At 72.0% G+C, this 109,956-nt stretch carries 114 protein-coding genes, 3 pseudogenes and 1 riboswitch (2 of these 118 cut by a window edge); of the genes and pseudogenes, 58 read left to right on the top strand and 59 right to left on the bottom strand.

Going from position 1 to position 109,956, the window contains the following annotated elements; translation table 11 throughout:
- Positions 1-628, bottom strand: the 5' portion of a protein-coding gene (locus tag HDG68_RS07325; RefSeq protein ID WP_172150705.1) for a helix-turn-helix transcriptional regulator. The gene continues 167 nt to the left of window position 1, outside the view; 628 of the gene's 795 nt are visible here — the first part of the coding sequence; its start codon is at positions 626-628; the stop codon falls past the left edge of the window.
- A gap of 163 nt (positions 629-791) precedes the next feature.
- Here HDG68_RS07325 and HDG68_RS07320 point away from each other — a divergent pair, with 163 nt between their 5' ends.
- On the top strand, positions 792-1,424 hold the full coding sequence (locus HDG68_RS07320) for a cupin domain-containing protein (protein ID WP_172150703.1): 633 nt from the start codon (positions 792-794) through the stop codon (positions 1,422-1,424).
- A gap of 6 nt (positions 1,425-1,430) precedes the next feature.
- Here the strand turns inward: HDG68_RS07320 and HDG68_RS07315 are convergent, their stop codons facing one another.
- The 5 genes from HDG68_RS07315 to HDG68_RS07295 form a co-directional block, all read right to left on the bottom strand.
- Positions 1,431-3,002 carry an L-lactate permease gene (locus tag HDG68_RS07315; RefSeq protein ID WP_216648141.1) on the bottom strand — a complete coding sequence of 524 codons (1,572 nt, stop codon included), beginning with the start codon at positions 3,000-3,002 and terminating at the stop codon, positions 1,431-1,433.
- Between the two features lie 58 nt (positions 3,003-3,060).
- The gene (locus tag HDG68_RS07310) at positions 3,061-3,561 is read right to left on the bottom strand and encodes an FBP domain-containing protein (protein ID WP_172150700.1); all 501 of its coding nucleotides are present in this window, start codon (positions 3,559-3,561) and stop codon (positions 3,061-3,063) included.
- Positions 3,562-3,914: 353 nt separating this feature from the next.
- Entirely contained in the window at positions 3,915-5,180 is a 1,266-nt protein-coding gene (locus HDG68_RS07305; RefSeq protein WP_172150698.1) for an MFS transporter, read from the bottom strand.
- Positions 5,177-5,776, bottom strand: coding sequence for a TetR/AcrR family transcriptional regulator (locus tag HDG68_RS07300; protein WP_172150696.1), 600 nt, complete (start codon positions 5,774-5,776; stop codon positions 5,177-5,179). Before HDG68_RS07300 ends, HDG68_RS07305 begins: the two co-directional genes overlap by 4 nt.
- Positions 5,773-6,360, bottom strand: coding sequence for a sugar O-acetyltransferase (locus HDG68_RS07295; protein ID WP_172150694.1), 588 nt, complete (start codon positions 6,358-6,360; stop codon positions 5,773-5,775). The genes HDG68_RS07300 and HDG68_RS07295 overlap by 4 nt, the downstream gene beginning before the upstream one ends.
- An 80-nt stretch (positions 6,361-6,440) precedes the next feature.
- Here HDG68_RS07295 and HDG68_RS07290 point away from each other — a divergent pair, with 80 nt between their 5' ends.
- On the top strand, positions 6,441-7,064 hold the full coding sequence (locus HDG68_RS07290) for a vitamin K epoxide reductase family protein (RefSeq protein ID WP_172150692.1): 624 nt from the start codon (positions 6,441-6,443) through the stop codon (positions 7,062-7,064).
- 39 nt (positions 7,065-7,103) lie between these two features.
- On the opposite strand, the gene HDG68_RS07285 is transcribed toward HDG68_RS07290, so the two are convergent.
- On the bottom strand, positions 7,104-7,412 hold the full coding sequence (locus HDG68_RS07285; protein ID WP_172150690.1) for a DUF5808 domain-containing protein: 309 nt from the start codon (positions 7,410-7,412) through the stop codon (positions 7,104-7,106).
- 178 nt (positions 7,413-7,590) lie between these two features.
- Between HDG68_RS07285 and HDG68_RS07280 the strand changes: the two genes are divergently transcribed.
- The 4 genes from HDG68_RS07280 to HDG68_RS07265 are packed head-to-tail and all read left to right on the top strand — an operon-like array spanning position 7,591 to position 10,267.
- Positions 7,591-8,154 carry a type 1 glutamine amidotransferase domain-containing protein gene (locus HDG68_RS07280; protein WP_172150688.1) on the top strand — a complete coding sequence of 188 codons (564 nt, stop codon included), beginning with the start codon at positions 7,591-7,593 and terminating at the stop codon, positions 8,152-8,154.
- Between the two features lie 12 nt (positions 8,155-8,166).
- A complete protein-coding gene (locus HDG68_RS07275; RefSeq protein ID WP_172150686.1) occupies positions 8,167-8,991 on the top strand; it encodes an aldo/keto reductase in 825 nt (274 codons plus the stop codon).
- Positions 8,991-9,458 (top strand): nitroreductase/quinone reductase family protein, encoded by a 468-nt coding sequence (locus tag HDG68_RS07270; protein WP_172150683.1) that lies wholly within the window; start codon positions 8,991-8,993, stop codon positions 9,456-9,458. Before HDG68_RS07275 ends, HDG68_RS07270 begins: the two co-directional genes overlap by 1 nt.
- Positions 9,455-10,267: an aldo/keto reductase gene (locus HDG68_RS07265; protein ID WP_172150682.1), complete on the top strand. Its 813-nt coding sequence runs from the start codon at positions 9,455-9,457 to the stop codon at positions 10,265-10,267. The genes HDG68_RS07270 and HDG68_RS07265 overlap by 4 nt, the downstream gene beginning before the upstream one ends.
- Here HDG68_RS07265 and HDG68_RS07260 read toward each other — a convergent pair.
- Complete coding sequence (locus tag HDG68_RS07260) at positions 10,237-10,869, bottom strand: GNAT family N-acetyltransferase (RefSeq protein ID WP_172150681.1); 633 nt, start codon at positions 10,867-10,869, stop codon at positions 10,237-10,239. The two genes, HDG68_RS07265 and HDG68_RS07260, sit on opposite strands and share 31 nt — an antisense overlap.
- Before the next feature lie 69 nt (positions 10,870-10,938).
- On the opposite strand from HDG68_RS07260, the gene HDG68_RS07255 reads away from it, so the two are divergent.
- Positions 10,939-11,250, top strand: a complete 312-nt coding sequence (locus tag HDG68_RS07255; protein WP_216648140.1) for a hypothetical protein — start codon at positions 10,939-10,941, stop codon at positions 11,248-11,250.
- 6 nt (positions 11,251-11,256) lie between these two features.
- Positions 11,257-11,622, top strand: coding sequence for a hypothetical protein (locus tag HDG68_RS07250; RefSeq protein ID WP_172150680.1), 366 nt, complete (start codon positions 11,257-11,259; stop codon positions 11,620-11,622).
- 48 nt (positions 11,623-11,670) lie between these two features.
- On the opposite strand, the gene HDG68_RS07245 is transcribed toward HDG68_RS07250, so the two are convergent.
- The 7 genes from HDG68_RS07245 to rpmB all read right to left on the bottom strand — a co-directional run bounded on the left by HDG68_RS07245 (position 11,671) and on the right by rpmB (position 14,695).
- A complete protein-coding gene (locus HDG68_RS07245; RefSeq protein WP_172150679.1) occupies positions 11,671-13,287 on the bottom strand; it encodes an Ig-like domain repeat protein in 1,617 nt (538 codons plus the stop codon).
- 109 nt (positions 13,288-13,396) lie between these two features.
- Positions 13,397-13,564 carry a 50S ribosomal protein L32 gene (rpmF, locus tag HDG68_RS07240; RefSeq protein WP_172150678.1) on the bottom strand — a complete coding sequence of 56 codons (168 nt, stop codon included), beginning with the start codon at positions 13,562-13,564 and terminating at the stop codon, positions 13,397-13,399.
- Positions 13,565-13,574: 10 nt separating this feature from the next.
- Positions 13,575-13,697 (bottom strand): type B 50S ribosomal protein L36, encoded by a 123-nt coding sequence (ykgO, locus tag HDG68_RS07235; RefSeq protein ID WP_172150677.1) that lies wholly within the window; start codon positions 13,695-13,697, stop codon positions 13,575-13,577.
- Positions 13,697-13,975: a type B 50S ribosomal protein L31 gene (locus HDG68_RS07230; RefSeq protein ID WP_172150676.1), complete on the bottom strand. Its 279-nt coding sequence runs from the start codon at positions 13,973-13,975 to the stop codon at positions 13,697-13,699. The genes ykgO and HDG68_RS07230 overlap by 1 nt, the downstream gene beginning before the upstream one ends.
- A gap of 11 nt (positions 13,976-13,986) precedes the next feature.
- A complete protein-coding gene (gene rpsN / locus HDG68_RS07225) occupies positions 13,987-14,292 on the bottom strand; it encodes a 30S ribosomal protein S14 (protein ID WP_172150675.1) in 306 nt (101 codons plus the stop codon).
- The gene (gene rpmG, locus HDG68_RS07220) at positions 14,292-14,459 is read right to left on the bottom strand and encodes a 50S ribosomal protein L33 (RefSeq protein ID WP_172150674.1); all 168 of its coding nucleotides are present in this window, start codon (positions 14,457-14,459) and stop codon (positions 14,292-14,294) included. The genes rpsN and rpmG overlap by 1 nt, the downstream gene beginning before the upstream one ends.
- Entirely contained in the window at positions 14,459-14,695 is a 237-nt protein-coding gene (gene rpmB / locus HDG68_RS07215; RefSeq protein WP_172150672.1) for a 50S ribosomal protein L28, read from the bottom strand. The genes rpmG and rpmB overlap by 1 nt, the downstream gene beginning before the upstream one ends.
- A gap of 100 nt (positions 14,696-14,795) precedes the next feature.
- Here rpmB and HDG68_RS07210 point away from each other — a divergent pair, with 100 nt between their 5' ends.
- Positions 14,796-15,932, top strand: coding sequence for a GTP-binding protein (locus HDG68_RS07210; RefSeq protein ID WP_172150670.1), 1,137 nt, complete (start codon positions 14,796-14,798; stop codon positions 15,930-15,932).
- Positions 15,933-15,935: 3 nt separating this feature from the next.
- On the opposite strand, the gene HDG68_RS07205 is transcribed toward HDG68_RS07210, so the two are convergent.
- Together HDG68_RS07205 and HDG68_RS07200 are read right to left on the bottom strand one after the other, a co-directional pair.
- Positions 15,936-16,388: an ATP-binding protein gene (locus HDG68_RS07205; RefSeq protein WP_172150668.1), complete on the bottom strand. Its 453-nt coding sequence runs from the start codon at positions 16,386-16,388 to the stop codon at positions 15,936-15,938.
- Positions 16,385-16,711: an STAS domain-containing protein gene (locus tag HDG68_RS07200; protein WP_172150666.1), complete on the bottom strand. Its 327-nt coding sequence runs from the start codon at positions 16,709-16,711 to the stop codon at positions 16,385-16,387. The genes HDG68_RS07205 and HDG68_RS07200 overlap by 4 nt, the downstream gene beginning before the upstream one ends.
- Before the next feature lie 250 nt (positions 16,712-16,961).
- On the opposite strand from HDG68_RS07200, the gene HDG68_RS07195 reads away from it, so the two are divergent.
- On the top strand, positions 16,962-18,125 hold the full coding sequence (locus HDG68_RS07195; RefSeq protein WP_172150664.1) for a ThuA domain-containing protein: 1,164 nt from the start codon (positions 16,962-16,964) through the stop codon (positions 18,123-18,125).
- 31 nt (positions 18,126-18,156) lie between these two features.
- On the opposite strand, the gene HDG68_RS07190 is transcribed toward HDG68_RS07195, so the two are convergent.
- Positions 18,157-18,693, bottom strand: coding sequence for a nitroreductase family deazaflavin-dependent oxidoreductase (locus tag HDG68_RS07190; protein ID WP_172150662.1), 537 nt, complete (start codon positions 18,691-18,693; stop codon positions 18,157-18,159).
- A gap of 110 nt (positions 18,694-18,803) precedes the next feature.
- On the opposite strand from HDG68_RS07190, the gene HDG68_RS07185 reads away from it, so the two are divergent.
- Complete coding sequence (locus HDG68_RS07185; protein WP_172150660.1) at positions 18,804-20,303, top strand: glycoside hydrolase family 43 protein; 1,500 nt, start codon at positions 18,804-18,806, stop codon at positions 20,301-20,303.
- Positions 20,304-20,306: 3 nt separating this feature from the next.
- Here the strand turns inward: HDG68_RS07185 and HDG68_RS07180 are convergent, their stop codons facing one another.
- The 3 genes from HDG68_RS07180 to hxlB all read right to left on the bottom strand — a co-directional run bounded on the left by HDG68_RS07180 (position 20,307) and on the right by hxlB (position 23,296).
- On the bottom strand, positions 20,307-21,743 hold the full coding sequence (locus tag HDG68_RS07180) for an MDR family MFS transporter (protein ID WP_343037473.1): 1,437 nt from the start codon (positions 21,741-21,743) through the stop codon (positions 20,307-20,309).
- A 260-nt stretch (positions 21,744-22,003) separates the two neighbouring features.
- Positions 22,004-22,627 (bottom strand): 3-hexulose-6-phosphate synthase, encoded by a 624-nt coding sequence (gene hxlA, locus HDG68_RS07175; RefSeq protein WP_172150657.1) that lies wholly within the window; start codon positions 22,625-22,627, stop codon positions 22,004-22,006.
- A gap of 72 nt (positions 22,628-22,699) precedes the next feature.
- A complete protein-coding gene (hxlB, locus tag HDG68_RS07170; RefSeq protein ID WP_172150655.1) occupies positions 22,700-23,296 on the bottom strand; it encodes a 6-phospho-3-hexuloisomerase in 597 nt (198 codons plus the stop codon).
- 94 nt (positions 23,297-23,390) lie between these two features.
- On the opposite strand from hxlB, the gene HDG68_RS07165 reads away from it, so the two are divergent.
- Complete coding sequence (locus HDG68_RS07165; RefSeq protein WP_172150653.1) at positions 23,391-24,224, top strand: LuxR C-terminal-related transcriptional regulator; 834 nt, start codon at positions 23,391-23,393, stop codon at positions 24,222-24,224.
- A 12-nt stretch (positions 24,225-24,236) separates the two neighbouring features.
- Here HDG68_RS07165 and HDG68_RS07160 read toward each other — a convergent pair whose 3' ends face one another.
- The 5 genes from HDG68_RS07160 to HDG68_RS07140 all read right to left on the bottom strand — a co-directional run bounded on the left by HDG68_RS07160 (position 24,237) and on the right by HDG68_RS07140 (position 31,215).
- Positions 24,237-25,268, bottom strand: coding sequence for a S66 family peptidase (locus HDG68_RS07160; RefSeq protein ID WP_172150651.1), 1,032 nt, complete (start codon positions 25,266-25,268; stop codon positions 24,237-24,239).
- A 242-nt stretch (positions 25,269-25,510) separates the two neighbouring features.
- Complete coding sequence (locus HDG68_RS07155; RefSeq protein ID WP_172150649.1) at positions 25,511-26,650, bottom strand: RDD family protein; 1,140 nt, start codon at positions 26,648-26,650, stop codon at positions 25,511-25,513.
- Positions 26,651-26,710: 60 nt separating this feature from the next.
- Positions 26,711-27,550 (bottom strand): alpha/beta hydrolase, encoded by an 840-nt coding sequence (locus tag HDG68_RS07150; RefSeq protein ID WP_172150647.1) that lies wholly within the window; start codon positions 27,548-27,550, stop codon positions 26,711-26,713.
- 24 nt (positions 27,551-27,574) lie between these two features.
- Positions 27,575-28,399, bottom strand: a complete 825-nt coding sequence (locus HDG68_RS07145; RefSeq protein ID WP_172150645.1) for an alpha/beta fold hydrolase — start codon at positions 28,397-28,399, stop codon at positions 27,575-27,577.
- 98 nt (positions 28,400-28,497) lie between these two features.
- A complete protein-coding gene (locus HDG68_RS07140; RefSeq protein ID WP_172150643.1) occupies positions 28,498-31,215 on the bottom strand; it encodes a helix-turn-helix transcriptional regulator in 2,718 nt (905 codons plus the stop codon).
- Between the two features lie 193 nt (positions 31,216-31,408).
- On the opposite strand from HDG68_RS07140, the gene HDG68_RS07135 reads away from it, so the two are divergent.
- On the top strand, positions 31,409-32,362 hold the full coding sequence (locus tag HDG68_RS07135) for a sugar phosphate isomerase/epimerase family protein (protein WP_172150641.1): 954 nt from the start codon (positions 31,409-31,411) through the stop codon (positions 32,360-32,362).
- A gap of 101 nt (positions 32,363-32,463) precedes the next feature.
- On the opposite strand, the gene HDG68_RS07130 is transcribed toward HDG68_RS07135, so the two are convergent.
- Complete coding sequence (locus HDG68_RS07130; protein ID WP_172150639.1) at positions 32,464-32,835, bottom strand: DUF2255 family protein; 372 nt, start codon at positions 32,833-32,835, stop codon at positions 32,464-32,466.
- A gap of 116 nt (positions 32,836-32,951) precedes the next feature.
- On the opposite strand from HDG68_RS07130, the gene HDG68_RS07125 reads away from it, so the two are divergent.
- From HDG68_RS07125 to HDG68_RS07110, 5 genes are all read left to right on the top strand, one after another.
- Positions 32,952-33,866: a helix-turn-helix transcriptional regulator gene (locus HDG68_RS07125; protein WP_172150637.1), complete on the top strand. Its 915-nt coding sequence runs from the start codon at positions 32,952-32,954 to the stop codon at positions 33,864-33,866.
- Positions 33,863-34,276 carry a (R)-mandelonitrile lyase gene (locus tag HDG68_RS07120; RefSeq protein ID WP_172150635.1) on the top strand — a complete coding sequence of 138 codons (414 nt, stop codon included), beginning with the start codon at positions 33,863-33,865 and terminating at the stop codon, positions 34,274-34,276. The genes HDG68_RS07125 and HDG68_RS07120 overlap by 4 nt, the downstream gene beginning before the upstream one ends.
- Before the next feature lie 86 nt (positions 34,277-34,362).
- Entirely contained in the window at positions 34,363-34,527 is a 165-nt protein-coding gene (locus tag HDG68_RS17665) for a hypothetical protein (protein WP_425483752.1), read from the top strand.
- Positions 34,528-34,845, top strand: a complete 318-nt coding sequence (gene fdxA, locus HDG68_RS07115; protein ID WP_343037472.1) for a ferredoxin — start codon at positions 34,528-34,530, stop codon at positions 34,843-34,845. It abuts the gene before it with no gap.
- A complete protein-coding gene (locus tag HDG68_RS07110) occupies positions 34,842-35,360 on the top strand; it encodes a ferredoxin--NADP reductase domain-containing protein (RefSeq protein ID WP_172150633.1) in 519 nt (172 codons plus the stop codon). The genes fdxA and HDG68_RS07110 overlap by 4 nt, the downstream gene beginning before the upstream one ends.
- A 481-nt stretch (positions 35,361-35,841) precedes the next feature.
- On the opposite strand, the pseudogene HDG68_RS17660 reads toward HDG68_RS07110, so the two are convergent.
- A pseudogene (locus HDG68_RS17660) lies at positions 35,842-36,197 on the bottom strand (cyclophilin-like fold protein).
- Positions 36,198-36,582: 385 nt separating this feature from the next.
- Between HDG68_RS17660 and HDG68_RS07100 the strand changes: the two are divergent.
- From HDG68_RS07100 to HDG68_RS07080, 5 genes are all read left to right on the top strand, one after another.
- Entirely contained in the window at positions 36,583-37,179 is a 597-nt protein-coding gene (locus HDG68_RS07100; protein WP_172150631.1) for a helix-turn-helix domain-containing protein, read from the top strand.
- Positions 37,180-37,325: 146 nt separating this feature from the next.
- On the top strand, positions 37,326-38,432 hold the full coding sequence (locus HDG68_RS07095; protein WP_172150629.1) for an ABC transporter substrate-binding protein: 1,107 nt from the start codon (positions 37,326-37,328) through the stop codon (positions 38,430-38,432).
- Positions 38,429-39,790: an amidohydrolase family protein gene (locus HDG68_RS07090; protein ID WP_172150627.1), complete on the top strand. Its 1,362-nt coding sequence runs from the start codon at positions 38,429-38,431 to the stop codon at positions 39,788-39,790. Before HDG68_RS07095 ends, HDG68_RS07090 begins: the two co-directional genes overlap by 4 nt.
- Complete coding sequence (locus HDG68_RS07085) at positions 39,787-40,554, top strand: ATP-binding cassette domain-containing protein (RefSeq protein ID WP_216648138.1); 768 nt, start codon at positions 39,787-39,789, stop codon at positions 40,552-40,554. Before HDG68_RS07090 ends, HDG68_RS07085 begins: the two co-directional genes overlap by 4 nt.
- Positions 40,551-41,381, top strand: coding sequence for an ABC transporter permease (locus tag HDG68_RS07080; protein WP_172150625.1), 831 nt, complete (start codon positions 40,551-40,553; stop codon positions 41,379-41,381). The genes HDG68_RS07085 and HDG68_RS07080 overlap by 4 nt, the downstream gene beginning before the upstream one ends.
- A 61-nt stretch (positions 41,382-41,442) precedes the next feature.
- On the opposite strand, the gene HDG68_RS07075 is transcribed toward HDG68_RS07080, so the two are convergent.
- Positions 41,443-42,414, bottom strand: coding sequence for a quinone oxidoreductase family protein (locus HDG68_RS07075; RefSeq protein ID WP_172150623.1), 972 nt, complete (start codon positions 42,412-42,414; stop codon positions 41,443-41,445).
- Positions 42,415-42,540: 126 nt separating this feature from the next.
- Between HDG68_RS07075 and HDG68_RS07070 the strand changes: the two genes are divergently transcribed.
- Complete coding sequence (locus tag HDG68_RS07070; RefSeq protein WP_172150621.1) at positions 42,541-43,221, top strand: phosphatase PAP2 family protein; 681 nt, start codon at positions 42,541-42,543, stop codon at positions 43,219-43,221.
- Complete coding sequence (locus HDG68_RS07065) at positions 43,218-43,919, top strand: phosphatase PAP2 family protein (RefSeq protein WP_172150619.1); 702 nt, start codon at positions 43,218-43,220, stop codon at positions 43,917-43,919. Before HDG68_RS07070 ends, HDG68_RS07065 begins: the two co-directional genes overlap by 4 nt.
- 4 nt (positions 43,920-43,923) lie before the next feature.
- Here HDG68_RS07065 and HDG68_RS07060 read toward each other — a convergent pair whose 3' ends face one another.
- Complete coding sequence (locus HDG68_RS07060; RefSeq protein WP_172150617.1) at positions 43,924-44,973, bottom strand: zinc-binding dehydrogenase; 1,050 nt, start codon at positions 44,971-44,973, stop codon at positions 43,924-43,926.
- A 69-nt stretch (positions 44,974-45,042) separates the two neighbouring features.
- Between HDG68_RS07060 and HDG68_RS07055 the strand changes: the two genes are divergently transcribed.
- Complete coding sequence (locus HDG68_RS07055) at positions 45,043-45,609, top strand: TetR/AcrR family transcriptional regulator (protein ID WP_343037471.1); 567 nt, start codon at positions 45,043-45,045, stop codon at positions 45,607-45,609.
- On the opposite strand, the gene HDG68_RS07050 is transcribed toward HDG68_RS07055, so the two are convergent.
- Complete coding sequence (locus HDG68_RS07050; protein ID WP_216648137.1) at positions 45,604-46,152, bottom strand: WHG domain-containing protein; 549 nt, start codon at positions 46,150-46,152, stop codon at positions 45,604-45,606. The genes HDG68_RS07055 and HDG68_RS07050 overlap by 6 nt on opposite strands.
- Positions 46,153-46,232: 80 nt before the next feature.
- On the opposite strand from HDG68_RS07050, the gene HDG68_RS07045 reads away from it, so the two are divergent.
- Positions 46,233-46,682, top strand: coding sequence for an SRPBCC domain-containing protein (locus HDG68_RS07045; protein ID WP_172150615.1), 450 nt, complete (start codon positions 46,233-46,235; stop codon positions 46,680-46,682).
- A 109-nt stretch (positions 46,683-46,791) separates the two neighbouring features.
- Here the strand turns inward: HDG68_RS07045 and HDG68_RS07040 are convergent, their stop codons facing one another.
- The gene (locus HDG68_RS07040; RefSeq protein ID WP_343037470.1) at positions 46,792-47,652 is read right to left on the bottom strand and encodes an alpha/beta fold hydrolase; all 861 of its coding nucleotides are present in this window, start codon (positions 47,650-47,652) and stop codon (positions 46,792-46,794) included.
- 94 nt (positions 47,653-47,746) lie between these two features.
- Here HDG68_RS07040 and HDG68_RS07035 point away from each other — a divergent pair, with 94 nt between their 5' ends.
- Positions 47,747-48,298 (top strand): CGNR zinc finger domain-containing protein, encoded by a 552-nt coding sequence (locus HDG68_RS07035; RefSeq protein WP_343037469.1) that lies wholly within the window; start codon positions 47,747-47,749, stop codon positions 48,296-48,298.
- 57 nt (positions 48,299-48,355) lie between these two features.
- Here the strand turns inward: HDG68_RS07035 and HDG68_RS07030 are convergent, their stop codons facing one another.
- On the bottom strand, positions 48,356-48,862 hold the full coding sequence (locus HDG68_RS07030) for a MarR family winged helix-turn-helix transcriptional regulator (protein WP_172150611.1): 507 nt from the start codon (positions 48,860-48,862) through the stop codon (positions 48,356-48,358).
- A gap of 92 nt (positions 48,863-48,954) precedes the next feature.
- Here HDG68_RS07030 and HDG68_RS07025 point away from each other — a divergent pair, with 92 nt between their 5' ends.
- Both HDG68_RS07025 and HDG68_RS07020 read left to right on the top strand, forming a co-directional pair.
- Positions 48,955-49,383, top strand: a complete 429-nt coding sequence (locus HDG68_RS07025; RefSeq protein ID WP_172150609.1) for a Rid family hydrolase — start codon at positions 48,955-48,957, stop codon at positions 49,381-49,383.
- 31 nt (positions 49,384-49,414) lie between these two features.
- Positions 49,415-50,254, top strand: coding sequence for a Rossmann-fold NAD(P)-binding domain-containing protein (locus HDG68_RS07020; protein WP_172150607.1), 840 nt, complete (start codon positions 49,415-49,417; stop codon positions 50,252-50,254).
- 23 nt (positions 50,255-50,277) lie between these two features.
- Here HDG68_RS07020 and HDG68_RS07015 read toward each other — a convergent pair whose 3' ends face one another.
- Positions 50,278-50,895 (bottom strand): TetR/AcrR family transcriptional regulator, encoded by a 618-nt coding sequence (locus HDG68_RS07015; protein WP_172150605.1) that lies wholly within the window; start codon positions 50,893-50,895, stop codon positions 50,278-50,280.
- Between the two features lie 94 nt (positions 50,896-50,989).
- On the opposite strand from HDG68_RS07015, the gene HDG68_RS07010 reads away from it, so the two are divergent.
- On the top strand, positions 50,990-51,832 hold the full coding sequence (locus HDG68_RS07010; protein WP_172150603.1) for an alpha/beta fold hydrolase: 843 nt from the start codon (positions 50,990-50,992) through the stop codon (positions 51,830-51,832).
- A 102-nt stretch (positions 51,833-51,934) separates the two neighbouring features.
- On the opposite strand, the gene HDG68_RS07005 is transcribed toward HDG68_RS07010, so the two are convergent.
- A complete protein-coding gene (locus tag HDG68_RS07005) occupies positions 51,935-52,630 on the bottom strand; it encodes a GPR1/FUN34/YaaH family transporter (protein WP_172150601.1) in 696 nt (231 codons plus the stop codon).
- Positions 52,631-52,724: 94 nt separating this feature from the next.
- Here HDG68_RS07005 and HDG68_RS07000 point away from each other — a divergent pair, with 94 nt between their 5' ends.
- Entirely contained in the window at positions 52,725-54,128 is a 1,404-nt protein-coding gene (locus HDG68_RS07000; protein WP_172150599.1) for a polysaccharide deacetylase family protein, read from the top strand.
- A gap of 66 nt (positions 54,129-54,194) precedes the next feature.
- Here HDG68_RS07000 and HDG68_RS06995 read toward each other — a convergent pair whose 3' ends face one another.
- The 6 genes from HDG68_RS06995 to HDG68_RS06970 all read right to left on the bottom strand — a co-directional run bounded on the left by HDG68_RS06995 (position 54,195) and on the right by HDG68_RS06970 (position 61,058).
- Entirely contained in the window at positions 54,195-55,787 is a 1,593-nt protein-coding gene (locus HDG68_RS06995; protein WP_172150597.1) for a catalase, read from the bottom strand.
- A 227-nt stretch (positions 55,788-56,014) separates the two neighbouring features.
- Entirely contained in the window at positions 56,015-56,635 is a 621-nt protein-coding gene (locus HDG68_RS06990) for a superoxide dismutase (protein ID WP_172150595.1), read from the bottom strand.
- A 79-nt stretch (positions 56,636-56,714) separates the two neighbouring features.
- Positions 56,715-58,391, bottom strand: a complete 1,677-nt coding sequence (locus HDG68_RS06985) for an MFS transporter (RefSeq protein ID WP_343037468.1) — start codon at positions 58,389-58,391, stop codon at positions 56,715-56,717.
- Positions 58,388-59,437: a glutaminase A gene (glsA, locus tag HDG68_RS06980; protein WP_343037467.1), complete on the bottom strand. Its 1,050-nt coding sequence runs from the start codon at positions 59,435-59,437 to the stop codon at positions 58,388-58,390. Before glsA ends, HDG68_RS06985 begins: the two co-directional genes overlap by 4 nt.
- 95 nt (positions 59,438-59,532) lie before the next feature.
- Positions 59,533-60,171, bottom strand: coding sequence for an NAD(P)-dependent oxidoreductase (locus tag HDG68_RS06975; protein ID WP_172150593.1), 639 nt, complete (start codon positions 60,169-60,171; stop codon positions 59,533-59,535).
- On the bottom strand, positions 60,171-61,058 hold the full coding sequence (locus HDG68_RS06970; protein ID WP_172150591.1) for an NmrA family NAD(P)-binding protein: 888 nt from the start codon (positions 61,056-61,058) through the stop codon (positions 60,171-60,173). Before HDG68_RS06970 ends, HDG68_RS06975 begins: the two co-directional genes overlap by 1 nt.
- Positions 61,059-61,060: 2 nt before the next feature.
- Here HDG68_RS06970 and HDG68_RS06965 point away from each other — a divergent pair, with 2 nt between their 5' ends.
- On the top strand, positions 61,061-61,528 hold the full coding sequence (locus HDG68_RS06965; protein WP_172150589.1) for a MarR family winged helix-turn-helix transcriptional regulator: 468 nt from the start codon (positions 61,061-61,063) through the stop codon (positions 61,526-61,528).
- Here HDG68_RS06965 and HDG68_RS06960 read toward each other — a convergent pair.
- Positions 61,507-62,355 carry a DUF3626 domain-containing protein gene (locus HDG68_RS06960; RefSeq protein WP_172150587.1) on the bottom strand — a complete coding sequence of 283 codons (849 nt, stop codon included), beginning with the start codon at positions 62,353-62,355 and terminating at the stop codon, positions 61,507-61,509. The two genes, HDG68_RS06965 and HDG68_RS06960, sit on opposite strands and share 22 nt — an antisense overlap.
- A 61-nt stretch (positions 62,356-62,416) precedes the next feature.
- On the opposite strand from HDG68_RS06960, the gene HDG68_RS06955 reads away from it, so the two are divergent.
- On the top strand, positions 62,417-62,623 hold the full coding sequence (locus HDG68_RS06955) for a hypothetical protein (RefSeq protein WP_172150585.1): 207 nt from the start codon (positions 62,417-62,419) through the stop codon (positions 62,621-62,623).
- A gap of 171 nt (positions 62,624-62,794) precedes the next feature.
- A riboswitch (cyclic di-AMP (ydaO/yuaA leader) is annotated at positions 62,795-62,896 on the top strand.
- A gap of 96 nt (positions 62,897-62,992) precedes the next feature.
- The gene (locus HDG68_RS16975; RefSeq protein ID WP_246253695.1) at positions 62,993-63,940 is read left to right on the top strand and encodes a D-alanyl-D-alanine carboxypeptidase family protein; all 948 of its coding nucleotides are present in this window, start codon (positions 62,993-62,995) and stop codon (positions 63,938-63,940) included.
- Here HDG68_RS16975 and HDG68_RS06945 read toward each other — a convergent pair.
- Positions 63,903-64,208: a hypothetical protein gene (locus HDG68_RS06945; protein ID WP_172150583.1), complete on the bottom strand. Its 306-nt coding sequence runs from the start codon at positions 64,206-64,208 to the stop codon at positions 63,903-63,905. The two genes, HDG68_RS16975 and HDG68_RS06945, sit on opposite strands and share 38 nt — an antisense overlap.
- Before the next feature lie 81 nt (positions 64,209-64,289).
- On the opposite strand from HDG68_RS06945, the gene HDG68_RS06940 reads away from it, so the two are divergent.
- A complete protein-coding gene (locus HDG68_RS06940) occupies positions 64,290-64,517 on the top strand; it encodes a FitA-like ribbon-helix-helix domain-containing protein (protein WP_172150581.1) in 228 nt (75 codons plus the stop codon).
- Positions 64,514-64,906 carry a type II toxin-antitoxin system VapC family toxin gene (locus HDG68_RS06935; RefSeq protein ID WP_172150579.1) on the top strand — a complete coding sequence of 131 codons (393 nt, stop codon included), beginning with the start codon at positions 64,514-64,516 and terminating at the stop codon, positions 64,904-64,906. Before HDG68_RS06940 ends, HDG68_RS06935 begins: the two co-directional genes overlap by 4 nt.
- Here the strand turns inward: HDG68_RS06935 and HDG68_RS06930 are convergent.
- From HDG68_RS06930 to HDG68_RS06915, 4 genes and pseudogenes are all read right to left on the bottom strand, one after another.
- On the bottom strand, positions 64,876-65,352 hold the full coding sequence (locus HDG68_RS06930) for an ABC transporter ATP-binding protein (protein WP_425483751.1): 477 nt from the start codon (positions 65,350-65,352) through the stop codon (positions 64,876-64,878). The two genes, HDG68_RS06935 and HDG68_RS06930, sit on opposite strands and share 31 nt — an antisense overlap.
- Positions 65,353-65,455: 103 nt before the next feature.
- Positions 65,456-66,730, bottom strand: a pseudogene (gene gtfA / locus HDG68_RS06925) (sucrose phosphorylase); the annotation flags it as partial.
- A gap of 413 nt (positions 66,731-67,143) precedes the next feature.
- Positions 67,144-68,538 carry a patatin-like phospholipase family protein gene (locus HDG68_RS06920; RefSeq protein WP_172150575.1) on the bottom strand — a complete coding sequence of 465 codons (1,395 nt, stop codon included), beginning with the start codon at positions 68,536-68,538 and terminating at the stop codon, positions 67,144-67,146.
- Positions 68,539-68,545: 7 nt separating this feature from the next.
- Entirely contained in the window at positions 68,546-70,195 is a 1,650-nt protein-coding gene (locus HDG68_RS06915) for an alpha-amylase family glycosyl hydrolase (RefSeq protein ID WP_172150573.1), read from the bottom strand.
- Positions 70,196-70,309: 114 nt separating this feature from the next.
- Between HDG68_RS06915 and HDG68_RS06910 the strand changes: the two genes are divergently transcribed.
- A complete protein-coding gene (locus tag HDG68_RS06910; RefSeq protein WP_343037466.1) occupies positions 70,310-71,296 on the top strand; it encodes a bile acid:sodium symporter family protein in 987 nt (328 codons plus the stop codon).
- A 12-nt stretch (positions 71,297-71,308) separates the two neighbouring features.
- On the opposite strand, the gene HDG68_RS06905 is transcribed toward HDG68_RS06910, so the two are convergent.
- Positions 71,309-72,235 (bottom strand): alpha/beta fold hydrolase, encoded by a 927-nt coding sequence (locus tag HDG68_RS06905; RefSeq protein ID WP_172150571.1) that lies wholly within the window; start codon positions 72,233-72,235, stop codon positions 71,309-71,311.
- Between the two features lie 86 nt (positions 72,236-72,321).
- Positions 72,322-73,494 (bottom strand): AI-2E family transporter, encoded by a 1,173-nt coding sequence (locus HDG68_RS06900; RefSeq protein WP_172150569.1) that lies wholly within the window; start codon positions 73,492-73,494, stop codon positions 72,322-72,324.
- Between the two features lie 246 nt (positions 73,495-73,740).
- Here HDG68_RS06900 and HDG68_RS06895 point away from each other — a divergent pair, with 246 nt between their 5' ends.
- Together HDG68_RS06895 and HDG68_RS17655 are read left to right on the top strand one after the other, a co-directional pair.
- Positions 73,741-74,220 (top strand): nuclear transport factor 2 family protein, encoded by a 480-nt coding sequence (locus HDG68_RS06895; RefSeq protein WP_172150567.1) that lies wholly within the window; start codon positions 73,741-73,743, stop codon positions 74,218-74,220.
- Positions 74,177-74,551, top strand: a complete 375-nt coding sequence (locus HDG68_RS17655; RefSeq protein WP_425483757.1) for a cupin domain-containing protein — start codon at positions 74,177-74,179, stop codon at positions 74,549-74,551. The genes HDG68_RS06895 and HDG68_RS17655 overlap by 44 nt, the downstream gene beginning before the upstream one ends.
- A 405-nt stretch (positions 74,552-74,956) precedes the next feature.
- Here HDG68_RS17655 and HDG68_RS17650 read toward each other — a convergent pair.
- The 3 genes and pseudogenes from HDG68_RS17650 to HDG68_RS06880 form a co-directional block, all read right to left on the bottom strand.
- Positions 74,957-75,538: pseudogene (locus tag HDG68_RS17650) on the bottom strand (HipA domain-containing protein); the annotation flags it as partial.
- Positions 75,535-75,936 (bottom strand): HipA N-terminal domain-containing protein, encoded by a 402-nt coding sequence (locus HDG68_RS16960; RefSeq protein ID WP_246253694.1) that lies wholly within the window; start codon positions 75,934-75,936, stop codon positions 75,535-75,537. The gene HDG68_RS16960 and the pseudogene HDG68_RS17650, both read right to left, overlap by 4 nt.
- A complete protein-coding gene (locus tag HDG68_RS06880) occupies positions 75,929-76,168 on the bottom strand; it encodes a helix-turn-helix domain-containing protein (protein ID WP_172150563.1) in 240 nt (79 codons plus the stop codon). The genes HDG68_RS16960 and HDG68_RS06880 overlap by 8 nt, the downstream gene beginning before the upstream one ends.
- Positions 76,169-76,885: 717 nt before the next feature.
- On the opposite strand from HDG68_RS06880, the gene HDG68_RS06875 reads away from it, so the two are divergent.
- The 7 genes from HDG68_RS06875 (at position 76,886) to HDG68_RS06845 (ending at position 84,104) form a co-directional block, all read left to right on the top strand.
- Complete coding sequence (locus HDG68_RS06875) at positions 76,886-77,917, top strand: LacI family DNA-binding transcriptional regulator (RefSeq protein WP_172150561.1); 1,032 nt, start codon at positions 76,886-76,888, stop codon at positions 77,915-77,917.
- A 69-nt stretch (positions 77,918-77,986) separates the two neighbouring features.
- On the top strand, positions 77,987-79,309 hold the full coding sequence (locus HDG68_RS06870; protein WP_172150559.1) for an ABC transporter substrate-binding protein: 1,323 nt from the start codon (positions 77,987-77,989) through the stop codon (positions 79,307-79,309).
- Positions 79,310-79,360: 51 nt separating this feature from the next.
- Positions 79,361-80,320: an ABC transporter permease subunit gene (locus tag HDG68_RS06865; RefSeq protein ID WP_172150557.1), complete on the top strand. Its 960-nt coding sequence runs from the start codon at positions 79,361-79,363 to the stop codon at positions 80,318-80,320.
- 86 nt (positions 80,321-80,406) lie between these two features.
- Entirely contained in the window at positions 80,407-81,204 is a 798-nt protein-coding gene (locus HDG68_RS06860) for a carbohydrate ABC transporter permease (protein WP_343037464.1), read from the top strand.
- Positions 81,205-81,221: 17 nt separating this feature from the next.
- On the top strand, positions 81,222-82,313 hold the full coding sequence (locus tag HDG68_RS06855) for a glycoside hydrolase family 172 protein (RefSeq protein WP_172150553.1): 1,092 nt from the start codon (positions 81,222-81,224) through the stop codon (positions 82,311-82,313).
- Between the two features lie 232 nt (positions 82,314-82,545).
- Entirely contained in the window at positions 82,546-83,658 is a 1,113-nt protein-coding gene (locus HDG68_RS06850; RefSeq protein ID WP_172150551.1) for a phosphotransferase, read from the top strand.
- Complete coding sequence (locus tag HDG68_RS06845; protein WP_172150549.1) at positions 83,655-84,104, top strand: hypothetical protein; 450 nt, start codon at positions 83,655-83,657, stop codon at positions 84,102-84,104. Before HDG68_RS06850 ends, HDG68_RS06845 begins: the two co-directional genes overlap by 4 nt.
- A gap of 143 nt (positions 84,105-84,247) precedes the next feature.
- Here the strand turns inward: HDG68_RS06845 and HDG68_RS06840 are convergent, their stop codons facing one another.
- Entirely contained in the window at positions 84,248-86,896 is a 2,649-nt protein-coding gene (locus tag HDG68_RS06840; RefSeq protein WP_172150547.1) for a replicative DNA helicase, read from the bottom strand.
- Between the two features lie 296 nt (positions 86,897-87,192).
- Between HDG68_RS06840 and HDG68_RS06835 the strand changes: the two genes are divergently transcribed.
- Together HDG68_RS06835 and HDG68_RS06830 are read left to right on the top strand one after the other, a co-directional pair.
- Positions 87,193-88,515 carry an MATE family efflux transporter gene (locus HDG68_RS06835; RefSeq protein WP_216648136.1) on the top strand — a complete coding sequence of 441 codons (1,323 nt, stop codon included), beginning with the start codon at positions 87,193-87,195 and terminating at the stop codon, positions 88,513-88,515.
- A gap of 83 nt (positions 88,516-88,598) precedes the next feature.
- On the top strand, positions 88,599-89,720 hold the full coding sequence (locus HDG68_RS06830; protein ID WP_172150543.1) for a type IV toxin-antitoxin system AbiEi family antitoxin domain-containing protein: 1,122 nt from the start codon (positions 88,599-88,601) through the stop codon (positions 89,718-89,720).
- A gap of 206 nt (positions 89,721-89,926) precedes the next feature.
- Here HDG68_RS06830 and rplI read toward each other — a convergent pair whose 3' ends face one another.
- The 5 genes from rplI to HDG68_RS06805 all read right to left on the bottom strand — a co-directional run bounded on the left by rplI (position 89,927) and on the right by HDG68_RS06805 (position 94,300).
- Complete coding sequence (gene rplI / locus HDG68_RS06825) at positions 89,927-90,376, bottom strand: 50S ribosomal protein L9 (RefSeq protein ID WP_172150542.1); 450 nt, start codon at positions 90,374-90,376, stop codon at positions 89,927-89,929.
- A gap of 16 nt (positions 90,377-90,392) precedes the next feature.
- A complete protein-coding gene (gene rpsR, locus HDG68_RS06820) occupies positions 90,393-90,629 on the bottom strand; it encodes a 30S ribosomal protein S18 (RefSeq protein ID WP_172150541.1) in 237 nt (78 codons plus the stop codon).
- 71 nt (positions 90,630-90,700) lie between these two features.
- Complete coding sequence (locus HDG68_RS06815; protein ID WP_172150540.1) at positions 90,701-91,231, bottom strand: single-stranded DNA-binding protein; 531 nt, start codon at positions 91,229-91,231, stop codon at positions 90,701-90,703.
- 117 nt (positions 91,232-91,348) lie between these two features.
- Positions 91,349-91,639: a 30S ribosomal protein S6 gene (gene rpsF, locus HDG68_RS06810; RefSeq protein ID WP_172150539.1), complete on the bottom strand. Its 291-nt coding sequence runs from the start codon at positions 91,637-91,639 to the stop codon at positions 91,349-91,351.
- 183 nt (positions 91,640-91,822) lie between these two features.
- Positions 91,823-94,300: a transglycosylase domain-containing protein gene (locus HDG68_RS06805; protein ID WP_172150538.1), complete on the bottom strand. Its 2,478-nt coding sequence runs from the start codon at positions 94,298-94,300 to the stop codon at positions 91,823-91,825.
- Positions 94,301-94,676: 376 nt separating this feature from the next.
- Here HDG68_RS06805 and HDG68_RS06800 point away from each other — a divergent pair, with 376 nt between their 5' ends.
- From HDG68_RS06800 to HDG68_RS06780, 5 genes are all read left to right on the top strand, one after another.
- On the top strand, positions 94,677-95,357 hold the full coding sequence (locus HDG68_RS06800; protein WP_172150537.1) for a helix-turn-helix transcriptional regulator: 681 nt from the start codon (positions 94,677-94,679) through the stop codon (positions 95,355-95,357).
- Complete coding sequence (locus tag HDG68_RS06795; protein ID WP_172150536.1) at positions 95,354-96,445, top strand: inositol-3-phosphate synthase; 1,092 nt, start codon at positions 95,354-95,356, stop codon at positions 96,443-96,445. The genes HDG68_RS06800 and HDG68_RS06795 overlap by 4 nt, the downstream gene beginning before the upstream one ends.
- 198 nt (positions 96,446-96,643) lie before the next feature.
- On the top strand, positions 96,644-97,981 hold the full coding sequence (locus HDG68_RS06790) for an MFS transporter (protein ID WP_343037463.1): 1,338 nt from the start codon (positions 96,644-96,646) through the stop codon (positions 97,979-97,981).
- A gap of 103 nt (positions 97,982-98,084) precedes the next feature.
- Positions 98,085-100,244, top strand: coding sequence for a SpoIIE family protein phosphatase (locus HDG68_RS06785; RefSeq protein ID WP_246253692.1), 2,160 nt, complete (start codon positions 98,085-98,087; stop codon positions 100,242-100,244).
- 120 nt (positions 100,245-100,364) lie between these two features.
- Positions 100,365-101,855, top strand: a complete 1,491-nt coding sequence (locus HDG68_RS06780; RefSeq protein WP_172150535.1) for a DHA2 family efflux MFS transporter permease subunit — start codon at positions 100,365-100,367, stop codon at positions 101,853-101,855.
- A gap of 78 nt (positions 101,856-101,933) precedes the next feature.
- Here HDG68_RS06780 and HDG68_RS06775 read toward each other — a convergent pair whose 3' ends face one another.
- On the bottom strand, positions 101,934-103,421 hold the full coding sequence (locus HDG68_RS06775) for a CCA tRNA nucleotidyltransferase (RefSeq protein WP_172150534.1): 1,488 nt from the start codon (positions 103,419-103,421) through the stop codon (positions 101,934-101,936).
- 149 nt (positions 103,422-103,570) lie between these two features.
- On the opposite strand from HDG68_RS06775, the gene HDG68_RS06770 reads away from it, so the two are divergent.
- The 4 genes from HDG68_RS06770 to HDG68_RS06755 form a co-directional block, all read left to right on the top strand.
- Positions 103,571-104,185: an NUDIX hydrolase gene (locus HDG68_RS06770; RefSeq protein WP_172150532.1), complete on the top strand. Its 615-nt coding sequence runs from the start codon at positions 103,571-103,573 to the stop codon at positions 104,183-104,185.
- A complete protein-coding gene (locus HDG68_RS06765) occupies positions 104,182-106,305 on the top strand; it encodes a DUF6049 family protein (RefSeq protein ID WP_172150530.1) in 2,124 nt (707 codons plus the stop codon). Before HDG68_RS06770 ends, HDG68_RS06765 begins: the two co-directional genes overlap by 4 nt.
- Positions 106,302-107,999, top strand: coding sequence for a murein biosynthesis integral membrane protein MurJ (gene murJ / locus HDG68_RS06760; protein ID WP_172150528.1), 1,698 nt, complete (start codon positions 106,302-106,304; stop codon positions 107,997-107,999). Before HDG68_RS06765 ends, murJ begins: the two co-directional genes overlap by 4 nt.
- 94 nt (positions 108,000-108,093) lie before the next feature.
- Positions 108,094-109,956: the 5' portion of a protein kinase family protein gene (locus HDG68_RS06755; protein ID WP_172150526.1), read on the top strand. 111 nt of this gene lie beyond the right edge of the window; the window shows 1,863 of its 1,974 coding nt (coding positions 1-1,863); the start codon lies at positions 108,094-108,096; its stop codon lies off the right edge, out of view.

The raw sequence follows: 109,956 nt of genomic DNA, 5'->3' as shown, positions 1-109,956 counted from the left end.
CGACCAGGCGCAGGATCTCCACCTGCCGCTCGGTCAGGCAGCCGTCCGGCGGCGGGGTCGGGACGACGACGGCGGCCAGCACGCCGCGCAGCCAGGGCAGCAGGAGCCGGCAGATCGTCAGCTCGCGGTTGGAGAAGACCGGGCCGCCCTCACGCCCCATCAATAGGCGCAGGGACCTGCCCGGGCCGTCCGGGTAGCCGAGGATGATCTCGTCGTCGTACGGCAGGTAGTCCCGGCGCACCGGGTGCTGCGCCCAGCGCCGCTCGCTGTAGTGCTCCCGGATGCTCGTCGCCACGGGCGCCGCCGTGCGCTCGATGAGGCTGCACGTCGAGGTCCACCAGTGGTCGAGGAGCACCTGGCACCCGTCGGCCTCGACGTCCGGTGGGCCCAGCTCCTCCGGCCCGGCCACGTAGAGCTCACCCATGAACGACTCCTGCGCGTGCTGGAGGGAGAAGTCGCGTACGTCCATCGCGTGAAAGGCCACGCCATCGGACCGCAGCAACGCCTCGAGGTGCCGCAGGATCTCGCCCACCACGTCGACCGACGGCGGATGCCGCCGCGGATCGGCCAGATCGAGGATGTCGCGCAGCACCGCGTAGTCGTCCGTCGTGGGGTCGATGTGCGTCATCGGGCCTCCCGGGTCCGCCCGCCACCACGGTAGGCCGCGGCGGGACCGCTCGCGCGCGCGGCCGGCCGGGATACGACGGATGTCGTATGGGCCGTCGGCACCCGCCGCCGAAGGCTGGGACCAACGGGCCGGCACCCGGCCGGCCCCGCCCCAGGGAGATGCCATGACCACCGCCGGACCCCGCACCACCCCGCTGCGCCGCCGTCGTCCGGCGACGCTCCTCGCCGCGCTCCTCGTGGCCACGACCGCCGCCCCCGCCGCGGCGGAACCGTGGTCGGACCTCGTGCCCCAGGTCGAGGACGCCCCGCCCCCGATCGGCGTCGAGGTGCTCTCCGGGCACGCCGACTTCCCCGACGACGTCGGCGTGACGATCCGCCGCAAGCTCTCCGGCGAGCGCCGCGACCAGATCCGCCTGAAGGACGCCGGGACGATCGTCGTCGCACGACTCACCGTGCAGCCCGGCGCACGCTTCCCGTGGCACACCCACCCCGGACCCGTCGTGGTCTCCGTCGTCGACGGCGACCTCGTCTACCAGCAGGCTTCCGACTGCGTCGAACGCGACTACACCAGCAGCGAGGCGTTCGTGGACCCGGGCGACGAGGTCCACACCGCGTGGAACCCCGGCGACGCACCCACCTTGCTGATGGCCACGTTCTACGGCGTGCCCGACGGCGGCCCGGTCACGATCCCCGTCACCGACCCGCCGGACTACTGCAACGCCCGCGCCCGTGACGACCACGGACCGCGCAAGCCACGCATCGTCGGCCCGGTGCCGGGCTGGTTCAGCATGCGGTGACCGCCGTCAGACGATCACCCACGCCATCGCCCCGATGAGCACCAGGCACACCGCGGCGACCGGCAGGGCCTGCCGCAGCACCTGGCCCTCCCGGCCGCCCAGGCCCACGGTCGCCGCCGCTGCGACCACGTTGTGCGGGCAGATGACGTTGCCGATCGCCGCCCCGGCACCCTGCGCACCCAGCAGCGGCACCGGATCCAGGTCGGCCGCGAGCGCCGTCTGGTCCTGGAACTCGGTGAACAGGATGTTCGACGCCGTGGCCGACCCGGTCATGAACGTGCCGAGCGCCCCGACGAACGGGGACAGCACGGGCCACAGGGCGCCGGCGCTCGCGGCGGCGACGGCGAGCTGGGTGGTCATGCCGGCTTCGGACATGGTGAAGGCGACGGTCACCATGGCGACGAGCGCGACGAACACGGGCACGACCTGCCAGGTGGCGCGGCGGAACGCGGTGCCGACGTCGGCCAGGGAGGCCCGCTGCCAGAGCGCGCCGGCGAGGTAGGCCATGGCGAGCAGGAGCCCGGGGTGGTAGAGCGGCTCGATGCTCTCGGAGAAGTGGCCGAACAGCTCCCACTCCCACACCACCGACTGGGCGGCCTCCTTGACGGGCACGACCAGGCGGGTGATCAGCACGAGCACCACGAGGACGAGGTAGGGCGCGGTGGCCGCGAGGAAGGACATCTGCGGTGCCCGCTCGGCGTCGGCGGCCTCGGTGACGGCTTCCTCGGCCGCGGCCTCGGCCGGCTGCTCACCGGCCGCGGCGGGCCGGGAGACGAAGGACCGCCGTCGCACGACCGAGCGCACGACCAGGACGAACACGATCGCACCGCCGATCGACCCGACGAGCGAGGGCAGCTCGGGGCCCACGAACCGCGCGATGAGCAGGTTGGGCACGAAGAACGCGACGTAGGCGACGGCCATCCACCCCCATGGCGGGCCGGCGGTGGGCAGCAGGGTGCCGACGAGGCGGGCCACCATGAAGGCGAGCACCAGCCCGGCGAGCGCCATGTAGGGCGCGACGGCCCAGGAGAGCTCGCGCGGGGGGTAGTCGACGATGGCGAGCTGGGCGAGGGTCGGCGTGCCGACGGCGGCGAACGGCACGGCGGAGGCGTGCCCGAGCATGGCGCCGACGACGGCGGTGACCGGCTTGAACCCGGCGGCCACGAGGAATGGGGCCGCGAGCGCCACGGGCGTGCCGAACCCGGCCGCGCCCTCGATGAGCAGGCAGAAGAACCACACGATGAGCAGGGCGGCGACCCGCGGGTCGGGGGTGATCCGGGCGAGCCCGGCCTCGAGCGCCTTGGTGGCGCCGGTGCGCTGCTGCAGGTGGTGGATGCCGAGCGCCGGGCCGATGATCAGCATGACGGTGAGCGCCACCCAGGCCGCACGGGCGAGCACCCCGACGACGCCCTCGACGGGGCCGAACGCGAAGTCGGCCCCGCCGAAGTCGAACGCGGTCAGGGCGAGCACCATGGCGCCGACGGCGGCGGTCGCGCCCGCTGCGGCGGCGGACCACTTGACCGCGACCATCAGCACGAGGATCGCGACGATGGGCAGCGCCGCCAGGAGCGTCAGCACGGCGGGACCGGAGTGATGATCGGGGTGGAGGCCCAGGTCATGGCTCCAGCGTGCCGGATCAGCGGGTGCTGCGCACCTCGGCCACGAACCGGGCGGAGCGTTCGCGCAGCGCCGCGGTCCGGCGTCGGACGAACTCCTCGCGCTCGGCCGGGTCGACCACCTCGAAGGGTGCGGGTGCCCGGCGCACGTTGCGCGAGCAGCCGAAGTCGGTGCACACGAGCGTGCCGATGGAGTTGCCGTTCTTGCCGGACGCGCCGCCGCGGCGCGCCACGTAGAGCGACACCTCGGCGTCGTCGATCACGTCCTCGCACCAGGCGCACAGGCCGTGGCGGCCGCGGCCGGACTTGGCGTCGGCGGCCCGCAGGCGGACGCCGACGGGCACGCCGTCGATCTCGAGGACGACGTAGGCGGCCAGGGGCGCCTTGCGGTCGTGCCAGCCCAGGTAGTCGAGGCGTTCCCAGTCGGTTGCGGCCAGGTCGGGCAGCGTGGCCTGGGCGGCCTCGCGCTTGGAGGCGTTCACGAAGGACGCGCGGATCTGCTTCTCGGTCAGGGGGTTCATCAGGTTCGTTCTCCGGTGGTGCGGCACCGACGGCACGACGGCGGCACGCACGCGGGCCCGGTCAGGGCGGCGCGGTGCGGGGTCGCGGGACGACGGCGGTGGGTGGGCAGGGCGGACCGGCCCGCTCCACCGGTGGTTCAGCGGTGGGCGGGACCGGGGCGCGCGGGCGCTGAGCAGGCCGCGTGGGCCACCCCGCTCTCCCGGCGGATGCTCGCCATCCGTGCGCTCCTCGTCCTTCGCTTCCGCTGCCAGGCCCGCGATCCGGCGCGGGCACCCGTCCAGGGTACGCCTGCCGCGATGGATCACCGGGTCGTGACCGCGCAGATTTAACACCTGCTGTTGAATTTGCACGCTCAGGCGTCAGGGAGGCGCACCGCGCGCCGCCCCTGCAGCGCGGCCCCCGCGAGCACGATCGCGATCCCTGCCAGCGGCAGCACCAGCAGCCCCACCCGCAGCTGCGTGGCGTCGGCGATCACCCCCACGACCGGCGGGGTGAGCAGGAACCCGAGCCGCATCAGCCACGTGACGACCGTCAGCCCGGTACCCGCCCGCAGACCGGGCAGCTCGTCGGCGGCGTGCATCGCCGCGGGGATGACGGTCGCGACGCCGAACCCGGCGACGGCGAACCCGACCACCGTGCCCGGCAGCGACGGGAACGCCAGCATGACGCCGGTCGCGAGGGCGACGAGCACCCCGCCGGACCGGGCCACGGCCCGCTGCCCGAACCGGTCCACGACCCGGTCACCGGTCACCCGACCCACGAACTGCGCGGCCATGAACGCGATGAACGCCGTCGCGGCGACCGCGCCCGGGGCGTCGAGGGCGTCCGCGAGGTACACGGCGGCCCACGACCCGGTCGCCTCCTCGACGACGGCCCCGGAGATCGCCACCACGACGAGCGCCACCAGCAGCCACAGGATCCGGGAGCCCGCGCGCGCCGGCCCGGGCGCGCCGCCGTCGGGCCGGCCGCCCTCGACCGTCCCGCCGTCGTGCACGCCGGAGGCGGCGACGTCCGCCGCGCGCGCCTCGCCGTCGAGCCCCGGCAGGCAGAAGCGCAGGGCGACCAGCGCCACCGTCACGAACAGCGCCCCGGACACCGCCAGGTGGATGCCGAGGGGGACGTCCAGGGCGATCGCGGCGGCCGCCATCGCGCCGCCGACCACGGCCCCCATCGACCACAGGGCGTGGAACGCGTTGAAGATGGAGCGGCCGTAGCGGCGCTGCACGCGCAGCCCGTGGGCGTTCTGCCCGACGTCGGTCAGCGCGTCCATCGCCCCGCCGAGCAGCAGCGCCAGGACGAACAGGCCCAGGCTCGGGGCGAGGCCGGCCCCCAGCACGCCGAGCGCGGTCAGCACCGTGCCGAACACGGCGGTGCGCGCCGAGCCGATCCGCCGCACGAGGGCGCCGGCGGCGAGACCGGAGGCGATCGCCCCGGCGGGGAACGCGATGACGGCCAGCCCGTACGCCGTGTTGCTGAGCTCCAGGGACGCCTTGATCTCCGGGTACCGGGGCACCAGGTTCGCGAACAGGGCGCCGTTGGTCAGGAACAGCGCGGACACCGCGGCGCGCGCCCGGCGGGCGGCCGGCGCCGGGTGGGGCGTGGTGGGCACGTCGCTCATGCGGCTCCCGCCGTCAGCCGCGCGACGGCCTCGCGCACGTCGGCGTCGTCGGCCGGTTCGGTGTCCAGGGCGCGGTGGATGGTGATCCCCTCGACGAAGGCGTCGACCAGGCGTGTGGTGGTGGGGTCGAAGTGCCGTTCGAGCGCACGGCGGCTGCGACGCATCCACGCGTTGGTCAGGGTGCGGAACGCGGGTTCGCGGGCCGCGAGGGTGTAGAGCTCGTGGGTGAGCACCAGGTCGCGGCGGGTCGCGAAGACGTCCTCGGTGATGAGCGCGACCACGGCCGCACGGGCCTCGTCGAGGTCGCGGGCCGCCGTCATGCGTCGTTCGAACGCGGCGGCCGCCTCCTCGGCGAACCGTCCGAACGCCGCCCCCAGCAGGTCGTCCATCCCGTCGAAGTGGTAGGTCATGGACCCCAGCGGGACGTCGGCGGCGGCGGCGACACGGCGGTGCGACGTCCCGGCGACGCCGTGCTCGGCCAGCACGTCGAGGCAGGTGGCGACGATGCGGTCGCGCCGGTCGGGGTCGTGCCGACGACGGCGGGACGACGGCGCCGGGTCGGGGCGGCCGGCCGGCGGCGGGTGAGCGGCGCTCATCGGTCGATGTCCTCGCGCACGACCCGTGCCGGGTTGCCGACGGCCACGACGTTCGCCGGCAGGTCGCGCGTGACGACGGATCCCGCGCCGACCACGGTGTTGTCGCCGATGGTGACGCCGGGGCAGACGACGACCCCGCCGCCGAGCCAGACGTTGTCGCCCAGGGTGATGGGCCGGGCGGCCTCGAGCTTGGCGCGGCGGGGCTCCGGGTCGACGGGGTGGGTGGGGGTGAGGAGCTGGACGTGCGGGCCGATGAGGCAGTCCTCGCCGATGGTGATCGGGGCGACGTCGAGGGCGGTCAGACCGAAGTTGACGAACGTGCGGGCACCGAGGCTGATGCGGCTGCCGAGGTCGACGTACAGCGGGGGCCGCACCTCGGCCCCCTCGCCGAGGTGGCCGACCAGCTCGGCCAGGACGGCGCGGGCGCCGGCGGGGTCGTCGAGGACGGCCCGGGCGTAGGCGTCGGCGAGCCGATGGGCCCGCTGCACGTCCTGCGCGATCTCGGGGTCGGCGACGTAGAGGTCGCCGGCGAGCATGCGCTCGCGCTGGGTCCGGGTGTCCTCGGCCGTGTTCTCGACGCTCATGCGTACGATCGTACGCTCGATGCGTACGGTCGTCCACAGCGCGCCCGGCCCGGCACGGCGCCGGTCGTAGGCTGGCGTCCATGGACGCGCGCGAGTCGACGTATCTGCCCGGGCGTCGGCACACCCGTGGCTGGGTGTTCGGCAGCATGCTCGTCTCGGCGCTGATCAGCCTCACCGCGTCGCTCGTGCTGTCGATCGACGCCGTCGTCCTCGCCGCCGACGCCGGCACCGACCTGGCCTGCGACATCAACGCCGTGATCTCGTGCGGCACCGTCGCCCTGTCCTGGCAGGCCCAGCTCCTCGGGTTCCCCAACGCGTTCCTCGGGCTCATCGCCGAACCCGTGGTCATCACGCTCGCCGTGGCGAGCCTCGGCGGGGTGACGTTCCCCCGCTGGTTCATGGCCGCCGCCCAGGGCGTCTACACGATCGGGCTGCTGTTCGCGTACTGGCTGTTCGCCCAGTCCTACCTGGTGATCAACGCGCTGTGCCCGTGGTGCCTGCTCATCACCCTGTCCACCACGGTGGTCTGGGTCTCGCTGCTGCACTGGAACGTCATGGAGGACAACCTCTACCTGCCGCGCGGCCTGCAGCGCCGCGCGGTGGCGATGGTGCGCATCGACGCCGACGTCTACCTCACCGCGGCCTGGCTGATCCTGCTGGTGGCCGCCGTCGTGTGGAAGTACGGGGCCGCACTGGTCGGCTGAGCCGGCCGCGGGCCCCGGTCAGCCCTCCGCCGGGCTCGGTCAGCTGCCGAGGCCCCGGACGAGGGAGACGACGCGGCCGACGTTGACCGTCCAGCCCACGCCCCACACGTGCGGGCTGAGGAGGTGCTCGCCGTCCGGGTCCCACACGCGCTCCTTGAAGCGCTCGAGCGTGGGGACGCGGAACTCGTAGGGCACGAACCCGGCGACCGTCCCGTGCCACTCCCGGTCCTCGGGGTCCTTCTGGAGCTCCTTGGTGACGGCCGCGACGACGAGCGCGAACATCACCATCTTGAGCAGGCTCGGGCCGCGCTTCGCGCCGGCCTTGGCGGTGCTGACGGACTTGCTCATGTGTGCCTCCGCTCGTCGTCGTACCACCATCCTGCCGCGCCCGGCCGCGACGGTCCACAGCGGGCCGACGACCTGCGCCGAGACCCGCCGACATGCGCCCCGGGCAACGTCGTGCCTACGGTGGCGAGCCCCGCCGCGGCACACCGCGGACCGGGAACCCCGAGGGAAGGAGACCCCCATGGCTACCCACGACCTCACCGGACGGACCGTCCTGGCGATCGTGACGAGCTACGGCGTGGAGCAGGACGAGCTCGTGGTCCCGCTCGAGCACCTGCGCGAGCACGGCGCCGTCGTGACCGTCGCCTCCCCCGGTGCGCAGGACGTCGCCACACTCGTCGGCGACAAGGACCCCGGTCAGACCGTGCCCGCCGACGTGTCCCTCGACGACGTCGAGGCCGAGGGCTTCGACCTGCTGCTGATCCCCGGCGGCACCCTCAACGCCGACACCCTGCGGCTCGAGGAGGCCACCACGCGGCTCGTGCGGACGTTCGCCGGCTCCGGGCGCCCGATCGCCGCGATCTGCCACGGTCCCTGGGCGCTCGTCGAGGCCGGCGTGGTCGAGGGCAAGACCCTCACCTCGTACCCGTCCCTGCGCACCGACATCCTCAACGCCGGCGCGGCCGAGTGGCGCGACGAGTCCGTCGTCGTGTGCACCGCGCAGGACCGCACCCTCATCACGTCGCGGACGCCGAAGGACCTCGACGACTTCCTGGGCGCCGTCGACGACGCGCTCGTCTCCTGAGAGGAGGCCACGTTGCCGCACACCACCGAGCACCTGACCCTGCCCGACGTCGGTTTCGGCACCTACCGACTCAACGGTGCCGACGGCGTCGAGACGATCAGCCGCGCCCTGCAGGGCGGCTACCGCCTGATCGACTCCGCGTTCAACTACGAGAACGAGGGCGCCGTGGGCGCGGCGGTGCGCTCCGGCGTCGTCCCACGCGAGGACGTCATCGTCACCTCCAAGCTGCCCGGACGCCACCACGCCCACGACCAGGCCCTGGCCTGCATCGAGGAGTCCGTCTACCGCACCGGACTCGACCACCTCGACCTCTACCTCATCCACTGGCCCAACCCCGCCCGCGACCAGTACGTCGAGGCCTGGCAGGCACTGATCGAGGCCCGCTCACGCGGCCTGGTCCGCGAGATCGGCGTCTCCAACTTCCTGCCCGAGCACATCGACCGACTCGTCACCGAGACCGGCGTCACCCCCGCGGTCAACCAGATCGAGCTGCACCCCTACTTCCCCCAGGCCGACCAACGCGCCTACGACACCGCCCACGGCATCGTCACCCAGGCCTGGAGCCCGATCGGACGCGCCAACGAGCTGCTGCGCGATCCCGTCCTGACCGGCATCGCCGAGGACCACGGCGTCTCCGTCGTCCAGGTCATCCTCGCCTGGCACACCCGCCTCGGCGTCCTGCCGATCCCCAAGGCCAGCAGCCCCGACCGCCAACGCCAGAACCTCGAGGCCGCGACCATCGAGCTGTCCGACGCGGAGGTCGACCGGATCTCGGGCCTGGGCCGCCCCGACGGGCGTACCGCCGACCAGGACCCGGCCGTCTACGAGGAGCTGTGATGACGTTCACCCACCCCCAGGGCACGCGGGGTGCCGCACCGCCCGGACGGTTCCTGCGCTGGATGAACAAGCTCGTCACACCCCGTGCCCGCCGCAGCGACAAGCCCTTCATGGGGATGGACGTGCTCGTCCTGGTCACCGTCGGGCGGACCTCAGGTCAGGAGCGCAGCACGCCGGTGGCCTGGTTCGGCGACGACCTGCCCGACGGTCGGGCCGGCTGGCTCGTGGTGGCCTCGGCCGGCGGGGCGGCGTCGAACCCCGACTGGTACCGCAACCTGGCCGCCCACCCCGATCAGGCCGCCGTCGAGCTCGGCGGGCGCAGGGTTCCCGTGACGGCCACCGAGCTCCACGGCGACGAGCGCGCGGCCGCCTGGACGCGCATCACCGAGCAGGCGAAGCAGTTCGCCGGCTACGAGCGCAAGACCGACCGCCTCATCCCCGTGATCCGGCTGACCCCGCACTCATGAGCACCCTGACGCTGCCCGCGATCGGGTTCGGCACCGGCAGCCTGCACGGGGGCGAGGCGGCACGCCTCGTGGAGTCCGCCCTGCATGCCGGCTACCGCCTGATCGACTCCGCGTTCAACTACGAGAACGAGGGCGCCGTGGGCGCGGCGGTGCGCTCCGGCGTCGTCCCACGCGAGGACGTCATCGTCACCTCCAAGCTGCCCGGACGCCACCACGCCCACGACCAGGCCCTGGCCTGCATCGAGGAGTCCGTCTACCGCACCGGACTCGACCACCTCGACCTCTACCTCATCCACTGGCCCAACCCCGCCCGCGACCAGTACGTCGAGGCCTGGCAGGCACTGATCGAGGCCCGCTCACGCGGCCTGGTCCGCGAGATCGGCGTCTCCAACTTCCTGCCCGAGCACATCGACCGACTCGTCACCGAGACCGGCGTCACCCCCGCGGTCAACCAGATCGAGCTGCACCCCTACTTCCCCCAGGCCGAACAACGCGCCTACGACACCGCCCACGGCATCGTCACCCAGGCCTGGAGCCCCCTCGGGCGGGCCAACAGCCTGTTCACCGAGCCGGTGCTCACCGAGATCGCGGCCGCGCACGGGGTGGGCGTACCCGCGGTGATCCTGGCCTGGCACGCCCGCCTCGGCGTCCTGCCGATCCCCAAGGCCAGCAGCCCCGACCGCCAGCGCCAGAACCTCGCCGCCCTCGAGGTGACGCTCACCGACGCCGAGATGGACGCCGTGGCCACGCTCGCGCGCCCGGACGGCCGCAACAAGGGTCAGGACCCGGCCGTCGTCGAACAGCTCTGACCGCCCGCCGGACGCCACATCGCCACCGGGGTGCCGTCGTCGTCCAGCGGCCCCTGGTCCCGGAACCCGAAACGCTCGTAGAGACGCTGGTTGCCGGGGCCGGTGGCCTCCAGGTAGGCGGGCCGGGCCTCGGCGTCGACGGCCCGCAACCGGTGCTCCAGCAGCGCCGACCCGACACCACGCCCCCGGGCCGCAGGAGTCACGGCGAGATCAGCCAGGTACCAGTGCGCCGTCGTCGGCCGGGCTCGCGCCCACCGGGCCAGGCGGGCCCTGACCGCCGGCACGTACCGCAGCCCGAGCGCCCGCAGGTACCGCGGCACCTCGCGCAGCTCGGTCAGCACGTCGCGGCGACCGTGCGGCCCCTCCCACACGGCCACCCCGAGGATCGGCCCGCCCGGACCGGCCCGCGCGACGTCGACCGCCCCCGACACGCAGGCCCCCGTGCGCAGCGCCGCGGTATAGACGTCGGTCAGCCGATCGACCCTGTCGTGGTCGCCCGGCACGACCCGGCGCACCACGACGTCGTCGCGGAACGCCTCGGCGATCAGCCGGGCACCGGCCCCGATGTCCGCCTCACCTGCAGGTTCGATCAGCACGGTCATGCCCGGAGTCTGCCAGCACCATCGGGTCGGGCGCCCATACCGTGAGGGCGTTGTAGTATTTTGTCATACATGGCACTACCTGACTGGCGGCATCGCAGCGAGCACATCCGCACGCGCACCGACCGGTATGGGCCAGGCGAACAGAACATCGAACCTGCGTGGGCCAACGAGGCATACGCGGACCCCTACGCGGTGGAGTTCCGACCCGACTTCGCCAGCACGAGCGGCCAAAGCGTCCGGACTATCGGCTGGTCAGACACGGCGGGCTTCCTGATCACAGTGATCACCGTGGAGGACAGCGAGAACCTTTGGGGCGCCACCGCGTGGAAGTCCGACACCGGCGACCAGCGCCGATACACGGGCGAGGACGGGAAGGAGTGACGACAGATGGATGACGCACGAGACCTGATCGCTGCCGAGGCGGACGCCGCCGAGGAGTCGAGGCACGAGCCGTTGCCAGCCGATGCAGTGGGCACGCGCCGCACCCCGGGGACGCCGCCGAAGGTGCTGTCGGTGCGTTTGGACGCCGAAGTGTTCGCCGACCTGTCCTCGCAGGCGGAGCGCCTCGGCATCCCCGTCTCGACTCTGGCACGGATGCTCATCGTGCAGGGCCTGGGCGCGAAGGAGGCCCAGCCTGCCGTCCCCGAGACACTGGAGCTCCTGAGCGGCTTCCTGGACGACAGGATCAGACACTCGGTGCGGTTCGAGCTGTCACACCTGGTGCGCCCGGAGTTCCTGCGCGAGCCGACGTGAGCACCGGGAGGGCGTCCCGCGACGCGGCACCCCGGGTCGTCGGACGCGTCAGAACACCCTGAAGTACAGCGGCACCTTGACCGACTTCTTCTTGGTGGGCGTCGCGCGGTAGACCACCTTGAGGTAGTGGTGCGTCGGCCCCACGGAGCGCGGCAGCGAGACGGTGCGCGAGCCGTCGTGCTTCTTCTTCAGCCGCACCGTCTTGACCGTCCTGCCGTCCACCTTGAGCCGGACCTTGCCGGTCAGAGCGACGTCGGACGGCGAGGTCAGGCGCAGCCGGACCTTGACACGCTGGGGACGGTGCACGGTCTTGTCGATGATCTTGGCCCGCATCTTCGTCGTGGCCTTGTGCACCTTGACCGTGCGGTACTTCGTCCTGGCTTCGTAGACGGTGTCGCCGGAGTACACGAAGCGAAGCTTCGTCCGCCCGACGGGGAGCTTTTTGCCCTTGATCCGCACGACCACGTCGCCGGAACGGTCCAGCGTCGCTGCGCCGACCTTCTTCGTCCCCCGATAGACCTTCACCGTGCCCGTCGGAGTCTGATCAGGCCAGTACTGCTCCACGCTGCGGACGTCGACACGGAGCTTGTGCGGCCTGCCCCACTGCAGCGTCCGATCCGTGGCCCGCTCCACCCTGATCGACGCGGGGTTCTTCACGATCTCGAGGTCGAGAGAGGCGCTGGTGTCGGCCACGTACGGCGAGTCGGTCAGCCGGACCGTCAACCGCTGCCGGCCGGCGGGGACGGCGTCGGGAGCGAGCGTGAAGACGGCGGCCCGGGAGGCCGTGCTCGCGACGTCCCGGGTCGCGAGCCTCCGGTCGCCGTCGTACAGCGACATCGTCCCGTCGACCCGCCACGGGAAGTCCAGGCGTGCGGCCACCTCCCAGGCGCCCCCGGCGGTGTTCATGACCCCCTGCTGGACGTCGTTGGACCAGACCCGCAGCTCGGGACGGGCCTTGGCCACGGCCAGCGTCCCGCCGACCGCGACGGTCCGGGCCTCACCCGAGCTGTAGAAGGTGACCTCGTAGTGGTGCAGTCCGGGCGTCTCGGCCCACACCTGCACGTGCGCCTCTCCCCCGGACACCGGGGCCGTCCGGGTCCTCATGGACGCGTCGTCCCACCTGATCGCCACCTGGCCCTCGGGTTCGTCGGCAGGCAGGTCGGTCGGCGTCTCGACGTCGACGACGAAGGTCACCCAGTCGCCGTACGTGGCCTGCGGCGGCGGATCGACGGTCATCGTCGTCGGCCCCGTGCCCTCCTCGACGTGCAGGGTGCCGACCCAGCGCTGCGGGGCGTGCTCGCGACTGCCCATGTAGACGATCGCCACCTCGTGGGGACCTGCCGCCACCGGAGGCGTCGGGACGACCCAGCGGACCGTCGAACTCTCGCCGGTGAGGGTCTTCGCGTCATCGACCGTGACCCCGCCGACCCCGGCCCTGAGGAACCCCGCGGCCACAGGCTCACCGTCGGGCCCGGTGGCCGAGATGTCGAGCACCAGAGGGCCGCCGGGGCGCCACGTCCCGACCTGGGCGACCTGGAGAGTCGTCTCGAGCGGGTCGTCCCCGTCGGCCGCGGAGGCGGGGGCCACGAGCATCGTGAGGAGGCCCAGCGCGGTGGCGACCGCCATCGCCACGGTGCGGGTGAGGGCGGTGAAACCGCTGGTCATCGAAGTGATCTCCCGTCACCGTCGCCGATGTCCGCGACAGTAGCGGTCTCCTCGGGCATCTGTCCAGGGCCTGTTCAGGGACTGGTCAACTCCTGGTCATCCCTCCGGGTCACGGCACGTCGATCCGGCCCTCGCGGACCGCGCGCGCCAACCGGGGCGGCACCGGGACGACGCGACCACCGGCGTCGACCGGGACGAGCGCAGGCGGGGACGCCTTCCACTGCGCGCGACGGCTGCGGGTGCGGGATCGGGACATCTTGCGCTTGGGGACGGCCATTGGTTCCTCCTCAGCCCTGGCGGGCCTTGAACTTGGGGTTGAGCTTGTTGATGACGTAGGTGCGCCCGCGGCGGCGCACGACCTTGGATCCCGGCTGGTTCTTCAGGGACCGCAGCGACGAACGGACCTTCATCACGCACCCGCCTTGCCGTAGCGGCGGCGGAACTTCTCGACGCGACCGGCGGTGTCGACCACCCGGGAGCTGCCCGTCCAGAACGGGTGGGAGGCGCTGGAGATCTCGACGTCGATCACGGGGTACGTGCGGCCGTCGCTCCACTCGACCGTGGCGGCGGGACGCCCGGGCCCCGCCGGCGTGTCACCGGCGAGCGTGGAGCGGGTCAGGAACGAGAAGCCGGCGGCGGCGTCGCGGAACACGACGGGGCCGTAGGTGGGGTGGATGTCCTTCTTCATGGGTGGTCCTCTCACCAGCTCGACTTGGTGACGCCGGGCAGCTCGCCGCGGTGCGCCATCTGGCGCAGGCGGATGCGGGAGAGCCCGAACTTGCGGTGGTAGGCGCGCGGACGCCCGTCGACGACGTCGCGGTTGCGCAGCCGGGTGGCGCTGGCGTCGCGGGGCTGACGCTGCAGCTCCATGACGGCGACGGCGCGGTCCTCGGGCGTGGACGACGGCGAGGCGACGATCCGCTTGAGCTCGGCGCGGCGCTCGGCGTACCTCTCGACGACCTCCCGGCGGCGCTCGTCGGCCGCGATATTGGACTTCTTGGCCATCAGCGGGTCTCCTTGAACTCGACGTGGCGGCGGACGACGGGGTCGTACTTGCGCAGCACGAGCCGGTCGGGGGTGGTGCGGCGGTTCTTGCGGGTCACGTAGGTGAACCCGGTGCCCGCCGTGGAGCGCAGCTTGACGATGGGGCGCAGGTCGGTGCGGGAAGCCATCAGATCTTCTCCCCTCGGGCGAGGATGTCGGCGACGACCGCGTCGATGCCGCGGCGGTCGATGGTCTTGATGCCCCGGGTGCTGACCCGGAGCCGGACGGTGCGGCCCAGGCTGGGCACCCAGTAGCGCTTGGCCTGGATGTTGGGGTCGAACCGGCGCTTCGAGCGCACGTGGGAGTGCGAGATCGAGTGCCCGAACCCCGGCGAGGTGCCGAGCACCTGGCAGTGGGCAGACATGTGGTGGTCCTTTCGGAGGTGGGCCGGGCGCCGACCGACGCCTCGTAATGGGCTATAGTGAACCACTGTTGATAATGATTCTCAATCTAGGAAGATTCCCATGTCGGACTACCGCACCTCGCTCAGCGTCCTGGTCGGCGTCGACCCCGTGCTGCGGGACAGCACCCTGACCGGGCTGGCCTTCGACGCCCCGAGCACCGTCACGGTCAAGCACGACCTGCACGTGGCCGACGGCACGCTGCGGCGCGTCGTCGTCGACGTCACCGGTGTCGTCGAGGACGAGACGATCCCGCTGGAGCACGCTTGCGTCTCCTGCTGCGTGCGCGAGGACGCCGTCCCCACGCTCGCGCGGCTGGCCGCCACGGGCCGCTGGACGGACATCGTGCTCGCGCTGCCCGTCACCGCCGAGCCGCTGCCCGTCACACGCGGCCTCGCCGCGTGGTGCCGCCCCGGCGAGGAGCTGGCGGCGCTGCACCTGACGAGCACCGCCGTCGTCGTCGACATCGACACGGCGGAGCTCGACCTGCTCGCCGACGACTGGTGCGCCGAGCGGGGCCTCGCCCTGACCGACGACGACGAGCGCGGCGTCGGCGAGGCGCTCGTCACCCAGCTCGAGCAGGCCGACCTGGTGGTCACCACCGGCGACGACGCCACCGGGTCCGGGCTCGTGGAGCGGCTCCGCGCCGCCGACTCCCGCCGGGTCGACGGCCTGCACGCCCTGAGCGTCGACCAGCTCGCGGCATCCGCCCACCGCACCGAGGACGCCGAACGGCGCGCTCACCCGCTGGGCGCACGGGGCGCTCTCCTGCCCGGATCCGTCGGCCGGACCGCCGGCGTCGACCGGAGCTGGAGCCTGGAGCTGTCCTCACCGCGCCCGTTCCACCCGGACCGGCTCCTCGAGCAGGTCGAGGCGCTCGGCACCGGCGAGATGCGCGCTCGCGGAGCGTTCTGGGTGGCCAACCGCCCCGACTCGCTGTGCCTGTGGGACGGCGCCGGCGGGCAGCTGTGCATCGCCGACCTCGGCACCTGGGACGAGGTCGCCGCGGGCCACGAGCCGCACACCCGCATCGTCGTCGTCGGGGCGGGCACGATCGCCGAGGGCGAGTCGGCGCGCGCCCGGCTCACGGCGGCGTTCCGGGCCGCGCTGGCGACGGACGAGGAGCTCGCCGACGGCGGCCTGGCCTGGCTGGGCGGCGAGGACGTGCTGGCGCCCTGGTTGGGCCTGCGGCACGTCTGAGGATCAGGCGCCGGGCTCCTCCGCCGGCCCCGCCACCGTGGCCCAGACGTGCTTCGCCGTCGTCGTCGTGTACCACCCGACGGCGAGGGCGAGCCGCCGGGCGATCCGCAGGCCGAGGCCGCCGTGTCCCGCGTCGCGGTCCGGGGCGAGCAGGGGTGCGGACGAGATGTCGTGGTCGGCGACGTCCAGCAGGAACGCGCCGTCGCCCACCATCAGGCGCACGACCGTGGGCGGCAGTCCGTGCCGGATCGCGTTGGTGGCGAGCTCGGAGGCCACGAGCACGAGCTTCTCCGCCGTCGACTCGAGGTCGCCGGCGCCGTCGGTGCCGAGCCGCGACTGGAGGTCCGCGCGCAGGTCGGCGACCTCCTCGACGTCGGTCAGGGTCCACCGGGCGATCTCGGTGAAGTGGGCGGCGGGCGGCGTGTTCGGCAGCTCGGCATCCAGCGGCGTGCTCATGACGTCTCCTCCGGCGGCTGATCGTCGACGAGCTCGACGAGCTCGCGCGCACCGCTGATCTCCAGCAGCTCGAGCACGGCCTCGGGGGTGCCGACGAGCCGCGGGCGGGTCTCCGGGGTCACCTTCATCAGGATCAGGTGCAGTCCCGAGGAATCCATGAAGGTGACCTCGGACAGGTCGATGGTCTTGGGGCGTCCGTCGAGCGTGGCGGCCAGCTCGTCCCGCACCTGGTGCGTGACGCTGAAGTCCACCTCACCCCACATCACCCACAGCGCACCGTCGCGCGCGACCTTCACGCCCCCGCTCGGGGAACCTGCATTCACGCGTCCGTTCCTCCTCCTGGCGGTCGACAGGCGTCGAGGAGGCAGGGCTGACCCTGCCGTGGCGAACTCCTGTGTGGTGTGTCCGGCAGTCTGGCACGGAACCGCCGGATCCTCATCGCGAGGGTGGCGGCGGACCAGGCACCGTGCACTTCTGCTGATCAGCACACGACTTTCGCTCTACTGCTGACATCTGGCCCGGGCGGGGTTAAGTTGAACGGGCCAACATATGTCGCATGCGCGAAGGAGCGTCATGAGCACACGACACCGCGCGGCCCGCTGCACCGTGGCAGCGACCGCCACCGCCACCCTCACGCTCGGCCTGGCCACCGTGGCTGCGCCGGCATCCGCCGACGGCCCCGAGGGCGACGTCGACCTCGACAGGATCCTGGTGGTCGGCAAGACCCTCGGGTTCCGCCACTCCCACATCGACGAGACGACGCACGCCCTCATCGACCTCGGCGACGAGCACGGCTACGACGTCGACGTCTGGGACCCGCCGAACGACTCCGGGGGCTGGTGGGGCCCCGGGTCCCCCGGCCAGCCCGAGCTGACCATGGACTCCACTCCGTTCACCACCGCCGACGACCTCGAGCAGTACGACTCGATCGTGTTCGTCTCGCCGGTGGACAACACGAACAACCTCGACCCGGCCCAGCCCCGGCTCCTCGACGACGCCGAGCTCACCGCCCTGCAGGGCTACGTCCACGACGGCGGCGGCGTCGTCGGGATCCACGCGGCCACCGACACGATGCACACCTCGAGCTGGTTCACCCAGCTCATCGGCGGCGGCGCACGGTTCGCCGGGCACCCGCAGCAGCAGACCGCCACCATGCGCGTCGAGAGCCCCGCCCACCCCTCCATGCAGGGCGTCCCGCTCGAGTGGGAGCGCTGGGACGAGTGGTACAACTACACGCTCAACCCGCGCGGCGACGTCCACGTCCTCATGACGCTGGACGAGTCCACCTACTCCGGCGGCACCATGGGTGAGGACCACCCGATCGCCTGGTGCCAGAACTTCGAGGGCGGCCGCTCCTGGCACCAGGGCGCCGGCCACGTCGACGAGTCGTGGTCCGACCCGACCTTCCTGACCTCCGTGCTGCGCGGCATCCGCTGGACCGCCGGCGACCTGGACGGCGGCGGCAACTGCGTCACCTGGTCCGAGGTGGACGGCCTCGTCGACGAGCTCCCCGACGCCTCCGGTCGCGACCGCGCCGCCGTGCGGATCCTGGAGCGGCGTCTCGACCGCGCCCAGGCGGCGGCCGACGCCGGTGACCCGCGGAAGTCGGCGCTCATCCTGCGCCCGACGGCGGTGCTCGCGGACGCGCTCGTGCGTGGCGACGCCGGCGACGAGCTCGAGGACAAGATCGACGACCTCGTCGACTGGCAGAAGGGCCTGGCGAAGGCCGGCCTCTAGCCCGACCGGCACGACGCCGAGGGCGTCGGGCTCAGGACGGCCCGGCGCCCTCGGCCTCGGTGTGCCCTTCGGCCACCGAGGTACCCTCCGGCGGGGCGACCGTCAGCAGCAGGAAGTCGGTCGCGCCGAAGATCCGGGCGACCCGCCGCTCCCCCGCAGGCAGCAGCGGTGCCGCCTCGTCGAGGTCGACGAGGCGCGGGTCCGTCACGCGCAGGGTCGCCCCGTCCAGGTCGAGCCGGGCCGAGCCGGCCGCCCGCACGTTGCGCACCCAGTCCGTCGTCGGACCGTAGGGCAGCGTGACCAGCAGACCGAGGTCGGTACGCGCCGGGCCGATCGGGGTGGCGTACTCCCGCCCGGACCGGCGTCCGACGTGGTGGATCACCGCCGTCGACTCCCCCGACCCGCCCGCGCTGCCCAGCACCCGAGGATTGGTGAACCGTTTGTTGACGCGGCGGACCAGGCGCAGGCCCGGGTCCCACTTGGTCCGCATCGTGACGACGAGGCCGACGCCGGCGGCGACCGCGAGCGCCAGCGCGCCCCCGACGATCCCGGTGATCCACTGCCACATGGTGCTCCTCACCTTCCGGGGCGGGCGCCCCTTACTGTGTAAGGTAGCGTCGTCCGGGCGCCACCACAAGGTCCTGCGCCCGGATCGGGTGCCTGTGGCACGCTCGTGCCATGACCGCCGACGACGTCCCGACCGCTCCCCCGCACGCCGTCCGTCCGGTCGTCAGCGGGTTCCACCCCGACCCGACCGTGTGCCGCGTCGGCGACACCTACTACCTGGCCTGCTCCAGCTTCGAGTACGTCCCCGGCGTCCCCGTGTTCCGCTCGACCGACCTGGTGCACTGGGAGCAGATCGGCTCCGCGCTCGACCGGGCCTCCCAGCTCCCGGCCGACGCTCCGCCGTCGGGCGGGATCTACGCCCCCACGCTGCGCCATCACGACGGCCGGTTCTGGCTGGTCACCACCAACGTCTCCGACGGCGGCGGACACCTGATCGTCACCGCCCAGGACCCCGCCGGACCCTGGTCGGAGCCGGTGCGCATCGCCGACGCCGGTGGGATCGACCCCGACCTGGCCTGGGACGACGACGGCACCTGCTACCTCACGTGGTCCGACGACGGGATCCGCCAGGCCGAGCTCGACCCCGCCACCGGCCGGCTGCTCACCGCGCCCCGTCGGCTGTGGAGCGGCACCGGCGGGCACGCCCCCGAGGGACCGCACCTGTACCGGGTCGGTGGAACCTGGTACCTGCTGATCGCCGAGGGCGGCACCAGCCTGGGCCATGCCGTCACGATCGCGCGCGGCCCCACACCGTCGGGCCCCTTCGAACCGAGCCCGCACAACCCGCTGCTGACCGCCCGCGGCACCTCGGACACCGTGCAGAGCACCGGGCACGCCGACCTCGTGCAGCGACCCGACGGGACCTGGGCCGCCCTCTACCTCGGAGTCCGTCACCGCGGGACCTTCCCGGGCTGGCACGTGCTCGGCCGCGAGACGTTCGGCACCGAGATCGTCTGGACCGACAGATGGCCCCGCCGGGGCGCCGCCCTCGAACCTCTCACCGGGGACGGCGCCGACGGGGTGCCGGACACCGCGCTGCCGGACCCTGCGCTGCCCGGGGTCCGGCTCGGCCCGGAGTGGGTCGGGGTCGGCGCCTACCCCGGCCAGGCGCTGCGGCCCGGCCCGGACGGCTGGGTGCTCACCCGGCCCGACGACGTCACAGGGCCCGTGTTCGTGGGACGGCGTCAGCAGCACAGGGACATCACCGTCACGGCCCGGCTCGACGTGCCCGACGGGCGCGGGGCGCTCGAGATCCGCATCGACCCGCGCCACGCCGTCGCGCTCGAGGTCACCGACGACCAGGTGCGCGCCGTGGCACGGGTGGGCTCGCTCGAGCAGGTCCTGGACACCGCCCGGCACGACGCCGCGACGACGCTGGAGCTGCAGACCCGGCCACCGGCGTCGTCGACCCTCCCGCGCGAGCGCGGACCGGACGAGATCCTCGCCGTCGTGCACGGACCCGACGGGACGCTCGAGCTCGGCCGCCTCGACGGCCGCTACCTCTCCACCGAGGTGGCCGGCGGGTTCACCGGCCGCACGGTCGGCGTCGGCGTCACCACCGGCAGCGTCACCGTGCGCGAGCTGCGCTACCGCGGCGAGGAACCCACCTGACGGCTACCGCAGCGAGGCACGCCGCTCCCGGGCCGCCTGCCGGTCGGCCGGCATGAACACCGACAGCGCGGCAATCACGACGCCGCACACCGCGACCACCCAGAACACCAGGTGGATCGCGTCCATGAGAGCCGGACCCGTCGGCTCGCCGTCCGGGCCGACGGTGGCGACCGCGTTGACGATCGCGCCGCAGACCGCCACCCCGAGGGCCGATCCGAGCGAGCGGGCGAAGATGTTCACGCCGGTCACGGCACCGCGGATGGCGTGCCCCACCGACGACTGCGCCGCGATGAGCGTCGGCACCGCCGTCAGCCCCATCCCCGTGCCCACCAGGAACGTCGTGCCCATGACGGCCACCAGCGGGGACGCGTCGCCCAGCAGCAGGGTCAGTGCCGTCCCGAGGATCACCAGCACCGAGCCGATCATCGCCGTCAGCCGGAACCCCAGACGCAGGTAGAGCCGCCCCGCGTTCGACGCCGAGAGCGGCCAGCCCACCATCATGGCGGCCAGCGCGAAGCCCGCCATGAGCGGCCCGAAGCCGAGGACACCCTGGGCGTAGATCGGCACGTACGTCGCCAGGCCGAGCACCACCATGCCCACGACCAGGGAGATCGCGGTGGCGACACCGATCACCCGGCGGCGCAGCAGCCGCAGGTCCAGGATCGGGTGCGTGGCGCGCAGGGCGTGCCAGGCGAAGGCTGCCGCGAGCACGACGGCGGCCGTCAGGATCACGACGGACGGCACCGAGGCCCAGCCCCACGTGGTGCCGCCCTCGAGCAGGCCCAGCAGGAGCAGGGTGCTGCCGCCCGTGAGCAGGACGGCGCCGACGTAGTCGATCGGCTCGCGCTCACCATCGAGCGGGGACTCGTGATACCGCCGGATCAGCATCCAGGCAGCCACCGCGCACAGGGGGATGTTGATCCAGAAGATCCACCGCCAGGACACGAACTCGGAGAAGACGCCGCCGAGCGTCGGGCCCACCACGGAGGAGATCGCCCACACCGAGGCCAGGTAGCCCTGCGTCTTCGCGCGCTCCTCCAGGGTGTAGATGTCGGCGGCGATGGTCTGCGAGACCGGCATCACGGCGCCCGCGCCGAGGCCCTGGAGCACCCGCCCGGCGATCATCGCGCCCATCGACCAGGCCGCACCGCACAGGATCGACCCGACGAGGAACAGCCCGACACCGGCCAGGATCAGGCGCTTGCGCCCGAAGATGTCCGAGAGGCGTCCGGCCAACGGGGTGCTCACCGCCTGGGCGAGCAGGTAGGACGAGAACAGCCACGGCACCTGCTCGAACGCCCCCAGCTCGCTCGCGATCGTCGCCGACGCCGTCGCGATGATCGTCGCGTCCAGGGCGACGAGCGCCGTGGACAGCATGAGGGACAGCAGGATGGGGCCGCGCTCGGAGCGCAGGCCGACCGAGGTCGTCGTCGAGGGCACGTCGATCACAAGCCCCGGTCAAGCGTCCCGTATTCCGGACGGTCCGTCTTGAGGCATCCTTCCTTCCTCGCCACGAGCCCTCCGGACCCAGCAGACCCGCACCGGACCGCCCTCTCTCCCGACCCACCAGGACCGTGCCGGGACCCCACCGGCCCGCGAGATACCGACCCGTCGCCGAGATACCGGCCGGTCGCCGGCCGACCCGTCGATGCATCGGTATCTCGCCGACCGACCGGTATCTCGCGGGTGGCAGCGACCGATCAGACGACGGCGGCACGCAGCGCGGCGGCCGCGGCGGCGACGTCGTCGGCGCTGTAGATCGAGCTGCCCGCGACGGCGACCTGCGCGCCGGACTCCTGCACGGCTGCGATCGAGCTCTCCTTGACGCCCCCGGCGACGGAGAACGGCACCCCGGCCTCGGCGCCGGCGCGCAGCAGGGTCTCCAGGGAGTAGCCCTCCTCGGCCTGCTCGTCCAGACCGGCGTGCATCTCGACGAAGGTCGCACCGAGGGCGACGACCTCGCGGGCGCGGGCCGGCTTGTCGGCGACGCCGATGAGGTCGACGACGACGCCCTTGCCGTGGGTCTCGGCGGCCTGGACGGCACCGGCGATCGTGCTGTCACCGGCGGTGCCGAGCACGGTGACCAGGTCGGCGCCCGCCTTGAACGCGATCTCGGCCTCGAGCGCACCGGCGTCCATCGTCTTGAGGTCGGCGAACACGGTCTTGTCCGGGTGCGCGTCCTTGACGGCGGTGACGGCGGCGAGTCCCTCGCTCTTGATGAGCGGGGTGCCCAGCTCGAGGATGTCGACGTGCGGCGCCGCGGCGGCCGCCCACTCCAGGGCCTGGGTGGTGGTCAGGGTGTCCATGGCGAACTGCAGCTTCATGGTCGTGCCTTTCGGTCGTACGGAGGTGCGAGGTAGTGGAGTGGTGAGGTGGGCGGTTCGGCCGCCGGCCGCTCACTCGAGGTTGGCGTGCCGCGGCCAGATGTCGGCCGCGTCGAGGCCGGAGCGTTGCCACAGGTCGTGGAACAGCGCGTCCCCGACCAGGGCCACGCCCTGCTCGAAGAGGCTCCCGGCGTACTGGGCCGAGGCCGTCCCGGAGTGGTCGGTCTTGGACGCGGCGCCGACGGTCAGGGTCACCGTGGCGAGGCGGCCGAGCGGGGACGAGGCGTTGTTGGTGATGGCGGCCACCTGGGCGCCGGCTCCGCAGGCCGACTCCGCGGCCCGCACGACGCCGGGTGTGCTGCCCGAGCCGCTCACGGTCAGCAGCAGGTCGCCACGACCGATCGCCGGCGTCGTCGTCTCGCCCACGACGAAGGTGGGCTTGCCGAGGTGCATGAGGCGCATGGCCAGGCCGCGCACGGCGAGGCCGGAACGGCCGGCGCCGTGCACGAAGACGCGGTCCGCCGCGGAGACCGCCTCGGCCAGCTCCTGGAGCCGGCCGGACTGCTCCTGCTGGATCCGGGTGAGGAGGGACTGCACCTCGCCCAGGACGAGGTCGACGGCGGCGGCCGCCGTCGAGCGGGTGTCGAGCATGGTTGCGGTGTCGGGCATGCCGCCATCGTGCGTCTCGCGACGAGGCCGTAACATCGCCCCGGGTGGGTGGCCGACCTACCCGTCCGGGCAGGTCCGGGGGTAGCGTGCCGGGGTGGACACTGCCCCGGCACCGACCGACTCCCTGGTGCACGAGTACCGCCGCGCCCTGGCGGAACAGTCCGACCGGCACGCCGTGCAGCTCGAGTCGATCCTCGCCGTCCTGCGCTCCCGCCGGCTCGACGACGCCACGGCCCGGGCGACCGCCGTCGACGTCGCCTCCAGCGCCCTGGTCACGTTGCGCTCCACCGCCGAGGCCCGGGTCGGCAACCTGCTGGAACCCGTGGTCGGGGCGTTCGCGCTGCTGCGCGACGACCTGCGGCCGCTGATCCGGTTCGGTCAGCTCGACGTCGAGTTCGTCGAACCGCCGCCGACCGGGTGTGCGCTGCCGGAGGTCGTCGCGCACGAGGCCCGCGCCATCGTGCGCAACGCCGTGCTCGGCCTGCTGGACCGCGGGGACGCCCGGCGGGTCCGCATCCACTGGGACTGCGACGGACGCAATCTGCTCATGGGGATCCGGGACGACGGCTCCGGCGACCGGGACGTCCACGACGACGGCCTGCGGCCCATCGCCGAGCGGGTGAGCGCTCTGCACGGCACGTTCCTCGTGGACGCGACCCGCGGGTGGGGGTCGAACCTGGCGATCACGCTGCCGCTGGACCCGCCGACGCCGGAGCTCGGCCTGGACGCCGACGTCGCCCTGACCCTCCGGGAGCGGGACGTCCTCACGCTCGTCGCCGCCGGGCGCCGCAACGGCGAGGTCGCCGAGCAGCTCGCGATCAGCGTGAACACGGTCAAGTTCCACGTGGCGAACCTGCTGCGCAAGGTGGGCGCCACCAACCGCGCCGAGCTGGCCGCGCTCGCAGGCGGCGGCTCCCGGCGCGGCTGAGACGAGACGTGCTCAGCCGGGGCGTTGCTCCAGGACGCAGGTGCCGCCGTCGTGCACCAGGCGCCCCCACGCCCCGTTGACCATCGTCAGGTGCGGAGGCACGTGCCCGCAGTCGACGTCGGCCACGATCGGCACGCCGAGGCCGCCGAGAGCGTCGAGCACCGCGTCGTCCTGGGTGAGGGTGGCTCCGTCCGGGGCGCCCGTCCGGCCCACCATGACCGCCGTCGCACCGTCGAAGAACCCGTTCAGGCGCAACCCGTGCAGCGTGCGGCAGGTGCTGTAGGCGTCGGCCTCGGCCGCCTCGACGTAGACCAGCAGCGGGTCGTCACCGTCGGGGCCGCGCAGCGCGGACGTGTCGGCGTACCGGGTGCCGCCCAGCGGTCCGAGCGTCTCGAGGCACCCACCGATCACCCGGCCCGAGGCGTCGACCGGGCCGTCGCCGTCGAGCCGTCGCCATGAGCCGGTGCCGTCCCAGGTGTACGCGGTCACGGTCGGGTCGTCCTCCCACCGGTCGAACCCGGAGGCTCGGTGGACGCCGGGTGCGGACTGCCTGATGACGCCGTCGGGCCGGGCCGCGCCGGTGGCGACGTCGAGCCAGTGCGCCAGCGTCGGCACCTGCTCGTACGGGGTGTCCATGAGGTTCGTGCCGTGCAGCGTCGCCCAGCCCGAGACCAGGGTCAGCGGGGTCAACAGCGTGGAGATGTCGGAGAACCCCACCACCCAGGTCGGTTCGGCGGCGCGCAGCGCGTCGAGGTCCAGCAGCGGGATCAGGTCGACGGCGGTCTCCCCGCCCCACGGCGGCACGACGGCGCGCACCTGCGGGTCCAGCAGCATCGCCATCAGCTCGTCAGCCCGCCGCTGCGCCGGAGCGCTGACGTGGGAGGAGCCCTTGAGGCACTCGCCGAGCACGACGTCGTAGCCGCGATCCCGCAGCCACGCGACGGCGAAGTCCAGCCGCGTTCGCAACGGTGCCGGGACGCCGGACGACGGCGCGGTCACGCCGATGCGATCGCCGGGCTGCAAGAGTCGGGGCCAGCTCACCATGGGTGGACCATCGCACATCGCCTGCTCAGTGGTCACCGCCATATCGACGCGATCGGGGCGGCCCGGACCCGTGCTGGTCCCCACTTTGCACAGGGACTTCTGCACACGCCCGCAGCGCACACGATCTCCCGCTCGTCGGCCCTGAGGGGTCCTGGATCGTCGGCCAGGTCATCACGTCCGACGGCGGGTTCGGGCTGCAGTAGCCCACGCCCGGTCGACCACGCTGCCCGGTGGAGGCGACGTCAACGCCCCGACCGGGCTCGGTCCGACCCGACCGGGGGCACCGTCGTCGTGCATTCGGCGAGCACCGATCCGTCGGCGTCGCGCAGCGTCGCCCGTGCCTCCCAACCGGAGACGTCCTGCGGAACGTCGAGACCGGTCGCCGCGACCATGTCCGGCATGGACCACCACAGCGGATCGGTCTCGGTCGGTCCGTCGATCGGGTCGAGCTCCGACGCGTAAGACTCACCGGCCGGCGACCGGACGCTCAGCGCGGCCTCGGCCGGCTCGGCGTCCGGGTTGTCCGCGGTGTCGGCGCCGAGCCCGGTGGACCAGCCGACCACCACGCGCCACGACTCGTCGGCGGTCCGCCACACCCCGAGCCGGGTCTCACCCGTGCTCCGGTACGAGCTGCCGACCAGCGCCGTCGCGACGTTCGGCCCGTCGCTCGTGCACGACGTCTCCTCGGTCGACATCACCTCTCCGCCACCACCACCCTGGACCAGGCTCGCCGCAGCAGCCGCGGCGCACACCACGAGCGCGACGCCCCCGGTCACGACCGACGGCCACCGCAGCCACGGCACCCGGGCGTCCCGCCGTCGTCGGACCCACGCCACCCACCGGTGCGGCACGGGCCGGGTGGTGCGCACGACGACGGTGCCCAGCAGCGAGTCGGCGAACGTCCGGCCCTCGGGATGCCAGGCGGCCCGCAGGTACCCGACCATGAAGATCGCGTCGATCAGGTGCGCCAGGAACCGCAGCACCGTCCCCGGCAAGCCGATCGGGCGCCCCGAGCCGGCGTCGACGACGCTGATCCCCGCGACCCGCTTGCCCGGCGTCATGCCCGTGTAGGCCTGCAGGACAACGAGCACCAGCAGCGTGCCGGCCGTCCACCAGGTCGCCTCCGGGGCCAGGGGCGGATCCTGCGTGCCCCACATCGGCAGGGCGGCGAACGACGGCGCGCCGCCCGTCGCGAACCAGGCCACGTTCGCCATGACCGCCGAGTCCAGCAGCACCGCGAGCACCCGGTTCCACCAGGACGCGCGGGGACGGTCCGGGGTGAACGGGCCCTCCGACGGCGGCGCGGCCACGGACGGCGGAGGCGGAGGCGACGACGCAGCGGGCGGGGGCGGACCGGCCGGACCGGGCACCGTCGTCGTCATGGCCGGATCCTGGCAGCCCGGGGTGGACGGCGTCCACCGTCCACCCCGGACGCGATCCGGTCAGGCCGGCGCCGGCTCCGACCTGTTCGCGTGCTCCAACGCCCAGGTGAGCGCGCGATCGGCGACCGCCTCCCAGCCCGGCGCCGCGCACGTCCAGTGGTCCCGGCCGGGCAGCTGCACGTACTCCGTCAGCGCCGGGGACCTCTCCCAGTGCTTCGCGTTCGCACGGTTCACCGCCGGCGGCATGATGTGGTCCTTCTCCCCCGCGATGAACAGCAGCGGCGCCCTGTCAGCGCTGAAGTCCAGCCAGGTCTCCTGGTGCCCGGGCCTGAAGTTGGCGATCAGGCCGTAGTCCCAGATCCACCGGCCGGGCGCCCCGATCGCGTACCGCTCCCAGGCGGCCCGCGAGTCCTCGGCGGACAGGGTGTTGGCGAACGCGTAGTGGAACTCCTCGGCCGTGAACGCGACGGCACGGTGCCGGTTGGCCGGGTTCTTCAGCGCCGGGAACAGCGACCGCGCCTGCGACAGCGGCGTGACCCGGACCCCCTCCGGCGGGGCCGAGTCGATCGCCACGCCCGCCGCCCCGAGGCCCCGTGCCAGCAGGAGCTGGGTCAGGGTGCCGCCGAACGAGTGCCCGATGATGATCGGTGGACGGTCCAGCGCCCCGATCACCCCGGCCAGATGGTCGACCGTCTCCGGGACGCCCAGGTCGGCGATGACCTGCGGGTTCTCCCGCAGCGCCTCCACCTCCACCTCGAACCCGGGAAAGGCCGGCGCCAGCACGGTCATGCCCTGGCGCTCGTAGTGCTCGACCCAGTGCTCCCAGCTGCGCGGCGTCATCCACAACCCGTGGACGAGGACGACCGTGTCAGGTCTGCTGCTCGATGTCGTTCCGGTCATGACGATTCCTCTCGAGAGTGCGGTTCAGGAGTCGACGAACGCCAGCAGGTCGGCGTGCAGGCGCTCGCGGTCGGTGTCCGGCAGGGCGTGCCCGCTGCCGGGGTAGGTCAGCAGGCGTGCGCCGTCGACCAGCTCGACGGTCCGCGCACCCCCGACCTCGTACGGCACGATCTGGTCGTCGTCGCCGTGGATCACGAGCGTGGGGACGTCGATCTTCTCCAGGTCAGGACGGAAGTCGGTGGCGGAGAAGGCGTCGATGCACTCGTACGCCGCGCGGTGCCCGCACGCCATGCCCTGCAGCCAGAAGGCGTCCCGGAAGCCCTGGTCGACGTCGCCGCTGCGGTTGTGCCCGAAGAACGGCCCGTCGGCGAGGTCGCGGTAGAGCTGCGCCCGGTTCGACCGTTCGCCGGCCCGCAAACCGTCGAAGACCTCCAGGGGCAGGCCCTGCGGGTTGTCGTCCGTACGCAGCATCAGTGGCGGGACGGCGGAGACCAGGACGACCCGGGCGACCCGGGCGGAGCCGTGCCGGGCCACGTAGTGCACGACCTCTCCCCCGCCCGTGGAGTGGCCGACCAGGGTGACGTCGTGCAGGTCGAGCGCGTCGAGCAGGCAGGCCAGGTCGTCGGCGTAGGTGTCCATCTCGTTGCCGTCCCAGGTACGGCTGGACCGGCCGTGGCCACGACGGTCGTGGGCGACGGCGCGATGACCGCGCTCGGCGAGGAACAGCGCGGCGGCCGCCCAGGCGTCGGAGTTGAGGGGCCAGCCGTGGCTGAGCACGACGGGCGTGCCGCCGGACCCCCAGTCGGTGTAGAAGATCTCGGCGCCGTCGTCGGTGGTGACGTAGGGCATGGCGTCCTCCCGGGGCTCGAGCGGTGGATGACCCTCCGAGCGTGCCGCGCTGCCCGCGGCGGGCGGACCACGTGCGGCACGTAGTCCGTCGGCGCGACTCAACCGCCTAGGCGGTCGGCGAGCTGTCGACGTGACGTGACCCCGAGCTTCTGGAAGATCTTGCGCAGGTGGTAGTCGACCGTGTTGGGACTGAGGAACAGGTTCGCGGCGATCTCGGCGTTCGTGCGGCCGGCCGCGGCCGCCCGGGCGATGACACGCTCCTGCGTCGTCAGGTCCAGACCGTCCTGCTCGGGTCCCGGGGGCGCACCCCCGACGGCGTCCAGCTCGGCCCGGGCGCGAGGCAGGAAGATCTCCGCCCCGGCGGCCGTGAACAGCTCCAACGCCCGGCGCAGGTGAACGGCCGCCTCGCGCCGTCGGCGCCGCCGCCGCAGCCACTCGCCGTAGACCAGGTGGGAGCGCCCCTGCTCGACCTCCGCCACGGTGCCCGACAACGCCTCGAGAGAGGCACGGAACTCCGCCTCGCTGTCGCCCTCGCCCGCGAGCGCCGTCGCCCGCCGGGCCAGCCCGGCGCACCAGGATGATCCGGTGGCGTGCGCACGACGACGGAGCGCGGCGGCGTCGCGGCGTGCTGCGGCGACGTCCCCGCTACGGGCGGCGGCCTCGGCGTGGTCGGCGAGATGGAGCGGTGCGGTGTGCAGGAACGCCTTCTCCATGAGGGGGTCGAGGAGGTCCAGCGCCTCCTGGTACCGCCGCTCGGAGAGGAGCCGTACCGCGAGGGCCGCGCGCGCGGAGGAACCCACGCCCCCGAACCCGGTGGCGTCGGCGCCGTCGGCGAGGGCCAGCACGGTTTTCTCAGGGGCGCCCGTCCAGGCGAGCAGCGCCGCGTTGACGACGTTGGCGCCGTCGTACCCCATGGCGCGCCGGACCTCCCGCAGGGCCTGGTCGTGCGCGACGGCGCGCCGGACGCTGCCGGCGGCGAGCTCGGCGAGGGCGCCCGTCCACAGCAGGGAGTCCAGCGCCTGCAGCGCACCGGACCGGCGTGCCGCCCGGACCGCGCGGTCCAGCGCCGCGCGGCACGCGGCGTCGTCCCACAGGAACATGGCGAGCGCGGTGAGGAGCCCGGCTCGGTGCAGCATCTGGGCGTCGGGGAGCGCGAGCAGCGCGGTGTGGGCCTGTCGCACGGGGGCGACGGCCTCCTCGGCGGGCGCGAGGGCCACGGCGGAGATCCCGCGCAGCACGACGTCCACGGACACGTCGCTGTCGGCGCCGTCGGCGATGCGTCGGCCGAGCTCGTCCAGTGCCACGTCCTCGGCAAGGTGCTCGGTGGTCAGGCAGGTCTCGAACGCCCTGAGCAGCGCGTCCTGCTCGCGCGCCCGGTCGCGGCCCCGGAACTGCTCCGCGGCACGGAGGTGGTCCGCCGTCGTGCGCCGCACCCCGGACGGGTCGGCGACGAACAGGGCGACGCCGGCCCGCACCTCGATCCGTCGACCCCGGGTGACGGGGTCGAGGTCGGTGTGGGGCACGTCGGCGAGGAGGCGGTCGGCGACGTCGGCCGCACCGGCGGCGAGCGCGGCCTCGGCCGCGGCGACGAGCCGTTGTCCGCGCTGGGGTCCGGGTGAGGAGACGTCGGCGGCCCGGGCCAGGATGCTCGCCCGGGAGGAGGTGCCGCCGCGCCGGGCGGCGAGCTCGGCGGCCCGGTCGAGCCGGGTGGCCACGTCCTCGTCGGTGTCCCGCACGGCGCGCGAGGCGTGCCAGGCCTCGGCCTCGACCAGCCCCAGCTGGTCAGCGGCGCCGGCGAGCGCCCGGTGGACGGCACGGCGCTGCCTGCCCGACGCCGAGGTGTAGATCGCGGACCGCACGAGCGGGTGCCGGAACCGCACCTGCGGGACCAGGCGGACGAGGCCGGCCGTCTCGGCGTCGTCCCCCGCGTCCGGCGGGAGGCCGAGCCGGTCCGCGGCGCCGGCCAGCAGCGTCGGGTCACCGGTGGGGTCGGCGGCGGCCAGCAGCAGCCAGCGCTGCACGGCGCCGGCGAGGACCATGACCCGGCGCAGGTAGTGGGCCTCGAGGTGCCGGCCGATGGTCACGGGGTCGGGTCCGAGGCCCAGCGTGGGCAGCTCGCGCAGCACGGGGTCCGTGGCGAGGTCGACGAGGGCGAGCGGGTTGCCGCCGGTGGCCCGGACGACGGCGGTCGTGGCGGTCGCGGTGAAGGGTCGCGACGTCGCGCGGTTCAGCAGGGCGGCCGCCGGCTCGGGTGCGAGGCCGACCAGCCGCAGGAGGGCCACGCCGGTCAGGTGCTCGGTCAGGGCCGGTTCGTCCCGACCGGCCAGGATCAGCGCCACCCGCTCGGCCTGCAGCCGCCGGCCGACGAACGCCAGGACGGCGAGGCTCTCCCGGTCGACCAGGTGGGCGTCGTCGACCGCGCAGACCAGGGGACGCCCGGTGCCCGCCGCGGCGAGCGTGCTCAGCACGGCGAGGCCGACCAGGAACCGGTCCGGCGGCGGACCGTCGCTGCGTCCCGTGGCGACCTGCAGCGCCTCCCGCTGCCGGGCGGGCACGCCGTCGACGAACTCGCGCAGCACGCCGGTGAGGCGCTCGACGGCGGCGAAGGGCATCGCCGACTCCGACTCGAAGCCGTCGACGTGCACCACGCGCGCGTCGGTGTCGGTGCACGCGGCGGACAGCAGGGAGGTCTTGCCGACGCCGGGGTCGCCCAGCACCGCCAGCGCACCCCCGTGCCTGTTGCGCGCAGCACCGATCAGGGCGGCGACCTGCCGCAGCTCGTCCGCGCGACCCAGCAGGCCGCCGGTGCTGCCCATGGGTCACAAGATAGGGCCCGCCGCGGCACCGCGCTTTCGATCGCATGGACGCCGAAGGAGGGTATTGCGGAGCAGTCTTCTGCTGTTATCTTTCATAAGTACGGGGGCGGGCGTCGAAACGACACCGCCGACGCTCGCTCCCGACCCAGGTGTCCGACGGTGGGCACCGACGCCTTCGAGAGGAATCCCGACGATGCGACGTACTCTCCTGACGCGGGCCGCGACGGCCGTCGCGGCCGCAGGACTCGCCCTTCCCCTGGCAGCAGCCGCCCCGGCCGCCGCCGACGCCCCCCAGAAGGACCGGGCCCCCGGTTCTGCCTCCCAGTGCTCCGGCCGGTCCGTCCCGGCGAGCAAGATCTCGTTCCAGCTCTACAGCTACAGCAGCTGGCAGCAGGAGATCGGGGTCGACGCCGTGCTCGCCGAGCTGGCGGACATCGGCTACAAGAACGTGGAGCCGTTCGGCGGCAGTTACGAGGGCCGCACCGCGGAGGAGTTCCGCGCCCTGCTCAAGGAGCACCACCTCAAGGCTCCGAGCTCACACGGTGACACCGACCCCGAGACCTTCGACGAGACGCTCGAGTTCGCCAAGACGCTCGGCCAGAAGTACACCGGTTCCGGCGGCTGGTCCGGCCCCGGCGTCCCGTTCTTCGGCGGCACCACGACGTGGGAGAGCGCCCTGGAGACCGCCGAGGCCATGAACGCCGCCGGCGAGCGGTCCGTCAAGGCCGGCACCGGCAAGCACTTCGGCCACAACCACTGGAACGAGTTCGTCCTCCAGGTCACCGACCCCGCGACGGGCGAGTCGATGAGCTGGTGGGAGGCCGTGGTCCGCAACACCGACCCGCGGTACGTCGCGTTCCAGGTCGACGTCTACTGGGCCACCGACGGCGGCGCCGACGTCGTCGAGCTGCTCGACGAGTATGGCGACCGCATCGACCTGCTGCACATCAAGGACGGCGACCTGTCCGGCCCGACGCCGGCATTCGGCACCCAGACCGTCGTCGGCGAGGGTGACATCGACTGGCCGTCGATCCTCGAGGCGGCCCAGGGCAAGGTCAAGTACTACGTCGTCGAGATGGACGGCGCTCCCACCGATGCGAGCTTCGCGCGCGAGAGCTTCGAGTACCTCACCTGCCTCGACTTCTGAGCGCGACGGTCCCCGGGGGCGGGCGTCCCCGGGGACCGTCGGGTCCGGGTGCAGGAGTCAGGACTCGCCGCGGAAGACCTGCTTGGCGGTGGGTGAGCCGGTCAGCGGGGGTCGAGCCGTCGCGTCGAGGCGGCGGCCGCCGGTGCGACCATCGGCGCGACATAGCTGCTGAGCTGCCCGTACTTGGTGCGGTAGGCGTCGTCCACCGCGGCGTCGACGTCGTCGGTCGGCTCGGTGAGCGTGACCTCGCGCTCGACGCCGCCGGCGTCGATCCGGGCGTGCCCGCTGCGCACGGCCTGGCGGTACCAGCCGCCGTCGGACCCGCGGTAGGACCGGACGTACAGCGCGTCGCCGACGCGCACCACCCAGATGGGCACGGGACCACGGAAGGTGCCGTCGGTCCGGGCCGGGGCGATGCGCAGCTCACCGGCGTCACCGATCGCCGCGAGCTCGTCAGGTGTCCATGTCGTCATGGTGCTCCTCTCGTCTCCCTCCAGGAGACGACACGAACGGCGTGCGAGCGAGGCACTGCCGAAGGGTGTACTGCCAGTACCTCGCACGCGACATCGTCCGCTCGTACGGTCGAGACATGGACATCCGCCAGGACGTGAAGGAGTTCCTCACCTCGCGTCGCGCCAGGGTCACACCGGCCGACGCCGGTCTGCCGGCCGGCAGCAACCGGCGTGTGCCGGGCCTGCGACGCAGCGAGGTGGCGATGCTCGCCGACATGAGCGTCGAGTACTACGCACGCCTGGAGCGCGGGAACCTGGCGGGCGTGTCCGACCCGGTGCTGGAGTCCCTCGCTCGCGCGCTGCAGCTCGACGAGGCCGAGCGCTCCCACCTGTTCGACCTCGCGCACACCGCGAACCGCGCCGCACCGACGCGACCCCGACGTCGCGGGACCGCGCGATGGGTCGCACGACCCGCGCTGCAGGCCGCGCTCGACGCGGTGACGGCCGGCCCGGCGTTCGTCCGCAACGGCCGCATGGACATCCTCGCCGCCAACCGGTTGGGCTGGGCCTTCTACGACGACGTGCTCACCGGAGCCACGGGGACGCCGAACCTCGCCCGGTTCACGTTCCTGGACACCGAACACGCCGAACGGTTCTACCCGGACTGGAACCTGGCGGCCGACATCGTGGTCGCCATCCTGCGGATCGAGGCGGGGCGCGACCCGCACGACAAGGGGTTGCACGACCTCGTCGGCGAGCTGTCCACCCGGTCGACCGAGTTCCGCACCCGCTGGGGCGCCCACGACGTCCGGCACCACGGCAGCGGCACGAAGGGTTTCCACCACGCCGTGGTCGGCGACCTCGAGCTCGCCTACGAGGGCATGGAGCTGACCGCCGAGCCGGGGCTGTCGCTGACGATCTACACCGCTCAGGCGGGCAGCGCCTCCGAGGAACGCCTCCGCCTGCTCGCGAGCTGGGCGGCCTCCCAGGGCTGGCCCGGCCACCCCGCCGTCGTACCCGACCCCGACCCCGTCGAAAGGACGACCCCATGAAGGTCCTCACCACTCCCCCGACCACCAAGAACCCGCCGGAGCAGTTCACCGGCGACGTGTGGCTCGACCCCGTCGCGTTCCCGCAGGACGCCGGCCAGTCGATGGTGGTCGCCAAGGTCCGGTTCGCCCCGGGTGCCCGCACGGCGTGGCACTCGCACGCCCTGGGCCAGACGCTGCACGTCACCTCCGGTGTCGCACTGGTCGGCACCCGCGACGGGAAGGTCGTCCGCGCCGGACAGGGCACCACGGTCTACTGCCCGCCGGGCGAGGAGCACTGGCACGGTGCCGCGCCGGACAGCTTCATGGAGCACCTGGCGATGCTGGACAACGCCGAGGACCCCTCGACCACCACCACGTGGCTGGAGCACGTCACCGACGAGGAGTACGGCCGGCCGACCGCCGAGGCGTGAGGCGAGATTCGGCCTCGACCGACGTCGAGCGTCTCTGTTCGCACGGCATCACGGGCTGATGCGGTGCGAACAGAGACGCTCGACGCGTGTGGGACGACGGGGACGTTGGCCTGCTGGTCGAAGAGCTGGAGGATCAGCAGCTTCTGGCCGACGGATTCCCCGCCGAGCACGGCCCAGCCGGAGCCCTGGACGCCGGTGGCGGCGACGGAGACGCACGTCACAGCGACTCCGCGTCCGACATCCTGACCTAGGTGATCGCTGAACCCTGCGTCGACGTCAAGGACAAGGGCTGCCTCGAGGAGTACCCGGTCGACTGCATCTACGAAGGGCAGCGCTCGCTGTACATCCACCCGGACGAGTGCGTCGACTGCGGCGCCCGCGAGCCGGTTTGCCCGGTCGAGGCCATCTACTACGAGGACGGCGTCCCGCCGGAGTGGAGCGACTACTACCGGGCGAACGTCGAGTTCTTCGACGACCTCGGCTCGCCCGGCGGTGCGGCACGGCTCGGCGTCGTGCCCCGCGACCACGAGGTCGTCACCGCGGTCCCGCACGGCGGGGGCGCGTCGTGACCGGGGGCGCGCGGCCGCTGAGCGTCGCCGTCGTCGGCGCCGGGCCGGCGGGCGTCTGCACGGCCGGGCTCCTGGTCGAGCTCGCGCCGGGCACGCGGGTCGACGTCGTCGAGCGTCTCCCCACGCCGTACGGCCTGGTGCGCTACGGCGTCTCCCCGGACCACCCCAAGACCCGGCGGATCATCGACTCGTTGCACGGGATGCTCGACCACCACGACGTGGCGCTGCTGGCCAACGTCGAGGTCGGTACCGACGTCACGATCGACGAGCTGCGGTCCGTCTACGACGCCGTCGTGGTGGCCACCGGGGCGCAGCGCGACGCCGACCGCCACGACCGCGAGCACCGCGTAGCCGACGGCGATCCGCGACAGCTCGAGCGTGGCGGACAGGCGGCCCGCGACCAGGCTCGGCACCGCAGCGCCATGCCCCGCGCAAGCGGACGACGCCGAGCCGCTGGGCCGCATCCGCGGCACCGGCGGGGGCGAGCCCCGCGGAGGCCGCTTCCTTCCTCATGAAAGCACTCACGGCCCGGAACGTCCTCGGGCCGCCCGAGGAATCCTCGGTGCTCGCCACCGGTGCCGCCGGCGCGGTCGGGGGCTACGCCGTCGCGCTGGCGCACGCCGAGGTCCACCGGGTGGTCGCTCTGGCCTTCCTCACCGGCGAGGCGGCCCTGCGCGCGGCCGACGCGGACGTGTTCTTCCTGCGCGGCGACGACGTGGTCGTGGACGTGCTCGGCCTCGTGGACGGCGGCGTCGACGCGATGATCGGGACCTCCCGGCTGCGCGAGCAGGTCGAGGCGAGACTGCTGCCGATGCGCGTGCGGAGACCTTCTCCTCGGCCGATGTCTTCGACGCCCACCACCGCCTCGGCCAAGGCGGACTGCGCGGACGGATCGAGCTGCTCTTCGGCGCGAACGAACTGGAGTCCGTCCCCGCCTGAGGCGGCTGCCCCCGGGCGGTCGCCGGCCGGTCGCCGGGCCGCCAGCGGGGACGGCCGTCAGTCGGCCGAGATCGTGACCTCGGTCGGACCGTCCAGCCCGCGCAGGACAGCGACCGCGTCCGCATCGTCGAACGCCCCGAGCCGCACCAGGCCCGGCGCGTGGCCGAAGTCGCGGTAGAAGATCGCCAGGTTGCCCCAGGGCGCGTAGTACATGAGGTCGCCGGCGTTCCCGTGGTTCCGTCCGGCTCCCCGGCGGTGGACAGCCGGGAAGGCAGGTCGGCGACCTTCTCGATGGCGTGGAAGTCGGTGAGCTCCAAGGTCAGCGGCAGCAGCGCTGCGAAGTCGCGCGCGGCCGGGCCGTCCGCCGGGGTGGCGGTGAGGTCGCAGCCCGCGACCGTCAGTCGGATCGTCATGCGGTGGCTCCTCGGCGGCTGCTCAGGAGACGGTGACCGTCCCGGTCGTCGTCCGGTGCACGAGAACGTCGGGCACCAGGGCTCTCTCCCCCGCGGCTGTCGTCTCCGCCCGCGCTGGCAGGGTGAAGCACACGGCGCACCTGCCGCCCGGGGGCCAGGCGTCAGTTCCTCCCCCAGCTCTCGACGCGACTCGTGGTGCGCGAGTCGACGGCGCCCGAGTCCGGACAGGCCGACATCCCGTGAGACGCGCGGACACCCGGGCACTGGTAAGCGACGCGTTTACTGAAGTGCAACACAGTGTTTACACCGGGCCATTGCCCCGTGGCGACCAGCCCTCGTACGGTGGCTCCACCAGCCAGTAAACGCACCGCTTAGTGGAGGCACCATGACGACGTCGGACAACTCCGCACTCGGCATACGGGTCCGCGAGCTCCGCGCCGTCACGGGCCTGTCGATGCGGAACCTCGCCGCGCGAGCCGGGGTCAGCGCCGGCTACATCAGCCAGATCGAGCACGGCCAGGCCAACCCGAGCCTGACCGTCCTGCGCTCGATCGCGGAGACGTTCGGCGTCCCCTGGCTGGAGCTCTTCCAGTCCCCCACCACCACCGGTCGCGTCCTGCGCGCAGCGGACCGGCCTCGCATCCTCACCGACGGCGGTGTGACCCACTACGAGGTCACCCAACCGCCCCTCGGCAACGTCGAGGTCCTCGTCACCGAGTACGCCCCCGGCCAGGGCACAGGAGACGAGGGATACACCCACGGTGAGTCGCAGGAGATCTGCCTCGTCACCCGAGGCCGTCTCCAGATCACCGTCGACGGCGAGACCACCACTCTCGCCACCGGCGACAGCATCGAGTACCGCACGAACGTCCCGCACGCCGTCCACAACCCGGGACCCGACCCCGCCGAGGCCGTCTGGGTGGTGTCCCCACCATCCTTCCCCGGCTCGTCCGGCCGCAGCGCCTCCAGCGCCGACGCCTGAGCTCCACCGGCCCGTACGTCACGGGCCGACCGGGAGCCGCACCCCTGAATCCCGAGCTCCCCATGTCCCGACCGCGACGTCTCCCTACCCCGTCACGCCATGATCCGGCCCGTCCGCGGGTCGCCCACCGTCTGAAGGAGTCCCCCGTGTCCGTCCACTCCCGTCGGTCGCTCTTCGGAGCCACCGCCACCCTCCTGCTCAGCGCCACGGCGCTGACGGCCTGCTCGTCCGGCACCGGATCCGCCGACAGCACGGACGAGCCCGTCACCGTCCGCTTCGGCATCCCCACCCAGATGGGGGCCAACAACTCCCCGATGGCCGTCGGACAGCACCTCGGATACTTCGAGGAGGAAGGCATCGACCTGGAGATCGTCCACACGACCGACTCGACCTCGATCGTCCAGGGGATCAACACCGGCGCCCTGGAGATCGGCTCCACACCGCCCGAGCCGCTGTGGCAGGCGATCGAGTCCGGGACCGACCTGCAGCTCGTCTACAACTACATCCGTCAGCAGACCGGGTCGATCGTCTCGCTCGCCGACGGACCGGTCCAGGAGCTCACCGACATCGAGGGAGCCGCCGTCGGGCAGGCCAGCCTCGGCAGCAGCAACCTGCTGCTCTCCAACGGGATCCTCGACTCGGTCGGGTTCACCGAGGGCGAGGACTTCACCAACGTCGCCGTGGGGACCGGAGCCGCAGCCCTGCAGGCGATGGAGACCGACGAGGTCCAGGCCCTCTCCCTGTGGGACACCGAGTACGCGGCGTTCGAGGCCACCGGCGCCGAGCTGAACTACTTCACCACGCCCGAGGTCGAGTCGCTCTTCTCCACGACCTACTTCACCTCCCCGGACTACGTCGAGTCCTCGCCGGAGGTCCTCGAAGGGTTCGGGCGCGCGGTCGCCAAGGCCACGCTCTTCACGGCGACCCGCCCCGAGGCGGCGTTGCAGATCATGTACGCCGACTACCCGCAGACACGACTCGCGGGCGTGAGCGAGGACGAGCAGCTGGCGATCGACCTCACCTCCCTCGAGCGCCGGATCGACCTGCTGGTCGCCGGCGACCCGGCGGCGAACGGCACCTGGGGCGCCTACTCGGCAGAGGCCGTGACCTCGTGGGCGGACTTCGCGGAGTCGGCGGGCATCGTCGGCGAGCCCGTCGATGCCGAGGCGCACGTGCAGAACACGTTCGTCGAGGCGTACAACGACTTCGACCAGGACGCCGTCGTGGCGGCCGCCGAGGAGTGGTCCGAGTGAACGTCCCCCGCTACACCGAGGGCATCCCTGCGATCGACCACCACTCGCACGCCGGATACGTCCGGCCCGGCCAGCCCGTCACCGGCGTCGACCACTACCTGCTCGAGGTGGCCCACGGCCACGTCGAGGGCCGTGTCCCCCACGCCGACTACCAGCGCTACATGAGCCTGCACGAGAGCGGCGACGAGACGGGCGCCCACCGGCTGGCGGTCGAGCTGGGGATCCCGGACCTGATCCGGGAGAGCCGCACGTTCCAGCAGACTTCCGTCCACGCCGTCGCCCTGCGCGAGGGGTGCGAGGCTCTGTACGGACCGGTGCCGAGCGACCGGATCGACGAGGTCAGCCGCCACGCGCGGCAGACCGACCCGGCCGGGCTCTACGACCGCGCCCTGCTGCTCTCGGGGACGTCGGCGGTGCTCACCGACATCCCCGAGATCGACTCCGAGGTCTGGCCGCACGAGCGGTACAAGCCGATCGCGAGGATCGACCCGTACCTCTACCCGTTCGGCCACCCGCGCTGGGAGGGGCGAGGGACCGACGCACCCCGGTTCCGCCGGATCTTCTGGAGGATCCTCCAGCGCCAGCTCGAGATCGCCGGGACCTCTCTGCCGACCACCCTCTCGGAGTACACGGACTTCGTGCTCTCCTCGCTGGCACGCCGACGAGACGCCGGCTTCGTCGGGCTCAAGATCGCATCGGCGTACGTACGGTCCCTGGACTTCGTCCGCACCGACCACGCGACCGCCGAGGCTGCCTGGCACACCCTGCGCACCGGAGCCGACCAACCGTTCGACGGTCGCGAGGGCGAGGCGGATCTCGAGCCGGCCGCCCACAAGGCGCTGGCCGACCACCTGGCCTACGCCATCGCCGAGTGGGCCGTCGCGGCCGGGCTGCCGATGCAGATCCACACCGGGTTCGGCCACACGGAACCCGGTCTGCGCATCTCGACGGCGAACCCGCTCCTGCTCGAGGAGTTCCTCGGCGACCCGGCCCTCAACACCCTGCGGGTCGTGCTGATCCACGGCGGCTACCCGTACTCCTCGAACCTGGCGGCGCTCGCGCAGATGCACGGCAACGTCCGCCTGGACTTCTCCTGGATGCCGTACCTGCACCACCACGCGGTGGTGCGCGTCCTCGAGGAGTGGCTCGAGCTGCTGCCGGCCGACCGTGTCCTCTTCGGGACCGACACCGGCTCCCCGGAGCTCCATGTCTCGGCCACGGCACGGAGCCGCACGGCGCTGGACCGGGTGCTGCACGCCGGCGTGACCGACCGGCTCTGGACCGTCGGTCAGGCCACCTGGCTGGCGGAACGGGTGCTGCACCGCAACCTCTGCGACGTCTACGGGATCGACCTGTGAGCGCGCTGGTCGAGCTCGACCGGCTCGGAAAGGTCTACAGCACGCGCACCGGCGACGTCACAGCTCTCAGCGAGGTCACCCTCAGGATCGAGGACGGCGAGTTCGTCGCCGTCGTCGGGCCCTCGGGGTGCGGCAAGACGACGCTGCTCAAGATCCTGGCGAACCTCGAGCAGCACACGTCGGGCGTCGGCATCCTGGGCAACAACGAGCTCGGGGCGAACCGCTCCGACGACGTCGGGATGGTCTTCCAGAAGGCCACCCTGCTGCCCTGGCTCGACATCCTGTCCAACGTGCTGCTCCCGGTGACCCTGAAACGGCGCGCCTCGGCCGCCGACAAGGAGAACGCCATGGACCTCCTACGCATGGTGGGGCTCGGGGAGTTCGCCACGAAGCGGCCCCACGAGCTCTCCGGCGGGATGCAGCAGCGGGCCGCGATCTGTCGAGCACTGGTGCACGAGCCTTCCCTGCTGCTCATGGACGAGCCCTTCGGCGCGCTCGACGCGATGACCCGAGACGTGCTCAACGTGGAGGTCAACCGGATCTGGCGAGACACCCACAAGACGGCCGTCCTGATCACCCACTCGATCCCGGAGGCGGTGTTCCTCGCGCAGCGCGTGATCGTCATGAGCCCCCGCCCAGGGCGCATCGTCGACGAGATCACGGTCCCGTTCGGCCCCGAACGCACCCTCGAGCTCATGGGGACTCCCGAGTTCGGTTCCCTGTGCGCCCAGATCCGCCGACACTTCGAGGTGAGCGCAGCATGAGCACCACCACATCCACCGATGCCCGCACCACGAGCGCGACACCGAGGACGACACCGCGGCGTCGTCGCGACGCCGGCAAGAGACGCCAGGTCGTCGGCTCGCTCGTCGTCCTCGCGGTACTGCTTCTCGCCTGGCAGTTCCTTCCCACCGCGCTGGGGACGCCGTCGTACGTCGTGCCCGTGTTCAGCGACGTCCTCGCCGCGCTGACCGACCCGGCCGCATTCCCTGTCTACCTCGAGGCCACCGTGGCCACGATGACCGAGGTCCTGCTCGGCCTCGCGATCGGGGTGACGCTCGGGCTCGTGCTGGCCATCACCCTCGCCCAGCTGCCCACGGTGTACGGGATCGTCTTCCCCTACATCGTCGCGATCGAGTCCATCCCGAAGGTCGCGGTCGCCCCGTTGTTCGTGATCTGGTTCGGGTTCGGCCTGTCGTCGAAGGTCGTGGTCGTGGTACTCCTGGCTTTCTTCCCCGTGCTGGTCAACACCCTCCACGGGCTGCGCGGAGTCGACAAGGACCAGGTGGACCTCTTTCGCGTCAACGGGGCCAGCCCCATGCAGATGCGCCTCCGCCTGCTCGTCCCTGCCGCGCTGCCTCAGATCTTCAGCGGACTCGAGCTGGCGGTGGCCAACGCAATGATCGGAGCGATCGTGGCAGAGTTCGTGGGTGCCCAGCAGGGCCTCGGCGTGCTGATCCTGCAGGCGCAGGGCCGGATGGAGACGCCAGCGGTCTTCGCCCTGCTGATCATCCTGTCCGCACTCGGCATCACCCTGAACGTCCTGGTCCGGCTGCTCCGCCGCGTCGTGGTGACCTGGGAACAGCACTGACCCCCGTCCCTCCGGGGTATGGCGAGCGCGCCGCACAGGACCCGGTCGACGTCCGGTCAGGTCACCGGCCGTCGAGCACGGCCACGGCCACGGCCTTGCCGTCGACGTGCTCGCCGGCGGCCAGCGCCGCGAGCGTCTCCGGCAGGTCGGCGAAGGGGACGCGCCGGCCGATCACCGGTGCGACGCGTCCTCGGGAGACGGCGTCCGACAGGTCTCGTGCCACTCCGTCGAGCTGCCTGCCGATGATCTCCACCGGCGTGAAGCCGAAGGAGACGGACTGCAGGACGGCACCGCTGCGGGCCAGGGCGAAGAGGTCGATCTCCGCCGTGGGCCCTGCCAGGCGTCCCACGCTGATCACCCGGCCGCCGGGCCGCGCTGCGGCGATCGCCCCGTCGAGAGCGTCCCCGCCGACGTGGTCCAGGACGACGTCGGCACCCGCACCGTCGGTCAGCTCCCGCACCCGGGTCGCCAGGTCCTCGCTGCTCGTGACCACGACAGCGTCCGCACCTGCCCGCTCCAGCAGTGCCCGCCGCTCCTCGTTCCGCGTCGTCGCGAGCACGCGGGCAGCGCCCAGCTCGGCCGCGACCTGCATGCCGACCAGCCCGATCGCCGAGGTCGCCGCCGTGATCAGCACGGTCTCGCCCGCCTGCAGGCCGGCGCGGCGCAGCGCACCGTACTCGGTGAGCAGAGCGGTGGGCAGCGCGGCGGCCACGTCGGAGGGGACCCCCTCGGGCACCGACATCACGTGCCGATAGAGGACGGCCACGTACTCGGCGAACGCCCCCGCTCCGACCCCCGCGACACGCTGCCCGGGTGCGAAGGACTCCACGGCCGTCCCGACCGCGACGACCTCGCCGCAGAACTCGAAGCCGGGGACGCGCACGTCCGCGGCGACGGCGACGTCGGCGTTGTTGACGGCGACGGCTCGGGTCCGGACGAGGATCTGCTCCTCGGTGGGTTCCGGCACCGGGACCTGTGCGAGGTCGGGCCGGGCCGAACCCGGGACGGTCTGCAGCGCGGGCATGGTGCTCATGGCGACTCCGTTCTCGTACGTCTCCTCTCGACGCTACGTCGGCTCCCGCACCCGGGGGAGACACCGTCAGGGCACCCTTTCCCGGGTCGAGGAGCGCTCCGCCCGATCGCGGGTTAGCCTCCCGGGATGCCTCGACAGTCCGCCCGTGCCCGCGCCCTGGTCCGCGCCGGCGCCTTCGCCGTGGCCGGCTTCGTGCCCGTGCTGGTCCTCGCCTGGTTCGTCCGGACGAACCAGGCGATCCACGACGCCGACCAGGCGGTGGTCGACGCCGCGACACGGGTCACGCTGGACCACCCGTGGCTGCAGGACTTCTTCGTCACCTGGTCGGCCGTCACCCAGCCCGGCTGGGTGGTGCTCGTCGGCGCCCTGCTCGCCCTGTGGATGTGGCGACGTCACGGCTACCCCGGCCGGGCCCTCTGGGCCGTCGTGACCCTGCTCGTCTCGTGGGGGCTGGCGAACCTGGCCAAGCTCGCCGTCGGCCGGGTGCGCCCGGAGGTCGACGACGTCATCCTCGACGCCCCCGGGCTGAGTTTCCCGTCCGGGCACGCGACGTCGTCCGCGACCGCCGCCGTCACGCTCACGCTGCTGGTCTGGCCCGTTCTGGGCCGCACGGGGCGCGTCGTCGTGCCGGCGGTCGCAGGCGTCTTCACCCTGATCACCGCCGCCGACCGGATCTTCCTCGGCGTCCATTACCCCACGGACGTCGTCGCCGGCATCCTCCTCGGGGCCACCGTCTCCGGGGCGTCCTACCTCGGCTACCGCGGGTGGGCACCCACCACCCGCACGACAGATGCGGAGCATCGATGAACACGTTCGTCCACCGCTACGAGCTCGACACGAGCCGACCGACGGTCAGGTCCGCCGCCCGGGACGCCGCGACGCGGGCGCTGCTGCCCGCCGTCGTCGGCTGGCTCGTGCTCATCGGTGTCGGCTTCCTGATCGTCGGACCCCTGGACGACTACCCCGAGGGAAACGCGGTCGAGCAGTGGTTCGCCGACCACCGGACCCCCACGATGAACACCGTCTCGGAGTGGGTGGGGCACCTCGGCATGACCGAGGTGGTCATCGGCGTGACCGCGCTGACCGTCGCGATCCTGTGGTGGCGCACCCGCCAGTGGTGGTTCGCCGTCGTCCCGGCCCTCGCCGTGTCCCTGCAGTCGCTGCTGTTCATCACCTCCTCCGCGCTGGTGGGCCGCGAGCGCCCCGACGTCGAGAAGCTGGACGAGGCGCCGCCGACGTCGAGCTTCCCGAGCGGGCACACGGGGGCGTCGACGGCGCTGTGGCTGACGATGGCGATGCTGGCCCAGCGCATCGAGAACCAGGTGCTGCGCACCGTGGTCACGGTGGTGTGCACGGCGATCCCGTTCGCCGTGGGCATCTCGCGCATCTACCGCGGCATGCACGGTCCGCTGGACGTCGTGTTCGGCATCCTCAACGGGGTGCTGTGCCTGGTGGTGGCGTGGTGGTACCTGCGCCGGGACACCTCGAAGGCCCGGGTGAGCTGATCCGTCAGGGGTGCAGGACGAGCTTGCCGACGTGTCCGCGGCGTGCGAGCTCCTCCTGCGCCGCGGCGGCCTGCTCGAGCGGGAACGTCGCGGCGACGACCGGGGCGATCTCGCCGCCGCGCGCGAGCTCCATCAGCAGCCCGAAGTGCGTCCGCGTGTGCATGGAGGTCCCGATCACCTGGGCGTTGTGCAGGTAGAGGCGCCGCACGTCGAAGGACACGTCGTACCCGCCGAGCGCCCCGGCGACCACCCAGCGGCCGCCCTCGCGCAGCAGCGGCAGCCCGTCGCCCACCAGGTCCCCGGCGACGACGTCGAGGACGACGTCGTAGCCGTCCGGTGCGGCAACGCCGGCCTGGTCGACGACGTCGCGGGCGCGGTCGAGCACCTGGTGGGCTCCGGCGTCGCGCACGGCGTCGAGCTTGGAGCCGCTGCTCACGGCGACCACGTGCGCGCCGCGGGCGCGGGCGAGCTGGACGGCGGCGAGACCGACGCCGCCGGACGCCCCGGTGACCAGCACCGTCTCGCCGGGGGCGAGGCCGCCGCGCTCGATCATGCCGAGCGCGGTGCCGTAGGCCGTGGGCAGGGCGGCGAGCTGGTCGTCCGTGAGTGGCGAGCGGGTCAGGTCGTGGACCTGGTCGGCCGGCGCGGTCACGTACTCGGCGTAGCCGCCGTCGCGCTCGCTGCCCAGGAGCCCGACCGGGTGGGCGTCGGGCCCGTCCCCGGCGTAGAGGGCCGGGTCGACGACGACGCGGCGGCCCACCAGGCCGGTGTCGACTCCCGGTCCGACGGCGGTCACGCGGCCGGCGACGTCGGCGCCCTGGGTGCGGGGGAAGTCGAGGGGTCCGCGCCAGCCGGCCCGGGCGTCCGGGTCTCCGGCGAGCCCGTAGGCGCCCTCGCGGGTCCACAGGTCGGTGTTGTTGAGGGCGACGGCGGCGACCTCGACGAGCACCTCGTCGTCGCCCGGCGTCGGGACGGGGACTTCCGTGAGGTGCAGGACCTCCGGGCCGCCGTGCTCGGCGATCCGTACCGCTCGCATGGTGGTCGACCGGTTCATGACAGGACCTCCTCGGTATACTGATCGGTGAACCCTGCCAAGGTATACAGATCAGTGAAGGAGTGTCCAGTGCAGGAGTCCCTGACCCCGGCCGGCCGCCGCATCGTCGCGGCCGCCGAGGAGCTGTTCTACACCCGCGGCATCACCGCGGTCGGCGTGGACCTCGTCGCCGAACGCTCGGGGGTCACCAAACGAACCCTCTACAACCGGTTCGGGTCCAAGGACCGGCTCGTCGCCGTCTACCTGACCCAGCGTGACGAGCGGTGGCGTGCGCTCGTGCTGGCCGCCGTCGACCGCTGCGACGAGCCCCTCGACGCCGTCACCGCGCCGTTCGACGCGCTGACGACGTGGAGCGAGACCAACGAGCGCGGGTGCGCCTTCGTCAACGCGCTGGCCGAGCTCCCGGACCCCGAGCACCCGGCGCGCGCGGTCGTCGTCGACCAGAAGCGCTGGCTGCGCGACCTGTTCGCCGAGCTCGCCACGACAGCGGGCTGCGCCGAGCCGGGCGTCCTCGCCGACCGCCTGCTCGTGCTGCACGAGGGCGCGCTGGCCACGCAGCCGCTGCCCCTTGAGACGCTGGCGGTCACGTGCGAGCTGGCACGGGAGCTGGTCCGGGCCGCGACCCGGCACTCATGAGGCGGTCGGCGGCGCCGGGTCGGCGGCGAGCTGCGCCAGCCCCACAGCCCAGGCGGCGTCGAGATCGGCTCCCGGCGGGAAGCGGCGGCGGAGCTCCAACGAGGTCATCCCGTGCATGAACGCGAACACGGCGCGTGCCCGCGTCTCGTCACCGTGCAGCGCCTCGACCAGCGGGCGCGCCGCTGCCGTCTCGACGCCGGGTGTCAGCCCGTCCCGGTCAAGCTCCCTCTCCGTCATCAACCGGTAGAGGTGGGGGTGCCGGCGCGCGAAGTCACGGTACGCCTGTCCGATCACGACGACGTCGCGGCCGACCGTGCCCTCCAGTGCCCCGAGCAGCGCGGACGTCAGCTCCTCGAAACCGTCGGAGATCAGCAGGTTCTCCATCGCCTGCTTACCCGGCACGTGGTTGTACAGGGACGGTGCACGGATGCCGAGCCGAGAGGCGACCGACCGCATGGTGACGGCGTCGGCACCCTCGCCGTCGAGGATCTCGCGTGCCGCTCGGACGATGTCCGCCCGTCGTCCCGTCGATGCACGGACCACGGCCGACCCCCGGGAACAGTTCGGAAACTAACGCTGTTAGCCTACCCGTCAAGCCGCCGAACGCACCCAAGGAGGTCGTCATGGCCACGACCATCAGCCACACCGTCGAGATCGACCGGACGCCGATCGCTGTCTGGGCCGTGCTCGCCGACACCGCTCGCTACCCGGACTGGAACCCGTTCATCACGCGACTGTCCGGGGAGCTCGAGGTGGGAGCCCGGCTCAAGGTCGTCATCGAGCCCCCCGGCCGGCGCCCGATGACGTTCCGACCCACGGTGCTCGACCAGCGCCCGGGCGAGGTGCTGCACTGGCGCGGCCGACTCCTGCTCCCCGGCCTCTTCGATGGCGAGCACCGCTTCGAGCTCGAGGCGCTGCCGTCCGGCAGGACGCGGTTCACGCAGAGCGAGACGTTCAGCGGCCTCCTGGTACCGGCGCTTCGGTCGATGCTCGCACCGACCCGCCTCGGGTTCGAGCACATGAACACCGCCCTCAAGGAGTACGCCGAAGCCCGGCCCGCCGCCCGGTCGTGACCGTGCGGCCGGCACGACCGGCCGCGGGACGACGGCGTCCGGCCCCGCCGCGCTCCGGCGGGGGCGAACTCGGCACCGGTCTCCGGGTGCGCAGCACCCGGGGACCGCGTCAGGAGTGGCGGGCGAGGAACCGCCGCATCACGGGCGCCACCTCGTCGAGCGCGCTCTCGAGCAGGAAGTGCCCGCCGTCGAGCAGGTGGATCTCCGGGTCGTGGGCGTGGCGGCGGAACGCCTCGGCGCCCGCGGGCCCGAAGATCTCGTCGTTCGCGCCCCAGACAGCGAGGACCGGGACCCGGGAGTCGCGCAGGTACTCGTGCAGGGCCGGGTAGAGCCGGACATTGGTGACGTAGTCGCGGAAGAGCGCGAGCTGGGCCCGGTCGTTTCCGGGCCGGGCGACCAGCGCGGCGTCGTGCCGCCAGGTGTCCGGGCTCACCACGGCCGGGTCGGGCACACCGTGGGTGTACTGCCACCGGATGGCCTCCTCACCCAGGGCCGGTCGCAACGCGGCCTCGGTCTCGGCGCTCGGCTCGGCGGCGTAGGCCCACACGTCCGACCAGAACCCCTCGACGAAGCCCTCCTCGTACGCGTTGCCGTTCTGACTGACGACGGCCCACACCCGGTCGGGGTCCGCCAGCGCGAGCCGCCAGCCGATCGGGGCCCCGTAGTCCTGGACGTAGATCGCGAAGGTATCGACGCCGAGCGCGTCGAGGAACTTCGCGGTGTGCGCGGCCAGGGCGTCGAAGGTGTACCCGAACTCGTCCGCCGACGGCGCGTCGGACAGCCCGAACCCGATGTGGTCGGGCGCGACCACGTGGAACTCGTCCGCCAGCTCGGGGATGAGGTGGCGGAACATGAACGAGCTGGTGGGGTAGCCATGCAGCAGCACGACGGTCGGAGCCTCGGGGTCGCCCGCCTCCCGGTAGAAGACTCGCAGCCCCTCGATGTCCACGAAGCGGTGGTAGGTGCTCACCACGACGATCTCCTGTCTAAAATGGTTTCGGTGGTTAGGTCAGTAGACCACGCCACACCTAACTGTTCAATATGCTTGAGGGGGTTAGACACTCGTGACGAACGACGACCACGGCGATGCGCTGCTCGCGCTGCTGAACTCCACACCCGTCACGGACGGCGTCGCCGAGGACCTGATGGCCGACCCGGCCTACGCGGCAGGCCTCGCGCGACGCTTCGGCGGGGAGGGGACGGCGAGCGAGGTGCACGAGCTGGCGCGAGCCCGGGACGGCCTGCAGGACGTCGCGCGCACGGGCACGGTCGGGGTCGAGCTGGACCAGATCCTTCATGACGTCGCGCAGGCGCCGTCGCCGCTCACCCCGGACGGCCTGCACTGGCACCTCGCCGGCCCTGCCGCGGCGCTGCCGGCGGCGCGCGCGATCATCGCGTGGTCCGACCTCGTCACCCGTCGACCCGGCAGGCTCCGCCCGTGCGGGAACCCCGACTGCCGGCGGTTCCTCGTCGACCGGTCCAAGGGCAACACGGGGCGATGGTGCTCCATGGCCACCTGCGGCAACCGCATGAAGGCGCGGCGCCACTACTCGCGACAGCACGCCGCCGCCGAGCCCGAGGGGCGAGACCGGGACGAGCCGCGTCGGACCTCTTGAGGCGGAGACGACGCGCGGCGCTCCCCGGGACGGCGGCGAGCCGGCGGGGGCCGCGCGTCACGACGCGGCGAAGTCCTCCGGGCGCGTGTGCAGCTTTGCGGCGATCCTGGCCAGCGCCCGCTGGTCGGTGACGGTCAACGGGTCGAGGACGTGCTCGCGGACCGAGCGCAGGTGTGCGGGCGCTGCCTCGACGACCTTCGCGTACCCCTCGTCGGTGAGGGCCGCGATCGTCCGGCGACCGTCGTCGGGGTCGGGATACCGGCGGGCCCAGCCCCGCGCCTCGAACCGGCGCATCACGTTGGAGAGCCGGGACAGCGAGCCGTTGGTGAGGTAGGCCAGCTCGCTCATCACCAGGCAGCGATCGTCCGCCTCCGACATGTGGCTCAGCGTCAGGTACTCGAAGAGGGTGAGGCCGGCGGCGCGCTGCACGGCCGACTCGAGGCGGCCCGGGAGCAGGAGCATCAGCGAGACCGCGCCCGTCCACGCCTCCTTCTCGCTCGGCGAGAGCCAACGCACGTCATCGGCGGCAGGCTCGACCTGCAGGTCACCGGTCGGTTCTGCCATGGCACCGACTCTAGCAGCGAGAATCACTTTACGCATGAACTGACGCGTGATAGTTTCAGTTCACGCGTAAAGTGAACTACCCAGGAGTCCTCATGACCACGCCCCAGTTCTTCAACACGCCCGGCTACGGCGACATGTTGCGCGAGAAGCTCCACTACGAGCAGGCCGTGCGGATCGGCGACACCATCCACCTCTCCGGCCAGGGAGGATGGGACGACGAGTTCCGGTTCCCGGAGAACCTCGAGGAGGAGATCGTCCGGGCGTTCGACAACGTCGAGAGGACGCTCGCCCTGGCAGGCGCCGGCTGGCCCGACGTCGTCGCCGTCGACAGCTTCCACGTCCCGGCCGCCGCCGACGAGATCGGCGACGAGCACACCGCGGTGATGACCGACCAGTTCCGACGCCGGATGGGCGACCGAGCGCCCGTGTGGACCGAGGTGGGCGTCGCCGCCCTCGGCGCCGTCGGGATGCGGGTCGAGATCCGGGTCACCGCGATCGCGCCTCCCCGCACCGACTCCTGAACCACACCTCTAGCGACGGAAGGAGGATGCGATGCGCATCCTGATCACCGCGGTCCGCGGCAAGACCGGATCGGCGCTCGCCGAGCGCCTGGCGTCGCGCGACGACATCGAGCTCCGGGGCGGCAGCAGCGACCCGAGGCTCGTCGACGCGCGAGGTGTCGTCCCGGTCGACTTCTCGTGGGACCGGCCGGACCGCTGGCCGGCCGCGAGCGCCGACGTCGACGCCGTCTTCGTCGTCGTCCCGCTCCGCGCGGACGCCCCCGCCCTCGTCGCCTCGTATCTCGCGACGACACCACCGACCACGCACGTCGTGCTGCTCTCCGAACGTGACCCGGAGCGGTCCGGTACCCAGGGCTGGTCGGCGCGCGTGGAGCACTCCGTCCGGACCAGCGGTCGCTCATGGACGCTGCTGCGGCCCGGATGGTTCATGCAGGTCATGTCCGACCCACGGTTCCTCCGTGACGAGATCGCCGGCGGACGCTTCGGGTTCCCGCACCCGGGTGCGTCGGTGGCATGGATCGACACCCGTGACATCGCGGAGGTCGCCGAGCTCGCCCTGCTCGACCGTCGGCACGTCGGCAGGACCTACGAGCTGTCCGGGCCGGAGTCGTTTCCCCCGGCCCGCGTCGCCAAGATCCTGTCGGAGGCGATGGACCGCCCGGTCTCGTACGTCGAACCAGGGGACGGAGAAGCGCTCGACGGCACCAGCGGCTTCGAGCGGGAGCTCACGGCGCTCACGTACGAGCGCGTCCGCGACGGCCACTTTGCCGTCGTCACCGACGCGGTGCCGCGCCTCACCGGGAAGCCCGCGCGCTCCCTCCAGGCGTTCATCGCCGAGGCGGCAGCCGCCGGGGTCTGGGAGACCGCCTGACAGGATCGCGCGCCAGGGCGCGGTCACCGTCCGTCAGCCGGCACCGCACCCTGCCCCGCCCGGCTGTCGCCCGCCTCGGCCGCCGCGGCGTCGAGCAGGACGACGGCGGCGCGGCGGGCCTGCGGCACGACGTCGCGGTCCCGGGTGATCGCCGCGACGGTCTGCGCGCCCTCGACCAGGAGCGTGACCTGCAGCGCGACGCCGTCGGCCAGACCCGCGCGACGAACCAGGTCCCGCACGTAGCTGTGGAACGACTCCTTCTGCGCCCGGACCTTCTCCGACACCCGGGGCGAGGTCGCGCCGAGCTCGCCGAACGAGTTGATGAAGGCGCAGCCGCGGAAGTCGTCCTGGCGGAACCAGGAGTTCAGGAAGTCGAAGACGGAGAGCAGCTGCTCCCGAGGCGTCTGCGCCCCCGCGGCGGCCCGGTCGACACCGCTCCACCACATCGCGGTGCGATGGTCCAGCACGGCGGCGACCAGCAGGTCCTTGGACGGGAAGAGCCCGTAGATGCGCTTGAGCGACGAGCCGGCCTCGGCGCGCACGGCGTCCATCCCGACGTTCTGGATACCTCGGGCGTAGTACAGCCGGTCGGCGGCGGCGACGATCGTCGCGCGCACCGCCTGGTCGTCAGAGCTCGCCATGCAGATCACCTCACCCGGGAACAGAACGGCCGTTCTCCAGGTTACCGTCCGCATGGAGAACGCCCGTTCTCCACCGTCCGGAGGGAACGCCACCATGGGCTACATCACCGTCAGCCGCGAGAACAGCACCGACGTCGAGATCTCCTACGAGGACCACGGCACCGGCCAGCCCGTCGTCCTCATCCACGGCTACCCGCTCGACGGCACCAGCTGGGAGCTGCAGGCCCGCGAGCTCCTCGCCGCCGGGTACCGCGTCATCACCTACGACCGCCGCGGATTCGGCCGGTCGAGCAAGGTCGGCACCGGGTACGACTACGACACCTTCGCCGCGGACCTCGACACCCTGCTCGAGACCCTCGACCTGCGCGACGTCGTCCTCGTCGGGTTCTCCATGGGCACCGGCGAGCTCGCGCGGTACGTCAAGAACCACGGTCACGACCGGGTCGCCAAGCTGGCGTTCCTCGCCTCGCTCGAGCCGTTCCTCGTCCAGCGGGACGACAACCCGGACGGCGTGCCGCAGTCGGTCTTCGACGGGATCGTCGAGGCCGCCCGCTCCGACCGCTACGCCTGGTTCACGCAGTTCTACCAGGACTTCTACAACCTCGACGAGACCCTCGGCAGCCGGATCTCGGAGGAGGTCGTCCGGGCCAACTGGATCACCGCCGTCGGATCCGCGCCCGTCGCGGCCTACGCCGTCGTCCCCAGCTGGATCGAGGACTTCCGGCCCGACGTCGAGGCCGTCCGCGCCGCGGCCAAGCCGACCCTCATCCTGCACGGGACCAAGGACAACATCCTGCCGATCGACGCCACCGGGCGACGGTTCCGCGACGCCCTGCCCGAGGCGCAGTACGTCGAGATCGAGGGAGCGCCCCACGGCCTGCTCTGGACGCACGCGTCCGAGGTCAACGAGGCGCTGCTCGGATTCGTCCGCTCCTGAGACCAGGCACGAGAACGCGCACGTCCCGGCCGGGTGACCACCCGGCCGGGACTCGTGCGTCCACCCCGGGCGACGCAGGAAACCTGCCGTCCGGCACCCCGCTCAGAGCTGGTGGCGCACCCCCGCCGAGCGGGCGATGCCCTCGACCTGCTCCTCGAGGTCGTCGCGCAGCGGCTTGAGGCCGGCGCCGCGGCGCAGCACCGGCAGGCGGACCGGGTGGTCGACCTCCTCGAGGACGAACCCGAGCGCGGCGTACAGCGCCATCGCAGCCAGGACCAGGCCGAGGACGCCGGCGGTCGTCTCCCACCCGCCGGAGCCGGTGAACTCCGAGATGCCGGTGACCGCGAAGCGGACGCCGGAGCCGATCATGACGGCGGCGGCCACCACCTTGCCGCCGGCCGCCGTCGCGGGGACCACCATGGCCAGCGCCGCGGTCATCAGGAGCACGCCCAGCGCCGGACTCGACGACCCGGGCGGCGAGGTGAGCGTGGACACGGCGAGCATCGCCCACACCCCCGACACCACCGCCATCCCCGTGCCGGCGATGGGGTCCCGGGCACCGAACCCGATGATCGCCGCCAGCAGCTGCAGCGGGACGGTGAGCACCAGGACGGCGAGCGCAACCGTGCTCTCCTCGGACGTGCTGAGGATGCCGAGCTGCAGGCAGCTGAACCCCACGGTGGCCACCGCGAGGGCCATGAACCCCAGCGGCAGCGGGTTGCCCGTCGGCCGCAGCACGATGCGGGTCATCTCCAGCTGCTCGCTGCGCGGTCGGTCCTCGTGCCTGGGTTCGCTCATCGGACCACACAACACCCCTCGTCCGGTGCGGACAACCGGGGCCGACGGCGGGCCGCAGTTTCGCGCTCCGGCCGGTTCGCCGGATGATCGAGGGGTGAGCACCTCCTCCGGTCCGTCCGCCGCCCCGCCGCGGCGCCGCCGTCGTGCCCTGTGGTGGTGGATCGGCGCGGTCGTCGTGCTGCTCGTCGCGGGGGGCGTCGTCGTCGCGGCCGAGCTCGAGCACCGCGCGTGGGTCGAGGCCCAGGCGGAGTACGACGCCGAGGTCGCCCGCCTGGACGCCCAGGCCGAGGACTCCCGCGCCGAGGCCGAGGAAGCCTACGTGGCGAGCCACGAGACGCTCGTCGCCGCGATCGACGACGGCAGGCCGGTCCTACGGGCCAGCAAGGGTCAGGTGGACGACCCGGCGGTCCGCCGCGACCTGCGCACGGCGCTGACCGACGCCGAGGCGCTGCGCGACACCGAGGTCTCCTACCCGGTCACCACCCGCACGGTCGAGGAGGTCACCCGCCCGCACCCATTCCTCGCCGAGACGCTGCCGCAGGTCCAGATCGAGCTCGTCGAGGCGGCAGAACCCGCGCCGGCCGACCTCGACGCCGCGGCGGCCGACGTCGCCAAAGCGACCGCCGTCGTCGAGCAGGCCCGCCGCGAGTGGTCCCTGGCCGCGCTGGAACCCGCCGTCGTCGAGGGGCGCGACGCCGCCACCGACCTGGACGGTCAGGTCGACGCCGCTGCAGTGGCACCGCTGCAGGACGCCGTCGCCCGGGCCGAGGAGGTGCTCGACGCCGGGCCGGACGCCGTCGACCCCGACGAAGCCGTGGCCCTGCGCGACACCCTGCTGACCACCACCGAGGACCTGTGGAGCGACCGGCTGGACCAGATCGTCACCGAACGACGCCGCGCGGCACGGGCCGACGGCGTCGACTGCCGCGTCGACCGGTGCGTGGCGCTGACCTTCGACGACGGACCCGTGGCCGAGACCGAACGCCTGCTGCGCATCCTGGAACGCAAGGACGCGCCCGCCACGTTCTTCATGGTCGGGGACAACGTCGCCAAGAACCCGGACATCGCCCGGGCCGTGGCCGACGCCGGACACCTGGTCGCCAACCACACGTGGAACCACCCGCAGCTCACCACGCTCGACGACGCCACGGTGCGCGACGAGCTGCGCCGCACCTCCGACGCGATCCGCGAGGCCACCGGGACCGCGCCGTTCCTGCTGCGGCCGCCCTACGGCGACGTCGACGCCCGGGTCCGGGCGCTCGCCACCCGCACCGGGCTCGACGTCATGACCTGGAACCTCGACACGCTCGACTGGCAGACGCGCGACGCGAAGGAGACGCGCCAGGCGGTGCGACGCAACGTGGAGCCGGGCAGCAACATCCTCCTGCACGACATCCACAGCACGACCGTCGACGCCGTCGGCAAGATCATCGAGGACCTGCGCGACGAGGACTACGTGCTCGTCACGGCGGACCTGCTCGTCGACGACGAGGACTGACGCCGGCACCGACGGCGTCGGGCCCGGCGGCCCGGCCCGGGCGGACCAGCCGGGCCGTCGTCGGCCTCAGGAGCGCGCGTGCGTGCGCGGCTCCACGATCGGGTCCGAGGCCTCGTCCTTCGCGGCACCCGGCTGCGCGCCGGGCGCTCCCAGGTCCGCCTCGGCGCGCACGAGCTCCTCGATCTGCTTGCCGGTGTCGGCGTCGACGCGCTTCCAGTAGTCGAACGCCCGCTCCAGCACGTCGCCCTTCACCCCGCCCAGCAGGTGCCCGGCGACGGTCTTGACGAACGCGGCGCGCTGCTCGTCGTTCCACACGTCACGCACCAGCGCGCCCGCCTGCGAGAAGTCGTCGTCGTTCTCCCGCAGCGTGTACGCCTGCCGGACCATCGGGCCGTCGGACTCCCACGAGGTGTCGACGACGCCGGTCTCGTCGGCGTAGCCGCGCCCGAACGAGTTGGGCGCGTACACCGGGTCGTCGCCCCGGTGCTCGTACGCCATCGGACCGTCCTGGGTGTAGGAGTTGGTCTCCACGTGCGGACGGTTGACGGGCAACTGCAGGTAGTTGGGCCCGATGCGGTGCCGGTGGGTGTCCGCGTACGCGAACGCCCGGCCCAGCAGCATCTTGTCCGGGCTGAACCCGATGCCGGGCACCAGCGCGGACGGTTCGAACGCTGCCTGCTCGATCTGCGCGAAGAAGTTGTCCGGGTTCTTGTTCAGCGTCATCGTGCCGACCTTGATCAACGGGTAGTCGCTGTGCGGCCAGATCTTCGTCAGGTCGAACGGGTTGGTGGGATAGGTCATCGCCTGCTCGTACGGCATCACCTGCACGGACAGCGTCCAGGACGGGAAGTCTCCGCGGTCGATGGCGTCCGACAGGTCACGGCGGTGGAAGTCCGCGTCCTCCCCCGCGATCCGGGTGGCGTCCTCGTCGGTCAGGCCCTCCACCCCCTGGTTCGAGTGGAAGTGGTACTTGACCCAGAACTTCTCCCCCGCGGCGTTGACCCACAGGTAGGTGTGCGAGCCGTACCCGTTCATGTGCCGGTACGTCTTCGGGATGCCCCGGTCGCCCATGAGGTAGGTGACCTGATGGGCGGACTCCGGGTTCAGCGACCAGAAGTCCCACTGCATGTTGTTGTCCCGCAGGCCCGTGCCGCCGCGGCGCTTCTGGCTGCGGATGAAGTGCGGGAACTTCATTGTGTCCCGGATGAAGAAGATCGGGGTGTTGTTGCCGACCAGGTCGTAGTTGCCCTCGTCCGTGTAGAACTTCAGGGCGAAGCCGCGCGGGTCGCGCCACGTGTCGGGCGAGCCCTGCTCGCCGGCCACCGTGGAGAAGCGCGCCAGCATCTCGGTGCGCACGCCGGGCTGGAACAGGCCGGCCTTCGTGTACGCCGAGACGTCCTCGGTGGTCTCGAAGACGCCGAACGCGCCCGAGCCCTTCGCGTGGACGTTGCGCTCCGGGATGCGCTCACGGTTGAAGTGCGCCATCTGGTTGATCAGGTGCACGTCGTGCAGCACGATCGCGCCGTCGGCACCGATTGTCAGGCTGTTGCGGTCGCTGAGTGCCGGGGCCCCGGTGTCGGTCGTGGAGCCCTGCCCGGCCTCGGCCGAGGGTTCTGTCTTGATCGAGGTGCCGTCGTGGGGCTGGGGGGTCTCGGACATCGGTGCGTGCCTCCTCGTCGTCGGCGGGCACCGGTTCGCGGCGCCTCGGGGACGCCCACCAGTCTGCGCGCGGCGTCCCGGGCCCGCGACCGGGGCAACGATCCTGCAGGTCAGCAAGGTTCCGGCCTCCCTAGGGAGGGTCCGAGAACGCATCGAGCGTGCCGGGTTCTTCCCGACCGGCCCGTGGTGAGGAAGAACCCGGCACGCTCGTCGCGCGCAACGGGGCGTCAGGCGATGAGGCCTGCGGTCTGGGTGCGGGCGCGCTCGAGGCGGGCGGCGACGTCGGCCCAGTTGGCGATGTTCCAGAACGCCTTGACGTACTCGGCCTTGACGTTGAGGTAGTCGAGGTAGAAGGCGTGCTCCCACATGTCGAGCATGAGCAGCGGGGTGATGCCGACGGGGACGTTGGCCTGCTGGTCGAAGAGCTGGAAGATCAGCAGCTTCTGGCCGAGGGAGTCCCAGCCGAGCACGGCCCAGCCGGAGCCCTGGATGCCGGTGGCGGTGGCGGCGAAGTGGGCCTGGAACGCGGCGAAGGAGCCGAACTGGTCCTTGATGGCCTCGGCCAGCTCGCCGGTGGGCTCGCCGCCGCCCTCGGGGGACAGGTTGTGCCAGAAGATGGTGTGGTTGGTGTGCCCGCCGAGGTTGAACGCGAGGTTCTTCTCGTGCAGGTTCACCGCCGCGAGGTCGCCCGACTCGCGCGCCTCGGCCAGCTTGTCCAGCGCGGTGTTGGCGCCCGCGACGTAGGTGGCGTGGTGCTTGTCGTGGTGCAGCTCCATGATCTTGCCGCTGATGTGCGGCTCGAGCGCGCTGTAGTCGTAGGGCAGGTCGGGCAGCGTGTAGACGGTCATCGCGAGTCCTTCGGGTCGGAGGGACGGATCTTCTCGAACGTAGGACCTCGACCCCGCTCGAGGTCAACGGAGACCCGCGTCACACCCGGGACCGGCCGTCGCGGTCAGGCTCGGGGTCGGGACCACCGGACGTCTCCGGGTCGGGGATCTCGTCGGGGGTGTAGCCGGGCAGCCGACTCGCCGGCAGGATGGCGGTGGCGCTCACCCCGGCGAGGATCAGCAGCCCGAGCCGGAGCGTGTCGAGCCGCGTCTCCTCGTTGACCTCGACGGCGGCCTCGACCTGCTCGGGCGTGGCGTCGGTGTCCTCCAGGACCCCGCGCAGCTCGTCGTTGCTGACGAAGTTCACGGCGTCCAGGTCGACCTGCGCCACGAGCGACGGCGGGATCTCGACGTGCTCGACGACGGCGCGGCCCACGTTGAACGACAGCAGCGTCACCAGCAGGGCCCCGGCGATCGCGGTGCCGACCGCCGAGGCGAGGTTCTGCGTCGTGCCCCGGATCGAACCGACGTCGCCGGCACGCGACGTCGGTGCGGCGGTCACCAGCACGTTGAACACCAGGGTGACCAGCGCACCCTGCCCGACGCCGAAGACGAACAGACCCAGGATCGTCGGCAGCGTCTCCCAGTTGTTCGTCACGACGAACGAGAGCCAGAGCAGCGCGGCGGTGGTCAGCACGAAGCCGAACACCCCGATGGTCCTCGGCGGGTAGCGCCGGTAGAACCGCACCACGAGCGTCGCGGTGACGAACACCGTGAGGTTGAACGGCATCATCGCGAGCGCCGTGTCGAACGGGGTGCGGCCCTGCACGATCTGGATGTACAGCGGCACCGTGAAGTTCAGGGCGCCCTCGAGGGCGACGATGATGAACATCGCGTACACCGCCGCCCGCTCCCGCGGCGAGGCCAGCACGCTCAGGTCCACGAGAGGCACCTCGCCGGCCGCCATGCGTCGCCGGGTCCACCAGAAGAACGTCTGGCCGAGGACGACGCCGCACAGCACGAGCACCGGTGCCGGCGAGACGCCGCCGACGTCGAACGGCGCGTCCGGCGTGGCGTAGAACAGCCCCCAGGTGTTGAGGTTGTTGAACCCGAGCGTGAGCAGCATGACCGCGACGCCGATGAGGACGGCGGCAACGACGTCGATGTGCACGTCCGCGTTGCCGCCGTCGGACCGCAGGGTGAAGCTGAAGGCCAGCACCGCGACCGCCAGCAGCAGCACGATGCCGAACACGGGCCGCCACCCGACCAGCGTGCCGAGGGCACCGCCGAGGAAGAACGCGGACACCCCGGAGATGGCGCGTGCCGACCCGAGCGCACCGATCGCCGTCGCCTGCTGCGCACCGCGGTAGTTCTCCGCGATGAGCGCCACGAGCGCCGGCACGATGATCGCCGCCGAGGCCCCCGCGAGCGACTGCCCCGCGATCGCCCATCCCACCGTCGGGGAGAGGATCATCAGCAGCGCCGAGACGCCGAACGTGACCACCACGACGCGGAAGACGAGCACCCAGCCGACCCGCTGGCCGATCTTGGCGCCGGTCATGACCAGCGCTGCCACGACCAGGCCGTAGACGACGATCGTGGAGCTCACCACGGTGGGCGGGACGCCGAAGTCCTCGACCATGCCGCCCAGCGAGACGGGCAGCGCCGCGACGTTGAAGGACATGAGGACCTGGGCGAGGAAGAGGCACACCATCGGCAGCCAGGAGCGTCGCTCCTCGGTGGCGGGCGCCGTCGCGGCGGGTTCCGGTGCGGTCACCGGTCGTCCTTCGTCAGCTCGGCGGGGGGGACGTCGCGCTCCGGCACGCGGGCGGCGGAGGCGAAGACGTTGAGACCCAGGGCGCGGGACAGGTAGCCGGTGGCGCGCTGGCCGCGGACGCTGTTGCCCGCCGGGTCGAGTCGCGGGGAGAACGTGCCGATGGCGCCCTTGCCGGGGGCGACGGCGACGATGCCGCCCGACACCCCGGACTTGGCGGGCAACCCGATCTCGAAGAGCCACTCCCCCGACCGCTCGTACATCCCCGTCGACGCGAGGACCGCGAGGGTGTCCCGGCAGACCTGGCCCGAGACCACCCGGTCGCCGGTGAGCGGGTTGACCCCGCCGTCGGCGAGCGTGGCACCCATGACCGCGAGATCCCGCGCCGTGACCAGCAGCGAGCACTGCCGGGTGTAGACGTCGACGACACCCAGCGGGTCGAGGTCGATGCGCCCGTAGCTCTGCAGCAGCCGGGCGATCGCCTTGTTGCGCATGTTGGTGGCGGACTCCGAGCGGTACACCTCGCCGTCGAGCGCGAGCTGGCGCCCCGCGAACCGGGACAGCCCGGTGCGGACGTTCTCCCACTGCTCGGCGAACGAGCTGCCCGGCATCATCGCCGTAGTGGCGAGCGCCCCGGCGTTGACCATCGGGTTCATCGGATGGCCCTCGTTGAGCTCGAGCGCCATCACCGAGCTGAACCCCAGGCCCGTGTTGTTCACCCCGACGCGCTCCCGCACGGCCTCGTGCCCGAGCGCCTCGCACACGAGGGCGTAGACGAACGCCTTCGAGATGGACTGCACGGAGAAGTCGACGCCGGTGTCCCCCGCCTCGTGGATGCCCCCGGAGGTCTCCGCGACGCACACCCCGAACGCGCCCGGGTCGGCGTCCGCCAGCACCGGGATGTAGGTGGCCACGACCCCCTCGTCGTGCGACCGGTACCGGTCGTGAACCACGTGCACCAGCTCGTCCACCAGGCCCCAGCCCGGCAACGAACCGGTGGAGACCGCCTGCTCGACCTCGCCGATCACCGTCTTCACGTCGACCCCCACGCGCTCTGCACCCCGGGCAGTCGCGATGCTTCCACGCCTCGGCCCGGACCGCAGGCCGAACGTGCAGGCCAGACGTCCGCCGGTCCCGCCGGCCGTCAGCCCTTCGCGGTCGCCACGAACGGCGCGGTGCGCGGGTACATGTCCTGCTCGACGACGTCGACGAGGAACACGCCGAGGTCGGCACGGCGGATCGACGTGGAGCGGGTCGAGCGGTGCGCGTCGTGCTCGAGCCGGCCGGTGGGCTCGCCGTCGACCAGGCGCGGGGGACGCACCAGCGTCCAGTCGAGCCCCGAGTCGGCCCAGACTGCGTACTCGGCGGGCTTGTCCTTGACGACGGCGCCGCCGAGCGTGGGGATCAGCCAGCTGATCGCCCTGTCCTTGCCGGCCTTCAGGTCGCCCGGCACGTCGATGCCCGCGCCACTGACTCCGGCGAACCGCCGGGGCCCCGAGACGGCCATCAGCGCGACGAGCTCCCGCGCGGTGCGGGTGTGCAGGTCGCGCTCCTTGGAGGTGGGGCCCAGCGCGGAGACGACGGCGTCGGCACCGGTGAGCAGGTCGGCCAGCGCGGACGTGTCGGTGGACTCCCCGACGACGGCGCGCACCCGGTCGCGGTGCGTGGCGTCCAGCCGGGCCGGGTCACGGACCAGGACGGTCACGTCGTGCCCACGCTCGAGCGCGATCGTCAGGGCGTGCCGGCCAGTGCGGCCGGTGGCTCCGATCAGGGCGAGGTGCATCAGAGTTCCTCCGGGTCGGTGGTGTCGGCGGGCGCGGACCCCGGCGTCCCCGGGATCCAGGCGCGGCGCTCGCGGTGGGCGACCTCGGCGAGGTCGACGGGTTCGCGGCCGAGCACGGTGCGCACGTCGTCGCTGAGCCCGGCGGCGAGGCCGAGCCGCGCGGTGGTGTAGATCGCGGTGGTCACGGCGACCATCGGCCACGGCATGCCGAGCCGGCGCCGGGCGTGCCGGGCGTAGCGCAGCATGCCGGGGCGGGTGTAGCGGATCGGCCGTCCCAGCTCGTCCGTGAGGATCTGCGCGACCTGCTCGTACGTCAGCGAGCGGGGGCCGGTGACCGTCCAGGCGGCGCCGGCGTGGCCCGCACGGTCGATCAGGGCGGCCGCCGCGACCGCACCGACGTCGTCCGCGTCGACGAACGCCGTCGCGCCGCCGCCGGCCGGGACGACGATCTCGTCGCGGTCGCGGACGTCCGCCGCGTGCGTGGTGGACAGGTTCTGGGAGAAGAACGAGGCGCGGACGAATGTCCAGTCCAGGCCGGACCCGCGCAGCCACGACTCGACGGTGGCGTGCGGGACCACCTTGTTGCGCTCGGCGCCCTGCAGGGACAGGAAGACGACGTGCTCCACCCCGGCGGCGCGGGCGGCGGCGACGGCGGGCAGCAGGTCGCGGCGCACGTTGCCGAGCGCCGGGGGCCGGACGAGGAAGATCGACCGGACGCCGTCGAACGCGTCCGACCACGTCCCGGGGTCGGTGAAGTCGAACGTGACCTCGTCGTACGCCTCGGGGTTCGCCCGGCGGACGGCGCGACGCAGCGGCTCGCCGTGCGCCCGCAGCTCGCGCGCCACGACGGCTCCGACGTTTTTCGTCGCACCCGTCACCAGGATCATGCATGTATCGCACATGTATGCCGGACCGCCGTGGAGACCTCGAGACCGTCGACCGTGCGCTGGTGGACCTGCGCCGCTTCCTCGCCGCCCCCGACGTGCTGGACGACGCCGGCCGCCGCCTCGAGCTGTCCACGCTGCTCGTGCTCGACGGGCTCCCCGCCGGGGGGCAGAGCATCGGCGAGATCGCGGCCCGCCTCGACGTCGCGCACTCCACGGCCAGCCGGTTCGTCACCCGGGCCGGACGTGCCGGCGTCGTGCGCCGCTCCCCCGCCCCCGACGACCCCCGCCGGACCGTCGTCGCCCCGACCGAGGCCGGCACCGCGCTCGCCCGACGAGCGACCGCGCACCGTCTCGAACGGCTCCGGGCACTGCTCGACGGGTGGGACGACGGCGACGTCGCGGACCTCGCACGACTCCTCGGCCGGTTCGCCCGGGAGCACGCGGAGGATCACGACCGCGCGCGGCGGTGAGGTCCGGCGCGTCGCCCGTACCGGGCCAGCAGGTGCCACACCTGCTTCAGGGTGCGGGCATCCACGTCGGCGCGTCGCCACGGGCCGAGCCGTGCCGGGGTGAGCTCACCGCCGCCGGCGATCCGCTCCGCGAGCGCGACCGGTGCCGCGCCGCGGTAGTCGGGGTCGAACGCCGTCAGCGCGGCCAGGTAGCCCGGGTGCCACTCGACGGGGCAGCGCAGGCGTCGCGCCGCGTGGGCGACCGGCGTCCCGCGGTACGACGGGTCGAGCACCACCGCCTCGACGTGGTCGGCGACCACCACCCCGCCGTGCACGTGCGCCTCGACGTAGCGGTCCAGCGGATCCGGGCGCGGCTCGGCGAGCAGTCGCGCGGCCAGGTCGAACCGGTCCGCCGTCCCGACGTGCCGCGGCGCGTGGGCGCTGTCCGGGTAGGCGAAGGTCATCCGAGCCAGCAGGTGCGCCCGCAGCCGCAGGTAGGCGGATCCGAAGCGCGGCGCAGCACCGTAGGGGTCGCCGTCGAGCAGCAGCGCGCCGTACCGCGGCCGCCCGGCCGCGGGACCGTCGTCGTACACACCGCCGAAGAGGCGGCTCTCCCACCGCCAGCGGTCGCCGCCCGGGTAGGCGGTGAGCCCCCCGTTGGAGGTCCCCGTCTCGAACTGGGACCGGTAGACGCCGTGCTCGGCCAGCGCCTCCATCACGGTGCCGTCACCCGCCGGGGCGTCCGGGTGGAAGTGCAGCACCACGCGGGACGACGGCGGCACCGGGCCACCGCGCGACCGGTCGCGCACGTGCGCGACGGCGGCCGGCCACGCACCCTCGGTCGTCATGGCTCCGAGCATGGCACGGCGCCGACGCCGGCCGGCGGACCGGGCGGTACGGTCGGGTCCCATGACGGACGAGGACAGCACGCCGGACTCCGAGGCCGGACTGGGCATGTGGATCGCGATGGGCGTGGTCTTCGGCAGTGCCGCGGGCGTCGTCGTCGGGGCCGTCGTCGGCAACGTGGGGCTGGGTGTCGCGCTCGGGCCGTCGCTCGGCATGCTGGTCGCCGTGGTGGCCTGGAGCCTGCGGCACGCCCACGACGACGAGGCCTGACGGGGCGGCCGGCCGGTCGCCGTCCACCCTTCCGGCGCGCCCGTGACCTTACCGTGACATCTGCGGGTCGGAGGGATAGGGTCCAGGCAGCCCACGACGACCGCGGGCCGTCCGGTGCGGGCGCCGAGCCCTGTCACCGCCCCGGACCACCATCGACGCAGACGACAGGGACGGGGGACCCACTCACGGGCACCACGGTGTCCTCGGGGTGAAGCCGCGCAGCAGCCCTGCCGGCCGGGTCAGTCTCCGACCCGAACCCGACAGCTAACCTCGCAGGCGCCAGGAGATGCCGATGCCAGCGCGCACCACGGGCCACCACCCCGCGCTCTCGCGGCCCCAGGCCGCACACTCCGCCGCGACGGGTCGTCGATGAAGCACGCCCGGCACGCGGCCGACCCCGCGCCGACCGCACCTCGCACCACCCGCAGCCGCACCACCGCCAAGCACGCCGGACGGCACGTCGCCGGTCCGGCACCGCGGCAGCGACGCAGCGGACCCACCTGGTCCTCGCTGGCGCCGAAGAGCTGGCCCGTGAGCCTCGGTGTCGGCCTCGCCGTCACGATGGCGACCACCACCGGGCTGTCCGTGGCCTCCGGGACCACCGGCGTCCCGCACTCCGCGACGCCGGACACCTCGGCGTCCGGCATCCGGGCCACGCCCGAGCCCGCCGACTCCGGCACCGCGCTCGGTACCGAGGCCAGCACCGAACGGCGCTCCGAGCTCGTCGCCGAACGCAGCCAGGCCGCCTCCCGCAGCGGCGAGCGCAGCGCCCGGACCGCCCCCGGTTCTGCCGGACTGGTCGTCGCCGACGACGCGGCCATCCCGTCCGAGGACATCGCCGTCGACGTCGAGTCCGCACCCGAGCCGCCCGTCCTGCCCGGCTGCGACGGTGAGGCGACCGGGGCCGGCACCAACGGCAACATCTCCAGCACCGAGATGTGCTCGCTGTGGGACGGCGGCCCCATGGTCCGCGCGGACGCCGCCGTGGCCCTCGCCCGGCTCAACGAGGCCTACGTCGCCGCGTTCGGCGAGGCCATGTGCGTCACCGACGGCTACCGCAGCTACAGCCAGCAGGTCGCCGCGCGAGCCGCCAAGGGGTCGCTCGTGGCGCCGCCCGGAACCTCCAACCACGGCTGGGGTCTCGCCGTCGACCTGTGCCCCGAGACCTACACCGGCGACCGCTACGACTGGCTCGCCCAGCACGGGCCCACCTACGGCTGGGACAACCCGGCCTGGGCGCGCCCGGGCGGCTCCAAGTACGAGCCCTGGCACTGGGAGTTCACCGCGGCCGTCGAGGCGGCCGGCGGGGTGTCCTGACCGAGCGGTCGTCCGGCACGCTCACGATCCGCAGTCGCCACCCGACGACCGCGGCGACGATCGCCAGGCACAGCCACGCGAGCCCGGCGACGAGCGCGTCGTGGGCGCCCACGAGCCGCTCGACCGCCAGCAGGTTCCCGCTCTCCGCGCCGCCGAACATCGTCGAGACGTACCAGCGGTTGCCCCACCGGAAGCCGTCCGCGATGGCGAGCCCGGCCGCCACGACGGCGACGATCCGGGCGGTCGTGCGGAGTCTGCTGGGAGCCACAGGGTGAGGATAGCCAGGCCCCTCGAGGGCGGACATGCTATTCGGAACGGGCCTTGCTTGCACATTGCTATCATCGGTGGCATGGCCACCCTCTATATCCGCGACGTCCCTCCACAGGTCTCGGAGACGCTCAAGCGACGCGCGGCCGCGTCCGGCCTGTCCCTGTCGGCCTACGTCTCCGCAGAGCTGTCGCGGCTCGCGGAGCGCCCGACGAACGCCGAGGTCGTCGAACGCCTCCGTGCTCGTGACCGGTCGGCCGGGCCGTCGTCGCAGGAGGTCGTCGAGGCTCTCCACACCGGTCGCCGATGATCGTCGTCGACGCCTCGGCGATGGTGGAGGCCCTGGTGGGCCGCGACGCCGCCGCGAGTCTGCTCGACGCGCTGGACGACGCCGTGTGCGCGCCCCACCTGCTGGACGTCGAGGTGCTCTCCGTGCTGCGCGGACTCACCCTGTCCGGAAAGCTCACCACCGACATGGCCGACCAGGCACGAGGCGACTTCTTCACCCTGGCGATCGAGCGATACCCGACGGACGCGCTCGCCGATCGCATCTGGGGGCTGCGGTACCACTTCACCGCTTGCGACGCCGCCTACCTCGCTCTCGGCGAGGCCACGGGAGCCCCCGTCATCACCTGCGACAGCAAGCTCGCCGCGCCCGGCCACGACGCTCAGGTCGTGGTCGTCCCGCCGAGCCGCTGATCCGTCGCCACGCCAGCCCCCTCGGTCATCCCGAACACGAGCTGGGGCACCCCGTCGACGTCGAACCGGCGCACCGCGATCTCGTAGACCGGTTCCAGCACCTCCGGGACCAGCACCTCGTCCGGCACTCCGGCGGCGACCACGTGCCCGGCGGAGAGCAGGACCAGCTCGTCGCAGTACCGGGCCGCCAGGTTGAGGTCGTGCAGCACGGCGACGGTGGTCAGCGGCAGGCCGTGCACCAGCGCCAGGATCTCGTGCTGGTAGCGCACGTCGAGGTGGTTGGTCGGCTCGTCGAGCAGCAGGTGGCTGGAGCCCTGGGCGAGCGCCCGGGCGATGAGCACCCGCTGGCGTTCCCCGCCCGAGAGGTCGTCGACGTGCCGGTGGGCGAGGTGCGCCACCCCGGCGCGGGCCATCGCCTCGCGGGCCGCCTGCTCGTCCGGCGCCACGGCGCTCCAGGGTGAGGCGGGACCCGTCGAGGGAGGCGGCCACATCGCCGTCGAACGCGGGGAACGTGCTGCGGAAGCGGCACAGGGCGAGCAGGCGCTGCACCAGCGGGGTGGCCAGCGCGGCGTCGACCTCGGCGTGCGTGTAGTGGTGGCGGTTGACGTCCCGCCCCACGCCGGTGCGCTCCAGGAGCTCGACGTCGTTCTGGCCCGCGAGCAGCCCGACGTAGTAGACCTGCGCGATCCCCGGCGTGAAGAGCTGGATCGCCCGTGCGGCGAGGTACCGGGCGTCGTCGCGGCCGAGCGCGTCGTAGAAGGTGGAGTTCACCTGGTACAGGTCCAGGTTCGACGCCGCTGCCCCGGTCGCGCGCGCCGAGGCGCCACCGGTGCGTGCGTGGATCCCCTCCACGAGCGCGTCGATCTGCTCGGGCGTGAGGAGCCCCGGGCGCTCGGGCTCGCCCGGCGGGGTGGTCTGGTCCGGGCCGACGTCGATCACCCCGATGCCGTCGTGGGTGTCGAGCACCGTGACCGCGTTGCGGGGTCGCTCGCGCAGCCAGTCCACCAGCGCCGCGCCGTCGCCGGTGTACGGGGCGTGCAGCACCAGCGGCGGCAGGGCGAAGTCGTAGACGAGGTCGACCGCGCGGGCGATCTCGACCTGGCGCCGGTAGTACGAGTGCACCTCGACCAGCAGGTCGACCCCGCGCTCGCGCGCCTGCGCGGCGAAGCCCGCGATGAAGTCGAATGTCTCGGGCGTCATGAAACAGGTGGTGCCCGGCGTCTTGACCGCGTAGCCGACGGCGTCGAGACGGACGAGACGCACGCCCGCCCGCGCGGCGGCGTCGAGGATCGAGGTCAGGTACTCACGGCCCGGCTCCGAGGAGACGTCGACGTCGATCCGTTGGGGCGTGAACGTCGTCCACACGTAGCGCAGCCGGTCCCCGAGGCGGATCGCCGTGAACGGGAGCCCGGGCCGGGGCCGGTAGATGCGGGCGAGCTCCTCCTCCCGCGCACCGTCGGGGAACACCGACGACATCGTCAGGAACATCGGCGCCCACGGCGAGGCGTCTCCGCGGGCCACGACGTCGCGGAACGTGGCCGAGTCCGCGGACACGTGGTTGACGACGAGGTCGACCATCACGTCGTGCGTGCGGGCCAGGTCGCGCACGTCGTCCCACGTGCCCAGCCGTGGGTCGACGGCGGTGTGGTCGACCGGATCGAAGCCCGCGTCCGCGCCGTCGAACGGCGTGTAGAACGGCAGCACGTGCACGCCGCCGAACGCGCCGGCGACCTCGTCACGACGCAGGAAGTCGGCGAGCCCGCGCAGGTCACCACCGAGGCGGTCCGCGTACGCGATGAGCTGGACCTGCTCCTGCGCGACCATGCGCTTGCCCTCCCCGGGTCGACCCCCGCTGTTCCCGCCATGATGCGACGGCGGCCGGGACCCTGCTCGTCGTGCAGCCCCCTGTGCGGGTCACACGCACGCTGCCAGACTGGAGGGGTCGACCCCCCTCCGGGACGGCCGGCAGCGAGCGCGACGGAGCCGCGCTGCACGCATGTCAGGAGATGTCCGATGAACTGCTTCGAATGTGCCACCGAGCACCAGGCCACCACCCCGGCGGTCACGGTCTGTTCGCAGTGCGGAGCCGCCTCGTGCACCCGGCACACCCGGGTCGCGCACGCGCACGAGGAGGTGGAGTACTCCCCCGGCGCGCCGAGCGAGACCGACCTGGGCCGGCGGATGTTCTGCACGACCTGCGCACCCGGGACGACGACGGCGGTCGTCACGTAGCCGCGTCACACGACGCCGGTCGAGCCCTCTGCGTCGTCCAGGAGACGCTCGAACCGTTCGCGCCCCGGCAGCTCGAGCAGCGGGTACCCGTGCAGGACGTGCAGGTTGCACATGGCGAGCACGTAGGCGTGCTCGAGCAGGTCGACGGTGGCCGTCCGGCCGAGCCGACGCAGCACCGTGGGGACGGCCGCGTCGGACTCCGCCCGGGCCCGCCACGCCTCGCGGTCCTCGTCGTCGTCGCCCAGCAGGTCGAGCACGGCGCGGGCACGGGAGGCCCGGTTCTCGTCGTCCTTGCGCAGGAACGCGTCGGCGATCCGGTACGGCGACTGCTGGATCTGCACGATCGCGCCCCGCTGCCCCCGCCCCGTGCGCTCGCACTCCACCCAGTTGTGCACCAGCCCGCGCTGACGCCGCTCGGTGGGCACCTGGTACATGACGCTGCTGGACCGCAGCAGGGTGAACAGCTCACCCACGAGGAACCGGCGGGCGTACCGCAGCCGCCTCCAGTGCAGGGCGGTCGTGGCGTTGACGACGACGAGCTCGTCGATGGTGCGTCCCACGACGGGCAGGTCGGGCACGCGCTCCAGGCGGGCCGCGAGACCGTCGGGCCACTGGTCGGCCAGGTTGTCGTACACGCCGCCGTCGGTGAGCAGGAAGTCCTCGGCGACACCGCCGTCCCGCGTGCCGCCGTGGAAACCGTACGGCGCGGTCTTCAGCCGCCGCGGCGTGAAGGCGCCGGGCATGCTCAGCGACGCCTGGACGGCCGTGGACAGCCGCATCCCGTTCGGCGACCCCGTCCCCAGCCGGTAGGAGTAGAGGAAACGGGGCGTGAGGTAGAGGTGCTCCGCGGACTGCAGCTCGGTCGCGCACACCACGTGGTCCAGGGACCGGCCGACGTCCTCCAGCCGCGTGGGCCTCCCGTCCCGGTGGAAGTGGGTCCGGGCCAGCGCGCGGTCGAGGACGTGCGAACGACGCTCGAACCAGCGCGCCATGAGCCCCGTCAGCACGCTCCCGATCAGCAGCGTCAGACCGGAACGCCACGACATGCCGTCGAGGAACGCGAAGACGGCACCGGCCAGCAGCGTGCCCAGGGCGACGCCGAATCCGACGAACACCGACAGCAGGTAGCCGTTGGTGGGCGGCCCCCAGAAGAAAAGGCCGGTGCCGGCGACGTGCCTCACCAGCGGTCGAATGCTCCGGTCGAAGTCGGCCGGGTCCGTGGTCGTGTAGTCGGTCTCCTGCGCCACGACGGCGTTGGTGATCGAGCCCCCGGACACCGAGGAGATCGCGGACACCTCACGGTTCTTCCCGCTGTCGACCAGGTAGAGCAGCGTGCCCAGGCTCCAGACCGTCGCGCGGTGGCCACCGCCGGAGATCGCGACCCCGATGTGCTGGTTCATCGGTCGCTCAGCCTACGCGTCGCGTCAGGGCGAGCACCGCGTGAGCTCCCCCCGCAGCCTGCACCACGCCGTCGTCGACCTCGACGCCGTCACCGAGGAGCGTCGTCGCGGCGGCTCCGGCGAGTTCCGGGACGGTGGCCCGGGCGGCCTCGCGCCGCGGGTTGACGACGACGAGATGCTCCTCGCCCCGGAGGTAGACGAACGGGTACCCGGCGTGCAGCACCCGCCGCCCCGCTCGCGGGCGGAGGGCCGGGGTGCGACGGCGGAGGTCCACCAGGTCGCGGACGTGGTGCAGCAGCGACCCCGGGTCGCCACGCTGGGCCGCCACCGTGGGACGGGCCGGGCCCGGGTCCTGCGGCAGGTACAACCGCTCGGCCGGCGCCGAGGAGAACCCGCTGTTCGGCAGGGCGTCGTCCCACTGCAACGGGGTGCGGCAGCCGGCCCGGTCGTACCCCGGGTTCCAGCGGCTCCCCTCCGTCTCCGGCGCCTCGGGCAGGTTGCGCATCCCGATCTCGTCGCCGTAGTAGATCGACGGCAACGACCCCCAGGTCAGCAGGAACGTGAAGGCCGGGCGCAGCTGGTCACCCGTGCGCGGCCCCGCGGCGAGCCGGGAGAAATCGTGGTCCGCCGTCGGCAGCACCACGAGCCGGTCCGCACCGGCCTGGCGCTCCCGCTCGCCCCACACGGCCAGGAAGGTCTCCAGCGCGCGGGTGCCCGCCGCCTCGTCGACGTCGGGGTCGAAGTAGCAGGGGGTCGCCTCCGGGTCCTGCCAGGTGAGGTGCCCGGTGGCGCCGTTGTTGAACAGCGCGCTGTGCTCCCGCTGGATGACGAGCGCGAAGTCCGCGTCGAACCCGCCGCGCAGACCGGCGTCGGCGGTGTTGTCCTCGTCGGCCTCCGGCATCAGCACGGCGTCCGGGTACCGCGCGCGCATCCAGTCGGCGATCCCCCGCCAGAGCGCCGTCGTCGCCTCGAGGCCCGGATCGTCCTTGACCAGCGAGAACGCCATGTCGACGCGGAAGCCGGCCACCCCGCGGTCCAGCCAGTACCCGATGATCTCCTGCAGCGCCTCGCGGTTGCGCGACGGCCCGGGGGCGTCAGGGGCCTGCCGCCAGGGTTCGTCCGGGTGCGGCCGGGCGTAGCCGAAGTTCAGCGCCGGCTGGGAGTCGAAGAAGTTCTTCAGGTACCAGCCCTCACGGGGGCCGGGCGACGGGACGAGCGCCGGTCCGGCGCGGTCGGCCCAGATGTACCGGTCGTCGCCCGGGTCGGCCAGGGCCGCCGCGAACCACGGGTGGTCGATCGAGGTGTGCCCGGCCACGAGGTCGAGCAGCACCCGGATGCCACGGCGTCGGGCCTCCTCGACGAGCTCGACCATGTCCGCGTTCGTCCCGTACCGCGGCGCGATCCGCAGGTAGTCGACGACGTCGTAGCCGGCGTCCCGGAACGGGGAGGCGAAGCACGGGTTGAACCAGATGACGTCCACCCCGAGCCACTCCAGGTGGTCGAGGTGGTCGACGACGCCGCGCAGGTCGCCGATGCCGTCGCCGTCCGAGTCCGCGAACGACTGCGGGTAGATCTCGTAGACGACGGCGTCGGCGAGCCATCCGGGCGTCCCACCGGTCGGATCGTCGCCACGTCGTCCCGCCTCGACCGCTGTCATGCCGAGAGCCTAGGAGCGATTGGCGCCGAGCGCGTACCGTACCGTCGTCGCGACCACCCGAGAGGACCCCCTGTGACACGACGCCCCGGCCGACCGAGCTCCCTGTGGACTCACGTGCGCCGATGGGTCGACCCGTTCGTGGTCGGCATCCTCCTCGCGCTGCTCGTCGGCATCGTGCTGCCCGTCCCGGACGGTGCGCGCGGCGTGCTCGACGTCGTCACCGACGTTGCCATCGCGCTGCTGTTCCTGCTGTACGGGGCACGGCTGCCGACCCGGGAGATCTGGCGGTCGCTGACGAACTGGCGCCTCCAGGGGTCCCTGCTCGCCGCGACGTTCGTCGCGTTCCCGCTCGTGGGGCTCGCGATCTCGGCCGCCGTCGGGCCGCTCGTCGGGCAGGGGGTCGCCGTCGGGCTGCTCTGCGTCTCCCTGCTGCCGTCCACGGTGAACTCCGCCGTCGCGTTCACGTCCGTGGCCCGCGGCGACGTCGCCGGCGCGATCTGCGGCGCGACCGTGTCGAACGTCGTCGGCATGGTCGCCACTCCCCTGCTGGTGCTCGGCCTCATGAGCGGAGCCGCCGCCGGTGACGGCGCGGTCGGTGCGGACGGCCTGCAGACCGTGCTCCTGCAGCTCCTCGCACCGCTGGTGGTCGGCCAGCTCCTGCAGCCCTGGGTGGGCGGGCTCGTGCGACGGCACAAGGGCCTCACGACGGCCGTCGACCGCGGCACGATCCTGCTCATCGTGTTCACGGCGATCAGCGGCGCCACCGCCGAGGGCATCTGGGCGGACATGACCGCGGGGGTCGTGCTCGTGCTCGTCGGATCCGCCGGCGTGCTGCTGGCTGTCATGCTCGCCGCCACCTGGTGGGGCGGCCGCGCCCTCGGGCTGCCGCGCGACCAGCGGGTCACCCTGCTGCTCGTCGGCGGGATGAAGTCGCTGGCCACCGGCCTGCCGATGGCCTCGGCGCTGCTGCCCGCCGCGACGCTCGCCGTCGTCGTCGTGCCGCTCGTCGTCTTCCACCAGCTCCAGCTCGTGGTGTGCTCGGTGCTGGCCCGGCGCCTCGGGCAGGAGCCCGCGGGGGTCTCACCGGACCCGGACGCCTGAGGCTTCCGGGGCTCAGCCGAGCGAGTCGGCGATCGCCCTGGTCAGCAGCGCGGACGCTGCCGGGCCGCCGTGCCCCTCGTCGACGATGTGCAGCTCGCTGCCCGGCCAGGCCCGGTGCAGCTCCCACGCCGTGACAGCGGGGCCGGAGATGTCGCGGCGGCCGTGGATCAGCACACCCGGGATGCCGGCAAGGCGGTCCATCCGCCCGAGGATCTGGTCGCCGCCGAATCCCGAGTGCGACCAGTAGTGGGTCACGAGGGTGGCCAGCACGTCGCGGGTGGGCGAGGTGTGCCACCGTGGGTCCGGCTCCCAGCCCGGTCCGAGCGAGACGTGCACGTCCTCCCACCGGCCCCACGCCGCGGCGGCCCGACGGCGGACGGCGGCGTCCGGGTGGCGCAGCGCCCGTGCGTAGGCGTCGACCAGGCGCTCCCCCGGCGGCCGCTCGACGGCGGTGGCGAACTCGTGCCACACCTCGGGGAACACGCGACCCATCGCCTCGGTGACCCACTCGACCTCCGCCGTCGACGTCGTCGTCACCGCGAAAAGGCCCAACGCGGAGACCCGCTCCGGATGCGCCTGGGCGTACGCGAGCGCGAGCGTCGTCCCCCAGGACGCACCCGTGACCATCCACCGCTCGACCCCCAGGTGGGCGCGCAGCGCCTCGATGTCCTCGATCTGCGCCGGCGTCGTGTTGGTGTCCAGCAGGTCGAGCCGGTCCGGGGCCAGCGGCCGGCTCCGTCCACAACCCCGGTGGTCGAAGGTGATCGCCTGCTGGCGTCGCGGATCGATGCGACGCCGGTGCCCGGCCATCGCCCCGGCGCCAGGACCGCCGTGCAGCCACAGCACCGCCGGGCCGCGCCGGTTGCCCGCCGCCTCGAAGTACAGCTCGTTGCCGTCGCCGACGGGCAGGCGGCCGGTGTGCAGCGGGACGTCTGGCATCCGCCGAGGGTATCGGCGACGGCTCGGTCGCCGGCGGCGGCGCGGTCGCCGGCCGCGGCTCGGTCGCCGGCGGCGGGGTTGCGCGGTCAGACGGTCTCAGCCCGCTTCTGGCGGGCGAACTTCGCCGGGAGGTCCGGCCCGTCCCACACCTGGATCGCCCGCCAGATCGATGCCGCGATCGGCACGGCCAGCACCGCGCCGGTGATGCCGACGAGCACGGTGCCGGCCGTCAGGGCGAACAGGATCGCCAGGGGGTGCAACCGCAGGGTGCGGCCCATGACGATCGGCTGCAGGAAGTTGCCCTCGAGTTGGTTCACGCCGACCACGATGGCGACGACGATCAGTGCCTCGACCGGGCCGACGGCGACCAGCGCCACGAGTGCGGCGAGGATGCCCGCCAAGGTGGCACCGACGAGAGGGATGAAGGCGAGCAAGAAGACCAGGACCGACAGCGGGAGCGCCAGCGGGACACCCACGATGGCGAGTCCGATCCCGATGCCGACGGCGTCCGCGGCCGCCACGATCGCCGTCCCGCGGACGTAGTTGCCCAGCGTCTGGATGGTCGCCGACCCGACGCGCCGACCGCGCTCGTACGCCTCGCCGTCGAACGGGCGCAGCAGGAACTCCCACATGGCCGGGCCGTCCTTCAGGAAGAAGAACAGCACGACGACCATGATGAAGAAGCCCGCGACGAAGTCAGCGGTCTGCGACACGCCCTGGATCGCCCCGGACCCGACCGCGCTGGACTGCAGGAAGTTCAGCGCGGAGTCCCGCACCGAGCTGATCTGCTCCTCCGAGATCTGGAAGGGCAGGTCCTGGACGTAGGTCTGCAGGGAGTCGAAACCGTCCAACGCCTGCTGCTGCAGCTCGTCCCACTGGTCGACCACGGCAAGCACGACCAGCCACATCACGGCCGCCAGGATCGCGATCAGCGCGAGGAGCGAGAGCCACGTCGCCAGGAGCGAGCGCACCCCGCGGGCGCGCAGCCACGAGACCAGCGGCGAGATCGCCGCAGCCAGCACCAGCGCGATCAGGAGCGGAATCACCACGAGCGTCAGGCGCGTGCCCACGAACACCGCCACCGCGACGATCGCGACGATCGCGAGGGTCTGCACCGAACGCGTCGCCACCTTGCCCATGCCGTCCGACCAGAGCTTCGAGGCACCCCGAGGCTCGGTGACCCGCGGGCGCGTCACCTCGCGGCTCGCCTCCACCGGCTGGCGGTCGCGGCGTGGTGCGCGGCGGCCGAAGAGACCCATGATCCGTCCTCCCTCGTGGTCCCGGCAGGCGCCGGACGTGACGACGGTAGTGCGGTCAGGCCACGACCCGGCGGCGACGCGCTGGGACGACGGCGCTCAGACCGCTCCCATGGCGGGGAAGAGTCGGAGCCGGCTCAGGCCAGGCGGGCGAGGACGGCACCACGAAGATCGACACGACGTCAACCTCGCGGCGAGGGCCTGGGCCAGGCGATGGCCACAGCACGTGGCATGGTCCAGCATGGCGAGATGTGTCGAGATGACGACGTCGAAGCACGTCTTGACCGGCTGGAGTCGACGTACGCACTGCAGCGCATCGTCGCGGAGTACGCGCACGGTGCCGACAAGAGGGACCCCGAACGCTTCCTTGCGGCGTTCCACACCGACGGTGTCTGGGACGTCGGCGTCGCGCGCTTCGTCGGCCACGACGAGATCCGAGCGGCCATCGAGCGCCAGTGGAGTTCACAGCCCCGGATGCACCACTGGACCACCAACACGTCTGTCAGCCTGCTCGGGCCGGACTGCGCAGAAGGAACCTCGGACGTCACGGCGCTGACGCGACGTGCCGACGGTCGGTGGCTGCTCTCTGCGGGAAGCTATCTGGACACCTTCGAGCGACGCGCACGGTCCTGGGCGATAGCGTTACGCCGCGCCGTCGTGCACTCCAGCATCCCTCTCACGGCCGATGAGCTCACCGCGTCGGCCGTCGGTGACATCGCGAACGTCTAGGTCCCTTGCCATGCGTATCGAGAACCTGGAACTCACTCCGCTCGACGGCGCGCCAGGCGTGGTCATGTCGTTGCTCGCCCCGGGCGTCGACCCGGAGCTCGTCCGTGTCGATGTCGTGGTCGTGCAACCTGGTGCGTCGCTCCCCAAGCACCCTGCGGGAAGCGATCAGGCGTTCTACGTGGTGAGCGGGTCCGGGCAAGTGGGCGGGGACGACGACGTCCCCACCGTCGTCGGGCCGGGTGACCTGGTGTCCTGGGACGCTGGCGAACAGCACACCACCTGGGCGACGACGACCCTCACCGCGGTCATCGTGCAGCGCAGGGTCCCGTGACGGGTTCCCGCAGGGCCTCGATGATCTGCGCGACGGCTCCAGACCACTTCTGAGACACGGGACGAACTGCGCGATGACCAGGGAAGACGTCACCGTAGCGCACCACAGGAGCACCGGATCGGGTCCCCCGAGGAGGCGCCCTCTACGGCTCTCGCGCCCCCGCGGCCCTTCCGGCGAGGAGGTTCTCGGTGAACCGGGTGATGTCGTCGACGAGACCCGGATGTGCGTCCGGGTGCGGTGACTCGCGGGCCACGGCGTCGAAGGCAGCCCCCAGCGCCTCGTCGACAGGTCGGCCGCATCACGGAGCCCCCATGACCCGACCTCTGTCACCAGGTGGGTTCGCGTGACGGCGGCATGGCGATATGTCCGGTCGACGGCGAGAGCGAGCTCGCCGTCGTTGGGCTGATGCGTCTGCGGTACGACGTCGTAGGCGGGCGCGAGTTCCACGCTCCCGTCACGTCGATGGAGCAACGCCAGGTTCTTGGCGTGCATGTCAAGGTTGCCGACCGCGACACCGAGAACCGTCAGGCGAGCGAGACGCCGGAGCCCCGCCCGATCTCCGAGCATGGCGAGCTCACGGGCCACGCGTTGCAGGGAAGCCTTGCCCCCGAACTTCTGGTACTTCTGGTCGCCCTGCAGGCCGAGCGCCTGGTTGAAGTCCTCCTGATGCATCCGGCGAGGCATGCCGTCGTCCGACCGTTCACGGTCGTAGCGTTCGACGACCAGTGCGGGCACACCGTCGAACTCGTCGATCCAGGTGGGGAAGGCCGCCAGCCCGAGCACGCGAGCCAGCCTCGCTCCGTACTCCTCGTCGTAGATGAGCGAGGGATGGTCTTGCGAGACGGGCTTGAGGATGTGTGTCGACGGGTAGCCGTCGAGCGCCCGGGCCCAGCCCTCAGCGGTGCGTGTCAGTACGATCTTGTCCTGGACGCCGGCCAGGGACGTTTTGCCCCGGTCCGGCTTGTTGGCGAGCGGGTAGGACGTCACCTCAGCCAGCAGCTCACCGACACCCGCCTCCGAGAGCCGTTCGAGCGCGGGCGTCCGCGGTTCACCCGGCGCCTCCGGGTCCCAGATCTGCAGTCCCCTGCGACGTCGCGGCCGTACGCGCGAAGCATCGCGACGACGTCGTGCTGCGGCACCCCGGCGTCCTGCGCAAGCCGTACCAGCATCTGTCCCTCAGGCAGCAGCTCGCGGAAGTAGTTCTGCCGCCTGGCGCGACGGGCTCGCGCCGGCACGACGGCGAGCGGTACGGCGACCGACAGCACGAGGCTGTCGAGGCCGAACTCGTCGACCGCCTCCGGATCTGCGGCGAAGTCGAGAGCAGGTCCCCGCCCTGTCAGAGAACCGATCCTGGTGCCGTACAGCTCCACCTCGAGGTCACTCATCGTCGCTCCGCGGCTCGATGGACGCGGAGAGCGTCGTTCCGGTCTCACGCAGCACGGCGAACAGCCGGTCGGTGTAGATCGACGGCTTGCCGGACTCGATCTCCCAGATGTAGCGCTGCGTCGTGCCGATGCGAGCCGCCAGCTCGCGTTGACTCCACCCGTTGATCAGCCGGGCCTGCTGGAGGATCCGCCCGAGCGACTCGGGTCCGGTGACCGTGCCCTGGACCGCCATGCTGACCGCCTCTGCTCGACTACGTATCGGTAGTCATTGTTCGTGACTACGAATGCGTAGTCAAGAGCCTTGACTACGTTATCGACATCGATCTGGGAGGAGCGGCGTCATCAGCCCGCCGATACAGGGCTAACCGCCCCGTCGGCGCTCCAGTGCCAGACGTCCACCGTCACCCATCCGCGCAGCAGTCCCGACTGCGAGGGGCCGCGCTGGTCGCGTCGACCGGAACCGGTGTGGCGCAGTCTCGGTCGACCCTGGGCTCAGCCGCCGGGGCCCGTGGACAGCGCTCGTCCCACGAGGACACCATTGGCAACCGTCACCGGGATCACTCTCGTGATGACGGCCAGCGGCAGGTCGCCGCCGTAGACGTGGGGGACCATCCACCGGCGCAGGCACGACTCGCGGATCCCAGATCCTTGGCGACTCGCCACACCGTCGCGTCCCCGCGCGGGTCAGGCCCACCGCTCTAAGCCGGGGCCTAGATTGCAGGTATCACGGATTCCCTTCCCGAGACGATCATCGCCTCAGATCAGGTCTCCGGGACCCGGGTCAGGCTCCGATCGCACCTACAACAGGGCTTGCAAGGCGTGAAACTCCTGGTGTGACACAGGTCACACACATGCCGTTGCGTCAACGCGTTTGACGCTTCTAGCGTTCACGTCAATCGGTTGACGTCAATCGTTCGACGTCGATCTGGAGGGCGACGAAGGGGCCGTCATGTTGACCATGCGGGACATTGCCGAGGAGCTCGGCGTCTCTGTCTCGACTGTCTCGCTCGTGTTGAACGAGCGGGATCGGGGGCGAGTGCGTCGCGACATCGCAGACCAGGTGCGCGCTCGCGCGGAGGAGCTTGGCTATGTTCCGAACGTCTTGGCGCGCGGTTTGAAGACGAAAAAGTCGCACACGCTTGGCCTCCTGGCGGATCGTGTGGCCACGGTTCCGTTCGGCGGTCACATGCTTGCCGGCGCCCAGCGCGCGGCGTGGGAGTTGGACTTCCTGTTGATGGTCATCGACACCGACGGCAACGCCGCCATGGGCGTACCTGCGACGCAGTCCTTTCTGCAACGGGATGTCGAAGCGTTGATCATTGCCGCCGACTACCACCGGGAGGTTGCGGTCCCGGCCGCACCTCGTCGTCTGCCCACGGTGATTCTTGACGGTTGGCCAGATTCAGCTGGCGTGGCCGACGGTGTCGTCCCTGACGAGCGCGGCGGCGGCCGGACTGCTACCGAGCATCTCCTCGCGGCGGGTCATCGACGGATCGCCATGTTGACGGTCGCTGGAAGCACCTATGTGGCGGCGGCCATGCGTCACGCAGGCTATGACGACGCGCTTGGTGGCGCGGGACTGAGCCCGGACCCGGATCTGGTCTACAGCGTGCCCGAGGCGTCGACTGCTGCCTCGTTCTCCGTTGCCCGTGAGCTGCTGACGCGACCGGATCGACCGACCGCGGTGTTCTGCTTCTCGGATCAGCTGGCCCTGGCTGTGTTCCAGGTCGCTGCGCAGCTGGGCATCCGGATCCCCGCGGAGCTTTCGGTCGTCGGATTCGACAACCAGCAGTTCGTCGCGGATGCGACGCTGCCCGGCCTGACGACCGTCCAGCTGCCCCACTACGAGATGGGCGCCTGGGCCGCCCGCCGAGCGATCTCGCGCATCCGTGGAGAGGCGGATCAGCCGACCACCGTCGAGAAGATCCGCTGCGGACTCGTCGAACGCGAGTCCGTGGCTCCACCCCCCGACCTCAGCTGAGCCAACAGATCCCATCTGAGGCGCGACAACGACCAGCAGTGACCGAGAAAGACAGCAAGGAGGCTGACCATGAGAATCGCACGACACCGAACCCCTGCCGTGGTGGCAGGAGCCACGACCCTGGTCCTGGCCGTTTCCGCCTGCGGGCAGAACACGGACTCGGACTCGGAGTCGAACGCGGACACACTCACCGTGCTGCAGTACGAGAACCCCGACTCGGCACAGGGGCAGGGCTGGGCCCGCGCGGTGGAGATCTTCGAGGAAGAGCACCCCGGAGTCACGGTCGACTTCCAGACCACCAGTTTCGACGCCATGCGACAGAACGCGAAGATCACCCTGTCCGGCGACGACGTTCCCGACGTCGTCGAGTTCAACAAGGGCAACGCCGACGGTGGACAGCTCGCCGCGCAGGGTCTCCTGGACCCGCTGACCGAGCAGGTCGAGCAGTTCGGCTGGGACGAGAAGGTCACCGGCTCGATGGCGTCCTTCGCTCGCTACGACGAGAACGGCAACGCCGGCTCGGGCGAGTGGTACGGCATCCCGAACATCGGCGAGTACGTGATGCTCTACTACAACAAGGAGATCTTCGACGAGGTCGGGATCGACGAGCTTCCCACCAGCGTTGCCGAGCTCGAGCAGGACATGGACGCAATCCTCGAGGCCGGCTACACGCCAATCTCGAGCTCAGCCTCCACCAGCCAGGGGTTCAACCAGATGTGGGTGTGGTACTCCCTGGTGTCCGCAGAGGCGAGCCGTCAGCAGATCGACGACTTCATGTTCCTGCAGGGGGACGTGGACTTCGACGCGGATCCGTGGCGGTCCGGGACTGAGAAGTTCCAAGACTGGATCGAGAAGGGCTACGTGGGTGACGACCTCGCCGGCCTGAACTTCGAGCAGGCCACAGTCAACTTCCTGCAGGGCAACACGGCCATGCTGATCTGGAACAACGGTGAGTTCGACCGCATCACCAACGACGCGTCCTTCGACTGGGGCTACTTCACGATGCCCGGGGCGAACCTGACGATGGGCTCCTCTGGTCACCTGTGGGGTGTGCCGACCAACGCCCAGAACAAGGAGCTCGCCTACGACTGGATCGAGACGACGCTCAGCCCCGAGGTCCAGAACCTCATCGGCACCAAGGGCGGTCTGCCGCTGGCCGGCGAGACGGAGTCGATCGATGACCCGCTGATCAGGGATTTCACGGCCCGGTTCGACGAACTGGTGGCGGGAGACGAGTTCTCGTTCTACCCGGACTATCCCGTCCCCGGATTCCTCGACTTCATCCAGGAGCATATGCAGGCCATGTCCAACGGTAACGAGGACGCCGACGGATACCTCGCCGACCTGCAGGCCTTCTACGACGAGGGCAAGGCCTTCCAGACCGGTCAGTGACCGATGGTGTGGGGCCGCGCCTGCGGCCCCACACCATCCCAGGAGGACACAATGACGACTGAGACCACTGCGAGATCCACTCGCAGCGCAGCGCAACGCCGCTCCGGCACCGCGCGCAGAACCGGGCGTGCCGGCTACTGGTGGTACCTCGCACCGCTGGGCGTGGGATTCCTCGCGGTGGTGGCACTGCCGTTCGTGATGAACGTCTACTTCAGCCTGACCAGCTGGCGTGGCGGCATCGCACCGGCGACGTTCATCGGACTCGACAACTACGCACGTCTGCTCGGAGACGAAGAGTTCTGGAGGTCGCTCTACAACTCGGTCTACATGATCGTCGCAATCGTGGTGGTACCGACCGTCCTCGGTGTACTCATCGCCGCTGCGCTCTTCGACTACATCGGCAAGCAGTTCGGCGGCAGAACGGCGGCCTTCCTGAGGGCGACCTACTACCTGCCGCAGATCGTGCCCATCGCCGTGGCAGGCTTCATCTGGGCGTGGGTCCTCGACTCCCAAAGCGGCCTGTTCACCCTGGTGCTGCAGCAGTTGGGCATTCAAGATCCCCCCGACTGGCTCGGCGACCCAGCCATCGCCCTCTACTCGGTCATGCTCGTGCTGATCTGGCTGCAGATCGGGTACCCGGTGGTCATCTTCATGGCGGCGCTCCAACGCGTCGACCCGGAACTGTATGAGGCGGCCGAGCTCGACGGCGCAGGGTGGTTCCGCAGGTTCCGCGCGATCACGATTCCGCAGATCCGTCCCGAGGTCTTCGTCGTCGTCCTGACGGCTACCGTCGCCTCGCTCAAGGTGTTCGCACCGATCCTCATCCTCACAGGCGGCGGCCCCGAGGGATCGACTGTCGTGCCTTCGTACTACGCCTACCGCAACTTCTTTGAGCTGTCCCGGGTGGGATATGGCGCCACCATCGCCACCGTCATGTCCCTGGTGATCTTCCTGGCGGCGACGGTGCTGCTCATCCTGCAGCGACGCTCCGACCGGCAGGAGAACCGCTGATGTCCCTCACAAAGACCCCCGCGTCCTCCCGGAACACAAAGACCTCGCGACAAGCTCGAAGCCCGCGGGCACCCTGGCGATGGATCGTGCTGGCCGTCGTCGGGATCGGGGCGATGCTCACTGCAGCGCCCTTCCTGCTGCTCGTGCTCAACGCCTTCAAGTCGAGCAGTGACTACAGCCAGAACGGTCCGCTGGCGTGGCCAACCACGTTCAGCATGCAGGCATTCGAGGGGTACCTCGCTCGTGTCGACTTCCCTCTCGCGCTGTGGAACTCCATCGTCATCAGCGTGGTTGTCGCCTTCGTCGGCGTGACGCTTGGCTTGCTTGCCGCCTACGGACTTGGGATCGGGCGTATCCGCGGCAGCACCGCGGTCGTCGCGGTGTTCCTGCTGGCCACGATGCTGCCGCACGAGGCGCTCATCTACCCCTTGTTCTACGGCGCCCAGTCTCTCGGGCTGTTGAACTCCATCTGGTCGATCATCATCGTCTTCGTCGTACTGCAGGGCGCGTTCGCGACCTACCTGCTCTCGAGCGTCATGTCGACAGTACCGAAATCACTGCTCGAGGCCGCGGCGCTCGACGGCGCCAATCGACGCCAAGTCCTGTGGCAGGTCGTGGCCCCCGTGCTTCGCCCGACCATGTCGGTCCTGGTGGTGTTCTTCTTCATCTGGACCTGGAACGAGTTCTACATCCCGCTGGTGCTGCTCGCTGACCCGGCCTCCCAGACCGTGCCCATCGCACTGTCGACGCTTCGCGGCCAGCACTCCATCGACATCACCGTCGTCAACGCCGGATCCCTGCTGTCCCTGATCCCCACCATCATCTTCTTCGTGCTCTTCCAGCGGACGCTCAGCCGCGGCGTCACCGCCGGCGCGATCAAGTAACCCGAGAAAGGACTTCCATGCGTCACCTGTGGGCCAGCAGCCCGTCTGCCGTGCAGAGTCGTTCGATCAATGCCGAGAACCCGAGCGGGGCACCTGGTCACGCAGCCTCCGCATCATCCCCGCTCGGCCCCGGGCGCAAGGGATCGGCATTCCTCGCCGCCGAACGAGGCGAGTCACTGACACTGGCGGACATCGAAGGCCCCGGCGTTATCCGGCATCTGTGGATCACCGTGCCAGACCGAACCGAAGCAGGCCCCTGGGTCCTACGGGACCTCGTACTGCGCATCTACTGGGACGGCGACGAACATCCGGCGGTCGAGGCTCCGCTGGGCGACTTCTTCTGCAACGGGTTCGCTGAACGCGCACTGGTGACCTCTGAGCTGGTGGTCGTCGCCCCGACTGGTGGCATGAACTCCTACTTCCAGATGCCGTTCCGCCGCCGCGCCCGCATCACGCTGGAGAACCAGCACCCCGGCTCGATCGAGCACGTCTTCTACCAGGTCGACTACACGATCGGCGATGACGTCCCCGATCACGCCCAGTACTTCCACGCACAGTGGCGGCGGTCCAACGGCAGCACCGCCCTCGGCGAGGACCACGTGATCGTCGACGGCATCGAGGGCACCGGCACCTACCTGGGGACCTTTGTTGCCCTGGCCTCTCTGCACCGTTTCTGGTGGGGCGAAGGTGAACTGAAGTTCTTCATCGACGACGACGAGGAGCTGCCCACGCTGTGCTCGACCGGGCTGGAGGACTACGCAGGTGGAGCCTGGGCATTCCAGGACGAGCTGCGAAGCGAGCCCGCGCCGCAGGTTCTGACGTTCTCGGCGCCGTACTGCGGGTACCCGCAGTACGTGAACCGCGACACCACCAAGGCCTCCCCGTTCGCGGTCGACGCACCCGCCATGCACGGCCTCTACCGGTGGCACGTCCCGGACCCGGTGCACTTCACCCGTCGGCTCCGCGTGACGCTGCAGCAGATCGGCGCCTGGGACCACGGGCTATTCGAACGCTCCGACGACATCTCCACCGTGGCCTACTGGTATCAGCAGACCCCCACCGCCCAGTTCCCGCCACTGCCGACGGCAGATCAGCGCAAGCCCCGATAGGACAAGCCGCCTTCGACGCGGTCCGCCACGGACCGCGTCGAAGGCCGCCGCCCCCTTGCCCGCAACGACTGACACGGGCAATGGGGCCGCGCCCCGTGCCTGACCCGCCACCGGTCAGAGGACGTACACAATGGCTAGCTCGGCGCATCTACTACGCGAAGTCGGCCCAGATCCGCCGCCCGGACCCGTCGCCAGTCAGCGAGCCTCCGTGGGGGATCCACGGTGGAAGCGCGTGGCCGAACGGCACGCCAACGTCAGACTGGTGAATCGTGCCGGTGCAACCTACTTCGCGCGGCAAGTTCGACGCGCCCGAGCTCTGGCAGAGCGTGGTGTGATGGGTGCCATGTCGACGACGGCGATGCCCACGCTGGAGATGCTCTGGGAAAGTGACGACCCGACCGAGGTCTTGCGGCGCAGGTTCGGCCTTGCGGATGGTCGCGCGATCGACGAGTGGTTGGCCGAGGTCGGTCTCCATTGGGGTGTTGGCGTCACTGCGTGCCGTCGGATCGTGATGAGCGACCACAACGCCCTCGCGTGGCTCACGACGTCCGCCGGCGCTCTCCTCGCCAAGTGGTCGGTGGCTCATGAGCGATTCGACCGGTTGTCGGAGCTCGCCGATCTTGCGCGGTGGCTCGGTGAGTGTGGCGCTCCGGTATCTGTACCGGTTCCAACCGCCGCGGGGAGTACCTCGGTCTGTGCGGACGGGGCCCTGGTGACGCTGCAGCACGTGGTCGACGGAGATCACCTCGACGTCGCGAACTCCGACCAGGTGAGGTCGGCAGGAGCGGTGCTGGGGAGGTTGCACGACGACCTCGCCCGATATCCGCGATCCGAACGGCTTCGTCAGCCGTCTCCGGCGACGACGGGTACGTTGACTGACCGTGTCTCGGGATGGCTTGATGCGGACCGGTCCAACGTCCCAGCGACTCTGCGGACATCACTGAGCGAGCGACTGGTTGACGCGCCGACGGAGTCAGTGCAGCTCCAACTCATCCACGGGGACTATCGGGCGGCGAACATCCTCTGCGCCGATGGCCGCGATGGCCGCGTCGCCGCGATCCTCGACCTCGAGGAGGCCCGGTTCGACCATCCTGTTGCGGAACTGGCGCGCTCGGCGGTCATGCTCGGGACGCTGTTCCGCGACTGGGGGCCAGTCTCGCCACAGGTGCGCGCCGACTTCCTGGCCGGCTACCAATCACATCGCGCTCTCGGGGAGTCCGAGTTGCGCTGGTGGGACATCCTCGTCGGCTGGTACTTGCTCGGCATGATCCCGCCGGACCCGGCGCAGGACGCCACGGGATGGCGGGCGGCCGCCGAGGAACACCTGCACGACGTCGCGCCGTGACCCGCTTTCCCGAGCCGGTCGTGCCGCCGTCGTTCACGGTCGACGAGATGCTGGTCCGGTTCGAGAGCCCGACGCAGAATGAGGTCGGGTACCACGTAGGGGTCTTCGGGCTGGCCAATGGTCTCGCCCGATCGGGTCGACTATCGGCGGAAGACTGGTCGTGGTGGCGCGCCAGCAATGACTGGTGCAACGCCGCGTATCCGGATCCGACCACGGTGGATCCCGCGGTCTACGACCAGGTTCTGAACCCGGGCGCCCGGGCGTGGTTCCGCAGCTCGGCTACCGATCTGATTGCCAAGGCCAGGGAGTACGTCGCCCTGCTCGACGAGTACGAAGTGGCATGCGTGGAGCGGTACACCCGTGCGCCGGGCCGCGTCGTCTATGGGGACAAGGTCCAGGTCATTGCTGTGCCGGTCGGCGCGTTGGTGACGCGCCGACTCTCCTGAGCGTGCCTCACGACGCGGGAATGTCCACTGGCGTCCGGGACGGTGCAACCTACTTTGCGCGACCAGCGCGACACGCCCGAGTTCATGCAAGGTAGCCAGGCGTGTTCGCGCAGTCTGCGCTGCACGTCGACAACACCGACAGATCAGACCTGCATGTCGACGAATCGCGAGTAATGCCCCTGGAACGCCACGGTGATCGTGTCGGTCGGACCATTACGGTGCTTGGCGACGATCAGGTCGGCCTCGCCGGCGCGCGGGGACTCCTTCTCATAGGCGTCCTCGCGGTGCAGCAGGATCACCATGTCTGCATCCTGCTCGATGCTGTTGTGGACAGCGATGCCGTTGGCGATGAAGTTGTGCGTGTCGAGCACCGTTGCGTCGAAGACCTGCTTCTCCCCCATCGACTCGATCGACAAGACCTCGTCCCACAGCAGGTCGTTGACCGCCATGATCTCGAGCTCTTCGCTCTCGAGGACGTCGGCGATCCTGCCGAGGCGCTGCCGCGAGGGTGCGTGCTTCCAGAGTGCGCTGCCGCAGAACTGTGTGCCGATCGCTTCGGCGAACTGGCGGTGGGACATCCCGCGCTCGACCAGCAGGTCACGGACGTCGTCCCATACTTGGCGCGGCACGGTGTCCCGGTTCGTGTTGGCCTGGGTCTCGCGAATGATCTCGAGAAGCTCAGCGGCCGTATCACCGCGGTCGCCGTGGACGCCGATCTCCTGGAGGAACCGTCGCTGGTCGTCCACACCCGAAACGTCTAGCGTGTAGCCCTGCCGGTATGCACCCTTCAGCGTGGCACGCCGAATCCTTGTCGAGATGCCAAAGCGCAGCAGGAGTCGCGAGAGCCCATCGACGAGCTCTCGGGCCGTCGAGGCGTAGTAGATCCGCCCGCCTCGCCGGTTCTTGTTGACCGTCACTGACCCGTCGGTCGCCCAGATGTGCTTGATGAAGAGCGCGATCTGTTCCTTGGGCAGGTGGAACACGCCCGACGGGATGAACTTCTCATGGCTTCGGGCGCCGAACAGGCCCAGATCGTCCAGCCACGCCGCAACCGGGTTCCGCTTCCCGCGCGCCAACCTGTACGGCGCCGGAAGTCGGAGCGTGGTCACGCGAGCGGCTGCGTAGTCGTCGCGCACGGGCGTGATGCCGAACGCGGTCGCCGCGTCGCTGACGGCGTCCAGGTTGCGCTCGTCGATCGAGGCGTAGCGGATGGGCTGCCGCTTGACGAACGAGCCGTCACCGAGCAGGTGCGCCAGCATGACCACCTTGCGGTCGTCCCACGCAGTATTCTGTTCCGGGCCCGGGACGTGCCGCGGCACGCCGAGTCGGGACCCGACCTCGAGCTCGCCCAGCGGGGTCCAGCCCTCGTAGGTGAGGAACGGGTGGTTCGCCGTCGCCTCGATCTCCTTGCCGGACGCCAACTGGAGCCGGTACACCTGCTTCACTCCGGTCGGGAAGACGTGGGTGAGGTGCCGCCGGACGTACTGCAGCCGATCGTTCAGAGCCCACACGGGAACGTCTTTGGCGTTCAGCGCGAACAACTCGCCCATCGTCGTCTCCGCACCGGTATCGGCGCGGAGGATCCGCGTGTCCTCGGTCAGGCATCCCGACTCGCGAAGATCCGACATCTGCGGCTTCTTGTCGCCACGCGTCTCCGGTCCACGGTTCAGCTGCGAGAGCGCGATGACCGGGACCTCGATCTCCTTCGCGAGCAGCTTCAGCGCTCGCGAGAACTCGGAGACCTCCTGCTGCCGCGACTCGACCTTCTTGCCGGAGGTCATGAGCTGCAGGTAGTCGACGACGACGAGCTGCAGGTCGTGTCGCTGCTTGAGCCGCCGGCACTTGGCGCGGATCTCGGTGAGCGACATGTTGGGCGAGTCGTCGATGAACAGCGGCGCCTCGGACACCTTGCCCATCACGCCGGCGATCTTCTGCCAGTCGTCCTCGGCCATGGATCCGTTGCGCAGCTTCTGCAGGTGGACGCGAGCCTCGGCCGACAGCAGACGCATGGTGATCTCGTTGCGGCTCATCTCGAGCGAGAACACGACCGACGTCTTCTGGTTCTTGATCGACGCGGCTCGCGCGATATCGATTGCCAGGGTCGACTTGCCCATGGCCGGCCGCGCCGCGACGACGATCATCTGCCCGGGGTGCAGCCCGTTGGTCAACCGGTCGAGGTCCGCGAACCCGGTGGGCACGCCCACCATGCCCTCGCCGCGGTTCCCGGCGGCCTCGATCTCGTCCATCGTCCCGCCGATGATGTCGGCGAGCGGGAGGTAGTCCTCGGAGGTCTTGCGCTCGGTGACGGCGTAGATCTCGGCCTGGGCGTTGTTGACGACGGCCTCGACGTCGCCGCCGTCGGTGGCGTAACCGAGCTGGACGATCTTGGTGCCGGCCTCGACGAGCCGCCGCAGCACGGCACGCTCCCGCACGATGCGCGCGTAGTATCCGGCGTTGGCCGCCGTGGGAACGCCGGCCATGAGGTCGTGGATGTAGGAGGCGCCGCCGATACGGCCGATCTCGCCGCGCTTGGTCAGCTCGGCGACGACGGTGATGGCGTCGGCGGGCTCGCCGCGGCCGTAGAGGTCGATGATCGCCTCGTACACGGCCTCGTGGGCAGGGCGGTAGAAGTCGTTCCCGCGGATCTGCTCGACGACGTCGGCGATGGCGTCCTTGGACAGCAGCATGCCGCCGAGCACGCTCATCTCGGCGTCGATGTCCTGCGGCGGGGTGCGGTCGAACGCTCCGCTCGACGGCGCGCCGTAGCCCGCCTCCAGCTCCTCGATCGACATGCGTCCCCCTCCTGGTCCCTGCCGTCCGCGCCACCCGCCCCACCGTGATGGCCGGCGGTCGTCAGGGTTCAGTCCTACCGTCCCCCTCAGACACTCGGGATGACGCTAGGCGCGCCCGGGACCACGTGCAACGGAGCCTGTGGACGGATCTGTGGACCAGGGTGTGGAAGACTGCCTCCACCCTGTGCACAGCCGGTGGACAACTCTGTGCACAACTGGGGAAATCTCCTGTGTACAAGTCACAGCACGGGGCTGACCTGCCCCGATGCTGTGCCCAGGCTGTGGAGGAAAGAAAGTTGAGTGAGGTTCGCCGCCTCGATCGCGAGATCCTCGCGCTCGCCTGGCCCGCCCTGGGTGCGCTGGTCGCCGAGCCGCTGTTCGTGCTCGTCGACAGTGCCGTCGTCGGGCACCTGGGTACGGCCCAGCTCGCCGGGCTCTCGCTCGCCTCCACTCTGCTGGTCACGCTCGTCGGGCTGTGCGTCTTCCTCGCCTACGCCACCACCGCGGCCGTCGCACGCCGCCTCGGCGCCGGGCACGACCGCGAGGCGCTGCAGTCCGGCGTCGACGGCATGTGGCTCGCGCTGCTCCTCGGCGCAGTGCTCGCCGCACTGCTCTGGCTCGCGGCGCCATGGGCGGTCTCGGCCATGGGGGCGTCCGACGACGTCGCCGCGCACACGACGACGTACCTGCGGTGGTCGGCACCCGGCCTGCCGGGGATGCTGCTGGTGCTGGCGGCCACGGGCGTGCTGCGCGGCCTGCAGGACACCCGCACGCCCCTGTGGGTCGCCTCGGGCGGTGCGGTGCTCAACGCGATCGGTTCGGTGGCGCTGGTCTACGGCGTCGGGATGGGCATCGCGGGTTCGGCCATGGCGACGACGACGGCGCAGCTGCTGATGGGTGCGGTGCTCGCGGCGGTCGTGGTCGTCGGTGCCCGCCGGCGCGACGCTTCCCTCCGCCCCCATCGGGCCGGCATCTGGGCGAACGCGGTCGCCGGGGCGCCGCTGTTCGTGCGGACCCTCTCGCTGCGCCTGGCGATCCTGCTGACGGTCTGGGTGGCGACCGGGCTCGGTGCCGTGGCGCTCGGCGGACACCAGGTCGTCAACAGCCTCTGGGGGTTGGCGGCGTTCGCGCTCGACGCCCTCGCCATCGCCGCCCAGGCACTCGTCGGGTACGGCCTCGGCACCGGGGACCGCGAGCGTGTCCGGGCCGTGCTGCGCCGCTGCCTGCAGTGGGGTGTCGCGGCCGGGGCGATCATCGGCGTCGTGCTCGCCGTCGCGGGCTGGTGGATCGCCCCGCTGTTCTCCCCCGACCCGGACGTCCGGGTGGCGGTCGCGGTGGGCCTCGCGGTGTGCGGGCTGTGCATGCCGATGGCGGGCTGGGTGTTCGTGCTCGACGGCGTGCTGATCGGGGCCGGCGACGGGCGTTTCCTCGCGGCCGCCGGGATGCTGACGCTGGTCGTCTACGCGCCTGTCGCCCTGATGGTGCGTGCGTGGGCTCCGGAGGGGGCCGTCGGGCTGGCGTGGTTGTGGGCGGCGTTCGCCGGCGTCTTCATGCTCGCGCGCGCCGTGACGACCGGCTGGCGGGCGCGGGGCGAGCGCTGGATGGTCACGGGCGCCTGACCCGCCTCGCAGCCGCCTGGCCCCGCTCGCCCCGGTCCGCCGCCCCTGGCCGCCGCCCCTGGGCCGCCGACGGCTACGATTTGTTGCAGTACGGCGCTCGTACTGCAACGCATCCGGGCGTTCGACGTCGGATGCTGACGGTTGTCCACAGGCCGTCCGCACGGCCGGGCGGATTCTGGTGCCATGACTCCGTGCGTTCCCCCGAAACCCTGCCGCCGGCGGCCCTCTCGCTCGCCCGTCGGCAGGAACAGCTGATCGACAGTCAGCAGCTCCAGGCCTGCGGCGTGAACCGGTCGCGCATCAGCCGCAACGTCGGGTACGGCACCCTCCGGAGGGTCGGCCACGGGATCTACGACCTCATCGCCGTGCCGCCCGAACAGCGGACGATGGATCCCGATCCCGAACGGAACGACCTCCACCAGCACCGACGACGGCGTGGGGCCTGGCTCGGTCTTCTGCGCTACGGACCTCGAGCAGTGGCCGTCGGGCAGACGGCTCTCCTCCTCCATGGCGTCGAAGGGCTACCTGTCGAACCTCGCGTCGAGGTCAGCCGCCAGGACCGGCGGGAACGCACCTCCTTCGAGGGCGTGACACTGCGACGCTACGTGTCGTTCCGCCATGTCGCCGACGTCGGCGGCCGTCGCGTCGCGCCGATCCAGCTCGCCCTCGCACAGGCCGTGCCGACCCTGGAACGCCGGGAGGCGGTCGCCGTGCACGACAGCGCACTGCACCGGCGGCTCGTCAACGCGGTCACCCTGCGAGAGGCTCACGATCTGGCGCGCGGCCGCCGCGGCGTCGAACGCACCCACCCCTGGTGGGACCTCACCGACGGACGCGCCGAGTCACCCGCGGAGACCTGGGCCCGGCTGAGCTGTCTGGACGCGGGCGCACCACCCGACGCCCTGCAGCACCTCTTCTACCGGCGCGACGGCAGTGTCGCCGCCCGCGTCGACCTCGCCTGGCACCTACCGGACGGCCACTGGTTCATCTGCGAGATCGACGGCCGCACGGCGCATGAGTCCCCGCAGGCTCTGCTGCGTGACAGGAGGCGGCAGAACGAGCTGGTCGCAGCCGGTCACAGGGTGGTGCGATTCACCGGCGCCGACGCCTACCGCGACCTCCCGGGTGCGGCGATCCGTGCACACCTGCAGCGCCTCGGCTGGGTGCCGGGCGGACGGATACCGCCGGTCTCCTGGCTCGACTGACCTCTGTCGCCGCGCCGAGTGCTCCGGAATGTTGCACTCCGAGCGCCATACTGCAACAAATCGTAGCCGTCGGCGGCCCGGGGGGGCAGGGAGCCGTCGGCGGCCCCGGCGAAGGGAGCCCTCGGAGCACGCAGTGCCGGGTACGGCGAAGGCCCCGGCCCCCGCAGCAGCGGGGACCGGGGCCTTCGGCGAGCAGCGTGCCGGCGTCAGCCGGCGACGACGTCGAGCTCGATCTTCGCCGACACCTCGGGGTGCAGGCGGACCGAGACCGTGTGCTCACCGGTCTGCTTGATCGGCTGGCCGATCTCGATCTTGCGCTTGTCGACCGACGGGCCACCGGCGGCCTGGACGGCCGCGGCGATGTCCGCCGTGGTCACCGCACCGAACAGACGACCGGACTCGCCGGCGTGCGCGGAGACGGTGTAGGTGCGCGACTGGATCGACTCGGCCGCAGCCTGGGCGTCGTCGCGGGAGGCGATCTCGCGGGACTTGCGAGCCTTGCGGATCGCGGAGACCTGCGACTCGGCGCCCTTGGTCCACGGGGTGGCCAGCGAACGCGGGATGAGGTAGTTACGGGCGTACCCGTCCTTCACCTCGACGACGTCGCCGGGCTCACCGAGACCGGTCACCTCGTGGGTCAGGATCAGCTTTGCCATGATCTGGATCCTTTCCTCAGCGGGCCGACGACGAGTAGGGCAGCAGGGCCATCTCGCGGGCGTTCTTGACGGCCTTGGCGATCTGGCGCTGCTCCTGCACGGACACGCCGGTGACGCGACGCGCGCGGATCTTGCCACGGTCGGAGATGAACTTCCGCAGCAGGGCGGTGTCCTTGTAGTCGACCGTCTCGACCTTCGCGGTCTTGAGCGGGTTGGCCTTCTTCTTGGGCTTCCGCACCACAGGCTTTGCCATGGTGAGTGCTCCTTCTCAGGTGCTGTCCCCGCGAGGCGGGGACGAGGGGTGATCGTGGATGTGAGCGGCGATCAGAACGGGGGTTCGTCCGAGAACCCGCCGCCGGACGACGCCGGACCAGCCGTGGCCCAGGGGTCGCTCTGCTGATTGCCGCCGGAGGAGAATCCACCGCCGCCACCGGGCTGGCCACCGGCGTTGCCGCCGTAGCCGCCACCGAATCCACCGCCGCCGCCGCTGCGCTGGGCGCGAGCGACCTTCGCCGAGGCCCACCTCAGCGACGGGCCGATCTCGTCGACCTGCAGCTCGACGACGGTGCGCTTCTCGCCCTCGCGGGTCTCGAACGAGCGCTGCTGAAGCCGGCCCTGCGCGATGACGCGCATGCCCTTCGTCAGCGACTCGGCGATGTTCTCCGCCGCCTCGCGCCAGACGGAGCAGCGCAGGAAGAGCGCCTCTCCGTCCTTCCACTCGTTCGACTGCCGGTCGAACGTGCGAGGCGTGGACGCGATCGTGAAGTTGGCGACGGCTGCACCCGACGGGGTGAAGCGCAGCTCCGGGTCCGCGGTCAGGTTTCCGACGACCGTGATGACGGTCTCACCAGCCATGCCAAGCTCCTTCGTTCGTCCGCGAGTTTCGACTGTCCTCGATGTTCCAGTGGCATCCCATCACGGGGCACCGACAGGTGCCCAGCCGGGACGCGGGGATCTACGGTCCAGCAGGACTCAGGCAGCGTCCTTGCGCATGATCTTGGTCCGCAGCACGCCCTCGTTGAGGCCGAGCTGGCGGTCAAGCTCCTTGGCGGTGTCCGGCGTCGAGGTGAAGTCGACGACGGCGTAGATGCCCTCGGAACGCTTGTCGATCTCGTAGGCCATGCGGCGACGGCCCCAGATGTCGGTGTTCTCGACGGAGCCGCCGTCGGTCGTGATGACCTTGAGCAGCTTCTCCAGCGTCGGGGCCACGGTGCGCTCCTCGACCTCCGGGTCCAGGATCACCATCAGTTCGTACTGACGCATGAGTTCAACCCACCTCCTCTGGTCTCAGCGGCCACGGTCCATCCGTGGCAGGAGGGTTCTTGCGTGCGTCGGCCGCACCCACCTTCGCGGTGCGCCGCCCCGGTGACGGGACGACGGCGGTACGGCCAGTCGACCAGGATACCCGCTCAGGGCGTCCCGGACGAAGTTCGGGGCAGAGTGGTGTCAGTCACCACCGTTGCCGTTGCCCCCGCCGTTGCCGGGGCCGGTGGAGTCCTCGCCGTCGTCCTCGCCGTCCCCGCCGCCGGTCTGCGTCGGCGTGGGCGTCGGCTCCTGGGTCTCCTCGGGCCCCTGCGAGACGACGAGCGTCACGGTGGCACCGGGCTCGAGCTCGGCACCCGCACCGGGATCGGTGCGGATGACCTGGCCGGCCGGGACGTCGTTGCTGTACTCCTGCGACTCGGCGGCGCCGAGCCCCACCCGTTGCAGCTGGGCGCGGGCCGACCCGACGGTCTGGCCGGCGACGTTGGGCACGGCGACCCGCTCCTCCTCCTGCGTCTGGCCGGTGGAGACCCACAGGGTGATGTTCGAGCCGGCGGGGATGCTGCCGCCCGGGTCGTAGACGTCCACGACGGTCCCCTTGGGGGCGTCGTCGTCCTTGGCCTGGGTGGAGACGCTGAGTCCCAGACCCTCGAGCAGCGCTGTCGCCTGGGCGACGTCCATGCCGACGAGGTTGCCGGGCAGCTCCACCCACTCGGGCGTCGACTCGGACGGCGTCGGGGTGGGCGAGGGTTGCGGACGCGGCGGGGTGTAGGCCGGGAACTCCGCGACGTCCTTGCCCTCGAGGGCGACCTGCATGTACTCGGTCCACGCCTGCGCGGGCCAGGTCGAACCGGTGATCTCGTCGTATCCGCCGAACGTCTCGATCTCGGCCGTGCCCCCGAGGATCCCTTCCTCGACGTCGACGTTCTTGTACTGGCGCAGGTTCACGATCGTGGCGAGCTGAGGGGTGAACCCGGTGAACCAGGCGGCCTGGTTGCCGTTGGTCGTACCCGTCTTGCCGGCGACCGGGCGACGCGTGCCGTCGGGCCCGGTCAGGTCCAGTGCCGCGCTGCCCGAGCCTTCCTCCACCACCTTGGTCATGGCGTAGGTCGCGGCGTTCATGACGTCGGTCTCGAACTGCTTCTCCGAGCCCGTGTCGGGCTGGTAGCGCATGGTGCCGTCCATGTGCTCGACGTGCTCGACGACGTGCGGGGTCACGTAGGACCCGCCGGCCGCGATCGTCGCGTAGGCGGACGCCATGTCCACCGGGCGGACCGCCGTCGTCCCGAGCACGTTGGCCGGAACCGCGTCGATCGGGTTGCTCTCGTCCTCCCGGATCCCCAGCCGGTGGGCGACGTCGGCCGTCTTCTCCGGCCCGTTCTCGATGTTGAGCTCGACGTAAGCGGTGTTGATCGAGTTCGCCGTCGCCTCGACCAGGTCGACCTGGCCGTAGCTGTAGTTGCCGAAGTTCGACGGCCACTCCCGCTCCGGGTCCTTCGGGTCCAGATGGGCGGGCGAGTTGCCGTCGAACGTCTCGTTGAGCTCGTGACCGTTCTCGAGGGCGCCGATGAGGGTGAAGGGCTTGAAGGTCGACCCGGCCTGCACCACGTCGTCGGTCGCGGTGTTCAGCGACTGCTTCAGATAGTTCGGCCCGCCGTACAGCGTCCAGATCGCGCCGTTCTCGGGGTTGATCGACACGATGGACGCACGGATGTTCTTGTTCGCGTCGTCGGGCATGTTCCTGACGATCTTGGCGGCCTCGCGCTGCAGCTTCGGCTTGATCGTCGTGTAGATCTGCAGGCCGCGGGACTCGAGGTCCTCCTGCGTGAACTCCCCGGTGGCGAGCAGCTCCTTCTTGACGGCCGCCATGATGTAGCCCTTCTGGCCACCGAGGCTGTTGCCGCCCTCGTCCTTGGGGACGTACTCCGGGAAGGTCGCGTCCGAGGCCTCAGCGGCGGTGATGTACCCCTGGTCCGCCATCCGCGAGATGCTGCGCTCCCAGCGCGCCTTGGCGACGTCCTCGTTCACGGACGGGTCGTAGCTGACGGGCGAGGGGATGATGCCGGACAGCATCGCCGACTCGGAGATCGTCAGGTCCGCGGCGCTCTTGTCGAAATAAGCCTGGGCGGCGGCCTCGACGCCGTAGGCGCCGCGACCGAAGTAGATCGTGTTCAGGTACCGCTCGAGCACGAGCTCCTTGGGTTCGCTGCGCCCGATCTTCAGCGCGATGATCGCCTCGCGCGCCTTGCCGACGAGGTCCGTCGTCGTGCCGAGGTAGTACCGCTCCACGTACTGCTGGGTGAGCGTGGAACCGCCCTGGCGGCTGCCCGAGTTCGTCAGGTTGTTCCACGCGGCGCGCGCCAGACCCTTGACGTCGACGCCGGGGTCGTCCCAGAAGGTCGCGTTCTCGGAGGCCACGACGGCGTTGCCGACGTAGCCCGGCAGGTCCTCGTACTGGACGAGCTCACGCTTGATCGACGAGTAGGTGCCGATCTCCTTGCCGTTGGCGTAGTAGACCGTGGTGGCCTGGTGGTCGACCTCGTCGAGGTTGTCGGGGATCTCCGTGGTGGACCAGGCGGCGAAGAACACGCCGGCGCCGAGGGCGAGGCACGTCAGGGCGCAGCCGACGACGACGCGCCACGACGGGAGCCATCGCTGCACGATGCCTTTCCCCCGGCGCGGGTAGTTCCAGAAGCGACGTCTGCGGGTGCTCGCCACGTCCAACCTTTCGCTGTGCGAAGTCCTCGGTCCTGCGGTGTGCCCCACCGGGCACGAGGAGCCTCAGGGAACACTAGGGGATGCGTCCTACGCGCTGTCCAGGCGATGCCGCCCGTCGACGGGTTCGGCCCCGGTCGTCCGCACACCTCTGGCGGGGGCTCCACGTCCCCTTCACATCTGGCCCGCCGGTGTGAGTCAGCGCACGTGACGACGCCGGACAGTCGTGTCCCGTTGCCCAGTCGCTCGCCCAGGTCCTATTCTGCCGATGTATCGACTCGATACAACGACCTGAAACATGCCATGGGGAGGGGGTGCCGCGGTGCGGAGCCGTTCGAACGTCCTCGAGACCGCCGTGCTCGGCCTGCTGAGCTCCTCCCCCCTGCACGGGTACGAGCTGCGCAAGCGGCTCAACCTGCTCCTGGGCTCCTTCCGGGCCTTCTCCTACGGCAGCCTGTACCCCGCGCTGAAGTCGCTGGTGGCCCGCGGTCTCATCGAGACGGTGGACCCCGAGCCCGCGCCCACCGGACGGGCAGCGGGCCGCGGCGTCGCCGGCGCGACCGGACGTCCGTCGTCGGGCAGCAAACCGCTCACCGGGCGCCGCGGCCGCATCGTGTACCGGCTCACCGCCGACGGCAAGGAGCACCTGCAGACCACTCTCGCCTCCGCCGGGCCGTCGGCCTGGGAGGACGAGAGCTTCGACGTACGGTTCGCGCTGTTCGCGCAGACCGACGCCGAGACCCGCCTCCGCATCCTCGAGGGCCGGCGCACCCGGCTGACCGAGCGGCTGGAGGCCGTCCGGGAGTCCGCCTCCCGGACCCGTGAACGGCTCGACGAATACACTCTGGAGCTGCAGCGGCACGGGCTGGAGCAGGTCGAGCGCGAGGTGCGCTGGCTCGACGGCCTCATCACCACCGAGCGCGACCGCGCGAGCGGCCGTGCCCGCGACCGAAACGCCGGGGTGCACGACACCCCGGCCCCGAGAAACAAGGAGCGAGGATGACCTCCGTCCGCGTTGCCATCGTCGGTGTCGGAAACTGTGCATCGTCCCTGGTCCAGGGCGTGCACTACTACCGCGACGCCGACCCGTCAGACACCGTCCCGGGTCTCATGCACGTGCAGTTCGGCGACTACCACGTGCGCGACCTCGAGTTCGTGGCGGCGTTCGACGTCGACGCGAAGAAGGTCGGGTTCGACCTCGCCGAGGCCATCAACGCCTCGGAGAACAACACCATCAAGATCGCCGACGTGCCGCCCACGGGCGTCATGGTCCAGCGCGGACCGACCCTCGACGGGCTCGGCGACTACTACCGCGCGACCATCGACGAGGCGGCCGACGAGCCCGTCGACGTCGTGCAGGCCCTGCGGGACGCGCAGGTCGACGTCCTGGTGTCCTACCTGCCGGTGGGCTCCGAGGAGGCCGACAAGTTCTACGCCCAGTGCGCCATCGACGCCGGCGTGGCGTTCGTCAACGCGCTGCCGGTCTTCATCGCCTCCGACCCCGAGTGGGCGAAGAAGTTCGAGGACGCGGGCGTGCCGATCGTCGGCGACGACATCAAGTCGCAGGTCGGCGCGACGATCACGCACCGCGTGCTCGCCAAGCTGTTCGAGCAGCGCGGCGTGGTCCTGGACCGCACCTACCAGCTCAACGTCGGCGGCAACATGGACTTCAAGAACATGCTGCAGCGCGACCGCCTCGAGTCCAAGAAGGTCTCCAAGACCCAGGCCGTGACCTCCAACCTCACCGGCGCGCTCGCCGGGAAGAAGGAGGACCGTAACGTCCACATCGGCCCGTCGGACTACGTCGCCTGGCTCGACGACCGCAAGTGGGCCTACGTGCGCCTCGAGGGCCGCGCGTTCGGCGAGGCCCCGCTGAACCTCGAGTACAAGCTCGAGGTGTGGGACTCCCCCAACTCGGCCGGCATCATCATCGACGCCATCCGCGCAGCGAAGATCGCCAAGGACCGCGGCATCGGCGGCCCGATCCTGTCCGCGTCGACGTACTTCATGAAGTCGCCGCCGGTCCAGATGGAGGACACCCAGGGCCGCGCCAAGCTCGAGGCCTTCATCGCCGGCGACGAGGAGCGCTGACCTCCCCGAGGTAGGCAACTCGTCTGCGAGGTAGGCAAGGTCCCGCCGAGGTAGGCCCGCGGCCGACGGCGAGCGTCCGCCGCCGCGGGGACGTCGCCTACTTCGCGAGAGAGTTGCCTACTTCGCGGGAACGTTGCCTACCTCGCGGGACGCGGCCGGCGCAGCCGGCGCGGTCGGACGCGGAAGGACGGAGGACGGGTGGGAGCCCTGCACGAGACCTGGCGCGACCTGCTCGCGCTCCTCCGCCTGCAGGGTTTCCGCCGTCTCTTCGCCGTCCGGCTCGTCTCCCAGGCGGGGGACGGCATGTTCCAGGTGGGCCTGGCGTCCCTGCTGTTCTTCTCCCCCGAGCGCGCCGGCACGGCCGCCGGGGTCGCGTCGGCGTTCGCGGTGATGCTGGCCCCCTTCACGATCATCGGCCCGTTCGCCGGGGTCTTCCTGGACCGGTGGCGTCGCCGTCAGGTCCTCGCCGTCGGCAACGCCGTGCGGGTGGTCCTGGCTGGAGCGATGGCCGCGGTCATGCTGACCCTCGGCCTCGACGGGCCCGGCGAGGCGTGGGTGATCGTCCTGGGCCTCGCCGCCCTGAGCGTGAACCGCTTCCTGCTCGCTGCGCTCAGCGCCGGTCTGCCTCGCGTCGTGGACGGCCCGCTGCTGCTCACGGCCAACTCGCTGACCCCGACGCTCGGGACGGGCGCGGCGTTCCTGGGCGGCGGCGTCGGGTTCGTCGTCGGTCTGGGCCTCGCGCCCGGGCCGGTGCACGACGCCGCGGCCCTGCTGTGCGCGGCGGTCGTCTTCGGTGTGGCCGCCGCGCTGGCGCTGCGCCTCGGCCGGGACCAGCTCGGTCCCCTCCACCCCCGCCGCGGGCGCCTGGCCACGAAGATCGCCGAGGTCGCGCGCGGGCTGGTCGACGGCGCCCGCTACCTGTCGGCCCGTCGCACGCCCGGGCAGGCGCTCCTGGTCATGGCGGCGCACCGCTTCCTGTACGGCGTGGTGTTCATCGCCGCCATCCTCATCTCCCGCAACATGCTGGCCGCCCCCGGCGACACGTCGGCGGGTCTCGCGAACTTCGCGATGGTCCTCGGCGCGACGGCGGTCGGTGGTGCGTTCGCGATCGTGGCGACCCCGGTGCTCTCGCGTCGCACGGGACCGCAGGGCTGGATCGTGTGCATGCTGCTGCTGGCCGCGGTGTCCCAGCTCCTGCTGGCCACCACGCCGTCGCGCACGGTCGTCCTGGTCGGTGCCGGGTTCCTGGGGCTGGCGGCGCAGAGCGCCAAGATCGCCGTGGACACGATCGTCCAGCGGGACACGCACGACGACTACCGCGGCCGGGCCTTCGCCTTCTACGACGTGCTGTTCAACGCCGCGTTCGTCGGGGCCGCGGTCCTGGCCGCCTGGGCGGTGCCCGACGACGGCTGGTCGCGTGGCCTGTTCGCCACGCTGGCGCTGGCCTACCTGGCGGTCGCGGCCTGGCTCTGGTTCCGCGGCGACCGGCAACCCGCCGAGGTCCCGCGCCGCGCGGCGCCGTCGACGCATCCCTGACCAGGGACGCCGACGCGCGCGTGGACAGCGCGGTCCGGGCATCGGATGATGGGCGCCAAGCGGTCGGTCGATCATCGACGGCGAGAAGGACGAGAGGCAGAACATGAGCAACCCCACGTCGCAGGCCACGGAGCAGGCCGCGGGCACGGCCCTGGCGGCGGCCGCGCTGGCCGACGTGGACGACCCGATCGAGATCGCGACCGGCGGAGCAGTGCTCATGGTCGACGCCGCGACCGACCGCGTGGTGGACGCCAACCCCGTGGCCGGACGCATGAGCGGCGGCACGGACCTGCCGGCGTCGCTGGACTCGTGGTGCGCCGCGGCGGGCCTGACCACCGGGGTCGACGAGGTCTCGGCCGCCGAGGCGATCCGCGGCACCCTGGACGGGGGCGGGGGCACCGCGCTGCTCTCGCGACGGCCCGGCCGGCCCGAGTCGCTCTGGGCCGTCGGCGTCCCGCTGGAGGGCGCCCCGGACGGCCTCGACGACCGCGTCCTCGTGGCTCTCCTGCCGGGGACGGGCCTGCGCGAGACCGCGACGACGGCGTCCCCCCTCGACGGCCTGCAGATGCGGGCGGCCGTGGCCAGCCACCTCAGCTTCACGATCTCCGACCCGAGCCAGCCCGACAACCCGCTGATCTGGGTGAACCCGGCGTTCTGCGAGGTCACCGGGTACTCGACGGAGGAGGTCCTGGGCTACAACTGCCGGTTCCTCCAGGGTGAGGGCACGGACCCGGCGGCCGTCCAGCGGATCCGCGCCGCGCTGGCCGAGGGCAGCACGGTGGGCACGACGCTGCTCAACTACCGCAAGGACGGCACGCCGTTCTGGAACCAGGTGGTGATCTCGCCGGTGCTGGGCGAGGACGGCGAGGTCACCCATCACGTCGGCATCCAGACCGACGTGACCGACCGCGTGCACGCCGACCGGCGCCGCGCCAGCGAGCTGGACGAGGCGCACCGCGAGAAGGACGAGGCGCACCGCGAGAAGAACCGCCTGGGCCTGCTGGCGCAGATCACGCAGTCCCTGGTGGACCTCTTCGACGAGGAGGCCGGCGCGGCGGTGCTTCCGGAGCTCGTGGCACCGCACTTCGGGTCCTGGTGCGCCGTCGTCGTCGTGGACGAGCGCGACCGCCCCCGGCTCGTGCACGTCGCGTCGCGCGACCTCGACCGGGCCGACGACGTCGCCCTGCTGGAGGCGTCCCAGCGCTGGGCCCTGGAGTCCCCCGCGATCCACCGGGTCCTGTCCGCCGAACCGTCCTACGTGGCCGAGCCGTTCCCCGTGGACGTCGACTCGCTGCCGGACCGGACCGACCCCCGCGAGCTCGCTGCGCTGGAGCGCCTGGGACTGGGCTCGGCGATCGTGGTCCCGCTGCGCGGCCGCGACCACACGATCGGCGTGCTCGTCGTCATCAGCGAGGACCCCCCGGAGAGCTTCAGCGCCGACGACGTGCGCGACATCGTCGCGCTCGGCGCGCGCGGCGGCCTGGCGCTGGACAACGCCCGCCTCTACCGCCGGGAGCACCACACGGCGCTGACACTGCAGCACAGCATGCTCCCGGAGATCGTCGAGGCCCCCGGCCTGGACTGCGCCGCGCTGTACGAGCCGGCGTCGGCCGGGGCGGATGTGGGCGGCGACTGGTACGACGTCGTCCCGCTGCCCTCGGGCCGGGTCGCCGTGTCGGTGGGCGACGTCGTCGGGCACGACGTGCGTGCCGCCGCCTCGATGGGGCAGCTGCGGTCGGTGCTGCGTTCCGAGGCGTGGTCGGGACGGTCCGCCGCCGCCGTCGTCTCCGGCATGGACGAGCTGGTCCGTGGGCTCGCCATGGCCGACATGGCCACGTGCGTCTTCGCGCTCATCGACCCGGCCGACGACGACGGCGTCCGGCGCGTCACGTACACCCGCTGCGGCCACCCGGCACCGTTGCTGCTGCGGGCCGACGGGGAGGTCGAGCTGCTCGAGGAGGCGTTGACCACCCCGATCGGCGCACCCACGGTCAGCCCGCAGGTCCCCGAGGCGACGACCGAGCTGCGCCCGGGCGACCTGCTGGTGCTGTTCACCGACGGTCTGGTCGAGCGCCGTGACCGGTCGCTGCGCGACCAGCTCGCGAATCTGCACACCTGCGCCGCCGAGATGGCGACCGGGCTGGACGCCGCGGCGGCCCGCGACACCATCGTCGAGGCGTGCGCGGACGGCGAGCGGGAGGACGACACCTGCATCCTCGTGGTCCGCAACGCCTCGGCGCCGACCGATGAGTCGGAGACCTAAAACAGGTCGCTCCAGGCACGGGAATAGCGCAGGCTGGGAAGACCTTGAGTTGACGGGTCAGTCCGTGCGCAGCGCCGCCCGCGGTCGACGACATTTCGATGCGAACCACGTGGAGGGGTCATGTCCGCACGCACCACCGAGGCTCCGCCCGGCGGCACCACCGACGGGACGGTTCCCGGCCGCGACCGCGACCGGCTCTCGCGCGAGCACCTCGGCGTCATCGCCCTGCTGATGGTGTCGGCGTTCATCGTCATCCTCAACGAGACGACGATGGGCGTGGCCCTGCCGGCCGTCATGGACGAGTTCGACATCGAGGCCTCCGCCGGTCAGTGGCTCACCACGGCGTTCCTGCTGACGATGGCCGTCGTCATCCCGACCACGGGCTGGCTGTTGCAGCGGTTCGGGACCCGGGTGGCGTTCGTGCTCGGCATGTCCCTGTTCACCACGGGCACGCTGCTCGCCGGGCTCGCGCCCGTGTTCGGGCTGCTCGTGGCGGCTCGCGTCGTGCAGGCGTCCGGGACGGCGATCATGCTGCCGCTGCTGATGACCACCGTCATGACGATCGTGCCGCCGCACCACCGCGGCCGCGTCATGGGCAACGTGTCCCTGGTGATCGCCGTCGCCCCGGCGCTGGGCCCGACGATGTCCGGCGCGGTCGTCAACGCGCTCGGCTGGCGCGAGGTCTTCTGGGTGATGCTGCCCATCGCCGTGACCGGCCTGGTCATCGGCCTCTTCCTGGTCCGTGACGTCGCCGAGCGGGCCCGCAAGCACCTCGACGCCGTGTCGGTCGTGCTGTCGGGCTTCGCGTTCGGCGGTCTGGTCTACGGGCTCTCTGCCCTGGGCGAGGCCGCCCGGCACGCGCCGCCGGTGCCCCCGGTGCTGCCGATCGTGGGCGGACTGGTCTTCCTGGCGCTGTTCGTGTGGCGTCAGCTGCGCCTGCAGCGCACCGACGACGCCCTGCTGGACCTGCGGGTCTTCCGGGCGCCCGGTTTCGCGACCGGGCTGGGCGTGCTGGTGGTGGCGATGATCGCCATGTTCGGCATGATCATCGGTCTGCCGCTGGTGCTGCAGGAGGCCATCGGTCTCGCGCCGCTGGCGGCCGGCCTGGTGATGCTGCCCGGCGGTCTGATCATGGGACTGCTCGGCCCGGTGGTCGGCCGTCTCTACGACCGGGTCGGCCCGCGCCCGCTGGTGCTGCCCGGGGTGTCGGCCGTGGCGGTGGCCATGGTCCTGTTCGCGACGCTGAGCCCGTCGTCGCCCATCTGGTGGGTGATGACCGGGCACGTCGTGCTGAGCCTCGGGCTGGCCTTCGTGTTCACGCCGACGCTGACCTCGGCGCTCGGCGGGCTCGCACCGCGGCTCTACTCGCACGGTTCGGCCACGATCACGACGCTCCAGCAGCTCGCCGGTGCGGCGGGGACGGCGATGTTCGTCGCGCTGCTGACCATCCGGTCGGTGGCGCTGGTGGACGACGGCGTGGGCGAGGCCGCGGCGACGGCCGGCGGCGCGCAGCTCGCCTTCGGGGTGGCCGCCGTCGTCATGGTGGGTGCGGTCCTGCTGGCCACGCGGCTGCGCCGGGCGGACTCGACGGCCGAGGCCCCCGCGCACTGAGCACGCCTACCTCGCGGTCCGTCGGGTCGCGAGGTAGGCGCGATCCCCGCGAGGTAGGAATCCTGGGCGCGCGCCGGCTCAGGCCTGGCGGGCCTCCCACCAGGCCTCGAGCTCGGCACGGGCCCGCTCCTCCCCGAGCGGTCCGTGCTCCATGCGCAGCGCCAGCAGGTGCTGGTAGGCGGCGCCGACGTCGCGCCCCGGCGAGATGCCGAGGATCGCCATGATCTGCGTCCCGTCGAGGTCGGGTCGGATCGCGTCGAGCTCCTCCTTCTCCTGGAGCTCGGCGATGCGGCGCTCGAGGTCGTCGTACGCCTCGGACAGCCGCCGCGCCTTGCGGCGGTTGCGGGTCGTGCAGTCGGCCCGCGTCAGCCGGTGGAGCCGCTCGAGCAGGGGGCCGGCGTCGGTGACGTACCGCCGCACGGCGGAGTCGGTCCAGGCGCCGTCGCCGTAGCCGTGGAACCGCAGGTGCAGCTCCACGAGCCGGGCGACGTCCTTGACCACCTGCTTCTCGTACTTCAGCGCACGCAGGCGCTTAGCCACCATCTTGGCGCCGACCACCTCGTGGTGGTGGAAGCTGACGCCGCCGCCGGGTTCGAACCGTCGTGTGGCGGGCTTGCCGATGTCGTGCAGCAGCGCCGCGAGCCGCAGCACCAGGTCGGGTGCCGGCACGGCGCCGTCGGCCCCGGTCTCCTGGGCGATCGCCTGGTCGAGCACGATGAGCGAGTGCTCGTAGACGTCCTTGTGCCGGTGGTGCTCGTCGATCTCGAGGCGCAGCGCGGGCAGCTCGGGCAGCACCTGGTCGGCCAGTCCCGACTCGACCAGCACCTCGAGCCCGGCCCGCGGCTGGTCGGCGCACAGCAGCTTGGACAGCTCGGCCTGCACGCGCTCGGCGGAGACGATGGCGAGGCGCGGCGCCATCGCCTCGATCGCGGCCCGGGTGGCCGGTTCGACGGCGAACCCCAGCCGGGCGGCGAACCGGGCGGCGCGCAGCATCCGCAGCGGGTCGTCGTCGAACGACCGCTCGGGGGCGATCGGGGTGCGCAGCACGCCGTCGGCCAGGTCGCTCAGCCCGCCGAACGGGTCGACGAACGTCAGGTCGGGCAGGCGGACGGCCATCGCGTTGACGGTGAAGTCGCGGCGCGAGAGGTCGCCGTCGAGGGTGTCGCCGAAAGCCACGACCGGCTTGCGCGACTCCGGGTCGTACTCGTCGGACCGGTACGTGGTGACCTCGACGACGACGTCGCCCGCCCCGGATCCGGTACGGCCGCCCGGCCCGTAGCGGCGCGCCCCGATGGTCCCGAACTCCTTGCCGATGTCCCAGTGGGCGTCACCCCAGCGCGCCAGGAGCCGCTGCGTCTCGTCCGGGGTCGCCGACGTCGCGAAGTCGAGGTCCTCGCTCGCCCGCCCCAGGAACGCGTCCCGCACCGGGCCGCCCACCAGCGCGAGCTCGTGCCCGGCGGCCGCGAAGACCTCGCCGAGCTCGACGGCGGCCGGGGCCATCTCGGTCAGGACGCTCAGCGCACGCCGCAGGAGGGCGGCGGGGGCGGGGGGCTCAGGTGTCGACACGGCGTCCTATCCTCCCAGATCGCCGGGTCCGGTGCGCACCGGACCCGGCCGCCCACCGACCGGGCACCCACCCCGCACCCGCCGCGCACCCGCCCTGCACCGCTCGCGGCGGCGTCCTGGCCACCGGGTGAACTCGGTAGGGTGGCCCCATGTCATCAGCGGCACCGGCGCCAGGCGCTCCCGACGGGCGCCCTCCCGTGCCGGTGCCCGTCCCGCCCGGCGGTCATCCCCTGCGGGTCGACCCCGCACGTGTGCACGGTGGTGCCGTCGCGTCCGCGGGCGGGCCGGGCCATGCGACGACGGCCCACCTGCCGGTGGTCGACGAGACCTCGGCCGGCGGACTGGTGGTGCAGCCTCACCGCACCGGACCGCAGGCTGCCGTCATCCTGCGCCGCAACCGGGCCGGGCGCCTCGAGATGTGCCTGCCGAAGGGGCACCTGGAGGGCCGCGAGACCCCCGAGGAGGCGGCCGTCCGCGAGATCCGGGAGGAGACCGGCATCAGCGGCACGGTCCGGTCCGCGCTGGGCGTGATCGACTACTGGTTCAGCGGCGAGGACCGCCGGGTGCACAAGGTGGTGCACCACTTCCTGCTCCGCGCCGACGGCGGCGTCATCACCGCGGCCGGCGATCCGGACGGCGAGGCCGAGGACGCCCGCTGGGTACCGCTCGCGGAGCTGACGCAGCGGCTGGCCTACCCGAACGAGCAGCGGCTCGCGGGCGCCGCACTGCAGGTGCTGGTGCGCACGCCGGACCTCGTCGAGTGACCCGGACCGCCCCCTCCCGCGGCGCGGGGGACCTTCGCAGCGCGCTGGCCGTCCTGGTCGGCACGCTGCTGGCGTGCCTCGTGCTGGTCGGGACCCCGCAGCCCGCCGTGGCGCACGAGTCCGTCACGCTCACCCTCGTGACGCAGTCACCCACGGTGGTGGGTCCGCAGGACACGCAGGAGGTCACGGTCCGGATCGACAACGCCGGCGAGGAACCGCTGACGGACGTCCAGGCGGATCTGGGGGTGGGGTGGCGCCCTCTGAGCACCCGCAGCGAGATCGCGGCGTGGGCCGACGACGGCTCGGACCTGACGAACACGAGCCAGGCACGCGAGAGCGTGGACCGCATCCCTCCCGGCGGGAGCGCCGAGGTGGAGCTCTCGCTGGACGTCGCCGCGCTGCGCCTCGGTGACGACGCCTTCTGGGGGCCGCGCTCGCTGTCGGTGGAGGTCACCTCCGGGGGCGAGACGCTCGACGTGCTGCACTCGTTCCTGATGTACGACCCGGACGGCGGCACGGACCGCGCCGGCAGCTCCGCGCCGGACCCGCTCCGCCTCGCCCTCGTCGCGCCGGTGACCGGCCCGGCCCCCGACCCCGCCGACGAGGCGCGGTACGCGGAGGCCGTCGTCGCCGGGACGGCCGAGGGTGGCGCGCTCGAACGGCTGCTGGACGCCGCGACGGAGGGGTCGGCGGCACTCTCCCTGGCGGTGGACCCGGCGGTGGTCGCCGCGGCCGGCGGCTCGGGCGACCCGGAGGCCGCGGCCTGGGACCGCCGTCTGCGCGGGGCGGACGACGTCGTCCTGCTGCCGCCGTACGACACGGACCTGGCGGCGCTGGCGCACGCGGGCGCGGGTTCCGCCGCGGTCGCCGCGGCGACGGACCCGGCCACTCTCCTGCCGGGGGCCGCCGCCCTGCCGACGGCGTGGGACACCACGGTCGCCTGGCCGCAGGGCGTCGTCGACCAGGCCACGCTCGCCGTCACGGGTGCCGCGGACGCCGGGTACGCCCTGGTGGCGGAGGGGGTCACGGAGGTGCCCGGTGCCGTGCCCGCCGCCCGCGACACGGTGTCGACCACGGCCGGCGACGTGCCCGTCGTGGTTGCCGACGACGTGCTGTCCGACCTGGTCGCTGCCGGTAGCGAGGGCAGCGGTACATCTGGTTCGACGCTCGATGTACAACGTCTCCTGGCCGAGACCGCCGTGCTCGCCGGCACCGCGGCCGACGCCGGGACCACCGGGACCGCGGTGGCAGCGCTGCCGCGCGGATGGAGCCCGGACGTCGACGCGTTCGAGTCGCTCGTCACGGCCCTGGACTCCACGGGATGGGTCGAGACAGCCGGGCTCGGCGAGGTGCTCGCCGCGGAGCCGCAGCCCGGCACGCACACCGAGCCGGAGGGCACCGTCGTCGACGACGCCGAGCTCGCCCCCGACGACGTGCGCCGGCTCCTGCGCGCCGGGCAGGCCGTCGAGGAGTTCGCGTCGGTCGCGGCCGACCCCGCCGAGCTCACCGGTCCGGTGGGCCGTGACCTCGTCTCGCCGCTGGCCCTGGCCTACCGGGACGCCCCGCAGGCCCGGGACGCCGCCACCCGCCTCGCCCTGACCCGTGCCGACCAGGTCCGCACCGGGGTCAGCGTGGGCCAGCGCGGCGACGTGACCCTCATCAGCGACTCCGGAGCCCTGCCCGTCCGCGTCCGCAACGACCTCCCGGTGGACGCGACCGTCACGGTCTCCCTGACCCCCTCCGACCCGCGCGTCGTCGTCGAGACCTCACCGACCGTCGTCGTCCCCGCCGGGGAGTCCCGCGACGCCCAGGTGCGCGTGCGGGCCATCGGTTCCGGCGACGTCGACCTCGCCGTCGAGGTCCTCGCCCCGAGCGGCGTCCCCGTGGCCGAGCCCACGAGCTTCGCCGTCCGGGTCCGCGCCGGCTGGGAGACCGTCGGCACCGCGGTGATCGCCGTCGCCGTCGCGCTGCTGTTCCTCGGGGGCATCTGGCGCACCATCCGCCGCGGCCGGTCCGACAGCCGCACCACCGGCACCGAGGTCGCCGAGTCCGTCACCCCCGCCGGTGACGGACCGCCCCTGACGGACACCACCCAGGACGTGGAGGACGCCCCCCGATGACCGACCGCCCGCAGCCCGAGCCCGACCCCGAGGACGTCCCGTCCGAGGGGGTGCGCCGGTCGAGCCTCGGCCGCAGCTCGCTGATCATGTCGCTGGGGACCACGGCGTCGCGCGCCTCCGGGCTGGTCCGCACCATGCTGCTGGTCGCCTGCGTCGGCACCGTGGGGACCGTGGCCGACGCGTTCGACATCGCCAACAAGCTGCCCAACATGCTGTTCGCCCTCATCTCGGCAGGGTTCCTGCAGTCCGTGCTGGTGCCCCAGATCATGAAGGCGATGGACGCGCCCAACGCGCGGGAGCGGCTCGACAAGCTGCTGACCATCTCGGGCCTGGGGCTGCTGTCCGGCACCATCGTGCTCGTCGCGGCCGCGCCCGTCGTCGTGCAGCTCATGACGCTGTCGGACGCCTGGACGCCCGAGGCGCGAGGGCTCGCCACGGTCTTCGCCTACTGGTGCCTGCCCCAGCTGTTCTTCTACGGGCTGTACACGCTGCTCGGGCAGGTGCTGGCCGCCCACGGCCGGTTCGCGGCCTACGGCTGGGCGCCGGTGGCGAACAACATCGTCTCGCTGCTCGGGTTCGGGGCGTTCCTCCTCGCCTTCGGGCGGGCACCCTCCGGCGGGCTCGACGACGTCACGGCCTGGACCACCGGCCAGACGCTGCTGCTGGCCGGGACCGCGACGGCCGGCATCGTCGCGCAGGCGCTGCTGCTGATCCCGGCGCTGCGCCGCTCCGGCTTCCGGTGGGGCTTCCGCCTGGGCGTGCGCGGCATCGGCATGCGGTCGGCCGGCAAGGTCGTCGGCTGGACGCTCGGCGCCGTCGTGCTCGAGCAGCTCGGCGTCATCTACCTCACCAACATCCTCGGCGCCGCCGGCCAGGTCGCCGCCGACACCGGCGAGGTCGCGGCCGGCAACGCCGCCTACACCAACGCCATGACCATCTACCTGCTGCCGCACTCCCTGGTCGTGGTCTCCATCGTCACGGTCCTGTTCCCCCGGATGAGCGCCGCGGTGAATGCCGGCGACCTGCCCGGCGTGCGCCGCGACATGTCCCTCGGCATGCGCTCGGCCGGGGTGTTCTCCGTGTTCTCCGCGGCGGCACTGATCGTGCTCGCCTTCCCGTTGACGCGCACGCTCGTGCCCACCGCCACCGAGGCCGACGTCGACGCCGTCGCCCCGATCCTGCGCGCGATGGCGATCGGTACCGTCGCGCTCGGGGCGACCGTCCTGGTGCGCCGCATGTACTTCGCGTTCGAGGACGGCCGGTCGGTCTTCGTGATCCAGGTCGTCGCGACGGTCGCGATGGTGGTCGCGCTGTGGATCGCCGTCCAGACCCTGCCCGTCACCGCGTGGGCGGTCGCCGCGGGCGGCGCCTTCGCCCTGTCGACGTGGATCTCCCTGCTGCTGCGGGTGCGGGGCATGAACCGCAAGCTCCACGGCATGGACGGGCGGCGCATCCTGTCGCTGTACGGCCGCGCCGGGCTGTCCGCGCTCGTCGCCGGCGGACTGGCGGCCTGGATCGTGCACCTGATGGGTACCTCGCCGGCGGACTCGTGGCCCGAGGCGCTCCTCGTCACCGCCGTGGCCGGGACCGTCATGGCCGGCGTCTACGTGCTCGGCCTGAAGCTGTTGCGGGTCCGCGAGCTCGACGACGCCCTCGCTCCGCTAGTCCGCCGCCTGCGGAGGTCCGGCTCATGACCCTGCCCGCCCACTACCATGGACCGATGGAACGGACAGTCGGCTCACCCCGCCGGACTTCCACCGCCGACCACACCACCACGGAGGCCTCCAGGTGAGCAACGTCCAGCCCGGGACCGTCATGGTCGACCGTTACCGGCTGACCGGGTCCGCCGCCACCGACCTGGCGGCCGCGCACGCCTGGGAGGCCCACGACCAGATCCTCGACCGGCCGGTCCGGGTGACGTTCGTCGAGGGGCCCCACGCCGCCGCCGCGCTCGACGCCGCCCGCCGGGCCGCGCTCGTCGCCGACCCGCGCCTGTGCCGGGTGCTCGACGTCGGCACCACCGACCTCGGTGACGGCGAGACGTCCTACGTCATCACCGAGCCCTACACCGGCGAGACCCTCACGCAGATCATCTCCCGCGGCCTGGTGGACGCCCAGCAGGCCCGCGCCCTCATGGGCGAGGCCGCGACCGCCCTCGCCGCCGCCCACCAGCGCGGCGTGCACCACCTGGCGCTGCGGCCCGAGGCCGTGCGCGTCGACGGGCACCGGGTGGTGGTCACCGGTCTCGGGGTCGACGCCGGGGTGGCCGGCCTCGAGGTCCCCGGCCGGCAGGGCGCGGCCACCGACGCCCGCGGGCTCGTCGCCCTGGGGTACTACGCGCTCACCGCCCGCTGGGCCGGCGACCCCCTGGAGGTCGACTGGATCACCCCGGACGCGGTGCGCCCGCTGCCCGCCCAGACCGGACCCGACGGCGTCGTCCCCGTGTCCGAGCTGGTGCCGCACGTCGACGAGCAGGTCGACCAGCTGGTGCGGCGCACGTTCTCCGGCGGGGAGGACGCCCCGGACGGCCCGGACGACGTCGTCGCGGCGCTCGAGCCGTGGGGCGCCGTGTCCGTCATGGGGGCGCTGCCCGAGTTCGTCCAGCCGACGGCGGAGCGTCCGGTCCGGTCCTCGGTGCTCGGCGCCGGCTCCCCCGCCGGTGGTGGGTCCCGACCCGGCACCCCGCCGCCCGCACCGCCGGTGCGCCGTCCGTCCACCGGTCGGATCGCTCGGGCCGGAGCGGTCGGTGCCGCCGCCGGTGCGGGCGCCGCGTGGGCCGGTCAGCAGGCCGCCTCGCCGGCCCCCGCACAGCAGACGGCCGCGTACGGCCAGGCCCCGGCGCCCGCAGGACAGGTCCCGCCGGGGCAGGTCCCGCCGCCCCCCGGTGGGCAGGCTGCGGGCTACGCGCAGCCCGGAACGCCCCAGGTCGCTCCGGGTGGTCCCCAGGCCGGGTACGCCCCGCCGGGCTACGCTCCGGCGGGCTACGCGCAGCCTGGCTACGCCCAGCCCGGGTACGACCAGGCCGGCTACACCGCAGCGGGGGCCCAGGGTTCGCCCCCGTCGTCGGGCAGCCCGTCCACGGGCGGGTTCGCCTCGACGCCGTCGCCCAAGCGGCGAGGTGTGAACCCGACGCCGATCGTCCTGGGACTGCTGCTCGTCGTCGTCGTGCTCGGCGCCCTGTGGGCGATGGGCCAGGCGTTCTCGCCGTTCGACGACTCGCCGCCGCCCGGTGCGGAGGCGTCGCAGTCCCCGACCACCGAGGCCGAGGGGTCCGGCGAGGAGGGCGACGGCTCGGCCGCTCCCGAGGAGGAGCCGACCGAGACCGAGGAGCCCGAGGTCCGCCCCATCATCGACTCCGGGAACCAGCTCGACCCGTACAGCGACGGCGAGCACCCCGAGGCGGTCGAGCTCGCGTACGACTCCGACCCCTCGACGTTCTGGTACACCCGGACCTACTACAACAATCCCGCCTGGGGCGGGTTCAAGAGCGGTGCCGGGTACCACGTGACGCTGCGCGAACCGGCACCGGTGTCCGCGGTCGACCTCGACACCAACAGCTCGGGCGGGACCTGGCAGCTCCGCCAGACCACCGCCGACGACCCGGAGGGGGGCGAGGTGCTCGCCGAGGGCTCGTTCTCCGAGGACACGTCG

It is taken from the genome of Isoptericola chiayiensis (genome assembly GCF_013149805.1).
In the GTDB taxonomy this organism is placed as follows: Bacteria; Actinomycetota; Actinomycetes; order Actinomycetales; family Cellulomonadaceae; genus Isoptericola; species Isoptericola chiayiensis.
This window is presented reverse-complemented; position numbering and strand designations above follow the sequence as displayed.

Bases quoted from the DNA above. Each gene is read 5' to 3' on its own strand.
- HDG68_RS07320 (WP_172150703.1), top strand. From the start codon at position 792: ATGACCACCGCCGGACCCCGCACCACCCCGCTGCGCCGCCGTCGTCCG.
- HDG68_RS07310 (WP_172150700.1), bottom strand. From the start codon at position 3,561: ATGAACCCCCTGACCGAGAAGCAGATCCGCGCGTCCTTCGTGAACGCC.
- HDG68_RS07305 (WP_172150698.1), bottom strand. From the start codon at position 5,180: ATGAGCGACGTGCCCACCACGCCCCACCCGGCGCCGGCCGCCCGCCGG.
- HDG68_RS07300 (WP_172150696.1), bottom strand. From the start codon at position 5,776: ATGAGCGCCGCTCACCCGCCGCCGGCCGGCCGCCCCGACCCGGCGCCG.
- HDG68_RS07295 (WP_172150694.1), bottom strand. From the start codon at position 6,360: ATGAGCGTCGAGAACACGGCCGAGGACACCCGGACCCAGCGCGAGCGC.
- HDG68_RS07290 (WP_172150692.1), top strand. From the start codon at position 6,441: ATGGACGCGCGCGAGTCGACGTATCTGCCCGGGCGTCGGCACACCCGT.
- HDG68_RS07285 (WP_172150690.1), bottom strand. From the start codon at position 7,412: ATGAGCAAGTCCGTCAGCACCGCCAAGGCCGGCGCGAAGCGCGGCCCG.
- HDG68_RS07280 (WP_172150688.1), top strand. From the start codon at position 7,591: ATGGCTACCCACGACCTCACCGGACGGACCGTCCTGGCGATCGTGACG.
- HDG68_RS07270 (WP_172150683.1), top strand. From the start codon at position 8,991: ATGACGTTCACCCACCCCCAGGGCACGCGGGGTGCCGCACCGCCCGGA.
- HDG68_RS07265 (WP_172150682.1), top strand. From the start codon at position 9,455: ATGAGCACCCTGACGCTGCCCGCGATCGGGTTCGGCACCGGCAGCCTG.
- HDG68_RS07260 (WP_172150681.1), bottom strand. From the start codon at position 10,869: ATGACCGTGCTGATCGAACCTGCAGGTGAGGCGGACATCGGGGCCGGT.
- HDG68_RS07255 (WP_216648140.1), top strand. From the start codon at position 10,939: ATGGCACTACCTGACTGGCGGCATCGCAGCGAGCACATCCGCACGCGC.
- HDG68_RS07250 (WP_172150680.1), top strand. From the start codon at position 11,257: ATGGATGACGCACGAGACCTGATCGCTGCCGAGGCGGACGCCGCCGAG.
- HDG68_RS07245 (WP_172150679.1), bottom strand. From the start codon at position 13,287: ATGACCAGCGGTTTCACCGCCCTCACCCGCACCGTGGCGATGGCGGTC.
- rpmF (WP_172150678.1), bottom strand. From the start codon at position 13,564: ATGGCCGTCCCCAAGCGCAAGATGTCCCGATCCCGCACCCGCAGCCGT.
- ykgO (WP_172150677.1), bottom strand. From the start codon at position 13,697: ATGAAGGTCCGTTCGTCGCTGCGGTCCCTGAAGAACCAGCCGGGATCC.
- HDG68_RS07230 (WP_172150676.1), bottom strand. From the start codon at position 13,975: ATGAAGAAGGACATCCACCCCACCTACGGCCCCGTCGTGTTCCGCGAC.
- rpsN (WP_172150675.1), bottom strand. From the start codon at position 14,292: ATGGCCAAGAAGTCCAATATCGCGGCCGACGAGCGCCGCCGGGAGGTC.
- rpmG (WP_172150674.1), bottom strand. From the start codon at position 14,459: ATGGCTTCCCGCACCGACCTGCGCCCCATCGTCAAGCTGCGCTCCACG.
- rpmB (WP_172150672.1), bottom strand. From the start codon at position 14,695: ATGTCTGCCCACTGCCAGGTGCTCGGCACCTCGCCGGGGTTCGGGCAC.
- HDG68_RS07210 (WP_172150670.1), top strand. From the start codon at position 14,796: ATGTCGGACTACCGCACCTCGCTCAGCGTCCTGGTCGGCGTCGACCCC.
- HDG68_RS07205 (WP_172150668.1), bottom strand. From the start codon at position 16,388: ATGAGCACGCCGCTGGATGCCGAGCTGCCGAACACGCCGCCCGCCGCC.
- HDG68_RS07195 (WP_172150664.1), top strand. From the start codon at position 16,962: ATGAGCACACGACACCGCGCGGCCCGCTGCACCGTGGCAGCGACCGCC.
- HDG68_RS07190 (WP_172150662.1), bottom strand. From the start codon at position 18,693: ATGTGGCAGTGGATCACCGGGATCGTCGGGGGCGCGCTGGCGCTCGCG.
- HDG68_RS07185 (WP_172150660.1), top strand. From the start codon at position 18,804: ATGACCGCCGACGACGTCCCGACCGCTCCCCCGCACGCCGTCCGTCCG.
- hxlA (WP_172150657.1), bottom strand. From the start codon at position 22,627: ATGAAGCTGCAGTTCGCCATGGACACCCTGACCACCACCCAGGCCCTG.
- hxlB (WP_172150655.1), bottom strand. From the start codon at position 23,296: ATGCCCGACACCGCAACCATGCTCGACACCCGCTCGACGGCGGCCGCC.
- HDG68_RS07160 (WP_172150651.1), bottom strand. From the start codon at position 25,268: ATGGTGAGCTGGCCCCGACTCTTGCAGCCCGGCGATCGCATCGGCGTG.
- HDG68_RS07155 (WP_172150649.1), bottom strand. From the start codon at position 26,650: ATGACGACGACGGTGCCCGGTCCGGCCGGTCCGCCCCCGCCCGCTGCG.
- HDG68_RS07150 (WP_172150647.1), bottom strand. From the start codon at position 27,550: ATGACCGGAACGACATCGAGCAGCAGACCTGACACGGTCGTCCTCGTC.
- HDG68_RS07145 (WP_172150645.1), bottom strand. From the start codon at position 28,399: ATGCCCTACGTCACCACCGACGACGGCGCCGAGATCTTCTACACCGAC.
- HDG68_RS07140 (WP_172150643.1), bottom strand. From the start codon at position 31,215: ATGGGCAGCACCGGCGGCCTGCTGGGTCGCGCGGACGAGCTGCGGCAG.
- HDG68_RS07135 (WP_172150641.1), top strand. From the start codon at position 31,409: ATGCGACGTACTCTCCTGACGCGGGCCGCGACGGCCGTCGCGGCCGCA.
- HDG68_RS07130 (WP_172150639.1), bottom strand. From the start codon at position 32,835: ATGACGACATGGACACCTGACGAGCTCGCGGCGATCGGTGACGCCGGT.
- HDG68_RS07125 (WP_172150637.1), top strand. From the start codon at position 32,952: ATGGACATCCGCCAGGACGTGAAGGAGTTCCTCACCTCGCGTCGCGCC.
- HDG68_RS07120 (WP_172150635.1), top strand. From the start codon at position 33,863: ATGAAGGTCCTCACCACTCCCCCGACCACCAAGAACCCGCCGGAGCAG.
- HDG68_RS07100 (WP_172150631.1), top strand. From the start codon at position 36,583: ATGACGACGTCGGACAACTCCGCACTCGGCATACGGGTCCGCGAGCTC.
- HDG68_RS07080 (WP_172150625.1), top strand. From the start codon at position 40,551: ATGAGCACCACCACATCCACCGATGCCCGCACCACGAGCGCGACACCG.
- HDG68_RS07075 (WP_172150623.1), bottom strand. From the start codon at position 42,414: ATGAGCACCATGCCCGCGCTGCAGACCGTCCCGGGTTCGGCCCGGCCC.
- HDG68_RS07070 (WP_172150621.1), top strand. From the start codon at position 42,541: ATGCCTCGACAGTCCGCCCGTGCCCGCGCCCTGGTCCGCGCCGGCGCC.
- HDG68_RS07065 (WP_172150619.1), top strand. From the start codon at position 43,218: ATGAACACGTTCGTCCACCGCTACGAGCTCGACACGAGCCGACCGACG.
- HDG68_RS07060 (WP_172150617.1), bottom strand. From the start codon at position 44,973: ATGAACCGGTCGACCACCATGCGAGCGGTACGGATCGCCGAGCACGGC.
- HDG68_RS07045 (WP_172150615.1), top strand. From the start codon at position 46,233: ATGGCCACGACCATCAGCCACACCGTCGAGATCGACCGGACGCCGATC.
- HDG68_RS07030 (WP_172150611.1), bottom strand. From the start codon at position 48,862: ATGGCAGAACCGACCGGTGACCTGCAGGTCGAGCCTGCCGCCGATGAC.
- HDG68_RS07025 (WP_172150609.1), top strand. From the start codon at position 48,955: ATGACCACGCCCCAGTTCTTCAACACGCCCGGCTACGGCGACATGTTG.
- HDG68_RS07020 (WP_172150607.1), top strand. From the start codon at position 49,415: ATGCGCATCCTGATCACCGCGGTCCGCGGCAAGACCGGATCGGCGCTC.
- HDG68_RS07015 (WP_172150605.1), bottom strand. From the start codon at position 50,895: ATGGCGAGCTCTGACGACCAGGCGGTGCGCGCGACGATCGTCGCCGCC.
- HDG68_RS07010 (WP_172150603.1), top strand. From the start codon at position 50,990: ATGGGCTACATCACCGTCAGCCGCGAGAACAGCACCGACGTCGAGATC.
- HDG68_RS07005 (WP_172150601.1), bottom strand. From the start codon at position 52,630: ATGAGCGAACCCAGGCACGAGGACCGACCGCGCAGCGAGCAGCTGGAG.
- HDG68_RS06995 (WP_172150597.1), bottom strand. From the start codon at position 55,787: ATGTCCGAGACCCCCCAGCCCCACGACGGCACCTCGATCAAGACAGAA.
- HDG68_RS06990 (WP_172150595.1), bottom strand. From the start codon at position 56,635: ATGACCGTCTACACGCTGCCCGACCTGCCCTACGACTACAGCGCGCTC.
- HDG68_RS06975 (WP_172150593.1), bottom strand. From the start codon at position 60,171: ATGCACCTCGCCCTGATCGGAGCCACCGGCCGCACTGGCCGGCACGCC.
- HDG68_RS06970 (WP_172150591.1), bottom strand. From the start codon at position 61,058: ATGATCCTGGTGACGGGTGCGACGAAAAACGTCGGAGCCGTCGTGGCG.
- HDG68_RS06965 (WP_172150589.1), top strand. From the start codon at position 61,061: ATGTATCGCACATGTATGCCGGACCGCCGTGGAGACCTCGAGACCGTC.
- HDG68_RS06960 (WP_172150587.1), bottom strand. From the start codon at position 62,355: ATGACGACCGAGGGTGCGTGGCCGGCCGCCGTCGCGCACGTGCGCGAC.
- HDG68_RS06955 (WP_172150585.1), top strand. From the start codon at position 62,417: ATGACGGACGAGGACAGCACGCCGGACTCCGAGGCCGGACTGGGCATG.
- HDG68_RS16975 (WP_246253695.1), top strand. From the start codon at position 62,993: ATGAAGCACGCCCGGCACGCGGCCGACCCCGCGCCGACCGCACCTCGC.
- HDG68_RS06940 (WP_172150581.1), top strand. From the start codon at position 64,290: ATGGCCACCCTCTATATCCGCGACGTCCCTCCACAGGTCTCGGAGACG.
- HDG68_RS06935 (WP_172150579.1), top strand. From the start codon at position 64,514: ATGATCGTCGTCGACGCCTCGGCGATGGTGGAGGCCCTGGTGGGCCGC.
- HDG68_RS06920 (WP_172150575.1), bottom strand. From the start codon at position 68,538: ATGAACCAGCACATCGGGGTCGCGATCTCCGGCGGTGGCCACCGCGCG.
- HDG68_RS06915 (WP_172150573.1), bottom strand. From the start codon at position 70,195: ATGACAGCGGTCGAGGCGGGACGACGTGGCGACGATCCGACCGGTGGG.
- HDG68_RS06905 (WP_172150571.1), bottom strand. From the start codon at position 72,235: ATGCCAGACGTCCCGCTGCACACCGGCCGCCTGCCCGTCGGCGACGGC.
- HDG68_RS06900 (WP_172150569.1), bottom strand. From the start codon at position 73,494: ATGGGTCTCTTCGGCCGCCGCGCACCACGCCGCGACCGCCAGCCGGTG.
- HDG68_RS06895 (WP_172150567.1), top strand. From the start codon at position 73,741: ATGTGTCGAGATGACGACGTCGAAGCACGTCTTGACCGGCTGGAGTCG.
- HDG68_RS17655 (WP_425483757.1), top strand. From the start codon at position 74,177: ATGAGCTCACCGCGTCGGCCGTCGGTGACATCGCGAACGTCTAGGTCC.
- HDG68_RS16960 (WP_246253694.1), bottom strand. From the start codon at position 75,936: ATGAGTGACCTCGAGGTGGAGCTGTACGGCACCAGGATCGGTTCTCTG.
- HDG68_RS06880 (WP_172150563.1), bottom strand. From the start codon at position 76,168: ATGGCGGTCCAGGGCACGGTCACCGGACCCGAGTCGCTCGGGCGGATC.
- HDG68_RS06875 (WP_172150561.1), top strand. From the start codon at position 76,886: ATGTTGACCATGCGGGACATTGCCGAGGAGCTCGGCGTCTCTGTCTCG.
- HDG68_RS06870 (WP_172150559.1), top strand. From the start codon at position 77,987: ATGAGAATCGCACGACACCGAACCCCTGCCGTGGTGGCAGGAGCCACG.
- HDG68_RS06865 (WP_172150557.1), top strand. From the start codon at position 79,361: ATGACGACTGAGACCACTGCGAGATCCACTCGCAGCGCAGCGCAACGC.
- HDG68_RS06855 (WP_172150553.1), top strand. From the start codon at position 81,222: ATGCGTCACCTGTGGGCCAGCAGCCCGTCTGCCGTGCAGAGTCGTTCG.
- HDG68_RS06840 (WP_172150547.1), bottom strand. From the start codon at position 86,896: ATGTCGATCGAGGAGCTGGAGGCGGGCTACGGCGCGCCGTCGAGCGGA.
- rplI (WP_172150542.1), bottom strand. From the start codon at position 90,376: ATGGCAAAGCTGATCCTGACCCACGAGGTGACCGGTCTCGGTGAGCCC.
- rpsR (WP_172150541.1), bottom strand. From the start codon at position 90,629: ATGGCAAAGCCTGTGGTGCGGAAGCCCAAGAAGAAGGCCAACCCGCTC.
- HDG68_RS06815 (WP_172150540.1), bottom strand. From the start codon at position 91,231: ATGGCTGGTGAGACCGTCATCACGGTCGTCGGAAACCTGACCGCGGAC.
- rpsF (WP_172150539.1), bottom strand. From the start codon at position 91,639: ATGCGTCAGTACGAACTGATGGTGATCCTGGACCCGGAGGTCGAGGAG.
- HDG68_RS06795 (WP_172150536.1), top strand. From the start codon at position 95,354: ATGACCTCCGTCCGCGTTGCCATCGTCGGTGTCGGAAACTGTGCATCG.
- HDG68_RS06785 (WP_246253692.1), top strand. From the start codon at position 98,085: ATGAGCAACCCCACGTCGCAGGCCACGGAGCAGGCCGCGGGCACGGCC.
- HDG68_RS06780 (WP_172150535.1), top strand. From the start codon at position 100,365: ATGTCCGCACGCACCACCGAGGCTCCGCCCGGCGGCACCACCGACGGG.
- HDG68_RS06770 (WP_172150532.1), top strand. From the start codon at position 103,571: ATGTCATCAGCGGCACCGGCGCCAGGCGCTCCCGACGGGCGCCCTCCC.
- murJ (WP_172150528.1), top strand. From the start codon at position 106,302: ATGACCGACCGCCCGCAGCCCGAGCCCGACCCCGAGGACGTCCCGTCC.